The following is a 115,343-nucleotide window of genomic DNA, read 5'->3' as shown; positions in this document are numbered from 1 at the left end:
CATAGTCAAAATCACTAAAACCTTTATAGAAGGTCTCGCGATATTTTTGATACATTCTATTTTTGTTAGGATCTGATGGAGTTAGATAAAATTCAGCAGCTTGATAGTAGACAGATGCAAGATCATAATGGTACTGTTCTTCTCGCTTTATCGCATATTCTAGCCAAGTTTCATACCAGCTTTCTATATCGGTTAGTCTTGGAATAATACCTTTTAAATCACTGTTTGCCCTTTCATCCTCCTGATAGAAGTCATTTAAGAAACGATTGATTTGCAAATTAAATTGCTCATTGTTAACATAGTTTATAAACATTTTATTCCTCCTCTTATTAATTACAAAACAATGGTAATAGAATCTATCTTGTCTAACAATAAGCAAAAGAGTTTAATAAGTAGGAAATCGAACAATTTGTATTCTAATGGTTCGAAAAGCTTCTTTTTAAGGGGGATTGATTTTATGGAAGAGGACGTTCGAATATACAAGACTAAAAAAATATTTCAGAAGCACTAATTCTCCTCTTGAATGAAAAAGATTTCAATCAAATTACAATAAAAGAAATTTGTAGCCGTTCGTTAATTAGCAAATCCACTTTTTATAGTCACTTTGTAGATAAGTATGATTTGATGGAGAAAATAGTAAATAAATATGCCGTTTTTTTAAAAAATGAAATAAAATTACGCTTTAAGTCTGGGAATCAAGGCAATGTTGCTCAAGTACTTGAGATGATTATGGACCAAATTGCTGCAAATAAGACAGAGATTGCTACACTGTTAAATGTACATGTCCCTTTTGCAGATTTACGTGTTGAATTGGAGACAATTTTATACCAAACTTGTCTTTCTTACTTGAACGAAAAACTAAGCGATTCTAGTGCCTCTATTGACTATCTGGCTCAATTGTACACTGCTAATGCTATGGTACACATAAACTGGACTTTAAAAGGTGATAAGGATAGAAGTGCAATTGAGCTTGCCCATAAAATGCAACAGTATATTTTTGAACAGGTTCAAAAATAGATTACACTGTGCAAGCGGACTTCAACTACTCATTTTCGCAATTGAAACATCGCGGAATAATGGCATTCATATTCCAAGGGAATATATTCAGTACATCTCTCCATTAGGCTGAGAACATATCGCACTTACAGCGGATTATATTTGGAATTTAAATCAAAAAGTTAATTTTGAAAATTTACGGACATCAAGAAAAAATAGAATAAAGAAGCAATAAAAACACAGGGAAAATCATACTCTCTGTGTTTTTATCATTTAATAATATGTAAAATTATACCTTAACGTAAAATTTTCTTTTTTCGGTCGTGTGACCCCATATACAATAGGGCTTTTTTATTTGCAAAAAGCTAGAAATCATAATAAGAAATATACTTGAATTAGATTGAAAGGAGGTAAAACACCAAATTATCACTTGTAGGGGGCACTATATCATTTCAACATATCTCCGAAAATAAAGAAGCAACTAATTTAAATTAGATATGGATATAAAATTATTTTAATTTGATGGAGAAGTGTTGTGCACCGCTATTTAATAGACTATAGAAAAGGTATAAGTAATGGGTGTCATGGAAAAAAACGGGAAAATATAATAGGCTTAGAAAGAACTATTTATTACTGTCTAAAGGGGCGAGTTATATGAATGTTAAAATAGACGAAAAAACAATTACAACAGACCGGCTTTATATGAGAAAAGTACGTTTAGAAGATATTGATGATATTTATAACATCGTAAAACAAAATACAGTCGGTAAATGGCTTGCAGCATCTAGAGGGATGACAAAAGAAGAAGCAAAAATATATGTTGAAAAATTCGTAGATCATTGGAATCTATATGGCTTTGGTATATGGGCACTATTAAATAAATGTACTGGGGAAATTATAGGACATTGTGGCTTAAGATATGTAGATCAAAAAGAAGAGGAAGTTGAAATTATGTACCTTTTAGATCCTGCATCTTGGGGAAGTGGTTATGCAACAGAAGCTGCAAAAGCATCTATACAGTATGCTGCTAACTCGATGGAAATTAAAAAACTAATTGGGAGAATTAAAATTACAAATGATAAATCAAAAAAGGTATTGGAGACACTCGGGTTCCAATTTGCTTATAATAAGGATTATCCAGGGAAAAAACTATCCCATTATGAAATAAAATTGAAGTCATAAACAATTTTTAAGAACAAAATTCATGGAAATGTAATCAAATTCTTATATCCAATATTTATTTATGTACAAAAAAGCTAGTAGAATACTAGCTTTTTTGTCCTTCTTATAAGAAGGATTATGTTAATTAATCAGGTCGTTTGTTTAACAACAGTAATCCTTTTTACGTATGTAATCTTTGGTTAGTTTATGTTGTCTTCCGTTTTCGAATCACATGTCATCAATGCTTACGATAAGATAACTACATGTAGAAGAGGAAAAATTTCGTTTAGGGGATACTTTAAAATATTAGCTTGATGGGCATGTGGCTGTACCCCTATTACAGCAATCTTTTTTTGCTGGTTGTTATGATTTTAATCCAAGTATATGAGAGCGTAGAATTCATGTACATCAAGCTAATATAATATTTTGAAGTATCCCACATCTGTTTTCTTAGGTTGATGAGAAAGGGCAGGTACCCCATTGTATGGCTAACAACTAAAATGTCTTCATTTCATCACTTGTCCGAAGCCAATGTATCTCCCACGTATTAACTACACGTTTCTTGAGGAAGGAACCTTTTGTCTGAAAACAATAAAATATTATTAATTTTTGTAATTAGTAGAATTTTTTATAGAAAAAATTCTACTAATATATTAAAATAACAACGTATTATGTCAGATTTTAATTAGGGGAGAGGAAATTTTATGTTGAAAAAAATTATTCCAGTTGCTTTAGCAATAAGTACAATTACTTTTTCAAGTGCATTTGCTGCGCCTTCAGCGCAAGCAAGTACAGATTCAAATCGCTACATAGATGTACAAATGCTCGGTATTAACGATTTTCATGGGCAACTAGACACTGTAAAAAAAATTAACAATAAAGATGCAGGGGGAATCGAGTACTTAGGAGCTTATTTACGTGATCGTGAAAAACAAAATCCAAATACATTAAAGGTACATGCTGGAGATGTTGTTGGAGCAAGTACTCCTGTTTCAGCATTATTACAAGATGAACCTACGATTGAATTTCTAAATGATTTGAAATTCGATGTTGGAACCATCGGAAATCATGAATTTGATGAAGGCGTTGAAGAAATGAACCGTCTTATTTATGGTGGATATCATGAGAAAACAGGTAATTTTAAAGGAGCAAAATTCCCATATGTTGCCGCAAATTTTTATAATAAATCCACTGGTCGTCTATTTTTACCACCATTTACTATAAAAAAGGTACAAGGAGTTCCTGTTGGATTTATCGGAGTCGTAACAACAGATGTTCCTAACCTTGTTATGCCTACTATGCTAAAGAATGTAGAAATTACAGATGAAGTTGAAGCCATCAACAAATCCGTAAAGCAATTAAAAAAACTAGGAGTTAAATCTATCGTTGTTCTTGCACATAACGGGGGGACAACAGATGGAAATGGCGTAACAAATGGTGATATCGTCCGATTAGCAAATGAGACTGATCCAGAAGTCGATGTTATTTTTGGAGGACATAGCCACACTTATGTAAATGGGACTGTTAATAATAAACTTGTTGTACAAGCAAATTCTTATGGTATGGCTTTTGCTGATGTTGATGTAAAGATTGATCGTAAGACAAAAGATATTGTTGAGAAAAAAGCAGAAATTGTTACAACTTACCATGAAGGCATAGAGCCTGATAAAAAAATAAAGAAGAAGATGGAAAAATATCAAGAAAAAATCGCACCTCTGGTCAATGAAGTAGTAGGTAAGTCTATTGCTCCACTAGATCGCAAACTAAATACAGCTGGTGAATCTACCCTCGGAAATTTAGTTGCTGATGCTCAGCGTGCAACAATGCAATCCCAAATTGCTCTTATGAATCCTGGTGGTATTCGTAATGACTTAGATGCAGGTGATATTACATGGGGAGAGATATATGGTATTCAACCATTCGGAAATCAATTAATAAAAGTAAATTTAACGGGTCAAGACATTCGTGATATTTTAAATCAACAATGGCAAAAAGACATAACAAGAATGCTTCAAATTTCAGGAATCCAATACACTTGGGATGCGAACAAGCCTAATGGAGAAAAAGTAACAAATATTCGCTTAACAAATGGAGAAGAAGTTATTCCTTCTAAAACTTACAGCGTCGTTGCGAACGCATTTCTAGCTTCAGGCGGAGATGGATTTGTGTCCTTTAAAAACGGGAAAGATGCTGAAACAGGACCAACTGATTTTGAAGCATTAGTAGATTATATAAAAAAATCAAAAGAACCAATTCAGGCTATTATTGATGGAAGAATTCAAAAAATAAATTAGTTTTTTATAAATCTCAATAATAAATAGATTACCTGTGCGCTATACTTTTTAGTGTGCAGGTAATCTATTTTTATGGATTTGCAAACTATGGGAATACACCATAACACAAGGAAATGGAAAGAGGTCTCATTTAGATACTCTGATTTGTATGGTATTAAAGCCAATTCGGTAGACAATACAATTTCAGAAATCATTATTCTCACTTTGTAAGCACAAGTATTACACACCCAGTCTATTAACTGCTTATTGATAATATTAGATCATATGATATGTGTCGATGTCCGCTTAAAGCACTTAACAGTTTCTGCATCTGCCGGATGAGTTTAGTTAAATTAGTTTCCGATACATGTAGTCTATATTCACGATTCATTTATGCAAGAAACAATACATCTTCTACTAACTTTATGATGCGTTTTGAGTCACCGTACATAATATTTAGAACGTTATATAGCTGATTAGGTCGATTTGCTGTACCCCGTAATAATATATTTGTAAGTGGTGTTCTAAGTTCATGAGGGGCATCAGCAATAAAGAGACCATATTGCAAACTGCCACAATTTAAAACTTCATACAAACCACACATTAACTACACTACTACCACAAAGTAAAATTGTATAATTTATTTAATATCATTTATAACAAACATTCAAACATACTAATATTATGTAATACGGAAGTTTCGCTACAATAGAAGTAAACAAATAAGGGAGAGCGGATACTATGACAAGATTTGCGAATCAGCATGTAGAGAACACGATTTTAGAAGAGGATGTAGAGCTTTTAAAACTTATGGCACACCCAATGCGTTTAAAACTGATCAATGAGCTTTCAAAACATAAAACACTAAATGTAACCCAAATGACCGAAATTTTAAACATTCCACAATCAACAGTTTCCCAACACTTATCTAAAATGAGAGGGAAGGTTCTAAGAGGGAATCGTCAGGGATTAGAAATTTACTATAGCATCGAAAACCAAAAGGCAGAAGATATTATGGGATTATTAGGACCGATACAATAAAATATTAGGCCTACCATTTAAAGAATCATTTATAATAAATAAAAGCCCTCCAAAACAAGGAGGGCTTTTATTTATTAATTTTTATTAACTATATTTTCAAAATTTGTTGATAAATACTGTTGTGATGATTAGCGAATAGTGAACATTTTAAGATTGGCCATATATTCTTATGATAAAATGCTTTAGAAAGCTTAAGAATTCTTAAGAACTTTTACCCTTTTTTTTTAAGGTTTGGACTCTAGAGTATGCTTATGGATTCTAAGCAGTGGGTATTAAGAGTGAAAAAATCTGTTTTCATATTTCTAAATATAATGAACTGGAAATCAGTTGGTGCAGCCCTTTTAAACTCAAAGTATCTTGGAGACAAAATGATTGAAGGAATTAATTTGAAGAGAGTAAAGTGAACTACTCGCCACTTAGCAAGCTTGAAGTGGGAGTTTCTCAGTTCCACGACGAAAGTAACCTTTCGTCTCCCTGAGCGTTACTTAGGGGTGTTCCACCCCTAGATGGCCAACACATGGATGCTCTATTGGTACGGTTGATATTTTACGCAGGAACCGAATGGCTTGGTTTTCGCACTCTATTTTCTTCCTGCAATCTTCTATATCAAGTTATCAAAGAACTCCATATAGCTAGTTTATCAAAAGTTTTTGGCTATGCCAAACCGAAATTCATCTCCCACTTATCGTTGGGCTACGCCCTTCACACGCTTGAGGAAGGAGAATTCTTTCGGGGAATACGTTAAATTGTCAAATATGGTCCAAGTACAGGTGCAATCATGGAAAAATTAATTAATAAAAGCAATCTCAAGATTATTATTTTATTTTTTGCTAAAAACAAAATTTAAAGAAGAAGGAGAATTATTAATTGTATATGGATCAACGGTAAAAATTGAACAAGATATTAGGGGACCAATATCAATTTAGTTATTTTTTGTCGTACGTTTGCAAGTTTAGATTATAGAGAAGTTAGAAATGTTTCACCTGTTTATGTCTTTAATTGTTCAATACGAGAAAAAATGTGGAGGAATAATATGGAGTCAAAAATTCTTATTATTGATGATGATAAGGAGATTAGAAATCTAATCTCTGTTTATTTGGAAAATGAAGGTCTGAAAACTCAAAAGGCAGAAGATGCTTTGGAAGCTTTACAACTGTTAGAAGAAAAGGAATTTGATCTTATTATTTTAGATATTATGATGCCGAATATGGATGGTATTGAAGCTTGTATGAAGATTAGGGAAGATCGTAATATGCCTATCATTATGCTATCTGCAAAATCTGAGGATATAGACAAAATTCAGGGTCTAGCCTCTGGTGCAGACGATTATTTATCAAAGCCGTTTAACCCATTGGAATTAATCGCTAGGGTAAAATCTCAATTAAGAAGGTTTAAAAAATACAACACGTCAATAGAACATAATAAAAGCATTCTAGAAATTGGTGACTTAACCGTGAATTCCGATACTCGTCAAGTATGGGTAAGGGGAAAAGAAACTAGGCTAACTCCAAAAGAGTTTGATATTCTCGAACTACTTGTCCGTAACAAAGGGATTGTCCTGAGTGTAGCAAAAATATATGAAGCAGTTTGGAAAGAGGTTTTTTATAAATCAGACAATACCGTCATGGTGCATATTACAAAAATAAGAGACAAAATTGAAGAGGATTCTAAACATCCCATTTACATTAAAACTATTTGGGGAATTGGTTATAAAATATGAAGAATGTTAGTTTTAGAAATAGGATAATTATAAAACTTCTTGGTGCTGTTGCAGTTAGTTTTTTTGTTTCATTTGGTTTAACAATCCTTATTTTGCAATACGTCATAGATCCATTTTTTATAAAACACGAAGATTTTGGCATGTTTGAATTCAGATTCGCAATGTTGTTCTTATTCACGTTCGCAATCTTTAACTTTATAATAATTTTTTTGATATTGGTTCGAAAGAAAATAGCATATTTGAAGCTCATTTCTGATAATGTGAATGATATTGCCAATGGAAAACTGGGTTTAACTATTGGGATTAACGGGAAGGACGAATTAACCCAACTTGCTCAAAATATCAATTATATGTCCAAGAAATTGGAAAATACATTTGAACAGGAAAGACGATTAGAACGTACAAAAAATGAACTTATAACCAATGTATCTCATGACTTACGCACACCGTTAACATCTATTATTGGCTATATAGATCTATTAAAAAGAGGGCAATATAACAGTAAAATACAATTACAAGAATACCTTGAAACCACTTATTTAAAATCACAGAGACTGAAATATTTGATTGATGAACTGTTTGAATACACCCGTTTATCAGGTATAGATGCTAATTTAAACTTTAATGAAGTCGATTTATCAGGTTTGTTGGAGCAAATAGTTGGAGAATACATTCCTATATTCGAAAAAGAAAGTTTAAGCGTTCAAAAATCAATCACGGAAGAAACAATACCTATTTTCATGGATATTGAAAAAATGGTACGTGTATATGAAAATCTGTTTATGAATGCGATAAAGTACAGCATGAAACCATCTGAATTATCTGTATGTCTTGAATTAATGGATAACAAAGCAATTTTGAAAGTATCAAATAAAGTCGAGAAACCGCCTGTTAGCGATCCAAATAAATTGTTTGAAAGGTTTTTTAGGGGGGACAAGGCAAGAAAAGATGACCAGGGAAATGGTCTTGGGCTTGCTATCTCAAAAAGAATTGTTGAACTTCATCATGGTAATATATATGCAGAATATAAAGACGGCTGGATGTCCTTCATTGTTGAACATCCAATTAAATAGAATGGCTTATGGAATTATAGTTTCCATAAGCTTTTTTTTATAAAAACTTAAGAAATCTTAAGGATTTTACGGGGTGTTTCCTAACTTTCATAGTTTATCATGGGTGTATTCAAGGTGATGAGGTGATTGAAGAAGATAAAATGAAAGTTTTCATTGTAGCTTTAAGGTGGATGCAAGATGACTATTTTGTTAGTAGCAAATAAAAATAGTAGCTTATTGTAATGAAATAGAAAGAACAAACGTAGGAGGATATATATGATAAAACCAGTTGTAGATGTAAAAAACATTCAAAAATTGTACGGTAAAAAAGGTGAGAATCAATCACACGCGTTAAAAGGTGTATCATTTTCGATTCAAGAGGGAGAGTTTGTTGGTATTATGGGGCCTTCTGGTTCTGGTAAAACAACATTATTAAATGTAATTTCAACGTTAGATACAGCAACGGGCGGTATTGTTGAAATTGCAGGTACTGATATTACGAAAATGAAGCAAGGTGAGCTTTCTGATTTCCGTTCGCAAAAATTAGGATTCATTTTCCAAGACTTTAACTTATTAGAGAATTTATCTATATATGAAAATATCGCACTCCCACTTTCACTTCAAGGTGTCTCATCTCGTAATATTGGAAAGAAAGTAGAAAAAGTAGCTGATATGTTAAGCATTACATCAATACTTCAAAAGTATCCTTCTGAAGTATCTGGTGGACAAAAGCAACGTTCTGCTGCAGCACGTGCGTTAGTGCATGAACCTGCAATTATTTTAGGAGACGAGCCGACTGGAGCTCTAGATTCTAAAAATGCAACGAGTTTACTTGATGCCATGACAAGCTTAAATAAAGAGCAAGGTGTATCCATTATGATGGTTACGCATGATCCTTACAGCGCAAGTTACTGTCAGCGTATTTTATTCATTCAAGATGGTGAGTTATATAAAGAAATTCATCGCGGTGGTACCCGTGAAGAATTCTATAAAGAAATTTTAGACGTGCTTGCAAACTTAGGCACACAAAAAGCGTAAGGAAGGAAGTTCAATCATGTTATTTAAACTTTCTATGTCAGGCCTAAAAAGTAAGTTGCAAGATTACATTGTTTTACTTGTTGGTCTTATTGTCTCTATTTCAACTTTTTATATGTTTCAAACGCTAGCATCCAATAAAACGTTCCTTGAATCTAACTCTTCTATTAGGGATATTGTGTCTGTATTTAAAATTGGTTCCTTTTTGTTAGCGGTTATCACATTTTTCTATATTTTATATGCAAATTCTTTCTTATCAGCTCTTCGTCAAAAAGAATTTGGTATGTATATGATGTTAGGAGCAAAAAAACATAAAGTTACCTTACTTATGTTTATCGAAACAATCATATTAGGTGGCACATCTCTTTTGATAGGAATTACAATTGGTGTAGGACTTGCAGAAGGTATTGGTCAACTATTAATGAAACAACTCGAGTTTGCAGGCGAAGGTTATAAAGCATTTTATCTGCCATCTATAGCTATTACTTGCGTTTTCTTCTTTGCACTATTTGTATTATCAGCAATTATGAATAGTATTAAATTTTCTCGTATTTCTGTACTTCAACTTGTACATGCAGATGAACAAACAGAACGTGTTGCCATAAAAGGAAAAATGACCGTTGTAATTGCATTCCTTGGTATTCTTTTATTAGGTATTGGTTATGCATCATTGATTTATATGTCATATGCAAATTCTCTAATTGTTTTGGGGCTAATGGCCGTTGGATTAATTTCAGCAACTGTTGGTACTTACTTAATATTCGGATCACTTCTCCCAGTTATGATTAACAAGCTAAAGAGTAATAAAAAACATAGTGAAAAAGGCCTCAATGCTTTTACTTTTGCACAATTAAATTTCCGCATTAATGGTCTAACAAATGTGCTTGCAACAGTAGCAATCTTAGTGGCTCTTGGTGCTGGTGGAATTGCTTGTGGTATGGCATTTAAAAACAACATCCTAAACATGACAGATCAAAGAGAAATTTACGATTCAGTCATTCATAATCCAACAGCGGAAGAAAAGACAATTTTGGGTGGTATCTTATTTCAAGAAAAACTAGAATATCATTACAAAGTGGATGATAAGTATGTTTATTATCTTAAAGAAGATGTAGAGAAAAATCGCCCTTTCATACAAGGTATGAACATAGAGAAAGTTTCAGAGGAATTACCCATTGGTGCATTTTCAATAAAACGGGCTAAAGGAGAGACATATACAAAACAATGGATCCTGGCTTTCAGAACGATCCAGCCCAATTATCTATATCCTGATTATGAAATGAAAATTGTAGATCAAAACATATACGATGGGTTGAAGGGTAAAGAAAGTACTGTATTTATGGGGAAAACAAATGATTTTGGATCATACATAAAAGAATGGAAAAAACTTGATGAATTACAAATAGCAAAATATAAAAATGTGAAAGCGGAAGAATTGGACAGTAAGTATCAAGCATATATTATGGGTCATGATTTTGCCAGCGGACTAATGTTTATGGGTTTCTTCGTTGGAATTGCATTTTTAGCAATGATGGCAAGTTGCTTAATGTTTAAAGTTCTGTCGGGAGCATCAAAAGATGTAACACGTTATCAAATGCTTCATAAAATTGGTGTCCGCCGAGAATTATTAAAAAAATCAATTTATAAAGAGTTATTCTTCATATTCTTATTCCCAGCAATTGTGGGGATTACTCATATATTAGTTGGTATGAACATGTTTAGTCCTCTTGTAATCGATCCGTACGCTCGCATTTGGTTACCACTTGTTATTTTTGTAGTGATTTACTCGGTTTACTACTTGATTACAGTTCAATTATATAAAAGAATTGTACTTCCGAAAGAGAAGTAATAAGTATATAATTTTTAACTATAGATCGTTCAATATTTTCGACTTTATAATTTAAGAATTGGATAAGAAATACTTAAAAAGACCTAAAACTAATTGTTAATGTTTTGGGTCTTTTATATTTAAAAACGTTGATTTTATTTTAAAATTTCTAGTCTAAATAGTTTGGAGTTTCATGTCCTTGTACAACAAAAAAGGGATGTGAAAAGATATGATAGTAGGAACTTATTTTATAGTGTAAAATGCTAAATTATCTACAGATACATTGCATTTAGTAGCCATTTTCTTGTCCATATATATATCGAGACAAGAAAATGGCTACTTTGTTAAACGAAGACACCAAAGTGGTTACTTTGTAAAAATAGTATATACTAATTAAGTGTGAAGTTAAAAATTAATTTTATATTATTAACAAACATAGTTATGAAGCATCTATTTTCTTGACCCATTAGGAGGACATGAAGATCTATACCTATGTTAATTTCTTTCGTTCTTATGTTGATGGGCATAGGAGAGGATTTCACAAATATAAAATAATATTGACAATACAATATTACAAGTGTAATATTCAGTTACGGATTACAAATGTAATCTGAGGGAGGTATAATTTAAACTAATGAAAGAATTACCTAAAATTTCAGAAGCTGAGTTAGAAGTAATGAAAGCACTGTGGTCAAAATCTCCACAAACGGCAAATGAAGTGATTGAAGAGTTAGAGAAGAAAATGGATTGGAAACCTAAAACGATTCGAACACTAATTAATCGATTAGTTCACAAAGAAGCAGTTGCTTACCATCAAGATAAAGGGCGTATGTACGCTTATTATCCTTTGGTTTCGCAAGATAGTTATTTGCAAGTAGAAACAAAATCTTTACTTAAACGCTTCTATGGTGCAGCATTTAAGCCCTTGCTAGTAAATTTCTTGAAAGAAGAAAAGCTGTCTTCAGAAGACATTAACGAGCTTAAACGTATCCTGGATGAGAAAACTGAGGAAAATCAGAGGAAGGATAGATCATAATGACAGAAATGTTAATTAATGTATATCTCCCTCATTTTTTCGATTGGTTGATAGAGACCTCTATTATGGCGAGTATATTAGTGGGCCTAATCCTATGTATTAAGGTCTTGTTTAGAAATAAGTTAACTCCACGTTGGCAATACATGCTATGGATCATATTAATAATAAGACTGGTATTACCTTGGTCGCCAGATAGTTCCTATAGTATCTATTCTGTTCTTACATACAAGAATGAGGATGCATTCATTTCTAGCCGAAACCCTGTAGCTATTTTTCTTTCAACAGAACGCATGCAAGAATTGAAAGGTATAGACGATACAAAGGTTCTCACAAAAGAAGATAATCATACCTCAAGTTCAACACAACCTAATCAGTCACACAAGACACAAACACACAATAATGAAAAGCAGGATGATGAGACGATTCCATTCTATACAATCTGTATATACATTTGGCTTACAGGCGTTATTTTTCTAAGCTTTGCTACTTTTATAATGAACAGGCGTTTACTCCTTTACATACAAAAACAACCTGTTATTAAAGATGAGAAGATTGTCCAGATTTTCGAAAAGTGTAAGCAATCTATGTCTGTTCAACGAGATATCCCTTTACTTGTATCTGGAAAGGTTTCCAGTCCAACAGTGTTCGGATTTTTTCGGCCAAAGTTGTTATTGTCAACTGTACATATGAAAATATTAGATGAATATCAGTTACGCTATATTTTTCATCATGAATTAGCTCACATCAAACGAAGAGATGTTGGTGTGAATTGGATTATGCATGGCTTACTAATTTTAAATTGGTTTAATCCCATTCTATGGTATGCCTACTCATGTATGCGGGAAGATCAAGAATTAGCATGCGATGCATTAGCCCTTACATATATAGATTCAGAGGAACAAATTGCGTATGGACATACTATTATTAGTCTTTTGGAACATTACTCAAGTAATTATAAAGTACCGAGTATGGCCAATTTCAGTAAAAACAAAAGGATGTTAAAAAGGAGAATTTTAATGATTAAAAAATTCCAAAAAAAATCGTATCGTTGGTCTGCACTAGGGGCTATAGCAGTTATTGCTGTATCATCTGTATCCTTATTAAATGCCCGTGCTGATATGTCAACTAATCCTGAGAAAAAACAAATAGAAGTGAAAAATAATATGAAAGAATTAAAAACACAACCTGATATTCCTATACAGCAAATTGTAGAAAAAATGATTGGTACAAAAGAACAAGCAGAATCAGAATTTTTAATTACCGAAGGAGAGTACAATATTTTCCTTACAGAACTTGAAGTGGCGCGAAACCTGTTTACGAAAGAAGAATTTAAACGGTTTATTGAATTAGAAACAGAGTCATATACTTTGAGTAAAAAAATAAGGTTAGTGGGGAATCCTGACAAATTAGCTCCAGAGGAACAGAACAAATTTAAGGATAATGAAAAAGAAATTGAACCATTTAGAAGGAAAATTTATTCGGATTTTAGATTAACTAAAAAGGAAGCACAGAAGTATCTTGATTTTCAAATTAAGACACCACCTGTTGCAGTAAATGGGTTTAAACTAGCTGGTGAAGAAGTTCAAACTTCGTTGTTTCCTGGTAGGAAGAATCCCGTTATTGTTTCTGAATATCACAGAGGAGATTCATTGTCTTGGTATGTTGTGAATCAATCTGTAGTTAGAGATAAAGAAGAAAACCCATTTTACGGGATAATGGAAGAGAGTGAAAAAATAACAAATTATAAATTAGAAGGTGCAAACCTTACTTTTGCAGAATCGTCTGAAAGTATAACGAAGTATATGGAAGCAATTGTGCCTGCAAAAGGAAAGAATAGCACTTATCAAGTCATAATACTTGCAAATGATGTTAGTAAAGAAGAATTAGAGAAAGTTATGCTGTCATATATAAAATAAAAAATAGAGTCTGAGGATCCTGTTCCTGAGGCTCTATTTTTTTGTTTAAACGAAACCTTTAAGTGAAAAGAGAAATTAGTATAGTCTACATAATGAGAAAGTAAGATGAAATTTACTTTTGTTAGCTTGATTGAGGCGGAAAAGTATTATATAAAAAATAAAAATTTAATACATCATTTGAATCAAGGTAGACATATTGTATGGAGAACAGGAGGGAGTATGATTCAAAAGAAGTAATAGCAGAATACATCACCAATGCCCCTGTTAGCAACTGAAATTGTTGTATATTAAATTTGATTAAGTAATTCTTATAGTAGTGGTCCTCACATACTCATCCAGCTGAAAAATTGTATACATAAAACAGAAAACATCCTTTCTCTATATTTCTACAAGAAGAATAACGCTTTCTATGAATTATGGGTATAAAATTATCTTAGGTTAATAGTAATGTGACGCTTCTCCTCTATAAACAAAGACGAAGTTTTCAAGCAGACTCCATCTTTTCGGCGTACAATGAATTAGAACAATTATTAGTAACTGACTAAAATTTAACTTTGTAACTGAACGTTCCATTTCTTATAAAAATAAAATAATTGAAAGAGCACTATAGCAACAGAAACAAACGTAATAAGCAAAAAAGTAGTTAATTCTAATTGTACAGAAGATAATATAAATAAAGCTAAAGCAACTAAAGGAATTGAAAAAACGGAATTATAAAATCGTTTTTTATGTATTGAATTATACTTACTAGTTTCATACCTATTATTAACCACTAATAAATCACCTCAATACCTTAGTTATATGTAAATTTATTGTAAAAATGGTAAGGGAATTGATATAAATATATTATCATACAATCCCTAGTGCTGTCTGAAAATTACGATTGTTTATACTTTGAAAGAATATTAAATTCTTTTTATTGATACCTAAAAATATTTAAAACAATATATTGGGTTCTGTTACAAAGATTCTCAAAAAACGTTAAACTCTAGAAAAAAGATCATGAGGAGAATACTGCGTAGGATATTATTTTCGGGATTTTTGGTTTAATAACTGAAAACTTAAGCTCTACAAACGAGAAAGTTTGGTGATTTGTCAACCATTCTCGTTTACTATCAATTAATATAAAATCTTAAGTTGATGAATTAAGGGTACAGCCACATGCCCATCAAGCTAATATTTTGAATACCCCATCACCATCAAGCTAAGGGTATCATGACGGTATATCGAGTGTATTTTTGGGGGATTTCTACGACTACACTAAAAATGTGCATAACAAATAAACCTACGAAAAGGTGTTTTGAAAAATATTATGCGACTTTGAAACTCTTTAACAACGTACACTCATACATAACGCCGAGGATATCAAAGACTGTTTTCTTTTCGTAACGATGAGATTTCCGTCCGTTTTTCTCTAAAAGGTTAAACAGACGTAGGAAAATCTTTGATAATTCTTGGGTGCCCCTTTGTAATTCTTGGTAAAACAATAGATAATAATTCTTTATCAGATGAGGATTCGGAGTTAATTTCCATTTTAAGAGAAAGACGTTCTAGATCCACAGCAAGTGAAAAGAAAAAAATTAGTTTAAAGGATTTATCTTTATTAAGTTGGGCGGGGGATGGAGTTGTAGGACCGGATAGATTCTTTAGAACTGCGCCTTCTGCAGGGGCTTTGTATCCTTGTGAATTATATATGTTAAGTCTAAATACTGAACTGGAGCAAGGATTATATCACTATAGACCAAGTATACATAATCTAGAAGTTTTAAAGGTAACTGATATTAATTTAGATTAATTGTTTTTATCTAATGCTGGATTAGAAAGTGTATCAGCTATTTTTGTTATGACATCTGTATATGATAGAGCCTATTTTAAATATGGTGAGAGGTCTTTTAGATTTGCTTTATTAGAGGCTGGAGCAATGGCACAAAACATTGGTTTGGTATCTACTAAGTTGGGGTATCATGCTACACCTCATAGAGGGGCATCTGATATTGATTTAGAAAAATTTATTGGTATAGACGGCAAAACGGAATCAATCGTTCATATTGTAGCTATCAATAATTAAAGAGGTTTTAGACATGCATTATAATGTAAAATATAAACAACGTATGGGAGAAATTATAATTTTACCAGAATCTGAAGAAGACGATTATATAAAGTTTTATTTATTAACGGGAACTAGGGAAGATGAAGTAGTAGGGTTAGCCCACTTATATGAACATTTATTAGTAGATCAGGTAGAGGAGAAATACTCGACCGGGATATATGCATACACTAATAGAGATGTTATTTGTATTAAAATTATGCCTGATAAAGACAATTGCGCTGTATTAAAGTACTTGTTACAAATTACAACTGATGCTGTATTTGACATTTTAAATAAGAGTTATTTAAAACATACACAAAGTTTAATTGGACAAGAACTAGCATTAAAAAGTGCTAATATGAGCTACTATCTTCAAGATTCTCCATATGAAGCATTGTGGGATAGAAATGGGCTAGGAAAAGAGATGGACCATCCAAATGTTGATATTAGATGGGATATATTTAATTCTTATATAAATCGAAATAAAGCAAGCCAATTTTCAATTTTATTATCCCAGAAACAGTTGAATCACTTAAAAGACATATTTTCTCATATCGAAGTGGGAGAAAATGAAAATGTAGTTTTTAATAAAGATTCTTCCTGTAGCTACCTCCCAAAAGTAATTGATAAAAAACTGGGGAGTAACTTACCTACTAATTCAATGGTAAAAATTATGGGATATGGTCTGTATTTAAAAGGGTTTGAAGATAAAGATTTATATTATATTACTTTAATTTCAAGAATCATAAATAAAAAAATTCAAGTTTTGAGAAAATATAGTTGCTATCTAGCAATGTGTTACCCTATATTCCATAGAAATGAAGTTTCATTTTTTATAATGTACAGTTCTACAAGGAATCAAATGGATCAAGTAGATCAAAAAATAAAAAACATATTACAAGAGAATGTTACTGAAATGGATGTTGCTGAAATAAGTAATAATCTTAATAGCTTAAATGATAAGAAAGTACAAGAAATTCGTGAAGAAATGGCAGCTCTTTATTAAAACAGCTTATTTTTGAACGAATTTTCTTCCAAAACGGACATTAATCAAATAAATAATATATTAGGTATAATTAATTCCGAAACTATGGGAGAAGTAATATTTTCATAATAATTATTGTTGACTATAAATGGTAAATAAAAACAATATATAATTAAAAAATCGTTTTAAATAGATGTTTATGTAATATAAATATGCAATTATACATAATGTGGATATTATCGTTGTTTTTACTTAATCTTAATATTATAATAAATAAAGAATTAAACAACTACACAGGAGGAAATACAACATGAAAGAAATTATTGGAACTGAAAACTTAAAAAAATTAGATGAAAAAGAACTTCTTGAAATCGCTGGTGGCGGTAAGCCTTATGAGTACTCTGGTTCTATTATTGTAGGTGGAGCTATTCTAGTTGGTGCTGGAGTATTAGGTATCTTAAACGGCAAATCTAAATAAGAGCTGTGAATAATTAAAAATTGATATTCAAATAATAGCTTCCTAAGATTTGATAAAAATCAAATTTTAGGGGCTATTATTTATTATAGGAGATAAAAAATTGATGTTTGGATTTAGAAAAATAAAATATATTCAACAACATGATTTAAGAGATTGTGGTCCAGCCTGTATTGCAGCTATTTGTCACTATTATAAATCACCAGTTTCAATTTCAAAGATAAGAACATTAGCATGTACAAACCAGGAGGGAACTACATTAAAAGGTCTATTAAACACGTTTAAAGATTTGGGGTTTGAGACTGAAGCTTTCCGTGGTACTAAAGAATCTTTAAAAGAAATTCCTTTACCTGCTATTGCACATATTATTACTCCAGAAGGATTATTACATTTTGTGGTATTGTATAAAGTCTCAAATAAACATATTTCTATTATGGATCCTAGTGCAGGACTTAAAAAATATAGTTATGAAGAATTTTACAAATTATGGACGGGTATACTAGTGTTGGCGATTCCAAAAGAAATTCAATCCCATAGTTCGACATATCCTTCATTAAAAAGTCATTTATTCCAATTCATTTTAGCTAACAAAAGAATCCTAAGTTATATATTTATTTTATCTATACTATTTAATGCGATAGGTATCTTAGGAGCTTTTTATTACAGTTATTTAATTGACGTTATATTACCTCAATACTTAACGGATACATTGGGGATTGTATCCATTTCGGTAATTATATTATACATTTTAAGAGTATTTATTAATTACTCTAGAACGTTGCTGTTATTAACATTAAGTAAAAATATGGATATTGAACTAATGCTTGGTTACTACAATCATGTAATAAAATTACCAATCATATTTTTTGAAACAAGACGAGTTGGGGAAATTATATCTAGATTTTTAGACGCTTGTAAAATTAGGGAAGCAGTATCAAATGCAGCAGTTACTTTATTAATTGATACTATAATGCTTATTATTGGGACATATTTATTATATTTACAAAATAAACAGCTATTTTTAATTACATTATTATTTATTCCTGTATATGTACTAATCATATTTTGCTTTCAAAAGCCATATGAACGGTTGAATAAAAAAGAAATGCAAAACGCAGCTTCATTAAATTCTTATTTAGTAGAATCCTTAAAAGGAATTTTAACCATAAAATCTTATGTAGCTGAAAATATAGTACGTACAAATGTAAAAGAGAAATTTTTAGATTTGTGGATAATTGTTCTAAAAAAAGGGGAAATTATCGGATTACAAGATTCAATAAAACAAGGGGTTCAATTAATTGGAGGCGTTCTTATCTTATGGATTGGCGGACATGAAGTTTTAAAAGGGAATATGACTATAGGTCAGTTAATTACATATAATGCACTGTTGTTATATTTCTTACAGCCCATTGAAAATTTAGTTCGTTTACAACCTAGCATTCAAAGTGCATTAGTTGCTTGGGAACGTGTCCAAGAAATCTTAGAATTAGAGCCTGAATGTAACAAAAATATACAAAAGCGCTCGTTGGATGAGATAAACGTTATTAAAGCCAAAAATATTTCTTTTGGATATGGATTTCAAAATAATATCTTAAAAGACGTTTCTTTTGAAATAAAAAAAGGGCAACATATTGGCTTCGTCGGTGAGAGTGGGTCTGGAAAAACCACCATAGCTAAAATTCTTTTAAAATACTATAAGTTTCAAGAAGGTGAAATTTTATTTAATGACATATCATGTAATAAAATAAATGAAAAAGATTTAAGAAAAAAAGTTATTTTTCTCTCCCAAGAATCTTTCTTTTTTGAAGGAACTGTATATGAAAATATTTGTTTTGGTTTGGATTATAAACCAACATTAGAACAAGTAATTACTATAGCTGAAATGATGAATGCTCATAAATTTATTAATAGTATGCCTCTAAAATATCAAACAATAATAGAAGAAGATGCTTCAAACTTATCAGCTGGACAAAAACAAAGACTTTCCTTAATAAGGGCTATATTAATGGATCCAGAAATGTTAATTTTAGATGAAGCTACAAGTAATTTAGATTCAAAAACAGAACAAAACATCTTATTATCATTACAAGATTTAAAAGAAAAAGGATTAACTATTATTTCTATTGCCCATAGATTATCAACAATAAAAAAATGTGACCGAATTTATGTTTTAAATAATGGCCAAGTTTTAGAACAAGGAACACATGCAGAATTAATCCAACATAATCAAGAATATCAAAAATTATGGAGAAACCAATTTCTAAATGAAGAGGAAAATAATAATTTTATAAGTATATAATTAGGTTACCGCCCCATCTCTATCAAGTTAAGAAGAAACGCTTCTCCAAAACGATAAAAATGAACTTCAATGCTATAAAAATACAAAATTTTTGTTTAGGGGATACTTTAAAATCTTAGGTTGATAGCGATGGGATGGGACCCTTATAAAAAAAGACACCCAAAGGTGCCTTTTCCAATAGTTTTTAGCAGAAGCAACTGCATCCGATAATGATTAATAGAATAAATAATACAACTAGTAAAGCAAATCCTCCTGCAAAACCACAGCCTTCGCCGCAACTACCACCATATCGTTCCTCCTTTTAGATCAGAGGGTAAAACTAGGATTCATTCCATGCATTTAATGGGTTCACTTTACCTTATGTTTTGAAGAATTAATTGAGCAGGTCCTTTAGAAAATAAAGAAAAGACACCATAAGGTGCCTTCCTCAGACTTGAACCACTTTAATTTTAATACTATGTATTGGACTCCCATCCAAATATTAATCAAGCTACTATTACCATTATTTATATAAGTTTACATATTAAGTTATATGTTCTGTTGTAAAATTATAGTTATTTTGTATTTCACTAAAAAAACCAATATTTGTAACAAAACTATTAACTTTATCAAGGGGGAGTTTCTAATGGCAATAGAAGCGTGTAAATCTTGTGGATCTCTAAATTTTAAAGAAGGGGTGCTGGGGTGAATGTAATCGCATGGTTAATCGTTGCATGTGAAATAGGGTTTTGGGTTGTTATCACTTTAGGTCTATTCACACGATATATCCTTAAAAGAAATAAATTAGGATTGTTTTTTCTTGCCTTGACACCTGTCATTGATTTAATTTTATTGGTTGCTACGGGTATAGACTTGTATCGTGGTGCGACTGCTACCAAAGTGCATGCAATTGCTGCTGTGTATATTGGAATCTCTATCGCATATGGTAAAAGTATGATTGAATGGGCTGATATACGCTTTCAATATTATGTGATGAAAAAAGGATCGAAACCAGTTAAAAGATTTGGCATCGATTATGCGAAACACTACTTTAAAAGTTGGGGACAACATGTGCTTGCCTTTCTAATAGGTGCTGGAATTTTATTCGTCCTAATCTATTTAATTAACGATTTTTCCCGAACAGAAGTGTTGGCTGGGTTTCTAAAATTATGGACACTTGTGTTAGGTATTGATTTTGTGATTGCCCTAAGCAATTTTATTTGGCCAAAAAGGGCAAAGGGGTAACAATTTAAAATATCGCAAATTGAGAAAAAGACATTTTCAAATTCCTCCTTCTTTTTTTCACTATAATAAAAAAAGAAAAAGGAAAACATCGAACTTTCTTACAAACATTCGTGCATTCTTACAGTTTTGTCATTTTTATAAAGAAATCTTGTAATTGCCTAACAGCCGCTAACGAAAATTATGTAAATAAGCTATCCATATGGATGGCTTATTTTATTTTTGGTTAACTTTTTCCAAAATGCTGGTGATACCAAAACGTCAACAAGTAAAAATTTTATATTACTCTTAGAACGTGCTTTTTGGGTATTTCTGAATTCTTAGTTTGATAGGAATACGTCACTAGCCTATATATTAAAAATAGAGGCTTAAAAACGGTTTTTGTCGATTTAAAAGCTTAACAATATTGTTTAATTTTCTGAAGAAAGTAAGAATCATCAATATAATAGGTAGTTCTTACTTTTTTTTACATACATATTATTAACATTATAGTATAAAAATTCTTGCACGGAGAGTGAGGTTTTTATATGCAATATGATGAAAATATAAGTTTAACAGGACGTATTGTGTCACCTGGTGAAGCACAATATGATTCAGCACGTCAATCGTTTAACACATTTTTTAATAGATTCCCTTTTGTTATAGTCTTTGCACAAAATACTCAAGACGTTGTGAATGCAGTACGATGGTCATTACATAATAATGTACCTATCCGAGTACGTTCAGGAGGTCACAATTATGAAGGCTTGTCAGTTTTAGATGGTGGTATAGTAATTGATGTCAGTGAGATAAATCAAATAAAAATAGATCCAACATCAAAAACTGTTATAGTAGGAGCTGGTTGTAAAAATCTCCAGTTAGCTGAGATTCTTGGGAAAGAAGGATTAGCTATTCCTAATGGGGTCTGTCCTAAACCAGCTATCGCAGGAATAGCTTTAGGTGGCGGTCAAGGTATCCTTTCTCGACCATTAGGACTACTACTTGATCATGTAGTAGAAATAGAAATGGTTGATGCAAATGGCTGTGTATTGCAGATTAATGATCAGGAGCATCCTGATCTATTTTGGGCTTTACGTGGTGGAGGCGGAAGTTTCGGTATTTGTACATCTTTTCGCTTTCGTACTCATGAAATTAAGACTGTTGGTTTTGCTGAAGTTAGTTGGGGGCACCAAGATTTAAAAGCCGTTATACAGGAATGGCAAAAGTATACTCTACCTACTTCTGATAAACGCTTTACTCCTACATTATTATTGTCGTCAGAAAAGACATCTCCATTGTAGATGCATGGGATTTTTCATGGGTCAGTTAAAGACTTACAGAAATTGATACAACCACTTCTCCAAATTGGATCACCTATAAAGGTAGACATAAAAGAACTGTCTTATTTAGAAGCTATAACATTAATATCCAATCATCAGCCTGCAAATCCTTTTCCATTTAAAAGCGTAGCACCTTTTATAGACTCTTTATTGCCTGAAGAAGGTATTGCTAAGATTGAACAATTTATGAGTCAAGCTCCACCTAATGCCACTGTTTCCATGTTTTTTCAGGGCTTAGGTGGGACTGTTTCTGAAGTACCCGAGGAAGATACTGCTTATTTTTATCGAAAAGCTCTAGTGAATATTGTGTTATTTTCCACGTGGGACAAACCTGAGGGAGCTGCACAAGGGATTCGCTGGGTAGAAGATTTTCGTCAAGCATTGATTCCTTTTACGAAAGGTGTCTACGTTAACACACCAGATCTTTCAATGAAAGATTGGTCAGATTTATATTATGGTGAAAACTTCAAAAAATTGACTCAAGTAAAAGCTAAATACGATCCAGAAGATTTTTTTAATTTTCCACAAAGCATTCCACCTGTATATAGAAAATAGAATTCCTTTGCCGGTCTTAAATTTTGCAATTCAAAAAAACAACTTTCTAGTCTATGAAGTATTCAGTTTTATGTCTTTTTTCAAAATTCTATCCTATTACACAAGATTGATTTAGTTATATAAAACTGTATCTTAAACTTTTTTGTCTAAATAGTTTGTCATTCCTCGTCCTTGTTGTAGAAAGACGTGAAAGTAGGAACTAATTTTATAGTTTAAAATGCTGAATTTCCGACGGAGACAACAAAGTGGATATTTCTTCAAATGTCTTCATCATGCATGGAAATCCTTTTTTAATAAATAGTTTCTATTGAAATGACTATGAATCCATGCGTTTTTAAATAGTGCTGCTGTTACACCGTAACCAGTTTCCACTAATTACATAAGTCTTATCGTTTTTGCACTAGAACCGATACCACTACATTTTTCTGCCTCTTTGGTAAAGTGCCGGATAATCCTTACTTATACCATCGTGATTTCTGATAAATTACATGTAGAGGTATCACTCAATATAACAAAAATGTAATGTTAATGAAATGTAATTCCACCGATACTAGTAATGAAATTATATAAAATGAAGGGGAGTTAAATAATTTTTATAATGAAAAAGGAGAAGTATTAATGCGAAATATATTAAGTGTAGAAAAAATTGAAAAATATTATGGTAATAAAGATAACGTAACAAAGGCTATAGATAATATTAGTTTTAAGGTAGATGAGGGAGAATTCGTTGGGATAATGGGGCCCTCAGGAAGTGGCAAAACTACATTACTTAACTGTATATCAACGATTGATCATGTTACGACGGGGAAAATAATAATCAATAATAGTGACATTACTCGGTTAAAATCAAAGTCACTAGATAAGTTTAGAAAAAATGAATTAGGGTTTGTATTTCAGGACTTTAATTTATTAGATACTCTTACTGCTTATGAAAATATTGCCCTAGCGTTAACTATAAAAGGTGAGGAAAGTTCAAAAATTGATGGCAAAATACAAGCAGTTGCAAAATATTTAGACATTGAACAAGTATTAAGCAAATACCCTTATCAAATATCGGGCGGACAAAAACAAAGGGTTGCTTCGGCAAGAGCTATCGTAACAGATCCATCTTTGGTACTTGCAGATGAACCAACAGGATCGCTAGATTCTAAATCAGCTAGATTATTACTCGAAAGATTTGAAAGTCTTAATAAGGATTTAAAGGCTACCATACTTATGGTTACTCATGATGCATTTACAGCAAGCTATGCTCGTAGAATTCTTTTTATTAATGATGGCAAAATATTTATCGAGTTGGTAAGAGGAAATGATTCCAGAAAAGAATTCTTTACTAAAATTATTGAAGTTATAACCCTTCTTGGAGGTGACGATAATAATGTACTCTAAGCTTGCTATTGGGAATGTAAAGAAAAGTATTAAAGATTATGCAATATATTTCTTAACACTAACACTGGCTGTTTGTATATTTTATAGCTTTAACTCCATAGAATCACAAAAGGCACTTATGGAAATTAGCGCTTCAGATAAAAAGTATGTGCCTACAGTAATGAACGCTATCTCAAATGTGTCAGTATTTGTATCCGTAATATTAGGTAGTTTAATATTGTATGCAAATAATTTCTTAATTAAAAAACGTAAAAAAGAATTAGGAATATACATGACTTTAGGTATGGGAAGAAGAAACATATCCAGAATATTAGTAACAGAGACATTTCTAGTTGGCGTTATATCTTTAGTGAGTGGACTTATAATAGGTATTGGAGTATCACAGGGATTATCTACATTTGCATTAAAGTTATATGAATTGCCCATCAATAAATATAAATTTACAATTTCAACAGGTGCTATAGGTAAAAGCGTATTCTACTTTGGAATCATGTTTTTGCTTGTTATGTTATGTAATGTATATGTTGTTTCTAAATACAAAATAATTGATTTGTTAACAGCAGGTAGAAAAAACGAAGATGTAAAATTTATAAATCCTCTTATCTATGTAATCTCATTTATAATGTGTGTAGCATCACTTGGATATGCATATGTGACTGTACTAAAAATTGGATTGAATTATCAAAATCCTATGCTCGTGGTATCAATCCTTCTTGGCATATTAGGTACATTTCTGTTTTTCTTTAGTTTATCTGGATTTATATTATATGTTGTAAAGAAGAATAAAAAAGTCTATTTTAAAGGATTAAATATATTTATCATCAAACAAATAAATAGTAAGGTTAATACAAATTTTATATTCATGTCTGTAATCTGTTTAATGTTATTTCTTACAATGGTGGCCTTATCTACAGGAATCAGCTTTAACAGAATGATGGACGCAACAATAAAAGAAGAAACACCATTTGATGCCAGTATTACGTTGATGAATAGGGATAAAAGTTACACAATAGAAGACGTATTAAATACATCAAATTTTAAACTAAGTAATAATGAAAAATATGTATCTTATAATGTATATTCAGCAAAGATGGAAGTGGGGGACGTTGTACCAGAAGTAACTAAAAATGCTAAGAATATCGTTGTGGATTTCATTAAAGTATCTGATTATAATAAAATTTTAAATCTCAAAGGTGAAAAGAAAATTACTTTAAATAACAATGAAATTTTACTTTTATCAAATGAAAGCCGGTTGGTTAATTCGATAAATGAAAGATTAAAAAATAGCAATAAGGTGAATATTAAAGAAAAAGAATATCTGGTAAAACACGCTAAAGTTATACAAGAGAATCTTTACACTTCTGATGTGCCACTTAATTTCTTCGCAATCGTTATAAATGATGAGTTTTTATCAGGCTACAAAATTGGTACATCCGTACTTAATGTAAATTATGTAGATGGAAATAGAGAAGAATATAATAAAAAATATGATAACGTTGCAAGGGGCTTTTATGACGAAAATGGCCCGAAATTAAATATTGCATATATATCAGGCAAATCAAAGGATGAAGTTCGTGCAGAAAGTAAGGGATTGAAAACCATCATACTGTTTATTGGGATATATATAGGTATTGTATTTTTAATAACGAGTATGGCTGTATTAGCTCTTCAACAATTATCAGAAGCCAGTGATAGCATAGATCGATATAAATCTTTGAAAAGAATTGGTTCAAACAGAACCATGATTGACAGAACGATTTTTATTCAAACTTTCGTATACTTTAGTCTACCAGTTACTCTTGCCCTAATTCATTCTATAGTTGGAATTTATGTAATCAATAATTTTATTAACGCAATTCAACCAACAGACATTACTTTACCAGCATTGATGACTGGCTTAGTCTTTCTTGTAGTTTATGTAGGATATTTCTACACGACATATGTCGGGTATAAAAATATTGTAAAAAGTAATACTTGATTTTATAATGCGCATTAAGGCTATTACACCTTGTTTCTCAAGATGTAATAGCCTTATAGTCTGTATAGGGAGGGAAAAATCATGAAAAAAATCATTCTGATTGAAGATGATGAAATCATTAGAGAAGAATTACAAAAATTTTTTATAAAGTATGGATATGAAGTACAGGCTCCTACAGATTTTAATCATATTATCGAATATATAGAAAGTGAGAATGCAGACCTTATATTACTAGACATAAATCTTCCTGTGTTCGATGGCTATTATATATGCAGAGAAATACGTAAAACTTCAGATGTTCCAATCTTCATGGTTACAAGTAGAGATAGTGATGTAGATGAACTAATAAGCATGAATTTAGGAGCTGATGATTTTATAACAAAGCCTTATAATACAGAAATACTATTAGCAAGAGTAACAAACATTTTAAGAAGAACATCTGGAGATTTCAAGATGAATCATATCTTAATTTATAGGGATTTTAATTTAAATCTTTCAAATGCAACAGTTACTTATCAAGACAAGTCTGTAGAGTTAACTAAAAATGAAGTTAAGATACTTTCATGCTTAATAAATAATCGCGGAAATATTGTAAAAAGAGATTCACTCATTGAAACCTTATGGAAGTCTGATTATTTTGTGGATGATAGCACCTTAACTGTTAATATAAATAGATTAAGAAAAAAGCTTGAAGAGATAGGTATAGAAAATCCAATTGCAACAAGAAGAAGCTTAGGGTATATAATGCCATGAATATAGGTGAATTTATTAAAGATAAAATAGTAATAATACTATCAAATGTACTGGTATATATCATATTAGCAGGTATATTGCTGACTGCACATGTTCCATTCATTATCATATTCTTTGTCTTTTGTATTTGGTTTTTTCCGTTGATTTCATATATGGCTATAGAATTTATAAGATGTAAAATTTATTATAATGAGATTAACGGCATATTAGAAAACTTGGAGAAAAAATACTTACTTCCAGAGGTAGTAAAGGAAGCAAACTTTATACATGGGGAAAAGCTTAACGCTATATTGAAAGAAGTAAGTAGAGATATGCATGAAAATGTAAAGTACTATAGAGATATGCAATTGGATTACAGAGAATATATAGAGACATGGGTGCATGAAATTAAGACACCAATATCTTCTGCAAAGCTTATAATTGAAAATAATCAAAATGAAGTCACGAATAAAATTGACTCTCAAATGGATCGGATTGAGGGATTTGTTGAACAGGTTCTGTATTATTCTCGAAGCTCTAACGTGAATAAAGACTATATGATAAAGCCAATCAATCTTGATAATGTAGTAAGGAATGTAATTAAAAGAAACTATAGGGATTTTATTCATAAGAGGATAAAATTAGATATACAGGATATTGATGAGATCGTATACAGTGATGGAAAATGGATTGAATTTATTATTAATCAAATAATAGGAAATTCTATAAAGTACTCAAATAACAAAGAACAAATGATACGTATATCCTCAACTAAGAAAACTAACTCAGTAATACTAACTATAGAGGATAATGGAGTAGGAATAGTAACTAAAGATATAAAGAGAGTTTTTGAGAAAGGATTTACTGGAGAGAATGGAAGAAGATTTAGCAAAAGTACAGGAATGGGCTTGTATCTATGCGAAAAACTGTGTTCAAAATTAGGATTGAAAATAGGCATTGAATCTGAAATGAATAAAGGAACTAGAGTTACATTAATATTTCCTTTATCAGGTATGGTAACTTTGGAGTCTTATTTATAAAAGAAATGCTACACCTTTCCACAATAAAAGGGGTAGCACCACATCGCCATCAAGCAAAGGGTACCAAGAGGGTATATGTGAGTGTATTTTTTGCGGATTTTTACGATTACACTAAAAATGTGCATAACAAAAAAGCCTATCAAATTAATGTAAATATCAATGATTTTATATAATCGCTTTAATATACAAAGATGATTACTAATGAAAATAATTACTTATCTTTTAGCTATATTAACTCTAATTATTATGATTGCTACCATTATTTTTGAAATGAATTTACCGTATAAATTAAATCACTGGTTAAGTATTCTATTAGCTCCGTTTGTTATTATGTTAGGTTTCTATAGTAATAAAAAGTCTATTTTAATAAATAAATTATAAGAAAAATATAAAAAGATTTCATCATACCGGATGAAATCTTTTTATATTTTTTCTCACTAAAATCTCCTATTTCCATCAAGGTAAGAAATTTGTAGTGACATAAAACGAAATAATGAGCTAAATTCTTATAAATCACTAGCCTTAGAGAAGTAATTTTTTCGTTCTGGGGCATTTATTTTTCTTAAGTTGATGGATGTGTGGCGAGATTTTATCATAACCGTTAGACCGATTAACGCTACAATCAGTGCCTGTGCCAAAGACTTTGCATCTGTGTTGACTTCCAGCTCACCTGATTGGATTCCTCGTTCGATCGTCTCCTGAAAAATGATGAGGGAAGGAATGAACAGTCAGTTCACTCCTTTATTTTATTATTCCTTACTGAAACTTTCCAGGAACTTTCTGGCCAATGTGGACATGTAACGGTCCTTAATCCAGATTGCCGCGATCCTGGTCTGGAGAGAAGGACTGTCGATTTCCTTATAGATCAGACTACTGTTGTTCGCCAGTTCAAACGCGGATTTCGGGATAATTCCGATTCCGAGGCCGGCATTGGCCCATAGTAGGGTGGTACGTGCATCATCATTTTTACAAAATAGGTTTGGTTCGAAGCCTGCTTTCTGACAAGTCTCGCGAATCAGCTGTTCGAATCGGCGGTAAATGACCAGAGGGCGCTCGTGCAGCTCTTCGATTCGGATTTTATGCCGCCCGCTGCTCCAATCCAGCTCCGGGTTCATCACGGCGATCATTGGTTCGTTTTCCGCACATTTGTATCCCATCCCCGCATTATGAAAGGGAGTTCTGACGATTCCCAGTTCGATGACCCCACTCTGTAGCAATTCAATGACCCTGAACGTGTTTCCCTCATGGATTTCAAATTTGATCCCGGTGTAAGCTTTGTGAAATTCGGATAATCTATCCTTTAATAACGTTGCACCAGAGGAGGAAACCGTTCCAATTGCTAATGTTCCCTTCAATCCTTTGGCAAAGTCACTGACCTCTCTTGACGTAGAATCTGTTAAATCTACAATTTGCTGCGCTCTGCGGCGCAGAATCTCCCCGGCGTCCGTGAGCCGGATACTACGTGCACCGCGCTCTACTAGCTTCACGCCAAGTTCCTCCTCCAATAGTTTAAGCTGCTGGCTGAGAGGGGGTTGAGCCATTTGCAGTTTTCTGGCGGCCGAGGTAATCTGGCCTTCCTCCGCAATCGTCAGGAAATATTTCAATTGCCTAATGTCCATAAGGTTCTCCTTTTGAATTACCATATTAATTTCATATAGATTAGATACTAATCAAATATTATTAATATGGAAGATGTTATGTTATTTTTTAATCATATCCGGTAAATAAATTTCGTCAAACCTTTTGTATTGCATTAAATTGAATGTTTTAGTCCAAGTTCGGAATGTTCGCTTTTTAGCACTGAGAAGTTTGTATGAATTTAGGTTGTGAGGAGCGGAGTGTACGTAGTTTGTACGTGAGCGCCGGAATACCCAAGTGAATTCAAGATTCGATATCGAAATTACTTCATGAGTTACTTCATATTCAAAGCGACCTTTATAACAATTATGATGGGGATGATACTTTGTTTAAGCTCACAACATTTTTAAAACCTTACAAGATGGAAAGTATTCTTGGCCCTTTCTTTAAGTTGGTGGAAGCAATTCTCGAACTTTTTCTTCCGACAATTGTGGCCCTGATTGTGAACCATGGGATAGGCAGGCATGATATCGCTTATGTATGGAAGATGGGTGGTTTAATGGTCGTCATGTCGATACTGGGCTTCGGCAGCTCGCTAATCTGTCAATATTATGCGGCCCGGGCATCACAGGGGTTCGGTACAACGTTACGTAATACGCTGTTCCGGCATATTTCGACGCTGTCTTATACTGAGATTGACCGCTTTGGGACACCAACATTGATCAACCGTATCACAAATGATGTCAATCAGCTGCAAATCGCGGTGGCGATGCTGATTCGGCTCGTGATTCGTGCCCCGTTCATTTGTCTAGGTGCAATCATCATGTCGATGCTGCTTGATTTTAGACTAGCGCTTATTCTGATTGCTACAACACCAGTGTTTGCTATTATTCTATATTTGATAATTACGAAGACAGCACCTATGTATCGGTTATACCAGAAGAAGTTGGACAGAATCGCACTAGTATTGAGCGAGAATTTGACGGGAGTTCGCGTCATTCGTTCGTTCGCCAAGAGACATGCCGAGAAGGCGAGATTTCGCGAAGCTTCCGACGACATTACGGCCACTGCAATCCGAGTAGGGCGGGTGTCTGCTCTGCTTAATCCGGTAACGACTGTTGTTGTCAACGGTGCGATTATCGCTATTCTATGGATTGGTGGTTTCCACATTAATGCGGGGATATTATCTTCTGGCGAGGTCATCGCCTTTATTAACTACGTGACGCAAATTTTGCTAGCTTTGATTGTCGTGTCAAATCTAATTATTATTTTTACAAAGGCAGCGTCCTCAGCATCACGGATCAATGAGGTGTTCGAAACCGTTCCTTCCATTGCTGATCTTGTGCCTGAGGAGAGAAAACAGTCTGCAACGAAAATAGGAGACAAAAAGGATGTTCCGGCTGTTACATTTAATCATGTTTCCTTCGGATATAGTACAACGAGTGAACCGGCACTGACAGATATATCGGTGGAGATAAAACGTGGCGAGACTGTGGGAATTATCGGTGGTACTGGTTCAGGCAAATCTACATTTGTGAACCTGATTCCGAGATTTTATGACGCTACCTCGGGACAAATACTCGTCAACGGAATTGATGTAAGGGATTTTAGTCTACATGAGCTACGCGGTGAGATTGGGATTGTTCCACAGAAGGCACTGCTCTTCACAGGGACGATTGCCGATAATATCCGCTGGGGTAACGAATTAGCTTCGGATCAAGAGGTCAAACGGGCAGCTATCATTGCCCAGGCCGATGAATTCATAACGAAAATGCCTGAAGGCTATAACACTCTGGTGTCCAGGGGCGGACTTAATCTGTCGGGTGGGCAGAAGCAGCGCTTAACAATCGCCCGGGCAATTGTTGCCAGTCCCGATATTCTTATCCTTGATGATTCTTCGAGTGCACTTGATTTTGCCACAGATGTGGCGTTAAGAAGGTCAATCCGGGAAAACAGCCAGGGGATTACGGTATTCATCGTCTCGCAGCGGGTTAGCACCGTGCAGCAGGCGGATAAAATCATAGTCATCGAAGACGGACGGATTGCTGGCATCGGCACCGATGCTGAACTCAAGCGAGATTGTAGTGTCTATCAAGAGATTTGCCGCTCACAGTTCTCTAATGAGGAGGTAGGACAACAATGAGCATGAAGCAAACATGGAGAAGACTACTAATTTATACAGGAAAATATAAAAGGAATACAATCTGGGCCTTCATTAGTGCGATTATTAGCGTAGCTTCCACCTTGATTGGTCCATTTATAATTGGGATTACGATCGACCATATGGTGGGCAAGGGTGCTGTTGAGTTCGCGGACATCTTCATACTGCTTATACAGCTTAGTCTGGTGTATCTCATCGGAGGCCTGTTCGGTTGGTTGTTGACATATCTTACGAATCGGCTTGCTAATCAAACAGTAAATGATTTGCGCAGCGAAATGTTCGAAAGGCTGAATGTACTGCCACTGAAATATCATGATAATCATCCGCAAGGGGACAGCATCAGCCGATTCGTAAACGATATGGATGCCATATCGGACGGGTTGCTGCAGGGATTCTCCACATTATTAACCGGTGTTGTTACAATCATTGGGGCTATTGCACTCATGTTGTATACGAATCCGCTCATGACCGTCGTTGTGCTGTTATCTGCACCAGTGACTTTCTTCGTAGCGCGGTTCATCACGATGCGCTCACAGCAGCTATTTCGTGATCAGGCCCGTATATTGGGTGGGCTGAATGGCTATGTCGAAGAGATGATTGGCGGGCAGAAGGTTGTTCAGGCCTTCCGTTATGAAGAACACTCTTTTGCCGAGTTTACAGCACGAAATGATGAATTGTATCACACAGGGGTAAAATCACAATTCGTCAGCTCTCTGTCGAATCCATCCACCCGTTTGGTGAACAATGTTACTTTCTCAATCATCGCCTTAATTGGGAGTATTATGGTCATTATGTCTAGAATATCGGTCGGGGGACTATCGAGTTTCTTGATTTATGCCAATCTGTTCGCTAAACCGTTCAACGAGATTACCGGAGTAATTACACAGTTGCAATCAGCTACGGCCTCGGCGCAACGTATCTTTCAGGTACTTGATGAATCAGCGGAGTCACCGGAGGCTGAAGATGCAGTTCATATCCCGGCTAAGCAGGGGACGATTACATTCCATCATGTGAAGTTCGCTTACCAGCCTGACCGTCCCCTTATTACCGATTTGAACCTAGTTGTTGAACCAGGAACACGTGTCGCTATTGTGGGACAGACGGGTGCTGGCAAGACAACGTTAGTGAATCTGTTAATGCGATTTTATGATGTTGATGCCGGCGAGATTGCGATAGATGGTATTAACATTAACGATATGGCCCGTGACAGCTTACGCCATATCTTTGGGATGGTGCTACAGGATACTTGGCTTTTTGACGGGACAATTCATGACAATATCGCCTATGGAAAACCGAATGCTAGCGAGGAGGAGATTATTGCAGCCGCTAAGGCAGCTAACGCCCACAGCTTCATCAAGCGGTTGCCGCAGGGCTATGATACAGTAATCAATGGCTCAGGCGATAGCCTGTCCCAGGGACAGAAACAGCTATTGACAATCGCTCGGGTTATGCTGGTTGATCCGCCTATGCTAATTCTCGACGAAGCAACGAGCAGCATTGATACGCTTACGGAGATTCGAATCCAGGCGGCGTTCCTGAAGATGATGGAAGGCAGAACTAGTTTCGTTATCGCTCACCGTCTGTCGACGATCCGTGAGGCAGATATGATCCTCTACATGAAGGACGGGGATGTCGTCGAAAGCGGGAGTCATGAGCAGCTACTGGAGCGCAGCGGCTACTACGCTAACCTGTATAACAGCCAATTCGCGGTTGTTAATGATTAGTAGATCACCATTCCAAAAGTGCGCATAATGCGTGGACAGGGTCTTGGCCTAACTAATCTCCAACATGTTATAACTATACTTATCATATGTGTTAGAAGATAGTGCAACATCAAAAATTACCCCTGATACAGTGTAGTCATATTGTATCAGGGGTTGTATTGTTTTAATGAGTGATAAGAGTAATCAATGTGTCTCTTTAAATTTCTCATTATTGTCATTGGCTCCTGATGAAAAATAAGATTCCAATTGTGTTATGTTTGTTATTGCTAATTCAAGTATAAAAAAATACATAAACTAAAAACTTCAATATGAAATCCTAATTGAACAGCTTATAGAAATTGCATAAGGCAAAAGAATTTGGTTATTTAGGGGTATCGCCACATCACCATCAAGCTAACAGAACAGGTTGCTCCCAAAACGATAAAAATGAACTTCATTGCTATAAAAGACTCTAATTTTTCATTTTGTGGCAAATATTATATTAAATGATGTTGAAAATAATAAGATATGTCTGAATCACTAGTTTTAAAAAAGCCTTCACGCAATGATGATTGCATGAAGGCTTTTGATGTTTTCTTATTTTTTTGTCTCATTGACCCATGTAATAATGTCTTGGATGACGTACTCGGGAACATTGGCAGGGATTTCGTACTCACTTGGAAGACTCAATTCCCCGTCACCCTCCGTGAAGAAATGATTCAATTTGGGATATTCTTTGAACTGAACATTCCCGCGGTTTGAAAGTCCTTCCTGCCATTTTGTATAATCATCTTTTACTGTTACTTGATAATCGCGTGCCCCTTGCAGAATCAGCAAAGGCTCTTTTCGGGATTTTGCCTCCTCAACTGGACGCCACCTAGTAACATCATACATAAAATGAGGAGACGGAAACGGAAAATTGTAGCCAGCTGGCGGATGGTCAGGATTGAAAGTAGGATCCAGGATAAAAGCGAACTGTCTTTTTAGTTCATCGATTACTTCCTTTGGCGCCCCTAGGTATTGACTCACATCAATGGCAGTGTCAGTCAAAGGGCGTGCAGGTGGTGCGAGTAAGATACTTCCTCGAACAAGTGAGGAAGGCGCTTTGCTCAGTATACGCGGCATTGTGCCAGCTCCTTGGCTATGTCCGAGAATGAAAATATTATTTGGATCAATGCCTTCCTGCTGCGCTGCTGACTTTGCTGCATATATGGCATCATCTGTAGTATCTCGGTCTAACGTAACAGGTTCTGCACTCATCTTTAATGCATGTTCTAAGGTGCGTTTTTCATAGCGTAACACTGCAATTCCGTTGGATGAAAGGCCCAACGCAAGGTCTCGTAAGATTTTTGTTCCCAAATAGGTAGCATCGCGATCATGGATGCCAGCGCCATGAACAAGAACAACAACGGGTACCTTTTCACCAGGCTTATGCTTCGGAACTGTTAATGTGGCTGGTAATGGATAAGTAGAATTTCCAATGACGATTTCACGTTCTTGATAGGAAGCAGGTTGGTCATATCTAGGATGCGGAATGTAAGATTCCTGGGGCGGCCTTTCTCCAACTTCATCTACCTTCCCACCAGGTGTGAATTTAATAAGTAGCGGTATGGTAGTTCCTTCAATAGCTCCTGGAATTTCCACCGTCTGATGGACCAAGTTTCGTTCTTTTATTACAGGTGTTCCCATGATTTTTATCCCGCTTTGTGTCCACCAGCTTTGTAATGTGTTTGCTGTAAACTTGGATTGAAAAGCAGCAGACGTCAACTGAAGTGCCTCTGCATACTTACCTTGCTGGAGATATTCAAAAAATAATAATGTACGCTCCGTTAAAGAGATTTGTTTCTTTTCTGCAGATTTCTCCTCACGTGTATCTGCGTGAATAGCTGTTGTAAGCGGAAAAGATGAAACACCTAAAGAAAAGAGTAGGGTAAAGGCAAGTACTGATTTTTGTATTTTCTTTTTTTTATTCATGTTTTAACCTCCAATATGTGATGGTAAAAAACAGGTATAGTAATTAGGGTTCTAGTGCAAAAACTTCAAAATATTTGCAAGTAATCTTCAAAACTTTGACATACTGATATTATTACTCTAAAAAACCGTAGATTTCTCCTTTTTCCACATGCATATTAACCCCAGAAACAACCTTTCTTCCTTCACTTTATATTTTAATTATAAGAAACAAAGCTCTCGTTTTTCTTACTTGATACTTACAAATTCCTTAAGTGTTAAAAATCTTAGCTTGCTGGATATTGGGTAGCACCACATTGCTATCAAGCCAAGATTTTAAAGTACCTCCTAAATGAAAATTTTGTATTTTTTGTAGGACAGAAGTTCATTTTTATCGTTTTTGGGAAAAATGTGTTTCTTAACTTGATAGCGATGTGGCGGTACCCCTATTAACAACCTATCCTACTTATCTCCCAAATTAAATTGCTGAAAATGGTGATTTTCCACGTGGTTATGAATTTTCTTATGGTACAAGCATATCTACTCCTACAGTATCAGCGGTTGCGATTCTTATATTAACAGAGTATAAAGAGGAAAATTTAAAACACTTGTCTATTAATGAAATTCAAAATATTATGTATCAAACTACCTTAAAATCTGGAACAAATAGAATAGAAAAACTTTCAGGAAGGGGTACGGTAGATGCATATGAGGCCTTGAAATTAATCAACAATAAATAAGATTTGAATAAAACCAAAAACCATAATAGAAGGTTAAATAATTTATTTTGCAGAGATATTAGTGCCTTTTAGAGACATATAAGAAATGTGTTCTTAAATAATCTTAATCGTTAAAATAACTGGTTATATCTTAGTGGGATAAACCAGTTGTTTTATATTCTAAATCCATTCATTTGGTCCATTATTATTTTTTCTGTGATGAGTGAAGTGGAATCTTCTGATTATATATCATGAATAAACTTAAAATACTAGAATCTTTATGATAAATAAATGTTTTTTAAATTTAAAGAAAATTCATTGAAAATTCAATTAGAAAGGTATAAAATGGGATTCAATAGACTGAACAGTTCAGTTCAGTTTTATTTTGAGGTAGGAACAGTATTTGAAAAGTCAGAAAGAGGTGCTAGCTTTGAAAGAAAAAATTATAAAATCCGCTTTGAAATTATTTGCAGAAAAGGGTTTTCATGCTACTAATGTGCAAGAGATTGCAAATCACGCCGGAGTTGCTAAGGGGACGTTATATGCTCATTTTACTTCCAAAAAGAATATTTTGATTTCTATATATAGTTATTATTTAGACTGCTTATACAATAGTTTAGATGTTAGCGTTATAAGTAATGATGAATCTTTTGAGGAACGACTAATAAAATTAAACAAAATTTTAAATAATTATCTAAGTGTCGCATTTGAGCATGAAAATTTCCTTAAAATGCAAATGAAAGAACAAAATATTAATGATCCACAAATTATAGAATTTATTCAAGAAAAACGCAGGGAAATTTATATTAAGTTTCAGCAACTAATGAAGTATGTCGGAGGAGAAGAACTGGAAAATTGTGTATTAGATGAGGCTGTTATATTGAATAGTCTAATTGAGGAATACTCTGCAGTTGTGATATTAGATGGAGCGGATATATCAGTTGAGGAATTAGTTAATTTTATTACACAAACCATATCCTGTATCTTAAAGGGATTTAAAAATAAGCATATATCCCCGATTCTTAGTGAAAATTACATGAAAAATAAGGGGATTAGAGAGGAGCTTATATATACAAATAAAATTAAGGAACGATTGAATGCAATCAATCAATTAATCCATAACATTTATTTTACTCAAGAAGAAAAACAAGAAGTCAATGCTTCTTTAATGTTTCTTAACGATGAATTATCTAAGAGTAACCCAGATATCATAATTATCAAAGGGATGCTAAGAAATATAGGGCAATTTACAGAATTAGAATTCATAGTAGATGAGATATTTAGTTTATTACAACAAATAAAAAAAGATTTTTGATGGAAAGCTCTATTTCTAATAGAGGTGAGCTTTTATGTTAGGTGAATTAATAGAAGTTGTGAACTACTCGCCACTGAGCAAGCTTGAAGTGGGAGCTTCTCAGTTCCACGACGAAAGTAACCTTTCGTCTCCCTGAGCGTTACTTCGGGGTGTTCCACCCCTAGATGGCCAACACATGGATTCTCTATTGGTACGGTTGATATTTTACGCAGGAACCGAATGGCTTGGTTTTCGCACTCTATTTTCTTCCTGCAACCTTCTATATCAAGTTATCAAAGAACTTCATATAGCTAGTTTATCAAAAGTTTTTGGCTATGCCAAACCGAAATTCATCTCCCACCTTTCGTTGGGCTACGCCCTTCACACGCTTGAGGAAGGAGAATTCTTTCGGGGAATACGTTAAATATAATTGGACTTGTGTTTTATTTAAGTTTTTACATGTTTATCTTAAAAATGTTTTTGAAAATATGGCCAACATTAATACAGGGTTATGATACAGCTTTAGCTAGTGGTTAGCAATTATCTCATATATAAGTATTATTTTATTAGTACCATTTGCTGTGCTCTTTGTTAAATTTAATAAAATATCATTAAAAGCAATAACATTAATAATTCATTTGATATTTACAGGAGCTACAATCAGTTTGATTAATCAGTATTGGGAGCCGAATGTAAAATTCCCTGTAATTTTATTAATCGCTAATATAGTTGCCAATACTTTTTTAAGTCTAGTAATAGTTACGTATGGATTAACTAAGGATGAACAAATAAGGTCTATTAGCTTAGTTAGAAAATCTAAAAAAGGGACTTTTTAAATTATTTTAGATTTTCTCTTTTAATACCTTATGTAAGTGAATGAAATACTCTTACTTGTTTTGGTGAAATAAGGGATTCTTATGTACAGGGAACCGGATAAGGTGTTTCCAAAACGTGTCCAAACGTACAGTTTTCTTTTTTTGATATGGTGCCCCCATTGCCATCAACCTAAAAAACAGGTCACCTCCAAAACGATAAATAAGCTTTTTTATAAGAAATTTGTAAGGAATGGATAAGAAAAAAGAAATTTTTATTGTGAAGGATAAAAATATAAAGAAGAGTGAAAGGGGGGATTAGATAAGATATATTTATGTGAAAAACAAACTAGTCATAAGAGTGTTGTAAGGAAAAGAAGTAATTTCTGGAGTTAACATACTTGTAAAAAAAGAGGGATTTACCGTTTGTTAGGACAAAAATAATCATTATGAAGATAATTACAAATTCCATGTTGTCCTTTTGTCATTGATGGAGATGATAGCTGTGTAATTATTACGAAACAACAAGTAACCACTCATACAATATGAATAGAGGAGAGGAATGCCTTATGAAAACACGTAGTCAAATTACATTTGTAAAAGCAGAGCCCACTGAAAATGTATCTAGTTCGTCACACACAAGCACTCAACGAGATCGTAATTCCGTCAAACAAGCAATGCGTGATATCTTGAAATTTGGAATCCCGGGGATACTTGCTAAAATTTCCGAGGATGGGAAAACGTGGAGTTATGCGGCCGGAGTAGCTGACCTGAGAACCAAGAAACCAATGGAAACAGATTTCCGCTTTCGCATCGGCAGCGTGACGAAGACGTTCACCGCAACAGTTGTATTTCAATTAGCCGAAGAGAACCGCTTGAATCTAGACGACTCTATTGAAAAATGGTTTCCTGGTGTCATTCAAGGAAACGGGTATGATGATAAACAGATTACTATCCGGCAATTATTGAACCACACAAGTGGTATCGCTAATTACACAATGTCAAAGGATTTTAATATCATGGATACAAAAAAATCTTATACTACTGAAGAATTAGTAAAGATGGGAATATCCATGCCTCCAGATTTTGCCCCAGGAAAGAGCTGGTCGTATTCAAATACAGGATATGTATTACTAGGAATTCTTATTGAAAAAGTAACTGGGAACAGCTATGCGGAAGAGATTGAAAATCGAATCATTGAACCACTTGAATTAGCGAATACATTCTTACCTGGAAATTCAAGCGTCATTCCAGGAACCAACCATGCCCGTGGATATATCCAATTAAACGGAGCAAGTGAGCCAAAAGATGTTACTTATTATAACCCAAGTATGGGGAGCTCGGCCGGTGATATGATTTCTACGACTGATGATTTAAACAAATTCTTCTCTTATTTACTTGGGGGTAAATTACTAAAAGAACAGCAACTAAAGCAAATGCTTACAACAGTCCCTACAGGAATAGATGAACTTGGTGATTCCGGGCTTGGAATTTTCAAAATTATTCTTCCAAACGGTGTCTCGATATGGGGACACTCAGGTGGCATTCCAGGGTTTAGTACTTTTGCTGGGGGCACACTTGGAGGCAAGCATACATTGGCCGTCAATTTGAACAGCCTTAAAGCTGATAGTCCTGATCCTTTTAAACATATTTTACTTGCTGAATTTAGCAAGTAGGCAGAAGATGAGGGGTGGATAAATTTGTCAAAGTTTTTATAGTTAAATATATACCTTACTGGTTCAAAAACCCTAATTTTCTCTAAAAGATGATTTTGGTATTTTGTTTTGTTAGCTTGATAGTGATGTGGTGCTACCCCTAATAGTTCAAAATGTCTTCTAATAGGCGTACCATCAACATTTTAACTAAAATATACGCTAAGGAAATTCAAAAAAGAAAAATCCAGTTTCCTGTAAGTTAAGGAAATTGGATTTAGTTTGTATTAACTTAAAGAGATTCTATGATTTTATAATAAGTGGACTACCAGCACTTCGTAAAAAAATCATACTAAGCAAATTTTGATGAAAGAGCCGATTTTTACGCCTTCCTTGTAAAATGTGTTGCATAAATAAATGCTCATTTCTTTTGGTGTTTTGATTTTTCTTCAACAGGAATTTGCATATTCATAATTATCTGTCCTTCTGGATAAAACAGATTCAATTCATGTAAATCTGTTTCAATTACATTACATGATCTAAACTGTAAACCATTTCTCTCTATATAGTCTGTAATATTTGTATATATTTTACGTCGTACTTCATCCATATGCTCTTCTGTACATACATAATCAACACAAAGATAATTACCTGCAGGTATACTAAGAATATCAACATGCTCTATCTCTGTATCATTAAAAACAGGATAATAAACTGATAGTCCCAGATCATCATTGAATAAATTCTTAATAGGACACACTGTTATAAATTGCTCTTGAAAAAATTCACCTTGCTTAAAAATAGAACGGAATTTATCAAAAAAGGATTTTACACTATTAAAATTTTCTCCTTTGATGTGATAATATTTTCTTTCCTCAAAATAGACACTCTGAATTTCATTGAAGTTACTACTTTTATTTTGAAGGAGATCGAGGAGTCTAGTAATTTTCTTTTGCATTTCCATAAATCGATAAATTTCAGTTTCAATATCATTTTTTTTGTTCTGTAAGATATTTATATTGTTTATTATATTTTTCTTATTTATTACTAAATCAATTTCTTCAATTGAAAAACCTATATCTTTACAAAAAAAGATTTGGCTAATTCTCTGTAGGTCTTCATTACTATAAAGTCTATAGTTATTTTTACCTACCTTTGGTTGAACTAGTCCTTTTTCTTCATAGAATCGAAGTGTTTCTTTCGTTGTATTAAAAATCTTAAGTACATCACTTTTAGTTAATTTATAGCTATCCATCTAATTATATTGCCTCCTATAAGGAATAATATTCATACTATAAACTATGTGGTTACTTCATAGTCAATAAATAAAAAGAAATTCTTTTTAACCCAAAATGATTATAAATGATACATAATGCCTCGAATAGAATATTTATCAAATTGATAACATATGTATCCTTTTCTGTTTTTACAGAAATTGTAATATTATAAGTGTATGCATATAGAAGAGGAGGCATAGGTTCTATGAAAAACGTTAACTCTTTTTTCCCATAAGGAAAATTAACTTTCTTCAGTAATTAATATCATTTTGCTAATCTATAGAACTTACATTATTAATTTTCACTGGAAGCCCTCTTCATTAATCGCTTTAATTTATTTTCTGTATCTGTTTCTTCTACTGGCGTATAGATACTGCACCGTAAATCCATATCACCTTGAACTTGAAGAGAAGTTAAATTAAATAACATTTTGCCTGCTTTAGCATGTCTGAATTCAATTATCATGTCTGGAGCCTTACTCACTTGGCTTTCTTGCCATAAATCCTGGAATTCTGAATGCAAATGAATCATTTCTTTAATAAACTGGCTGTACCATTCATCGTCTAAATAGCGTCCATAATAGGTACGGAAAATAGCAAGAAAACCTTTCACAAAATGTTCCCAATTGACGGCCAATGCTTTTAATTCTTTTCTAGTGAATACTAAACGAATTAAATTTCTTTGATCATTCGGTATTTGTTCAAAATCTAAAAAAACATAAGCAGCTGCAGGATTCCAGCCCACAATATGGCAATGTTGATCCGTAATGATAGTTGGACAATATGTTAATTCATCTAGTATTCGTATTAAGGAAGGACTAAGCTTTGTTTGATCCTTTTTTGGACTTGTAATCTCTGAATTTGATTCGAATGCCAGGTCATATAAGTAGTCTGTTTCATCATTATTTAATTGCAAAGCTTTAGAAATACAATCAAGTACAATTGTAGAAACCTTTATATCTCTTCCTTGCTCTAGCCATGTATACCAAGTGGTGCTTACACCTGCTAACTGTGCAACCTCTTCTCTTCGTAACCCAGGTGTTCTTCTCCGGTTTCCGGCAGGCAAACCAATAGACTCTGGAGTAATTTGGGCGCGCTTAGTTTTTAAGAATGCCGACAGAGCTTCAAGCCTTGTTTTATTATTCATCTTTAAAACTCCTTATCTTATCAATTTATCCTGGTAGTAGTTATACTAGGATAAATCCCCCCTTGTAATAGGATAAATTGACTGTAAAATACAAGTATATTATTGATTGGAGGGAATGCAAAGTGGAAAGAGTTGTGATTACTGGTATGGGAGTAGTTTCTCCTATAGGAAACAACATCAAAACATTTTGGAACAATCTAATTAAAGGGGAATCTGGTATAGTCAATATCGATACTTTCGATGTTACCAATCATAAAACAAAAATTGCGGGTATCGTCCAAGATTTTGATGCAGATGAAGTTTTAGGAAAGAAAGAAGCAAGACGTTTAGATCGTTTTTCTCAATTTGCTTTGGCTGCAGCTGAACAAGCTTGGTCAGATTCTAAGTTAGAACTCGATTGTATAGATGTAGAAAGGTTAGGAGTTTATGTAGGTTCTGGTATCGGAGGAATTGAAACCTTGATTGAAAATGTTGATGCGCTTAGGCAGAAGGGGCCAAGAAGAGTCAGCCCAACTCTAGTACCTGCCATAATGTCAAATGCCGCTGCAGCACAAATTAGTATCAAGTGGAATGCGATGGGACCTTCTATGTCACCTGTTTCTGCCTGTGCAATTGGAAATACATCTATAGGGGAAGCCTTTAGACTAATTCGTTCTGGAGAAGCTGACGTTATATTTGCGGGTGGAACAGAGTCAGCTATAACAGACTTATCAATAGCAAGCTTTGGTAATGCTACAGCATTATCAACAAGAAACGATAATCCTACTAAAGCTAGTCGTCCATTTGATGAAAATCGAGATGGATTTGTCATGTCAGAAGGAGCTGGAATTCTAATCTTAGAATCTTTATCTCATGCTTTACGTAGAGAGGCAAAGATTTATGCAGAAGTCATTGGATATGGTGCAAGTTCAGACGCATACAATATCGTAGCTACACATCCGGAAGGTAAAGGTGCTTATCTTGCAATGAGATCAGCTTTAAAAAATGCCAATATATCGCCTGAAGAAGTTGATGTTATTAGTGCCCATGCAACAAGTACAAAAGTGGGGGACATCTCTGAAACGATGGCTATTAAGCAGCTGTTTGGAAAACAAGCTTATCAGATTCCGGTAACAGCTAATAAATCTATGCTTGGTCATATGTTAGGAGCAGCTGGTGGAGTTGAAGCAATTGCTTTAGCTATGAGCTTAAAGGAAGGGACAGTTCCTCCAACAATTAACTTAGAAAATCTTGATCCATTATGTGATCTGGATTATGTACCATCTGTTGCTCGCCAAGTGAAAATAAATATAGGTCTATCTAACTCATTTGGTTTCGGAGGTCATAATGCAGCCATTGTTTTAAAGAGATACGAGTGAATAAATTTTCTCTCGTAAATCTAACCGTTTCCTATAGAAACGGTTAGATTTATTCAATAAAAAAAAGAAGAGAGAGTGAGAAAATGAATATTAGAGTAGCAACTGCAGTAGACTACCCTAATTTAAGAAGGATATATTTAGAGTCACGGCTTGAGAGTTTTCATTGGCTAGATAGAAATGAAATGACTGAAGAAGATTTTGATAAACATACTGAAGGAGAATATATAATACTAGCAGAGGAAGATAATCATATCCTCGGATTTGCTTCTTTATATTTACCTGAAAACTTTATACACAACTTATTTGTACACCCTGAGTTCTTTGGTAGGGGGGCTGGAAGACAGTTACTACATGCCTCCATAGAAAAGATGAATACACCATTAAAATTAAAGTGTGTTTCTAAAAATCAAAAAGCACTAAAATTTTATGAGAATATGGGCTGGAAAAAAGTTATTGAAGAAGGTGAGATAGAAGAAAAATATTGGGTAATGATATATGATTAAAAAATATTTTTAAAAGGACTCTTGTGTACATCAGGAGTCCTTTTTATAAATCTTATTATATATTACTTATAAAGGTAACATATTAAAGCTGGTAATCATCTTTATTTACGGAAAGCAGCTACTTGGGATACTACCCACATTTTAACGAAAATATACGCTAAGCAAATTCGATAAAAAAGAATATGGGCTTTCTACTCTAAGGAAAAGCCCACTCAAAGTTTTTATTATAGCAACTGGATATCACTGTAAGACCTTAGTTTCTACTTTTCTCTGATTCATAACTAAAGTTAAAATGAACAAAATCACGCTTAAAAATAATATCATGAGAAACACCTGTTGATAACCTTGAGAAAAGTCACGTATAATACCTGCTAAAACAGGAATAAGTCCACCAATCATATATCCTCCTGACTGCATCATGGCAGTCCATGCACTTGCATCTTCCGGTGTATTGGTTTCATCCAACGGTAACATAAGAGCCAACGGAAATAACCCACCAAGCCCAATTCCAAGTAAAATAGAAGGGATCCATGCTGTAGTCAATGGATATATCATGAGTGACAAACCTATTACCACAAAACACACACTACTTAATAACCAAAATGTTCGATTTTTATAAAAATCCGCTAAAGTTGGAATGACAAAGCTACATACCATTTGAACAAATGTAAAGACGGTAACCAGAGTTCCAGCTTGCTGACTATTTAACCCTACACTTTGAGTCGCTGGAGCAAGCCAAGTGGTAATACAATAAAAAATACCTGACTGCAGTCCAAAAAAGACTGTAAACAACCATACCTTCTTATTTTTTAATGGTAATATATTGTTTTGTTTATTATGTGTTTTAGTAGTTTTATCTAGTCTCATAACGGGATACCAGAAGAGAAGAGCTACAATGGTAAACACACTCCAAAATGCAAGTGCCATATTCCAAGAGTCTTTCAATACATGTTGTAAAGGGATAGTCATCCCTGCGCTTAAGGAAGCACCTGTTCCCATTCCAACTGAATATACTCCTATCATTAAACCAATCTTAGTAGGAAACTTCTCCTTAATAAATCCAGATAGCAATGGACCAGCAACCGCAATACCGATACCAATAAATAGAGAGCTAATAAGCAATGTGAGAACTGAATAAGTAAAAGCTCTCATACATGTTGCAACTCCAATTAAAATAAGACAAGCTAAAATTGCCTTTTCTGCTCCATACTTCTTGTTCACCTTACCTGTAAGTAATGCAAACACACCCATACATAATACGGGAATAGATGTCAGAAAACTAACGGAAAAGTTGCTCATGTTTAAATCCTGACGAATTGTCTCTAATAAAGGTGAGATTGATGTGATTCCTATACGTAAATTAATAGAAGCAAAAAATAATGCCAATATATAGATATAGGTTCGTTTTCTATTTTTCAAATTATATATCTCCTCTCTCAAAACATCAACATTGAGTATATCATCTGATGTTTTACGGTGTAATTATTTATTTAATCGTTTCAATAGTAACTCTCTTAAACTGTCCGATAGTGCATCCACCTCAATAATTCTTTCTAGTGCTTCTTTATTGTATTTATTGTGGAATTTAACATGATTGACTTGTGAAATCGATACCCTTTTAGGATGCGATGCAACAAGTTGTAAACAATCACTTGCCGACACATTACCTTCTTGTAGCACTCGACATAGGAAACCGGTATATCCTGTTTGTTGCATTTCAAACGCTAGATTAGGAACGTCATATTTTTTAGCAAGCTTATAACATGGATTCCTTGGCTCGGAAACCTGTATGATTGCTTCTCCGAAGGCGAAGATATCCCAATATGAACCTTTTCTTCAGTCAAACCGTATACCGTGATATTTTCTCCAAAGAGTGAATCATCTATCATGTTATGGATTATATTGTTCCAATAGGCGTAACGATTATAAGAATACACACACAAAGCTTTATCTTTTCCGCCATGGTCTTTATAGGCTTGTTCATCTCCAATTAAACCTATTTTCGTTAAAAAAATCCTTCCCTGGACAGAACGCTTTCTTATCGCTGTTGAAATAACAGTTTTTCCATAGCTTAGATTTTCAACTTTGCCAATATTGATGGACTTTACTTGAAAAATAGTTTCTGGCATTATCTATCTCCCTTCATAATTCATAATATCATCTGATGTTTTTAGTTGTTATTTAAGGAGCTTATTTCAGCTCCAAATTTTGAATAGCGTATGTTTGTGCTTTTTCTGCATTTTGATTTGAAATAGCCTGGAACAATTTTTCATGAATAACAGAGTTGTCTTGATAGTCATTTGTATTTAATATTAATTGGGTTAGGATATGACGAAGAACGGGTACAAATGATTGATACAAATCCAACATAACCTGGTTCTTACTTGCTTTTGCAATAGATAGATGAAATTGAATATCTGCATCTATATATTCTAAATAATTTCCCTCGTTAAGAGCGTTCTTCCTCTTATTTAAATATCCTTTTAGGAGTAAAAGGTCTTCCTCATCGCGGCGTTTTGCAGCCAGCATAGCTACTTCTTTATCTAACATATTTCTTGCTTCATATACATGGTCTATATTGGCATTTTGTAACCGTTTTTCAAATGAATCTTGTACCATACTTAGTGATACAATACGAGTACCGTGTCCTTGCCGAACCTCTAGTATGCCGGCATGTACTAAGATTTTTATACTTTCTCGTAGCGTCGAACGTCCTACGCCTAGCTCTTCCATTAATTGTGGCTCTGTAGGAAGTCGATCGCCTACTGCGTACTCACCAGAAAAAATTTTTTCTTGTAGACATTCTAAGACCTCATCTACTAACTTCCTATGAGAAACTTTCGAAAAAGACTTTTTTGAGTTTGTATTCATCTGCTCATCTCCTGTTTTATTCGTTTTTATGATAACCAATTTAAGTTACTTTGACAATGTCATTTTTAAACAATTTAATCTTTCATTGATAATGACTTGATAATGATTCATCTCAAAAACCTCCGTTTTTGAGACTTCTTTATGCATTCTATTTGATATTGAAATAATGCTATGTTATCTGTCTCAAAACTTGTCTTAAAATCAAAATCTCATTATTCCTTTATTTTATGAGTTATGAGAAAATACAAAAGAATATGGAGGTGATAATTTGTTAATTGGCTACGCTCGTGTATCTACACATGATCAAAATTTGGATTTACAGAAAGATGCCCTTATACAAGCTGGATGCAAACGGATTTTTACTGATGTAGTAAGTGGTTCTACCTCATCTCGCTCTGGACTAGATGAAGCTCTTGATTACGTACGCGAGGGCGATACATTAGTAGTATGGAAATTAGATCGCTTAGGGCGTTCCCTCAAACACCTTATTGAAACCATCAATATATTAAATGCAGAAGGAATTGCCTTTCGAAGTCTTCAGGAAAATATGGATACTTCTACAAGTGGCGGGAAACTCATTTTTCACGTATTCGGAGCATTAGCTGAATTTGAGCGAGAAATGATTCAAGAACGTACACAAGCTGGATTGTCAGCCGCTCGTGCACGTGGTCGTCTGGGTGGAAGACCTAAAGTGATGGATACAACCCAGGTTTCTATGGCTAAATCTTTAATGAAGGATCCAAATTATTCTACTGAAGATATATGTAACACCTTAGGTGTTTCAAGAGCTACATTGTATCGATATCTGCAAAAAGCGAAATAACAAATATAAGGGGGATGACTTCTAATGTATGTGAGAGTAAGAGAACTTCTTACAGCAGAAGAACGAAAGCAATATATGCAAATCCCCTCTGATATAAGCGAATGGATATTAAATACATACTTTTCTTTCAGTCAGCATGATATCAAAATCATTAATCGCCATCGGAGGGACTATAATCGTCTAGGTTTTGCTATTCAATTAAGTGTTTTACGATATTCAGGATGGACCTTATCTGATGTAGGAGATATTCCGAATCTCGTTTTAGAATTTGTCGCTACACAAATTGGTGTAAATACATTAGATTGGGGACTCTACGCTCAACGAGACGCTACCCGATATGAACATGTAGAAGAGATTCGAAAAGAATACGGTTTTCGTAACTTTACAATTGCCGACTATCGAAAGTTATCTAAATTTCTTCAACCACATGCATTAAATAATGGAAATACAACATATCTCGTGGAAATAGCATTGCAAGAACTCCGTACTTGGAAGATTATACTTCCTTCGATGGCAATTATAGAACGAGCAATATGGGAAACACGTAAACGAGCAGAGAAAAGCATATTTAAGATACTAACATCATCTTTAACCTTTTCACAAAAGGAAAAACTAAGCGGATTGCTCCATTTTATGCCTAACTCTTCAAAAACTTATTTAGCTTGGTTAAAAGAAGTACCTGGTCAATTTTCACCAGAATCTTTTTTAAAGGTTGTTGAGCGCTTAGAGTATATAAAAGGACTACAGTTAAACATTAATACAAAAGGGATACATCCTAATCGATTACGACAACTATCTCGAATGGGGGCACGTTATGAAGCTTTCTCATTTCGAAGGTTTAAAGAGATAAAAAAGTATGCCATATTAGTGGCTTATCTATTCGATTTAACTCAGGATTTAATTGATCAAGCTTTTGAGATTCATGATAAACAAATGATGAATCTTCAATTAAAGGGAAGAAAGCAGCAAGAGGAGATCCATAAAAAAAACGGAAAAGCGCTAAATGAAAAAATTCTTCATTATGCAGACTTAGGAACTGCATTAATTAAAGCTAAAGAAGAAAATGTGAATCCTTTTGTGGTATTAGAAATAGTTATGCCCTGGGACAAATTTGTAGCTTCTGTAGAGGAAGCTAAACAACTGTCTCGACCTATAAATTATGATTATCTTGATTTATTAGAAAGCCGATACAATTACCTACGAAAATATACTCCTACATTACTTAGAGCCTTAGAATTTCAGTCTACAAATTATGCTAAGTCTGTATTAAACGCTTTAGACGTCATCCGTGAACTAAATGACTCAGGAAAACGTAAAGTATCACAAGGAGCCCCATTAGCTTTTGTTTCAAACAGATGGCAAAGACATATATACGACGAAGATGGAAACATTAATCGACATTTCTATGAATTAGCTGCATTTACCGAACTACGGAATTATGTACGTTCTGGAGATATTTCTATTGTGGGAAGCCGGCAGCATTAAGATTTTGATGAATACTTAGTACCATCTCAAGATTGGATTGATAGTAAAGAAATAGGGACACGCTTAGCAGTTGCTACACATGCCGATGAGTATATAGTGGAACGAACACAAACTCTATTAAAGCGAATTGAAACATTCTCTAAAAATGCTCACTCATTAGATGGAGTTGATATTGACAAGGGAAACCTACACCTCCAGCGTTTAGAGAAGGATACTCCAGAGGAAGCCAAACAAATAAGTGCAAAACTCTATCACATGTTACCACGGGTTAAACTTACAGACTTACTTCTAGAAGTAGCGAATTGGACAGGCTTCGAGCAACAATTTATTCACGCATCCACAAATAAACCACCTAAAGGGGAAGAAATCATTATATCTCTTGCTTCACTTATGGCTATGGGAACAAATATTGGACTTACGAAAATGGCAGAGGCTACACCAGATATCTCTTATCATCAGTTAGCTAATGCAAGTCAGTGGCGTATGTACGATGATGCATTGAATCGTGCACAAGCCATATTGGTTAATTTTCAACATCGGCTACCCTTGGCTTCTTACTGGGGTGACGGTACTACTTCATCATCGGACGGAATGCGAGTTCAAATTGGGGTATCTTCTTTGAGTGCCAGCTCGAATCCACACTATGGATCTGGTAAAGGAGCGACTATATATAGATTCGTAAGTGATCAATTTTCTTCCTTTTACACAAAAGTTATTAACACGAATGCAAGAGATGCTATACATGTGATTGATGGGTTACTTCATCATGAATCTGATTTAATGATTGAAGAGCATTATACGGATACAGCCGGCTATACTGACCAAGTATTTGGCTTAACTCACCTGTTAGGATTCCGTTTTGCACCCCGATTAAGGGACTTATCGAGTTCTAAATTGTATACAATTGGTTCACCTAAAGATTTTTCAAATATAGAAGGTCTTATACGGGGACAAGTGAATATGAAATTGATCTATGAAAATTATGATGACGTTTTACGTATAGCCCATTCAATTCGAGAAGGAAAAGTGTCCGGTGCACTAATTATGGGAAAGTTAGGTTCTTATACTCGCCATAATAAGGTAGCAAAGGCATTAAGAGAAATGGGTAGAATTGAAAAGACTATCTTTATTTTAGATTATCTTTCAGATAAAACGTTACGTAGAAAAGTTCAACGAGGATTAAACAAAGGGGAAGCAATGAATTCACTAGCAAGAGCAATATTTTTTGCGAAACACGGGGAATCCCGTGAACGTGCTCTCCAAGATCAGTTGCAACGAGCAAGTGTATTAAGTATTCTCATTAATGCCATCATTTTATGGAATACTGTATATTTAAGCAAAGCTGTAGAAATGTTAAGAAGTGCGCATGGTTTTAACGAAGAACTATTAAAACATATCTCACCACTAGGGTGGGAGCATATCAACTTTTTAGGTGAGTATCGATTTAATATGAAAGATACTACAACGTTAGAATCTCTTCGTCCTTTACAACAAGTCTAAAAATAAGAGCCGGATTTTTCTTAGAGTAGAAAATTCGGCTCATTTTTGTCGGAATTTGCTTAGCGTATATTTTCGTTAAAATGTGGGTGGGACGCCTGAGTGTATGTGTAAGTTTAAAACAAAATCCTTATTTAAAAACAAAAAGCCCCTAGAGTTAGGGCTCTAGGGCTTCTTGTTTTGGTATTCTCACATGGTTCTTCAAAAAGAATAGAACATAATGAAGATAACATGTGAATGTTTCATAAATGTATCGAAAAAGTGAACAAAATTGCGATTGCAGAAGAAGCAGAAATGAAGTTTCTAATACGTAAGTACGTGAAAGGTATTATTCCCAATAGTTAAAATGCGCAGGGGACACCTAATCATTATTTTATCGGAGGAAAAGAATATGTTATGAACTCGGTTGAATAAAAAAATGACAATTTTACTTTTAGAGTGAATTTGAACAAAAACCCTATTTGAGTAGAAAACATTAAAAAAGGACCCGATTAGGGGTGCGGGTCCTCTTAATGGAACAATAGAACTTTACGGGATTACCAAAAAGAGCACTAAATAAAGTGCTCTTTAAAGGAAAAGTGAGATATTGAAAAGTAAATTAGGGTTTTTGCTTCGAGATAATATATGAACATCTCATCATAATGTGACGATGATTCATAAAAGAGCAGCTAGCAAAAGCTAACTGCTCACCCAAGAAAAACAGAGGAAAGATAACCATGTGACTTTAGTATTTACGGAATATTGAGTTTTATTCAGGGGTAGATATATATTGTAAAAAAATCAAGGTTAAACCCAATAAAAAATAAGCATTGCAGTAAAAAAAGATAGAGTCGTCAAAAAAATAAAATTTGCTGCAATTTTCCATTGTTCACTTTTAATATTTGAAGAGGAAAAAATATATTTTCTAGCTCCAAAACCTAATAAACAACCTCCGCATACTAAAGTTAACAGTCCAATGAGAAATCGTGAAGTTGGAAAGCTAGTAGTAGGGTCCATAGCGGTTAAAATCAACATCTTAAATGATAGATGGAGAACGAGTGTTAGAACAAAAAAGTAGCTAATAGCTAGTACCCATTTATTCATACTTTTCATAAAAGCCACCTCATTACTTTGGGGTTAATAAAGTGATTTTTTTCTAATTGACTATATTGCATGTTTTTTTGTTAAACTTATTTCTGCAATTGTAGCATGCGCATGTATAGTACCTGCTATCAATGGCATCTTTAGTAAAATTTAAGAATATGTAGGCTAAAGCATCCATAGAGGTGCTTTTTTATTTTTTAGCATAATATCATATAGGAGTAGAAGCTATACATATGATAAAAAAAGCAATTCCGGTAGTAAATTCTGATTCTTCCTTGAAATGTATTCTATATTTACACCAGAACCAGATAAAATAAAGATGGTTAAGTTGGAGGAAGGAACCTTATGGTGTCTTTTTAGTGATTTTATTTATATAATCTAATTATATAAATAAAAGGATTATAGAAGGGTAAGTGAATACTATAATTAATTTTAAACCATTTAATTCAACAATAAATGACATAGCAATCAAACTTGCTATGGTACTGTTTATACCGTTATTCTTAGCGTTGCTTGTCAAAGTCATACTTATGAGATTTATGAGAGAATCGATTGCTGGCAGACTAGCATATCTGTCTTGTCTATTTTTTATGTACTATGTGTTTAAACTTGTTACAGAATAGAAAGGCATCTTGGGATGTATTTTCTTTATAAAAAAAGTAACGTAGTATTTAACCTATACGTTCACACAAGAGTACATGTATTTAGTTCTCTAAATCTATAAAATTTTAGTTTGGATTTTCTTGTTTAAATAGTACCTACTTTCATGTCTTTGTACAGTTGTAAAAAGACATGAAAGTGGGTACTTCTTAATATGAAGACACCAAAGTGGAGATTTCCTGAATGGAAATGAAATATCCTGAGGTATATCCGAGATATGTGTAAAAATAGGTGACAGATTTACTATTATTTCTAATATAATTAAAATCGGATTACTGTTTTTTGATGAACCCATTCATTCGTCTAAGAAGTACGACAACGATCCGTATATTGACCCACCATATCTATAAAAAATAGAATTTCGTAATCTTTTTTGCTTTTATGAATTCAAAATACTCTATTTTGATGAAGTAAGTGATTTTTTGTTATTTTTTAATGGGCGACGACTAATGTGAAATCGTCACCCATTTTGTTCTCATATAAAACTTTCAAGAAATAAATTTAGCAAACCATGCTATATAATATGCACCTGGAACTAATATAATCTGAGCAACTAATGTACCTAAAAATCTCGAAATTAATATCATAAATGTAAAATTCTTTAATTCCCAATAATTATGATTGTCTTGTACAACTTTATCAGTTAAAAAAGACAATTTAGGATCAATAAGCAGTGTTAATAGAATCGTAGCTATTCCAGTAATAATATTGGATGAAGACATCGCTGCTCTATCATAATCCGGAATTAGTAGGGTTGCATACAATGCGGACATAACACCTACTGTAAATACGGCAGAAACAATTGTATTAATAACAAATAATTTAACTGATACATTTTTAAAATTTACCCCTTCAAGATTATTTTTATTGATTAAAACAAAATAGCTTTTCATTCTTTTCAAATTAGTTCTATTTATTAATTTGAACATGTTTATAAACGAACCATCTTTTGATAAAGGTACTAGCGCTTTAGAAAAAACTTTCATAAAAAATGGTACTAATAATCCTCCAAGTATTACCCCCATAGTAGAACCCAATAATAAAAATCTAAATTGTTTAATTAATAATTCTAATCCACCATTTTTTGCTGCACTATCTACCAAAGAAGCAGTAAATGGTTGTTGAAACATATTAGAAAATCGGGCAATTAAAGACATGATATTATATATAGCAAAAGCCGATGCAACTAAAGCTAATTTAGCCCCAACAAGTCGAACTCCATATCCTAAAACTTCTATAGAAGTCATAAGCATTAAAAATAAAAAGATACAAATTACTTTAAATGTAATAAATTCCATAATCATACCCCTTAAGTTTCTGTAAATGTAGAATTTAATAATTCTATTAAAAATATTCAATATTTTCATTATAATATAAATCAATTTCTATTTTATATTCAAAAACTATATTTCTTTAATTTGAATGGTGGCAGCCTCTTCTAATAGAATTACCCCCTTGGTTTAACAAATATTTTTTTGTAAATAATATATTTGTTAAACCGTTAATTAAGGGGAACTAGTATGCCACAGGATCGAAAAGAAGAAGTTCAAAACGATACATATGAAGGAAAAGAGAGTATGCTTGATAATCCAAAATATCTACCGAGTCATGTGCAAATGGAGCTGCCTCCCGAACTTTCTATAAATAATGTCCGTAAAGGAGAAGTAGTCGTTCTGCGCTGTAACATGCCTGATGAAGGCATGTTACCAGAAACAGCGTATCAAAATAGATCAGATTACAGTGGTTCGTCAGCTCAAATAATAATTTTCGGATAATTCAGGTGATGAGGCCGGCATGGGCCTCTAGAAGTTTAGTTCTTGCATCATCATTTTTACAGTATAGGTTTGGATCGAAGCCGACTTTCTGACAAGTCTCACGGATCAACTGTTCCAATCGGCGGTAAATGACCACAGGGTGCTCGTGCAGCTCTTCGATTCGAATTCCATCCCGTCCGCAGCTTCAATCCAGCTCTGGGGTCATCACCGACTCGTAATTTGAAAAGGTTTTATAAGATTAAAATCCTGTACATTATTTCTTTGATCTTCCTTTTGAAAACTTGATGTATTCATATACAAGCATTTGCCTAGTCTAAAATTAATTCCATTTGTATTCGCCTATGCAGTATCAACAATAACCTCTAATCCTATTTTTCTTTATCTTTTGTTTTTAATTAAGGCGTTAATCTTGGTATATCTCATGTTTTAAGTGGAAATTAAATATTATTGTACTAATTATAATTTTATTGAAAGCCATTGTTTAAATTGTTGTAAATGAATCTTCCATTTCTCATGTTTTACTTGCTCTATTTTATTTAGTAAAAGAGAAGATTCGTGTAATGCGGTATTACCTTTTAGAGTGCTTTGTAAACCTGATAGTAAAGCATTAATAGATAAAATAACAATGGTAAAGAAAATAACAGGTCCCATCGCTAGCCAAGGATAATTTATTAGCTTTTGACTTGTGTCATTTATTAATAAAAGGCTGCCTCCAACATCTAAGGAAATTGTTTCGAATAATGCTAAATGCATCATTAATATCATTATTTGCAATATTTGTTGTTGGAACCAAATAAATAATTTAGGAAGTAAATAGGGTTTAATATGAACTTTATATATGTGATAAATATGTCCACCAAGTAGTTTGGATGTTAAAACGTATTCACGTTGTAGAAGTAATCTAACTTCATTGCTAATGAGTTGTGTTAAATTTGGTATGCCAATAAGAGTAAGAACTACAATTGTATAACATATCCATTTAGTTTCATGGATATTATTCATACCTGAAATTGTAGGACGAATTAGTAAAATTGCTAACAATACAGTAGGTATAAACTGGAAAACGTCAAACACCCAATTAATATATTTTGTCCAAGTATAAAAATATGCATGTAATACTCCAAATAAAAGTGAAAAAGTAAGTCGAAAAATACAGATGATTAAAGCAAAAAAAATTGGTGTTTTTGCAAAAATAAGAACTTGCTGTAAAACATCAACTCCATATTCCCCAGTACCTAATGGATGTGTTAAAGAAGGGGAGGTTGGTTTAGATTGAATATTAAAATCTTTAGAAGTAAATTCAATAAAATATTCAAAAACATAGCTAGCGATAATAATGCTGAATAGAATTAAAAATCCTATTAAGAATTGTTTGTTTTTATATAATCTTCTTATCATATAAATGCCTTCTTTCTTCTATAATCAATTTTATGATTTCAAATAAAAAATAAAACGGAATCATCAAAAGAAGAATACCAATGGAGATAATTTCAGGATTTTGATGGCTAATTAAAAATCTAAATAATCCAAAAGAATTAAATAAAAATTCAAGAATAATTGAATTGGAAACTATTAATAACATGATAGATTTTGCATTATAAAAAATTGAAATTAAAGCATTACGCAAAACATGGTGTTTTAGTATATAAAAATGTTTCAATCCTTTGGCGATTGCAAGATCTATATAACTATTTGACATTTCATTTTTATAGTTAAGTAAATTTATCTTATAAAGATAAACCGTTGGCAAAATTGAAAGAGTTGCAATAGGTAAAAAGTATGTTTTATTAGTTATTGTAGAAAAGGGGATAGTAATAAGCCAATTCGTATTTTTATATATTGAAATAATGATTAATTGTACAGATATTATTAAAAATAAGTCAGGTATAGCTTCTATGGTGCTCAAACTTTTTGAAATTATAGATTGGATTCTTTTTGGTAAATAGAATGTGAAATTCGCTAAAAATATTGATAAAAATACAGCAATAAAAAAAGCTGAAATTATAATAGTTAAGGTATAAAAATATGACTCTAGTAAATTGGGTAGTAATAAGCGTTTAATTCCATAAATTTCATATGTTAAATGAAATGGGTCTAGTAGGGAATGAATCACTTTTTTTATATAATCAATATATCCTAACCAATTTAATTCTAATATAATTAATTCCCCTTTGTTTTGAGATGTATTCAAAAACAATTTTGGTAGACAGCAAATAAAAACAATTCCTAAAGCAGTTAAAATAATTTGTAGAAAAATTAATATAATCTTTTTTGTAAAGTACATAAAATATATCTCCTTAAAATGATTTGTTTTCATTGTTTTCAACTACTACTATCAAATGTCCTTTTTAATGAGAAAAATAATGATTTAATTTTCGTTTATTATAAAACGCTATCAGTGATATATTCTGAACATTTGAATATTCTTAAAATTTTTTATATTGGTGTTGACATTCGGAAAATAGTAATTTATTGTAATTAATGTAATAAAAAAACTTTAAGTGAGGGATACAGATGAACAAATTTATACGTGAACTAAAAACAGAAGAACTAACAGAGCATGTTGGAGGAATTGATCCTAAAAATGAAACAGTAATCCATGATGGCGGAGGAGTAGGACCTAATTGTAAGGTGTTATTTGTAGGATGTCGAGCTAAGGATTGGGGATTATGTCAATTATGGTATGATTTTTGTAGATCTTAATTTATATATTTAGCAAGTAAAAAAGGAGGAATACAGATGAACAAATTTATACGTGAACTAAAAACAGAAGAGCTAACAAAGCATGTTGGAGGAATTGATCCTACAAATGAAACAGTAATCCATGATGGCGGAGGAGCAGGACCCAATTGTAAGATGTTATTACTGGGATGTCAAATGAAGTATATATCTCAATGTAATTTATGGACGCAGTTTTGTAGATCTTAATTTATGTATTTAGCAAGTTAACAAAGGAGTAATACAAGTGAACAAATTTATACGTGAACTAAAAACAGAAGAGCTAACAAAGCATGTTGGAGGAATTGATCCTACAAATGAAACAGTAATCCATGATGGTGGAGGAGCAGGACCCAATTGTAGAAGGTTATCTACTTCATGTATGATGAATAATTTCAAATCGTGCACCCTATTTAACCAATTTTGTTAATACATTTAAAAATCAATTGTTTTTAGGAGGAATACAGGTGAACAAATTTATACGTGAACTAAAAACAGAAGAGCTAACAAAGCATGTTGGAGGAATTGATCCTACAAATGAAACAGTAATCCACGATGGCGGAGGAGCGGGTCCAAATTGTAGAAGGTTAGCTCAGTCATGTATTTTGAAAAATTTCAAATCATGTGGCCTGTTCGATCAGTTTTGTTAATGTATTTTTAAAAATAAATATTTTCAGGAGGATTTTAAATGAATAAGTTTATACGTGAATTAAAAGCAGAAGAATTAACAAAACATGTTGGAGGAGTTGATTCTAAAAATGAAACAGTAATCCATGATGGTGGAGGAGCGGGACCGAATTGTAAAAGTTTGCTGAATCAATGTATATTAAAAAATTTCAAAGCGTGTGGCTTGTTTGATCAATATTGCTATCGAGAGTGGTTATAAGGTATACGGATGAATTAATATAGTTTTATTGTAGTATATATAGTACCCTTAAAAGGTAAAATATCATAGTAGATTCTAGAAAACTTAATTTTCATTTATATATATATAATGATTTAATTTCTCTATAAACATTCTTGTAACCGATTTCAAAATTCTATTCAAAGAAGAAGGATTTTGAAATCGGCTTTTATAAAATATGAAAATATAAAATTACTAAAATATAATATTACATAAAGGTGATAATGAAATGAAATACGTACATACAAAACAACAAGAAGAATATGATTGTGGAATTGCTTGTGTAGCATCTATTTTTAAATATTATCATTTGCATCATGGTATTAATTATCTTAGGGATCAAGTTACTTATAAAAATGGATATGATTTAAAAGATTTGTTAGCGTTATTTAGTCAAGTTAATAATTTTTCTTGTAAAGCTGTTGAGATAAATAAAGAAGATATTGAAGAGGCACTAAAGCATATTGAAGGACCTTGTATAGCTTTAATAAATAAACAGGTCAATGAATCTTATGAAGGTCACTATATAATTATTTATAAACGGAAGAAAAATAAATTGGTAATAAGTGACCCGGGTAACGATAAAATATCTACAATTACTATTGATGAATTTAAAAAACATACTACAGGCATATTTCTTCTAATTGAATCTAAAAATAGTAATTCTGATAAAAAAACAAGTTATCATCAGAAATTTTTCAGGGAATTGATTAAAAATAATAAATTAAGTATCTCATTTGTCTTATGTTTATCTATTTTGTTTGTTTTATTTTCAATTAGTAACTCATTCTTCTTTAAACTCGTAATAGATGAGATTATTCCTCACAATTATGATTACCTATTGTTAGAATTTACTTTGATTTTTTTAGGAATCAATTTTTTAAGTAATGCATTTGATTATTTAAGAACTTACATAATTAATAAGGCTGCAATAAAATTAGATCAATCTATATCAAAAGAATTTTTCAGGAAAATATTAAAATTACCTATTAATTTTTTTGAAAATAGGGATGATGGTGACATTATATCAAGATTTAATGATATTTATTATATTAGAAATTTAGTAAATGTAGCTTTTGTTTCAGTAATATTAAATACTGTAATTTTTTTGGGAATAGGATTCGTCCTTTATAACATTAATGTTTTACTTTTTTTCACTGTTCTTATTTTGACGTTGATTTTGATAGCATTTACTTTTATGTATTATGATATTATCCAAAAAAGAAATAAAGATTCTATGAGTAAAAATGCTGATACACAATCTTTTTTAATACAATTTATAAAAAATATGACTAATATTTATTCTTTAAATAAGAAAGAATATTTTTCCTCTGCATTTAACAAAATATTCAATAGGGAACTTAATGCGGCGTTAAAAGAAGCAGTTACAATAACAAATAATAATGGACTAAAAAAACTTGTTCAGACTTCATTTTCTATCATATTATTATATGTTGGTGCTAAACAGATTATGGCGGATACTATATCATTAGGGGATTTACTTTTTATAAACTCTTTAACTATGTTTATGCTAAGCTCTCTAACAGGATTAATTGAATTGCAAGGAGAAATCCAAAAATCACTTGTCGCTAAGGATAGATTGACTGATTTAATGAATTATCCAGTAATTCAAAATAAGCCTCAGACAGATATTACAAGGATTAAAGACATTTCTATAGACAATTTAAACTTTAATATTAATGATCACTGTATTATTAAAAATGTTAATATGAATATTTCTAATAACGAAAAAGTTATTTTAATTGGTGAAAGTGGTTCAGGAAAAACTACGTTTTCTAAATTATTAAACAAACTCTATCAAACTAACGCCTCACAAATATATATTAATGGTGTTGATATTAATGAAATTAATGATAATAGTTTAAGAAAGGAACTTATTTATTTAAATGAAAATCCATTTCTCTTCAAAAATACAATTAAAGAAAATATATGTATGGGAGAATATTTTACTGAAGATGAAATTATAAAGGCTTGTCAAATTGCACAAATTTATGATGTAATCACTTCACTCCCTAAAGGTTTTAATTTCGTAATAAATGATAGTAATTCCAATTTATCTACGGGACAAAAACAGCGATTATGCCTTGCTAGAGCAATTCTTCACAAACCAAGTGTTTTAATTTTAGATGAATCACTTAGTAATGTAGATCCTGATAATTTCGTGAAAATTTATGATGCTTTATTAGGTTTAAATTCGATAATAATTTTTATTACACATAATCCTGAGTATATAACAAAATATGATAAGAAATTTATTTTTAGAGAAAAATCCATCTTCGAAATGCAAAGAGAATTAGAGAAACAATTAAATTAGAGGTGAATAAAATGTCAAAAAAAATCCTGTTTTCCAGTTTAGTTATTCTAATAAGTATAGGTTCTCTCTTTTTTATTTTCACTTCAAAAGACTTAGATAAACCTAATTATACTAATATCGATATGAAGGAATATAAAGGTAAAATAAACACAAAAGATAATTTTTATATTTACGTTTACAAAACTAGCTGTACAGCATGCCAAACTACTAAGCCATCATTAAATGAAGTGATTAAAGAAGATAAGAAAAAGGTATTTGCTATAAATATGGAGTCAGAAGAAAATATGGATATTGAATTTTTGAAAAAAAATAACATTCAAAAAACACCCACGCTACTAAAATATAAAAATGGGGAAGAAATGAACCGGGTAGAAGGGATCCAATCTAAATCTGAATTAAAGTCATTTTTGGCAGAATAAAATTAATTTGATTTTTTAAAGGAGTATATATATGATATATTTTTCTTTTCTTGTTTCACTAGTAGCTACGATAGGGAGTTTATATTTTAGTGAAGTAAAGGGTTATGTTCCCTGTAGTCTATGTTGGTATCAAAGAATTTTTATGTACCCAATTCCTTTGTTAATTTTTATTTCAATACTAATTAATGATAAAAATATAAAATATTATCTTCGTTATTTTTCATTGATAGGTATAATTATTTCTTCTTACCATAATTTCATTCAATTTACTCAACATAAAAGTAGCTTTTGTGGTGTTACAAGTAGCTGTCTAACAATCTATGAAAAATGGGGAGGTTTTATAACAATTCCGCTTATGTCTTTAACAGCATTTATAATAATATTTGCTTTATCATTTTTTATAAACGAGAAGGTTCTGTTACAAAGTTCGAAAAAATCATAAACTGATTGATAAATGAGAAACAATGTTTGGGATGTATCTAGTGGTTAAGTTGAAAAATTAAATGTATTACAAATAGTATTTCTCATTAAGTAGGAATAAAAGACAGAAGTAAAAGGTGAAATATAAAATACCAATTAAGATGAAATTTTAATTGTGTATTTTTTATACAATAAAATTGAATTTTAACAGGAATATATTTAATGTTTAAATCTAAAGGGAAAAGAATAAGAGTTCAGCAATGTAAAATTGCTAAATTCTTATTCTTTATTTTTTCCTATACTTCCTAAACTATCTTTAATAGTTGTTTCTCCAAGTTGATTGTTTAACAAAGCTGTATCTTGTTACATCACTTGTAACGAGTCCTTTTCTTCCATATATAATTTACTTGCTAATGTATGTCTTAATTTATGAGGAGACATTCTTTTTCCATATCCTTTTCAAGATTATTTAATGCAATTGGAATAGTCCAAAATGAATCTTCTTTACTTAATTTTCTTATTACATCAGTTTGTCTTTCTTTTAAGTTTATATCTTCCATACGAAGATTAGCCAATCTAATTTTTAAAAGCATTTAATTAAGTTAAAGTATCACTATTATTTTTTCTTTTAATTAAAGTTTTTTATAGACTTGATAGATATATGTTATAATATTTATCTATTAATCTATATTAATTAAATGTTAAGGAGAGAGGTATGGACAAATTAAGAAAAAGTATATCTATTTTTATTTGTACACTATTGTTAGTTTCAACCTTAGAAATGAATGCCATGATTCCTAAGGTTGCAGCTGCAAAGCTAGAATTTTGCGATGTGCCCAAAAATCATTGGGCAGAAAAAGCAATTTATGAGTTAGTAGATAAAAATATTACAGTAGGGATAGGGGGTGGAAAGTATGGAATAGAAAACCCAGTCACACGTGGACAATTCGCAACATTTATTTCTTTAGCATTAGATTTACCTGATGGCGATTCTAGTTTCCCAGATGTACCAAAGGAACACATGTTTTATAAAGGGATTAGTAAAATAGTACAGGTAGGTATCGCTAAAGGCTCAACTGATGGTAATTTTTATCCTGAAGATAACATCACACGCCAAGATATATCTGTTATGTTAAGTAAAGCATTAGAGTTAAAAGGGCTTACAAATAAAAAAGATCTTTTATTTATAGACAAAGATCAAATTTCAGACTATGCATTGGAAAGTATAAAGAATGTCGTGGCATATGATATAGCAAGAGGCGTTGGTGATAATAAATTCGCTCCAAAAGATAAATCTACAAGGGCTATGGCGGCTACATTAATTTATAATTTAATAAACGTTTTAAAGATAGATTCAAATAGTAGTGAGGTTGAAAAAGGAACTAACCAAAATAAGAAACCTGATAATGGAACTAATGAGAACGATAAAACAAACATGAATAAAAAGGATACTGATGGTGATGGTTTACCAGATATCTATGAAATTAATAATTCACATACAGATCCAAATAAAAAAGATACCGACGGTAATGGGATATTCGACGGCCTAGAGGATTTAGATAATGATGGGTTGTCAAACATCGCAGAATTCAAATTGAAAACAGATCCATTAAAGGCGGATACTGATGGTGATGGATTATTAGATGGTACCGAATTAATGTTAACACATACAAATCCACTATTGCAAGATAGCGATAAAAATGGGGTTATGGACGGAAATGAAGATCCGGATAAGGATGGGTTAAGCAATATACATGAACAAGAAATCAAAACAGATCCATTAAGGGCCGATACTGACGGGGATAATTTATTAGATGGTCAAGAATTAGAAAAGAAAACAAATCCATTAAAGAAGGACAGTGATGATGATGGCTTAGATGATGATAGCGAATTTAAGTTTTCTTGTGATCCTAATAATCCTGATACGAATGGAAATGGTGTTTTAGACGGACAGGAGCTATTTAATCAAACTGTAAAAAATCCTGATTTAGGAGTTTCCGTTAATTTTTCAGTAACAGGTGATGCAGAAAAATCAACTGTCATCTCTGAAGGTACAGACTTAACAAATATTATAGGTTCTACAGGAATTATAGGAAAATCCTTATCATTTAGTACTACTTCAACATTCCCTGAGGCAAAAGTTTCAATTGATTTAAGTAACTACGATTTGGGTTCTACATCATTAGAAAATGTTCGCCTATTTTACTATAATCCTGCTACTCAAACCGTTGAACCAGTAGCCATACAAACAATGGGTAAAGATAACGTTTTAACAGCAACATTACAACATTTTTCTACTTATGTGTTAGGTGATATTTCTAAATGGAATCAAATGTGGCAAGATGGCTTAAAACCAGGAGCGCTCTCATACGTAGGAGAAACAGAAAAAAAGCCAGTCTCAATTGCATTTGTTATTGATAGTTCAGGTAGTATGGGGATTGGATGGAACAATGATTATAATAAAGATATAAATCGTAATCGTGTAAAAGGAACAATAGAATTAATCAATATTTTAACAAATAAGGATTATGCGTCTGTTATTGATTTTGACAATCGTTCAATTGTCTTACAAGATTTTGTAAATGGAACTGACGAAAATAAGAAAAAACTTAAAGACGCTGCAGATGCAATAGATGCTTCTGGTGGAACATCTATTTATTCTGGAATAGATCAAGCTTTAGATTTATTTGAAAACCATAAGCAGAACTTGTCTGGTACAACTAAGCAAATTATTTTACTTACAGACGGAGAGGACGACTATCCGCGAGATTATAGTCCAGAAATTGAAAGAGCAAAACAAATGGGAGTTAAAATTCATACTATCGGTCTTGGAGACTCCTTTGCTGAAGAGTTATTAAAAAACTTATCCACTAATACTGGTGGAGACTTCTTTATTTCTAAAGATTCCCATGCTTTAGTAGAAACTATGTTTAATGCTGGTCAATCTTCAGGAGTATATAAGGATTCGGATAAAGATGGCTTACCAGATTGGGTAGAAGAAAAGGGTGCCTATTATGTTAAGGACACATTTGATATCGTATATAAAACCGATCCTAACAATCCTGATACTGATGGTGATGGCTTATTAGATGGCGAAGAAATTGGGAATTGGTATTATAATCCTAAAGACAAAGACAAAATTTATATTACTAGAAATATGACGTCCCAAGAAAGTTATAAACCAAATACATCTAATCCATCTAAAAAGGACAGTGATAATGATGGTGATAATGATAAAATAGACGATAAACCATTTGTAGCATTTAGACCACCAGTAGTATTGTTACATGGTATTTTGTCTAGTACAGAATTCGGATGGGGAGCCGAAGTGAATAAAATCGACAATAACCAAAGCATTTGGAGATTATTTAATTCTAGAGACTATAGAGCTGACATAGAAGAAAATATCCCTTCTAGAAATACTTATTCAGGAAAAACATATGCAAAAGGTGATTCATCTGAATACAGTAACATTGACCTAAATTATATTAAAAATACCAAGCGGGGAGAACTAGCAAGGTTCTTAGAAGAAAAAACAGGATTTGAAAAAAATAAGACTCTTTTTGCTTTTAATTGGGAGGCGAACGGGCACATCAATGTTGCAGGAAAACAGTTTGCAGGATATTTATCTAATCTTAGTGGCCATTTGAAAGATATTCCAGATGTTGATTTTACAAAGAACGGACAACCATATTATACTTTAGTTGGTCACAGTGCAGGTGGATTAGTTTCAAGATATTATATTGAAAATATTATGGATAATAGTAACCCTCAAATAGAAAAATTAATTACAGTAGGTACACCTCATTGGGGTTCAAATGCGTTTACAAATCCAGGTCCATGTGGGACTGTAATGGAAGATTTAGATAGAGACGATAGTTATTTATTTTATGAAAACGACCCTAATTGGATTTCATTCTGTCCTAAACCTAAGAATGATCAACTTAGTCTAAATAATAAAAATGTAAAATATTTTGCTCTAGGAGGAATAAAAACAGATCATTATTATGATGGAAACACTATAGAAATGGATATACCTAGTAAAATTACTTCTTCTCCTGTTGATTTATTTAAATATTTTCAAAAAGAATTTAAGAATAATACAAATTCTTTCTTCCCTGATTTATTGAACGATGAATTAGGCATAGAGAATGAGGGAGGACCTTTTGGGGATACTTATGTCACTGGCGGAAGTTCTTTAGGAATCCCCTCCACTATTCAAAAGGAACAAGAGACTAGAATTAATACTATACCATTAGAAAAAAGAACACTTTTTTATGGAAAGGCAGATGAGGTAGAACATACAAAAATTAATCATAATGAAAGAACCTACAAATGGATCTCTAATAACTTAATTAAATGATTTTCAAACTAATAATGTAATATACCAAACTTATAGTATCTATTCTAATTTTTGTTAATAAATTAATATAAAAAATAATTCTTTTGTTCATATTAATTTATGAATAGAAACTTAAACTGGAACGTCTTACACATCCAACAAAGGAAGTTAATAGTAATGATTTACAAATTAATTAGATTTTTTTTAACAACACTCCTAGGTGGTGTTACTGGAATATTAGGGATTTTCAACATAGCTGCACCAGCTACAGGTGATTCTTTAATATTTATCATTTCAATATTATTGTGGATTTGTCTATCAATATTTTACTTTATCTATTTATTTTTTATGTATAAAAAAGAGAATCAGGATCCAATAGCTATTATTTTAACGAAAGTGCTTATGCATGTTTGCTTATTTTTTGTATCTGTAATAGTGACACCTACATTGATACTACTTTTAGGCAACTAGTGATTTTATTTTAAAAGGAGCTTTGTTACTTAATTGTTATAGTTTTAGAGGTTATCCAATAAATATAAAAACAAAACATTTTAGTAAAAAAAGAGGGCTGTTATTTCGCCCTCTTTTTATTGTTTATTTTCCCCAATTCTTCCTAAGCTATCTTTAATGGTTGTTTCCCCAAGCTGAGTATATAACAAAGCTGTATCTTGACTGGTATGCCCAAGTTGTTGCATCACTTGTAACGAGTCTTTTTCTTCCATATATAATTTATTTGCCAATGTATGTCTTAATTTATGAGGAGACATTTTTTTGCCAAAGGCTTTAGTATATTTTTCTACTATATCTTGGATAGCCCTAACAGAAAGAGGCTGTGCAGTATGTTTATACTTCGATAAGAATACATTTTGTAATTCTTTCCCTGGAGCATATTTTTTATCTCTAATCTCCATATATTTTTCAAGATCATTTAATGCAATTGGGGTAATCCAAACGGAATCTTCTTTGTTTCCTTTTCGGATTACATCAATTAGTCTTTCCTTTAAGTTTATATCTTCCATGCGGAGATCGGCCAATTCACTTACACGAATACCACTACCAAGAAAGAGAGAGAGGATAGCTACATCACGCTCCTTATCTCTTAAGAAATAGAATAACTGATGTTTTGTTAAAGATTTTTCATGTTCGTACTTAACATAATTCAGAAATTCTTGATCATCATCATTATGGAATATTTTAGATCTCATACGTTTTGCACGAGCATTTAATGTTTCTTTATCTTTATGTATTTCAATTTTAGCCATTACATTTCTATAAAAATAGCATTCTCCATCTTCATTCTCTGATAGGGCGGTGAGGTACTTAAATAAAGACTTTAAGGCCGAAATTTTTCTGTTAACAGAGGAATTCTGCATGTTTTGTTGTAGTTTTAGAAACCTCATAAAGTTCTCAACATCTTTTTTCTTTAAATTCTCCAAATCAGAGAAGGATATGTCTTTAATGGGCTTAAATTCAATAATTTGTTCAGATAATAGCCAATTAAAGAAGACTCTAAAATCATATACATAATTCAGTAGGGTGGAGGGAGAGGCATCATGCAATTCTTTGTACTCCACAAATTCTTCTATATAAAAGGGCATTTCATTTAAATTCTCGTATAATTTCTTACGATGTACGGATTTTTGACGTTGTTTACTGTAATCCATAAAAATCACCTCATATATACTATAACAGAAAAGGTACGCGAACACAAGTTCGCGTTAAATTCAATTTTTACACAAACTTATTTACATAATTAAATTATGAGATGCTAATATAAAATCAATAGTGAAAGGAATAATGTATTTACTCAAATAAAAATTATAGATAATTAAGTGAGAAATTCGTATTTAACCATAAAAAATGGTGGAAAAACTACATATAAATGTATTTAAAATAAAACAATTTTTATATATAAATTCATGCAAAAAAATCAATATATGAAAACAGTTTAAAATTTGTTATCTAACATGTATTAGTTAATTTAATCATGATTTTGAGGAATTAATTAGATAAACATAAGAAAAAATCCTATATATTAAAAGGTAATTTACTATGAAATTTTTCAATGAATAGTTCAGTATTTAATAATTTCTATATAAAATATGAATTATATAGCCACATGCCAATATACTAAGATTAATGTAATTGAGCTTGAAATCCCTAAATACGGTATTAGATTTTTATTTAACTATCTTATTGTTCGTAAAATTGGTATTTCGTGCGAAGTTTGTGTTTTTTTATCCGCTTAATCCTATTGAGACGTATTTTAACAACTTCAGATAAAAAACAAATATGAGTTAGAATTTAAAAATTAACTCCTTCCCTCTTACGCTTAAGTCAATAAACAAGATTAAATACTATAAAAAACTTGTAATTCAATTCATTGTTTCAAATGAATTTGTATCTTCCTTATATAAAATTTCATTTGAAAGTTATATACATTTTTCTTCTTCTGTAACATCGATCTAATAACAATGGTTATAACTTCTTTTTATATAAGCTAGAAACAATATTTCCAATCTTCTTTACTCAAGAATATGAAGTAAATCACTATAATCTAATGCATAATATTTAATCATCTCATTATTATTTTTTATAGTGAGTGGTTTGACACAAGTTATGTGAAAATCTCTTCAATTACTTCATAACAATTAATTATCCAAATATAGCGACACCAAATCCATAGCACCTATAAATTCAATCTTATAACGTTTATTTCTTCAACATTACATGTCTGTTACTTAATAAAGTTCTTAGATTGCTTAATTGAAAAATAGACCCTTAGGTAGACAGATTTATATTTTTTAACTGTCTATCTAAGGGTCTATTTATCTTTTTTATAAAGGTTTTTTATTTTAAATTACAACAATTTTTCTTATTACTATCTTCGTATTTCCTTCTAATTATATAAATAATTGGAGAACCTATGATTGTAGGAAGTAACCAGAAAATTAGAGGATTATAATTATTTAATACGGGTAATCTATTTACATTTACTACAAGAACCGCAGTTAGAATAGCAATATATGAACCGAGTATGCTCCCTATATGTATAGCAAGCCAATTTTTACATTTAAACTTTCCAGCTAAATAACCTATTAGAGCTAAAGAATATGAAATAAACCCAATATAGAGTAAATGCGAACTGCTTTCCCAATGTATTATTGCCATACCTATTGTAGTTATTAAAACAATTATAAAGCTAAAATGATAAATTTCTCCTAATTTTTTATGTAGTCTCATTTTCTTTGGCGTGAGCATTGCTGCAAGTCCAGCTATAAGACAAATAACTCCTACAAGAATATGTATAAAAAGAATCATTCTAAACATTTAACGTTTTTACTCTCCTTTTTATTTAGAAATTAAGAGGATTAATCTTTATCCATGTATTGCTTAATTTTTCTCTCTTCCCAATTCTGAGTATTAAAGTAGTAAAAAAATACTACATAGAGTAAATGTACTAATATACCTATACCCCAACCAAAAATAGATTTAGTTACCCATAAATTGCTGGGAGATTTAATTAAATTTGCGATTATTAAGAAAATATTCACTGATATATATATAAATAAATGGGTGTAGAAACCTTTTAATCGCTTCATTTTTCTAATTGCATTTTGATGTCTTGCACTTTTTTCATTCTCCAAGATCAGTACCTTCCTTAATTCTATTAATTTTTAACTTCTTATTTTTTCTGTAAAATATTGAAATCAATATACTTATAAATATATACGGTAGAGCATGACTAAAAACTGTAGAAAATACGCTAGAAAATTCATCCCTTGTATAAGAGATTACGTTGTCGGTATAATTTTTAAGTTCTCGATTAATGATTAAAATTTCTTGATCAACTTGTTTTGTAACTTGATCTGTAATTTGTTTTTTCACTTTTTCTTGTGCAGCTGAAGGATAATGAGATAAAGAATTTTCAACATTTTTATCAATTAAATCTTGTCTCTCCGATACAGAAACTTTAGGTTGTTCAATTACTTTTCCAATAGTTGATTCACTACTTATTCTCACCTTAGTATTTTCTATAATTTCTAACCGTTTTTCCGGTGAAACATTAATATCTTGGGTTTGTTCTTTAGCATATGAAATTACATTTTGTTTTTTTGATTCAACCTCATGTGTAATAGAAGAGACAAATATAGCTACTGCTAAAACTACTCCAATTTGACGTAACATTGTAAATACGCTCTGTGAAGCGGTTAGCATTTCCCCCTCAAAAGAAGAAACACTTGCCATAGTTGCAGGAGAAATAATAAAACTAAATCCTACTCCAAGTGTTATACCGATTACTATTATTTCTGATACTGTACTAGAAGTGTTCAGGTGCGCTAACTGGAAATACGAAGTTGCTACAGCTAGATAACCAATGATAATGGGAATTACATAACCAATTTTCTTTACTAAGAATCCCACAAAATTCACTACAATAAAAATTGTCACTGAAATAGGAGTTATTAAAAGTGCTGCTTGTAATTCCGTTTTCTCTTGAAAGTTTGTTAAAAATTGAGGTAATAATACCATAACTCCAACTAAAAATAAGTATCCAGTTGATACTGCTAAAGTAGCCCCAACATATAAACGGTCTTTAAAAAGATTGAGGTTCACCATTGGATTTTGGCTATTTTTTTCCACTATAATAAACGTTATCAAAGTAAAAACAAATATGAGGAAACAAAGTAACGATACAAAACTTGTCCATCCCCATGCGTTCCCCTTAATTAATACTAAATTTAAGCTGAAAATTCCAATCGCAGATAAAATGAGTCCGGCCCAATCTAGTTTTGCTTGCACACGAATATCTTTTTTGAATGGAAGGATTATGAAAGCAATGACTAATGTTACCATGCAAATAGGTATATTTACAAAAAAGACCCAATTCCATCCAAGATTTTGAGCGATTAGTCCACCTATGCTAGGGCCAAGCGCTGTTGAAAGTCCTTGTGTAGCTCCTAATAAACTTAATGAAATATGCCTTTTGTTAAGTGGTAGTGATTCTATACCAATAATAGTAGCTACCGGTACTAAAATAGCTGCACCTATACTTTGACAAAAACGAGCAAAAATTAACATATCGCCACTTTCAGAAAATCCACAAAGAGCTGATCCACCTGCGAAAATAATGAGACCTATAATGAAAAATTTCATTTTCCCATAAATTTCAGCTAATCTCCCCATAGGAATTGATAAAACAGCAATTGTCATTGTATATGTATTTAACATCCAAGAACTAGTTTCTAATGTTGTATTTAAATCTTTCTGGATAGCTGGTAGCGCAATGTTCATTATAGTGGTATCTAATAAGCAAATAAAAATCCCTAAACACATTAGTAATAGAATAGGGAAACTGCTTATGTTTGATTTATCGTCCATATCTTCACCAACTTTCTTTTTTATAGAATATTAAAAAGTATTACTTTTATGTAGACAAGCACCAGAGTAATTAGGTATGTGAGTTAAACTTATAACTGCATGTTTAATTTCATACGTCTGATACCAGAGAGTTGGTGCTCCTCTGGTATCCCGCTGAATAAAAATATCATTTAGGTTCGTTTTAGGGTGAATTTTATTATAAGCTAACTTTACTGCAAGACATGCCCCAATACGTTCTATAAATCTACCATTTGATTTTGCATATTGTATATCGTTTTTATGTAGAAACTTTAATAAGGAAGTAGTATTATTATCCCACATATACTCTACTTTTTTATTATTTAGAATAATTAGTTGCAATTCCTCTGTTTGCTCGTAATAAAAAACTAAATTATCCCATAAATTTTGCATATCAGCTTTCATATTTCCCTACCACAATGCTAGTATAAGTGCCACCGAAGTTTGCAGAATTAAAGATAAAATTATTTGCAGATTTTAGTTTTTGATTTTCTGTTGCAAAATTCAACTTATAAATAGGTTTTTTTACCTTTAACCCTGGAATTTTATGATTATTAAATGCTTGTAGAGCAGCTACAATATGAATTGGAGTCATTCCACTTAGATTATATCCATTTTTATTACTTAAAGTAGTTACTGGGATCTTGGTTCCACCAAAGTGACGAATAGCATTCACTTCTGTAAGATCCATAGAACGTAATCCTCGAGCATCAGAGAAAATTGCATCAATATCATCAACAGAAAGACTACTTTCTTTTAATGCATCATTCATTGCAAAAGAATATGCCTTACCATTTGGGTTATTTCCAGCAATTCTATATGCATCGGACGAAATACCATACCCTTTAATTTGTCCATAAACATCTGCTTTTCGTTCTTTGGCATGTTTTTCTGATTCTAAGAAAATAGCTGTACTTCCACAAGATAAGGCCATTCCATCACCTTCTCTCTCAAATGGATAAGGAGAATTTCCTAAAATACCAAGTCTATCGTAACCAGCATGTATTGTTTCAGTATACTCGTCTGCTACAACTACTAAGGCAGCATCAATTAATCCTTGGTTTATCATATGGTATGCATATGCAATTGATTGACTCCCCGCAACATTTCCCGTACAAATAGTGGTAGATGGACCTTTAATTTGAAAAGCTGAACAAATATGACCGGCCGCTGCATTCATTACTGTATTAGGAAATTGGCTAGGGTTAACTTTCTTCACGCCATCTACTACAATAGTTCGATGTATATCTTCAACAGTTTGAATTGGACCTGAAGATGTACCATAAATCACTGCAATTTTATCACTATTATCACGGTTTATTTTAATTCCTGAATCATTAAGTGCCATTTTAGAGCTAGCTAAAGACAATTTCCCCAATAAGTCTAAGCGTCTAATTAGAGAAGGATTAATATATTTTAAATATTTCTTTTCAGGAACTAATGCCCCCATCTTTCCAATATATTGTTCTTTTTCAAAGTTGATGGTGTCTATAGCACTAGTGCCTTTTTCAATTGATTCCCAAAGTTCATCTTTACCGATACCAAGAGGTTGTACGCAGCCAATACCAGTAATTAAAACTTTTTGTTTAAACTCTGGTAGTACATTAGTCTGTTTGTGCTTTTCCTCATATTTCTTAAAAATTAGCGATGCATTATTTCCTCCAAAAGCAAATGAATTAGATAGTACTGTATTAATAGGCATCGATCTGCTAATGTTAGGGATGAAATCCATATTATATGGATTTTTAGCAAAACTAATTGTTGGAGGAGCAATTTGATTCATTAAAGAAAGGACGCATGTAATTCCCTCAACGGCACCCGCAGCACCTAAAGTATGCCCTATCATTGATTTAGTACTACTTACTGGCACGTTTTTATCTGTATTTGAAAAGAGATTTTTTAGTGCTGTTGTTTCTGCCGAGTCATTGGCTCTAGTACCTGTTCCATGTCCATTTACATAATCTATATCTTGAGGTGTTATATTAGAACGCTCTAATGCCATTTGCATAGATTTAAATGCACCAGCCCCACCAGGATTTGGTGCAGTAGGATGATATGCATCACTTGTTAAGCCAAATCCCGTTACTAATGAAAGTATTTTCGCCCCTCTTTCTATAGCACGATCAAGTCTTTCGAGAATTAGAATACCGGCCCCTTCAGCGAGTGTGATTCCTTTACTCTGTGAATAAGGGGAACAAGGTTCGTCAGATAAAGCTTTTAAACTATTAAAACCAGCTAGTGATAACATTGATAAAGGATCTGCTCCCCCAACAACTAACATATCAGCCTTACCACTTTTAATTAATTCAATCCCATACCCTATTGCGTTGCTTCCTGCAGAACAAGCTGTAGAAATAGCAACTTTAGGTCCCATTAGATTAAATCGCATACTTAAGAAATCTGCTGCAGTATGAAGAGGGTATGATAATAAAAGATTGGGGTCTGTATGTTCATAGCCCGTTCTTATCCATTGCTTATGAAACTTTTCACCGTTAGGAATCCCACCTAGAGATGTACCCAAGATGACACCTTGTTTAAAAGAATTATAAAAACCTGTAGGTATATTGGCTTGCTTCAGAGCTTCTGATGCAGCTAAAAAAGATAATTGTGTACATCTTTCCGTCTCTTCCATCTCTTTTTTTGTCATGAATTTTTCAGGAGAGAAGTTTTTTACTTCTCCCGCATAATTTGTTAATAATTCACTAGAATCCAGTTGAACCATTTCACTAATACCAGTTTTTCCTGATTGTACTTTATCCCAAAACTCATATTGATTGTTTCCTAATGCAGATAAAATACCTAATCCTGTTATTGCAATTTCCATAGTAATCCTCCTTAACCAATACGAATCGATAGACTCTTTGGATAAATCATTGGACTTGAAACTGTCTTAATAGTCATATCGTTATCTAATGTGAAAGTTAATCCCGAAGCTACATACATTTCATCTAAATAAGCTACACCAATATTTCTATTAAGTCCAGGTGAATAAAGTGTATGCTGAATATAACCCACCTTATTTCCATCAACTATTATATTTTGATTTTCAGATATCTTTGAATCTGATGTAAAACATACTAGTACCTGAGATAAGCCTGAAGTTAAACCTTCTAAATTTTTATCTTTCCCAATGAATTCCTTATTAAAATCAAGCAACCAATTCACACCTGATTCTACTATTAATTTACTGGAAGTTGCCTCTTTAGACAAATCTGGAAAGCGAACTTCTAATCTACAAACATCTAAAGCATCTAAACCGATTTGTCTAATATTGATTTCAGATAGATCATATGCAAATAATGCCTTCCAAAAAAGATTTATTCCTGCTTCAGGCCCAAAAACTTTATATCCATATTCTGCTGTATATCCTAATCGAGCGATATACAGGTTGTGTCCCTCAAAGTTAAATGGTGCAAAGTTTTTATATGGAAGAATCTCGATAGGAAAAGGTAATAAAGATTGCGTGACTTCCCACGATTTTGGTCCTTCTAGCTGAATCATATGAAGCTTTCCAGCTAAATTTTCTATTACTACACCATCTTTTAAACGTGACTGTAAATAATCTTGAGCTTTTTCTGAAAGACTTGGTTCTATTTCCAGTATATAGCCATTTTCCATAACATAAACAGTTAAATCTGCCACTAAGTGTCCATCTTCATCTAACATTAAACAATTGACAGTTTGTTCCTCAGTTAAATAGTCTAAGTCTTTAGTAATTATTTCTTGTAAAAAAGAAGCAGCAGCATCACCACTTACTTTTAAAAATGTGTTAAACGAAAAGTCTAAAACTGCCACCTCTTCCCTAATAGCTTTGTATTCTTCCTCCAAGCCATAAAAAAAACAAGGAACGTTTTGATTACCAACTATTTTAGTTATCGCCTCTACTGATTCATTTGCAGGAGATTTTCTATACGTCATTTTTATTCATCCTTTTTTTTAAAATTTTACACCTTTTCAGACACACTAATTGAACCTTCTACTACAATTTTTCCGTTTACTTCCGCCCAGACTTTCACTTGACTTAGTGCACCCATTTTTCCAACTACCTTTGCACGTAAGATTAGCTGATCACCTGGTATAACTTTATTTTTAAATTTTATATTCTTAACGGCTGCTAAATATCCTACTCGATCAGCATAATTAGTATCATTTAAAATATCGTTTGATTCTAATTCCACGATAGCTTTTGATACATAAATTACTGCAATTAATTGTGCCATTGCCTCAATTATAAGAACACCTGGCATAATTGCTTCTCCTGGAAAATGTCCTTGAAAGAATGGTTCATTTGCTGTGACATTTTTAATTGCTTCACCCTCAACTCCTGGGTTCAGTTTATTGACTCGATCTATTAATAAAAATGGATAGCGGTGAGGTATCATATTTTTTATTTGATCGAGCTCTAAAGGTAATTTTAATAATTTCTTATCTAATAGATCATTCATAGATTTTCATTCCTTTGTGAATTAATAAAATCAGCGATTTTATTAATTGAACCCAGAACTTCCATATTATCGTCTGTTAGCATCACATCAAAAACTTCTTGTAGAGCAATTGAGATTTCAAGAGTATCGATAGAATCCAACTCTAGTCCTCTACCAAATAAAGGTTGATTATCAGCAATCCATTCTGGTTCAATATTTAAAGAAAGTCTTTCGACAATTTCTGTCTTTATTTGTTGGCAAAGTTGTTTACGTTCATTAACTTGTTCTAATAAATCATCTTGAGTTATTGTTGACATTTTATTTTCCCCTTTAATGTTTTTTAAGTAGTTAATCCGCCATCAACCACTATGCATTGACCCGTTATGTAGCTTGCTTTAGATGAAGCTAAAAAACCGATTGTTTCTGCGACTTCATCCGCTTCACCTATTCGCCCTAATGGAATATGTTGAATATATGAATCTAAAGTATTCTGTGGCATATTGTTTGTCATACCAGTTTGTATAAATCCGGGTGCTATACAATTTACACGAATATTATAAGAAGCTAACTCTCGAGATAAAGTTTTTGTCATGGCAATAATTCCGCCTTTTGAAGCACTATAATTAGCTTGACCTGGTTGGCCTTTTAATCCACTAGTTGAAGAAACATTAATAATAACGCCCTGCTTTTTTGTGGCCATCATCTTGGAAGCTTCTCTTATACATAGGAAAGTACCTTTTAAATTAATATTTAGTACATCATCCCAGTTTTTATCTCCCATCATCATTAACCAACTATCTCTTGTAATACCCGCATTATTTACTAGAATATCTAGTTGCCCCCATTTATTCTTTATAGTTCTAAACATCTCTCTGACAGAGCTTACATTTGATACATCAGCACAAACAAAGAGTACTTGATCTTGTTTGTTAGACAGTATTTCTTTAAGTTCTTTAACGTAGTTTCCTTCTTTGGAATAATTGATTATCACCTTTGCACCTTCATTTAAAAAGTAAAGTGCAGTTGCTCTTCCAATTCCTTTACTTGCGCCTGTAACTAGGACAACTTTGTCTCTAAACACCTACTTCCACCTCCCTTTCTAGTTGCTTTTTAAATCTCAGTAAGTCACTCCTGTTCCCGATGTTTGTGACATTTAAATTTCTGTGGGATGATTTTATTAAACTAGATAAAACACGTCCCGGTCCGATCTCAAGGACTAAGTCTGGTTGGAAAGACTCAATTGTTTCCATGGATTTTTTCCATAAAACAGATGATATCATCTGTTTTTTTATTAAAGTAATAATACTCTCTTCACTCACCTCAGCTTCACCATTTACATTCATTACAATAGGCGCTGAAGGTTCATGGAATTTCGCAAGTTCTAAATAGTGAGAAAAACAACTATTAGCATCGTTCATTAATACACTATGAAAAGCTCCACTAACTTTTAAAGGGATGGTACGGGCCTTCAACTTATTTTCAATAACATTCTTGAACTTTGCTATTGATTCATTAGCCCCACTAATAACTAGTTGGTTCGCAGAATTGTAATTAGCAATTGTTATAGTATTATGTTGTTCTTTTATCTCTTCATGTAATAAAGAAATTATTTTTTGCTCAGGGCTTAACACAGCCAACATTCCACCACTATTCTTTTCACAAGCTACACTCATTAATTTCCCTCTAATTTTAACTAAATTGAAGCCTTCCTCGAAACTTAATGCGCCAGAGGCAACAAGGGCAGAAAACTCACCTAAACTATGTCCCCCGAACAAAATTGGTTTTAGGGAATATTTGCTTGATATAAGTTCAAACAAAGTAACGCTTATAACAAAAATATACGGTTGAGCTATTTCTGTTTTTTCAAATAATTTTATATTATTAGGATAAAAAAGTTCATCTAAAGTTAAATTAGCTAATTCTGCTACTTTTCTTAAACGTTCTGCAAACAACGGAAGAGAAAGAAGGTCTTTTCCCATACCAATAACTTGACTACCTTGCCCTGGAAAAACAACTGCTACTTTTTTATTCAATACTTTCAACTCCTTTCTATAAGATTAAATGAGTAACAATACAGTCCTTGAATTCTTTATACGATCCCATAATAGAATTAGTAGGTAGATCAACCCTTTCATACAAAGGGTCTCTTAGCGTAACTAAGAGTTCATTGTTGGGCAATATATCTACTTGAATGTCTTTAAAACAAAAACCCTTCGGTAGTTGTTTAATTATTTTGGCAACTGATTCTTTAGCGGAAAATAAAATTGCCCACTGATGTGAATCATATTGTTCTATCTCATCAGTAGTCAAGATACGAGAAATAAAAGGTTCTCCACTTCTTGATACGGCTAACTTAAATCTTTCAATATCAACTAAGTCAATCCCAACCCTAATCATTTGTAAATCTCGAAAACACTCAAAAACTTATCCTTTTTTTCCTGTGAAAATCTAACATATAATTTATGAGTTTTTTTATCTTGTAAAGCATGACGACTTGTTCCTTCAGCTATTAACAATTTTCCCTGTGATTTTAAAATCTGGTATTCAAACTGAAATGTAAAACCCAAAGTAGAAGACATTGCAGCTGAAGAGGGATGTTTCATTCGAGTTCGAATAATAAGTTCATCTCCATACTTAGCGGGCTGACGATATTTTGCAGTGGTTTCTAAAGTTATTACATCAAATTCATCTGTCAAGTATTCTAAATCTACCTTTTCAGCGACATATTCTCTTCCTAAATCAAAATAAAGAAAGTAATTCCCGTAATATACATGATTTTGAGAGTCCACTTCTGACCATCTTACTCTTACTTTTGTTTCAAGCCATTTCATAATCCTCTACCCTTTCTAATTTTTTATTATAGGGACCAACCACCATCTATTGAAATACAGGAACCCGTTATAAAAGAAGCCTTAGGTGACGCTAAATAGGCGACCAATTTTGCGACTTCTTCTGCTTTACCTGTTCTTCCAATAGGGGTTTGAGCTAATTTCATCACTAATTTTGAGGCACCAGGAATTTTCTTTGTATCCTGACAAAATGAACGCACAAAAGAAGTTTGAATAGGTCCTGGAGATATTGCATTAACTCTAATTTTTTTAGGTGCTAATTCCTTTGCTAGACATTTAGTTAATGTAACAAGAGCAGATTTCATTACCGTATAAATTGCTGACTTCTCTTCATAAGTTTCTCCGAGTACAGAGGAAATATTGATTATACTTGGATTCTTAGATTTAAGTAGAAAATTACTCGCTCTTTTACTAAACACTAACGCGGATTTAAGATTTATATGAAATCCAAAATCCCAGTCTTCTTCTGAAGTATCGAGAACCCCACCTAACTTCATAGCACCTACTCCATTAAACAAAAGGTCTAAATGTTTTTCCTGGGAAGAGAAGTAAGAAAAAAAACTACTAATATCTTTCTCATTTAAAACATCACATATAATGGGAATGATATTATTATCATTCCCATTATTTACAATTAACTTTTCGTTCTTATCTAATGCATAAACTCGATAACCTTGTAATACTAATTCGATAGCAGTTGCTCTTCCAATTCCTGATCCTGCACCAGTAACTATAGCGACCTCCATATTACACAATCACCTCCATAAATAAATTCAATAAATAACCAAGGGAAAAAATGTCATAGTTATTTTTTACCACTAAATAAATAAAAAATCAACTATTTTTCTATATATTTAGATTAAATGATTTATTGACCTTAAATTTAAAGATGCCTATTAGAAGTATATAGAAGACTTCGATTCAGCCAATAAATATTGATGTACTGTATGAAAATAGATAAAAAATTCTATTTTAAAAAAATTAATTTTGTTCAGCTAAATTTTCATTCTTAAAATAGAGTTTGCAATACTTTATATATTATTCACTGCAATAACACTATACTAAATACTAATTTTTAACATATACAATGCGTTAATATCCTTTTATATTAATGAACTGATTATATATACTAGAATAATGATTCTAAATAGGATGCGGGAAAACAAATGAAAAATTCCCTCTTAAGTTACGTCTGATTACTCTCAAGCCACCGTAGTTTCCTAGTCCTATTTTTATTAAAATAATTATTTTGTCAAATTTGATTATGCAATATTGCATAATTTCTACTTTCAAACTTTACACATGCGATAATTTATTTATAAAAATGGAAAATTACAGCAAGGATGATTTATATGAGCAAGTTCCGAAAGTAGATAATTAAACATTTACAAACCTTCTGGGGTTGCTTAGCATTCGGTGTATTTATGTTGGTTATCTACTTAATTTTTGATTTATCAGCTACACCTTTAAATTCATTAAGCTGAATACAATTTATTTACTCAAGTTATTATTCTTCTAACATATACAACCTTTACTACAAGGAAATCAGAATACAATTTTGGCAGATATATCGTGCTAGTAAACCTTTATAGCAAATATAAGAGCCCTCCCCATTCGGGACGGCTCCTATATTTGCTATAAATGAATTCAATTTTATGAAGTGAGTTTTGTATGATAAATCTCCATAATTTTTTAAAATATTTATTTGATATAGATTGAAGTTCACATCGTATTAAATGGAGCGTTAATAGATGTTTTTTTGTATTCAAATGTTCCTTGCTGATGCCCAGAAGCATCCCACTTATAATACCAACCAACGATTGGCTTTCCACCAATTATAGTAGAACCAATATTTTTCACATTAAAACCATTCATTTTCGCAAATAGATTTTGACCATATCCCATTTCCTTCGTAGTAATATATAAGTATTTTCCCCCGTGGTCACGTGTTGTGCTAAAACTGTTTGGATTAATAGTTTCTACTCCGTCCTGCTCAGACTCTACTTGTACGACATTTAGTGAAGTAAGTGGTGCTGCAGGTCCAGCAGAAGCTTCTGTTGCCATTCCTAAACCGACAAACGCAGTAATTGCCAAAGATGAAATAGGGTGTTTTTGTTATAAATTACTCATCATAATCCGTATCATCTACTGCAATAAAATCTTTCTTACATCCAGGACACATAGCTAAAAAATCTGGATGATGATCAACGTCATAAAATCGGAACTGTTTCCCTTCTCCGCAGTGAGTACATTCCCAATATCCTTGCATAAATAACCTCTTGTTGTTTCTGGTTTATCATTACCAACTGAATAAACTAGATACGGTTTGGCTGTCTCAGCATAATGCGGTTTATACATAAAAGGCGTTAATCCTGGCATTCCCATTCTCCCTTTCTCTCAAATAACGATTTTGTTCACTTTTATAGCTTACTATTCCTCATAGTTGTGTTTTTCTTCTAGGACTTTTATAAAGTTAAAGTGTCCATCGAGATAACAATTATTGATATAACCCCCAAAATATATTTCATTAACTTCGCTTAAAGTAAAATTTTCATTTTTTCATTCAACCAAGTTCATAACATATTCTTTTCCTCTAATAAAATAATGATTAGGTTCCCCACGCGCATTTTATCCACTGGAAATAATGCCTTTCACGCACTTAACTATTAGAAACTTCATTTCTTCTTCTTCTGCAATAGCAATTTTGTTCACTTTTTCGATACATTTATGAAACATTCATGTGTTATCTTCAGTAAGTCCTTTTAAAAACAGATAGATTTATTATGTAAAAGACCCTAGTCCCCTCTAGGGTTTTTTACGTTCAAATAACGCTTTTGTTTAATAAAAACCAATTAACTATAATTTGAAGAATCGGAAACATTTACTCAATGTTTTTTCTGAATACTCATGCTATTATTTATGTGCTGGTGTTCACCATCCCAAGAACTCAGTAATTTCATCCACAGACTCAACTCTCACCCTTTTGAGAGTTGAGTTTTTATTTATATGATTATCCCCATCCCCTCTGCATATTTGTACAAAATTCAAATTTTGTTTTAATCCAATATTTCAATTACATGTAAAAGTTACGTAAAGATTGCTACGATTCAATCCTTCCACCCTAGAAACGTTATATAATGAAATCGCAAACATTAGGTTTGTACCTTTCTGTACGACATAACTCTTTGCTAGGAGAAATCCTAGCCTTTTTTTATTTCGTGCCTGTTGATCCTAAATCACCAACGCCACACTCACTAATCGATAGCTCATCCACCTCGACAAAAAAAGCTGTTTCTACTGGCGCTATAACGCCTTGTGCTATTCGAGTTCCTCTTTCGATATCCCGATCATAGCGGTATACTCGTTCCTGAAGTCTTATTCTACTAATACCGTTTGATTGATCATTTTATAATGCTCGTCCAAGATAAAGAAGTTCATTGCCATTCCCCTTTCTTGATGCTGTACGCATCGGAATATCCAGGAATCCATTTTCTAGGTGGGGGATGCCATTGGATTACTGAATATTACGATAATATAGAGCTTGTCTTATTTAGCTTTTGACTCTTTTTTGAGCTCCAAAAGTGTATGGAATGTGTTCCTTTTAATCGTTTCTAACAATTGAAAGGCTTCATGTGGCGTATAATCTTCTTCCTCAACTAATCTTGCAAGACCAGTAATTATAAGTTGTTGACCAAAACTTTCTAAATTTAATTCATCCTTCTTCATTTGTTTATTCCCCTTTATCCTAGTTTCGGATTACGTTCATCAGATAAAATGAAATCCCCATCATGTGTTTCTAAAACGCTGTGTATGTCGGCTGAATAACCAAAAACACGTTAGATGCATTTTCATCTAGCGTGTTTTTTATTTCAGTTTATATACATAATTAACCAAATATCACATGGGATATTTTTATTTCTCTATACTCTTTGTAAGTGGTTCTTTAAATGCATTTCTATTCCATACAGCAAAAACAATAAGAGAAATAATAAAGAATACAACAAGACATATACCCAAATAATCAAAATTAACTACCTGAATGAGATTCCAAAACGGTCCCTGTAAATTATAGCTTTCAATAAGTAAAGATAATAGTTGATAACCCCCTATTAAAAAAGCCGTTATAACAGATATTAAGGTAATTAATACGTTATATGAATTTCTAATTCGACTATTTTCCATTGCCCACTTATAATTCGTATTCATGAATGTACTATCTAATGTATCCATCAACGACATTCCTGCAGCAAACAAAATCGGAAAAGCAAATATACTTACAAGCGGGATAGATTGACTTGTTGCAGTTACTGTAGAAAGAGCAATTAATCCGATTTCACTTGCTGTATCAAAGCCAAGACCAAATAAAAAACCGATTATATACAATTGCTTTTGACTATCAATAAACGTAAATAAGCGTTGCGTGAAACGGTATATAAATCCTAAGTTCTCTGGCTGCTTATCCTCTTTGCTTCGTAACACTTTAATAAGATACAACAGATTGGTAAGACCGATAATAATAAGAAATGTACTAGAAACAATTGTTCCGATAATACCGCCTATAGTAGAAAAACTCTCCATTCCATGTTTTGCTGTTTTTCCAATTAAAGCAATTAATACGATCATCACAAATACTACAGTAGAGTGTCCTAATGAGAAGTAAAACCCCACCCCCTGTGAGTTTTTACCTTTTTCAATTAATTTCCGAACAGTATTATCAATTGCGACAATATGATCACTATCAAACGCATGACGCAATCCTAAAGAATATGCAATAATAGCCATTCCAATTATGCTATTGCCTTTATACAGTGCAGGTAATAATAAGAGAATTCCAAGCACATGAAGAAATATAATAATAACAAAAAAATTAGTTGCTTTTTTCAGTTCACTTTTCCACATAGTTACTAACCCTTTCTACTTTAGATTGAATACTCTTGAAAAAGAAAAGTGCCATAATAAAAACTACAATCGTTATAATAGTCACTAAAATAATTAAAAAATCATTTAACATGCCTGTATGATTTGTAAGTGTTAACAGGGCTGGTATCGTTGCAGTAATCCAAGATTCAATGAAGCAAACAATCCCTACATAAATATGAATCTTCTTTTTCAACCCATCTTGCAAGAAAAATAAAAACCAAAGGAACGCCCAAAAGAACCAAATTATTGTACTTTGTAGACTTCCACTCTCATGTAATTGATTCGCTATTCCCATAACCGTTGCAATAATAGCAACCCAAAGAGAATAGTAACCTACACCTGAAGAATCAAGTTTTAATATATTCGTAAGACCAACATATAAATAAGTAAAACCAAATAAAAAAATAGTTCCATTAGATAGGATAGTCCACTCATCGGATTGACTTCCTGTAAATAATAAATATAATGGTGTCAAAGTTTGTAATGCCCCTACAAATAAATTAAAGTATCCTACACTTTTGCTATCAATGAGTTTAAAAGCTGCTAGTGAATTCATAAATAGAACTGCACCGACAAACAATAATCCCACATTAGTCATAGTATCCCCTTCTCTTACTTAATATTTTCGATAGGATGTTAATTCTTCATGTAGACAATTCTCTCTAACAAAACGATGACACTGAAAAAATATAGACTCGATATCCTCTGTATTATGACTAAGTATGCGTATGACAAAGCCTTTACATGGTGTAGAAGATATTCCAATTTTCATATTGTTAGTGTTAGATAGTGATGTTTTCAATGCTGCAATTAAATCATTTGTAATGTTCTCATTAATAACTATGAAAGTACCATAATGGGAATATTGATTTAATATTCCCATTTGATCTAACGACTCTTTGAAAGGGTTTAACAATAGATGATCGTATACTACAAGTTTATTTTCCATATATATTTTTGTTAACGAATCAAAATATTGGTATGTGAATTTCTCCATATTTGGCGACCAACCAGGCGTAACTGAATCGCATAAAATCAATGTAGAATTATTTTGCATATATATATTTGCTTTTTGCTTATATGCTGCATCCTTGTACATAATTAACGGGTCTGGTAGATATTCCATAACAGCATTCTCACCAATATAAACATTCAATTCTTGCAAAGCATAACTATTTGGAGTCTTGTAAACTTTAGTTGCCGATTGGCTTGTTATATATGTTTTCGCATCTTTACCAACATTAATATTTATAGAATAGAAATCTCCTTTTAAATAGCCTCCACCAGAATTCATAATATAGTAATATGCTCTACCATACTCGTCCAAATATATTGGCTGCGTTACTTTTAAGGCATCTTTATGATAAACCTTAATAGGTACCGTTTTATGTCTCTTTTCCATCACATCAATATTTAACACACCTGTTGGGGATTTCATTTTTTCAATCCTTCTAACATAATGTTTTGTCGCATCCAATTTATTAATTCTTGTAAACCTTCCTCATCCTTCAAATTTGTAAAAAAGTATGGTTTATTATGTCGGTAATTTTTCGTATCCTGCTCCATAACTCCAAGATCAGCCCCTACATAAGGTGCCAAATCCGTTTTATTAATTACAAATACATCAGATTTGATCATTCCTTGTCCACCTTTACGAGGAATCTTTTCTCCTTGTGCTACATCAATAATATAAATTGAAAAATCCACTAGCTCTGGACTAAATGTGGCAGCTAAATTATCACCCCCACTTTCAATAAAAATAATATCTAAATTACTATGTCTAATCATGAGCTCTTCAATTGCTTCAAAATTCATAGAAGCATCCTCTCGAATTGCTGTATGTGGACACCCTCCTGTCTCTACACCAATAATTCTATCTTCTGGCAAAACACCTGTTTTCAATAAAATCTTTGCATCTTCTTTCGTATAAATATCGTTTGTAATTGCTGCAATTTCATAATCTGTATTTAGATGTTTTGTTAACTTTTCAACTAACATTGTTTTCCCAGCACCTACTGGGCCACCGATACCAATTCTAATAGGCTTTATCATTTTATTTTTTCCTCCCTATGACATGAAGACCCTTACATTTACATCTTCATGTTGCATTTGATTTATTTCGAATTCAGGATCATTCAATCCAAAATCCTCTAATGAAAGTATTTGAATTCTATCAATAGATTCACAGATTAATTCATGGCATTCTTGTAATAATTTTTGACCATCTGTTTGTCCAAGAGGAATGGCTCTCACACCGTTTTGAATTATACTTCCAACACTTGAGTATAAGAAAACTAAGAGCGTTTCTTCTATTGTCATTTTCAATTCCGCCCCTAATATTCCGTATACGATACTCGGATGACCTTGTAATTTATTACCCATAATATTTTCTTTATATATATTTAAATTTACAAATGAGAACAATTCACACAATAATTTAGAAGTACTTTTACTAATCATTCTATTTGCTTTTCTACATTCAAAAGGCAGTGTTTGTGCTGTTATTAAATCATCTAAAAATGTAATTTGTTCTCCCTCATTAGTCTTAATTGCTTCGTAAGTATATTTGCAAATTAAGCCATCCGTGTATGTTAATTGGACTTTTATATATCGATTAACCCATTTGAAAAATTCGGCTTTACTTGTAACTTGTCCCTCTTGAATAAACGTTTCTAATCCAAAAGAGTGACTAAAACTTCCTGTTGGGAAGTTCGAATCACTAATTTGGAGTAGGTTAAGTAGGTTAAATATGTTTGTGTGAAGCATGCTTGAATGGTTTTGGTAATACTCTATTTTCTTTTTGATAAGGAACACCTTCCTTTTTAAGTAAATCTTCTACTAAGTAGTCATTTGCCAAAATCATGCACCCTTCATCGAATTGTGCTGGTAAATGTCTATTTCCTAAGTTATGAGCAATAATTCCCATTTCTTTTATTGATATTGGAGTAATTACAATCACCTCTTCTGGTAATACTTCAATATATACAATTCGATTTTCATCTTCATATAAAATATCACCGTTCTTTAATGTTTCTCCACTATCTAAAGACACCCCAATTTCAAAACCAGATTCTGAATATAATTTCTGAACCCTCTTCAGTAAAAGCTCACTAGAAATCGATATTTTATCAAGATGCTTTGTTGTATTTGAGAAATCATTCATATTACATACGTTGTTATTAATTTTTTCAATAATCATTTTGTCTCCCCCGTTATATCAAAATAAAAAATATCTTTGAGCCATAGGTAGTATATCTACTGCTTCACACGTGATTACTTGTCCATCAACTTTAACTTCATATGTCTGCGGATCTACTTCAATTTTTGGTGTTGCATTATTTAGTTTCATATCTCGCTTCGAAATCTCTCTCGTATTTTTAACAGGTAATACAACTTTATTTAAACCTAATTTTTCTTTAATATTATTCTCATAAGCTACTTTCGATACAAATGTAATCGAACTTGACTGTACTGCTTTTCCATATGCACCAAACATCTTTTTTTCATAATATGGTTGTGGGGTAGGAATCGAAGCATTCTCGTCTCCCATTAATGCCATCACTACCATCCCGTTTTTCAAAACCATATCTGGCTTAACACCGAAAAATTGTGGATCCCATATTACAAGGTCTGCATACTTTCCTACTTCAATAGAGCCAACATATTCTGAAATCCCATGTGTAATAGCTGGATTAATTGTATACTTAGCTATATAACGTTGAATTCTATTATTATCGTTATATTCTTTATCTCCCTCTAAACTACCAATCTGCTTTTTCATTTTATCGGCAGTTTGCCAATTGCGAATAATAACCTCGCCAACCCTTCCCATCGCCTGTGAGTCAGAGCTAATCATGCTGAAAACCCCTAGATCTTGCAAAATATCCTCTGCCGCGATTGTTTCTTTTCGAATCCTTGAATCTGCAAACATTACATCTTCTGGAATATTCGCTTTTAAATGATGACATACCATGAGCATATCTAAATGTTCATCCAACGTATTCACTGTATATGGCAAGGTCGGGTTCGTTGAAGATGGTAAAATATTATTCAGCGCAGCAATCTTTATAATATCTGGTGCATGCCCACCTCCAGCTCCTTCAGTGTGGTACGTATGAATAACACGATTATCAATAGCTTTTATCGTTTCTTCCACAAAACCACATTCATTTAAAGTATCCGTATGAATAGCGACTTGAATATCATATTTATCAGCAATCTGTAACGAGTGATTAATTGCTGAAGAAGTCGCTCCCCAATCTTCATGGATTTTCAATCCGATAGCCCCTGCAAATATTTGTTCTTCCAGGGCAGGTAGACTTGAACTATTTCCTTTCCCTAAAAACCCAAGGTTTACAGGAAAAGCTTCTGCTGCTTCTAGCATTTTTCTTAAGTTCCAAGATCCAGGTGTTATTGTAGTTGCCTTAGTCCCTTCTGCCGGTCCTGTTCCCCCACCAATTAAAGTTGTTATACCTGAAGCTAATGCTGTATCAATTTGTTGTGGGGATATGAAATGCACGTGTGTATCAATACCTCCAGCTGTAACGATTTTCCGCTCACCAGAAATTACTTCCGTTGATGTTCCAATGATGATATCAATATTATCCATAACTGAAGGATTACCACTCTTACCAATTGCTGAAATCTTTCCATCTTTTATACCAATATCCGCTTTATATACTCCTGTATAATCAATAATAATTGCATTGGTAATAACAACATCCACAACACCCTGTTCCCTTGTAAGTTGCGAATTTTGTCCCATACCATCCCTAATTGATTTTCCTCCACCAAAGACAGCTTCATCACCATATACGGTGTAATTTCGATCAATATGTGCGAATAATTGTGTATCCGCTAAACGAATAGAATCTCCTGTAGTTGGACCATATAAATCAGCATATTGTTTACGTGACATCTTAAAACTCATGCTATCTCCCTCTTTTTTTGTAAGATTGAATATCGCCATCCACTTTATTTTTAAATCCATATACTTCTTGCTTCCCTGAGTATGGAACTAATTCAATCGTTTTTTCATCCCCAGGCTCGAATCTTACCGCTGTACCCGCTGGAATATTTAAATGTTGTCCAATCGCTACACTACGATTGAACTTTAACGCCTCATTCACTTCATAAAAGTGGTAATGAGATCCAATTTGAATCGGTCTATCTCCCTGATTTAACACCTTAACTTCCGTTACTTTTTTATTTTCATTACATACTATGTCTTCTTTCGCAAGGATATATTGCCCTGGAATCATCTCATTCACTTCCTTTAATGAATTGGTTGATGAATAGTTACTAATTTTGTTCCATCAGGAAAAGTTGCCTCAACTTGAATATCTGATATCATGTCTGCAATACCATCCATAACATCTTCAGCACTTAAAATGTTTTTTCCAAGCTCCATTAATTCCGCTACATTTTTACCATCTCTTGCTCCTTCCAAAATTTCATACGTAATAATAGCGATACTTTCTGGATAGTTTAACTTAAGCCCTCTCTCCTTTCGTCGATAAGCTAAATCAGCCGCAACAACTACCAGCAGTTTATCAATTTCTCTTGGAGTTAATCTCATTACAATCTTCCTTTCTGAATCATTTTAAAACTAAGAATATTCTAAAAATAAAAGATGTACTTCCAATGTCCTTTCCGTGTTTTCTCCATGTTTTTTTCTGCTAATCAAATAAAAAAAGACTAGAATTTGGTCTTTTTCTCGTTTACAAATTCCAAAATTTCCACCAGGACTTCTTTTTTCTCATGGCTGCTGCCACTTCTTCCTGGCTAGATACAATTGCAGGTTCTGGTGCTAAAATAAAACAAAAGAGAATAAAGGACATATATTCCTAACGGAATCGCATCTTATATTGCAAGTCCAAACAATTGATGGATGAATTCTTTTTGATTTTGGACAGACTGGTCCCGTAAATCAATCTGTTCTTTTTTAATCATATGCATAGCTTCGACTCCAGAAAGAATGGATGTAGCTGTGTCAAAACATTTGAACCCTAGCATAGAACGGATTCGCTTCTTTATAAAGCGAGGATCTTGTTCTACTATGTTATTCAAGTACTTTTGTTGTCTAAGTTGCATACCATCAGGTATGCTTTTTTCTTTTTTCAACTGTTCAATTGCTATAGGATAAGCTGGGTTCTTATTGACTGTTATAACACGTGGCTTTGAAACATGAAAAGACCGCAAAGCTTTCTTGAAAAAGCGCTTTGCAGCCTTCTGGTCTCTTGTTTTGTTTAGGAAAAAATCAATTGTGTTTCCTTTCGAATCAACAGCACGATATAGGTACACCCATTGACCTTTTACTTTGATATATGTTTCATCGACTCTCCAAGAGTCATTTATTTGTTTGAGGTAACGTCGGATCCGTTTGTCCAATTCAGAACCATACAGATGAACCCAACGCATAATCGTTGTATGAGAAATGGATAAACCCCGTTCCTCCATCATTTCCACCAAATCACGAAAACTTAGGTTGTACCGTAAGTACCATCTTACCGTTAATAAAATAATATCAGGCTGATAGTGCTTCCATTTGAACCAATTTTTCTTTTCCATACCGATTACACAACTTTTTAGAGTAATAGTATCAGTATGTCCAAGTTTTAGAGATTACTTGTAGTTACCTTGAAGTTTTTGCACCAGAACCTTTAAAAGTATATTCTCCAATTGCATACATATTTTTTTATCTTCACGCTCATCTATAATGTCATATGGTGTAGTTCTTTTATTCATGATGTTATACTTGTTTTCACGAAAAAAAAAGAGTAGGTACCCCTATTTTAAAATTATCTGTTCAGAATCTGTAATAATTTGCTGACTCTCTTCATCAATATCATTATCAATTTCTTTTCTTAAGTATTCAAGGGTAATTTCGATTTCTTCTTTATTCTCATAGTAAATCACTTTTGTACTTTTAATTTCTTGGTCTATTTGTTTTTCTCTGTCTTGAAGCGGATTGATTTCTGCTCTTATGAATAGTTTTTTTCTTTCTCCCTCAAATCTTTCACTCACTTTTTTTAGAATTTCAATTTTTTTCATCAGAGTACAGGATTCAAGTTCTCTTTCTTTTTCTACTTGTACAATCGCTTTATATTTTTCTATTAAAATTTTTTCCCACTTTAATAATTCATCAAGAATATATCTTTCCATCTCCTAATCCCCTCCAAATTAATCTATTCGATAAAAAATATAAATATCCTTTTATTCTAATAAACTAATCATATATTAGAGTAATAATCTAAATAAGATGAGGAAAAACATATGAAAAATTCCCTCTTAAATTAAGATTGATTACTCTCAAGCCACTGCATCATGTATTTTTTTTGCTCTTATTAGCAAAGCGCTTTACGTTCAGTGACTAGGAGAAGGTAAGGAATCTTCTCGTTTATACCGCGTAGAGTTAGCTCAATATTTCAGCTACTTAATGTCATCCCCCCCTTTTCTGATTAACTTCGCTTCAAATACGATAGCTCGTCGCTTATTCACAACGTCATAGTCTATTGTGCTCTTAGCTTTATAGAAACCCATTTAATTCACGGCTACCTTCTCATAATCCAGATGCTTGTTTATAAGCGCCACTCCACATTTTCATAAGCTAAATTGACTAGCACTTCAAATAACATCTCATGGTTTCCTAGTCCAATTCTTATTCAAAGTATTAGTAGGGATGATTTATATTTTTTGTCCAAACCGTCTTAAAGGTAATGCAGTTTTTTTCAATAGTATTTACTAAGTATTTCTGTTAATATTTAATTACCGATATGTGTATCAACCGGCCTGTGCTTCTGTACGGGCTTTTTTTGATTCTTTCATGCAGCGTAAAATACCCAGGAACCTGTCTATTAGGTGGGACCCCAACTAGAAAAAGGCACTCAAAAAGAGTGCCTTTTTCTAGTATTAGTTTAATGATAGATTATTCACTAACACCTCAATAGTTTACTTTATAATTTATACAAGTTAATTCATTTATAAAACCATTAAATTACCAAAATATCCCTACTGTTAACAATAAGTTAATGCCATAAATCATTTCTTTTCGAGTATATTCCTTTATTAGTTGCTGCTCTGGGCCGACTAACACAATAAACAATGGTAACCAAATTCTTAATGTAACTGCCCCAAAAGTTAAGGAATAATTTCTGATTATCCAATTACGATGATCTTGAATTTTTTTGTTTTGAACTCTATTTAATGCTTGATATGCTGATATTACCAAAGTGAGGACCCAAAACCAAGCTTTTCTAGTAAACCACCCGAAGCATAAAAGGCTAAGTATAGTCCTGATATGCCGCCTAATAAAATACCCACCATATAGATTTTTCCGAGTAATCGATGACGGTTGAGATTCTTTTCTCTAAAGTTTGTGGATAGCGTAAACGGACCAATTACTAACGCAAATAGGGGTCCTTACGTCAAAACGCGGATATTGTACGCTAATACATTTTTTTGAATGTAAAAACCTGATTTTCCTATCCTAAGGAGAATCAGGGCCAATTACTAATATGTATTTGCCATGATGTACAACAGCCATAAATTTTATTGTGGTTCTTGCATTAGACGGAGCATCTTATTATCGTATTTGTAAGCTTAGATTGATTTTTATATATCCAGAGAAACATAGCTTTGTTAATTTCAAATATGGTCGGATAGTTAACAAAATAAGCCATAAATATAGTTTGTATAGCCAGCATTATTTTTGGTATGGATTGGATCTCAAGTTCATTTAAAGGGTTTAATTTGTTATATCCTCTAAACAGTTCTGGAACAAAGTCAAACCAAAGCTCTTTCAAAGGCTCGATAGAGAAAATCTCGCTTAAAACACTTGTACAACAATAACATGGATCAAACACTCTAATATTGACCTCAGCAATTTCAAAGTCAATAATTCCTGAAACATGTTGATCTTTCAATATTATATTTGAAAGATGAGCATCTCGATGAATTAATTGCTTTGGCAACTTCTCAACTATTTCTTTCAAATCTTTTTCCAAATCAAGATAAATTTCTTTTAGCTCCTTATCCTGATTTATTTTTAAAACTTCTTTAACCGCCCAATTATAGACTTGATTATACAGGTTTTTGTGTTCAAAATTTATTGCTATTTCTACATCAAGCATTTCTTTGTGGATAGAAGCAATTGCTTTTCCGAAAAGACGAGGAATGATTTGATTCTGAACTGCATCTTCAGAACGGACTATATTTCCATCCAGATAGTTGTACATGCAATAAATTTCATTGTTGTAAATGATGGTGCAATCACCTTCATTACTTACCAATGGCAAAGGAACGCTTATTTGATTGTGATATAGGTGTTTTAGAAGTTCGATTTCATTTCTAGCTTTTTCTAGCCCCTCTTTTTTCTTTAAAATAAAATTCTCTTTAACATCAGTAATTATGTGTGTTGCTCTGTCAGAAAGATTCTTGGCTTCCAAGACTTTAATTCCCCAGTAAGAAGCAATCTCTATTGCGTCTATAAGTAACATTTAAGTCCCTCCTATGTTGCTTTAAAGATAATCTTACATAAAATTCGCCTTTTTAAATGAAATACCTTTATTCACCTTTATTCACCATGCTATCTTCTATGAAATTGGCTTGTTCTATCTTATGGTAGTTATCTCATCTACATCTTAACCGTAAACAATCGTTTAAGGTACTTTATTGAGGTCTAACGAAACTAACAGAAATATGTTCAAAATCCTGTTCCAAAACTCATTACCAAAAACAAAGTGCCGTAACAAAAAGTAAATATCGTTTATGGAACTCTCTTAGCGTACGAAATTCGCGTTTTGTTGGCGAGACTCTATTGCTATCAAGTTAAGAAACACATTTTTCTCAAAACGATAAAAATGAACTTCTGTTCTACAAAAAACACAAAATTTTCATTTAGGGGGTACTTTAAAATCTTAGCTTGATGATAGGGTGACAACTTTGTAATCTTCTTGTAATCAAAATAGATATTTAGAATCTTCCGTTTATTATAGAGTGAAAGAGCAAGCAACCATCGATATAATATGAATAAAGGAGAGAAATGCCTTATGAAAACACGTAGTCAAATTACATTTGCAAGTCTTGCCCTTTTTATGGCTGGAAGTTCCCTGTTATACACTACACCAACCTCAATTGTAAAAGCAGAGCCCACTCAAAATGTATCTAGTTCGTTACAAACAAGCACTCAACGAGATCGTAATTCCGTCAAACATGCAATGCGGGATACTTTACAACTTGGATACCCGGGGATACTTGCTAAAACTTCCGAGGGTGGAAAAACGTGGGGTTATGCCGCTGGGATAGCGGATTTGAGAACCAAGAAACCAATGAAAACAGATTTTCGCTTCCGCATTGGTAGCGTGACGAAGACGTTCGTTGCAACAGTTCTACTTCAATTAGCTGGTGAGAATCGATTGAATCTAGACGAATCCATCGAAAAATGGTTGCCTGGTGTCATTCAAGGAAACGGATATGATGGTAAACAGATTACTATCCGGCAGGTATTGAATCATACAAGTGGGATCGCTGACTACATACAGTCAAAAGACTTTGATATTATGGATACAAAAAAATCGTACACGGCTGAAGAATTTGTAAAGATGGGGATTTCTCTTCCCCCAGACTTTGCCCCAGGAAAGGGCTGGTCTTATTCAAACACAGGATATGTATTACTGGGTATCCTTATTGAAAAAGTAACTGGAAACAGCTATGCGGAAGAAATTGAAGATCGGATTATTGAACCGCTTGATTTGTCGAATACATTCCTACCTGGCAATTCAAGCGTTATTCCAGGCACTAAGCATGCCCGTGGATATGTCCAACCAGACGGAGCAAGTGAGCTAAAAGACGTTACTTATTCTAACCCAGGTAGCTCGGATGGAGAAATGATCTCTACTGCTGACGACTTAAATAAATTTTTCTCTTACTTGCTCGGTGGCAAACTACTGAAAGAACAGCAACTAAAGCAAATGCTTACTACAGTTCCTACAGGAAGAGAGGGAATGGATGGATATGGTCTTGGAATCTTTGAAACTAAGCTTCAAAACGGTGTCTCGATATGGGGACACACAGGTGGCGCTCTAGGATTTACTACCCTTGTTGGAGGTAGACTTGGAGGTAAGCATACGCTGGTAGTTAATTGGAACAGTTTGGGTAGAGCTGACAGTCCTAGCCCTTATAAAAATATTTTACTTGCTGAATTTAGTAAGTAAGCAAAAAGGAAAACAGGATACATTTGGAATTTTGTTTGCAACCCAATGCTATTAAGTTAATAAAACAAAATTGTCCCTTAAATGAGAAAATGAGCTAATTTCTCAAAATAACTAACTATAGAGATAGAAAATTTTCATTTAGGGGGTACTTCAAAATCTTAGTTTGATGCCAGAATCAAGAAAGGTACAGAGTATATCCAGCTAGATATGAAGGTTTTAATGAACTCTTTTCAACTAGGACAAACATATGAAATATCCAACGCTTATGTAGGAATGACGGATAAAGTCCCCACTCGCGTGATTATTCATCGACTAACAAAAGAACAAAAACGATTACAAGATCAAACTGTAAGAGAAAATAAGAAAGCAATGAAGTATTCTGCTCGCATTAAACGACTTTGCCGTATCAATGTATATATGACAAATATCTCTACAGATATTGTCCCGATGAGGCAGGTCCATGATTGGTATTCTTTACGTTGGCAAATCGAGAGTTTATTTAAAACGTGGAAATTTCTGTATACTAAAGAACAGAAATTTGGCTTTCTTTCTTACTTTGTTAAGATAACGTGTAAAAATAGGTTATTTACTTACTTTTATTTATATTTAAGTGGAGATATACCTAAATCAATTTTGTAGAACTTTATACGAAAGAAGGCAAAGAAAAAGTCGAGTTTCTAGGAACCGACTTTTTTATATAGCGTATTAAAAGTTTAACTTGTTCTTTCTAATGTACTCTTCCATACTATTTATATTTTGAGTTTCTTCTGCTAATGCGATATAACCGTCAGGTCTAATCAGAAAAGCAGATCCCAGTTTAATACCTGCTTTTTGTACCCCTTGAGTATAAGGGAATGTATACAAAAGAATGTTATTTTTTTCTGCAAACTTACTAAAATCAGGGACTAAATCCCCATATACGTGTAACTGCCAATCAAAAGATTCAAGTGGTGCAAAATTATCTGTATCGTCAAAAGGAATCCATGGTAAACGATCGCCTCCATGAATTTTACCTGTATTTCCTATAGAAAGCTGACTATTTCGATAGTTAATTCTTATTTGTGAAATAACTTTAAACATCATTTTTCTAACTATCGAAAACTTAGTCATTCTTGGAATGATAATTGGAATTACGTATTGCCGATTAAATTTTTCAAACATACCGTTACCAACAATTGAAGAAAAAACTTTATCTGTTGTTGCTACTAAAAGTTTGGCAAATGTCATTCTTTCTTGTTCATAGGAATCTAGAATAGATTCACTAGCTTTCCCTTGAATCACTGCTCCAAGCTTCCATGATAAATTAATTGCATCACCAATGCCTGTATTCATTCCTTGTCCTCCTGCGGGGCTATGTATGTGCGCAGCATCTCCCGCAATGAAAACGCGTCCTTTTCTAAAATGGTCACTTACTCTATGATGTACTTTATATGTTGAATACCAATTTACTTTCGTAATTTCTAATTCCATATTTTTTTGGATATAAGGTTTTATTAAAGAAAAATCAGTTTCTAAATTTTCTTTGTACATCAAATCCTCAGGTATTATTCCAATTAAGCGTAATGATCCAGCAGTCCGAATTGGCATTAGAATCCCAAATCCCTTTTTAAAGAGCCTCATTTGAAACCCAACACTTTCTTGGCTGTGAGTATGCACATCAGCTACATAAAACATTTGCTTATATGAGCCACCTGAGAAATTTAAATTTAACCCTTTTCTGACGGAACTGTGTGCACCATCGCATCCACATAAATAGCCATAAATATTTTCTTCTTCCACACCATTTTTTATGATAATAACGTTAACATGGTCATTTTTCTGATGAAATGATACAAGCTCAGTGTTCCATTCTACATTGATCCCTTTTGCTTCTAATTGTTCGATTAGAAACTTTTCATGCTCATCTTGAGGAAAACTCAACATAAAGGGATATGGACTTTGTCCCTTCCCCATACTCTCAAAATTGACCGTAGCCTTCATTGTTGTATTTCTATAAAATTTCATATTAACTGATTTAATTCCTTTTTCTACAACTTGTTCCGCAAATCCAAATTGCCGATAGAATTCTAATGTTCTTGCTTGTACAGCCAAAGCTCTTGAAGCTTCTCCAGGGCCTTTATTTTTATCGATGATTCTAAAAGGGATTCCTTGCTTTGCAAGTCCAATAGCTAAAATTAACCCAGTTGGTCCAGCTCCAACAATTAATAATTGATTCTTCATAAATCTCCCTCCTTATAAATAATGAATTTTTCATAGTTGCTTATATTTTCACAGAAGTAATTCATGCGAGTATGGTACCTACCAAACTAAAGAAAAGTCTTCAGTTCATTATTCTTTTTTATCTATTTCCATATATATGATTTTGTTTGGAAAAATAGGAGGGGGAACCACTTGCATGATATATGTATATTGAATTGTTTGTACAAGTCCAGGTACCAACGTTGTTTCAATACGGGAAAAGTGAGGATTTTATCTAGATTAGGGTGCTCTTTATTGTGTATACGGTTTGCCTAGTTATACCGTTTTCTTTTGCAATATGAGAAATGGCTTCGCCACTATTTAACATTTCAATTACTCGATTGTATACTACCCTTTTTTGAGTGTTTTTCGGCATTGGAGAATAAATTATTGGTCTTCCTTTATATACACCATTCTGTATGGCTATCGAAATCCCCTGCGCTTGTCTTCTATTCGTTTCTATTCCGCAACCATAGCAAGGCAATTTGTTAAATTCCATCCCCTAATCAGGTATTGCTAATCCCTAATAAATATTTCAATTTATAATTATCCTCTGTAAAAGGTACACCAACCTAAAAAGCGATAGGTATAAATTATCAAATTAAAATAAGCACATCTTGTTAAAAAAACAGATGTGCTTATTTTTTAATTTCTATGCATTTTTACGTTTTAAGAAAATCACTCCACCAACAATTAATAGCAATGCTCCTGCAGCCATAGAGATCCAACTTGTAAGGTCAGCGCCTGTTTGCGGTAACCATCCAATTTTAGATTGAATTTCTTTCTTAGGTTGTGGTTGTTCTTTTACTTGCTCTTTTGGTTGTTCTGAAGTTGGAGTATTTTTATCTTGATGCGGCTGTTCCGGTTTTACTTCTTTAAATTTCACTGTTTGACCCTTATCTTCAATGTCAACGTGAATAGCTACCAAGACATTATCTTGATACAATTCTTCAAACACTACCACTTCTTTACCTTGTAATGCAGAAGCATTAAATGTGAAATCGAGTGTGATAGAACCATTTTTCTCTTTTGCTGTAAATTTAGATTCTACTGTTACTTCTTTACCATCAACTAATAATGGCTTGTTTGTTGCTTTATCCATTAGTTTACCTTTTACAACGTACTCTTTACCCACGATTAAGTCTTTGTATTCCACTTTATCTTGGATTGTTACAGATTTAGAAGCGTCTAACTCTTTAGAACCATCCACTTTGTTTGTTGCTGTCGTTTTAATAGAAGGTTCTACAAATCGAACTGTTTGACCTACATCGTTAATGTCAGCGTGAGTTGCAATTACTTGACCTTCATGTAATAGGTCTTCAAACACGACTACTTCTCTTCCTTGCTGTTCAGCACCAACAAAAGTAAATTCTAATGTTACAAAACCGTTCTTTTCTTTTGCAATAAATTTAGTCTCAGCTGTTACTTCTTTACCATCAATTAATAATGGTTCGTTAATAGCTTTGTTCATTAATTTTCCTTTTACAGTGTACTCTTTACCAACAACTAAGTTAGTGTACTCCACTTTATCTTGGATAGTGATAGAATCCTTTGCATGAATCTCTTTTCCACCATCAGCTTTGTTTGTTGCTGTCGTTTTTACTGATGGCTTAACGAACTTAACTGTTTGACCTTTATCATTGATATCAGCATGTGTCGTAACAACTTTTCCGTCTTTCAGTAACTCTTCGAATACTACTACTTCTTTTTCTTCTAAACCAGTTGCGTCAAAAGTGAAATCTAGTGTAATAGAACCATTTGCTTCTTTTGGTGTAAACTTCGTTTCAGCAGTTACTTCTTTACCATTTACAACTAATGGTTTATTAGTCTCTTTATTCATTAATTTACCTTTTAAAGTGTACTCTTTACCTACTTGTAGGTCTTTGTATTCCACTTTATCTTGGATTGTTACAGACTTAGACGTGTGCATTTCTTTTGTACCATCTGTTTTATCAGTAGCTGTTGTTTTTATTGAAGGAATCTTTTCATCTTTGACAATATGTTTAATGATTTGACCATTTTCTTTGATTTCAAAAGAGAACGTTTCTTCATTTAAGATATAACCGTTTGGAGCAATAGTTTCTTTATATGTGTATTTTCCAAATGGTAACTTTTCAAATTTAGCGATCCCTTTATCGTCTGTTTTACCTTTTACTACTTCTTTTCCTGCTTCGTTATAAATCGTAAATTCTGCATTTGGAAGCTTGTTATTTCCATCAGCTACATCTACCTTTGTAATTTCTAGATCACCTTTGATAAGATGATTAACTGCCAATAACTCAATAATCTTCCCATGTTCCTTTATTTCGAACACAATTGGTTCTTTAACAAGAACGTAACCGTATGGTGAAGTCTTTTCTACAAATGAATACTTACCATACGCTAAATCTTTGACGTTAATCTCGCCATTTTTATCTGTCTTATATTCTCCAATCACTTTTCCATTTGAATCTTTTAGCTCGAATACTGCACCTTCTAATTTTTTACTACTATCTTCGTTATCTACTTTTAATAGTTTTACACTTCCTTTTACTTCGGTGTTTTCTACCGTAAAAGTAAGTGTTTTATTGTGCTCTTTAATTTCAAAAGGATACTTTGTTTTATTTCCAATATAACCATTTGGTGTTTTTGTCTCTAAGAAATAATACTTACCAAAAGTAAGGCCCTCAACATTTGCAATTCCATTCTCTTTTGTTACTGCCTTTTTCACTTCTTTTCCATCTTCAGTAAAAACAGTGAATTCAACATTAGGTAGCACTTTACCTGAATCACTAAGTTTTTTTATTTCAATGTTCCCTTTTGCTTTGGTGTTTACTATTTGAACTGCCCCTGTTTCTCCTGTCTTAACCTCAATAGTTTGTGATTTATCACCTAAAACATAGCCCGTTGGCGCTTTTATTTCTTTTACAGTATAAGTACCAATTGGTAGGTTATTTAATTCTGCAGTACCATCAGCACCAGTCATGATTTTTCCAACTGATTCATTATTTGTATTAAAGACCTCAAATACCGCATCTGCTAATACTTCTCCATTTTCTCCAACCTTTTTAATTTTTAAAGAACCCGCAGCTTCCCAATTTACTGCAAGATCACTACTAAGCTTTTCTTCATTTCTTTCTAGTAGTACTGTAGCATTCTGAACAGTATCCGTACCGCGGTAAGCAATTGCTTGAACTTTTGTTAAGTTTGCAGCAATCCTTAGATTAAATTCACCTGTTTTTGTATTTTTAGGAATTTGGATACGGAATTTCTCTCCAACTGAAAGCTGATCTTTCACTTCACCATTTTCACTAATAATTTTAACTCCATTAGGTGCATTAGTCGCTACTACTTTATAAGAACCACTCTTAGCGTTTGTTTGTACTGTATACAAGTTTGTTTCAAAAAACTCACCTTTTAATTCTGCTTTCTGCTTTTCAGCAGGAATCACGTTCATAAAAATATCTTGATTATCTTGGCTATTATTTGCTGCATTGATAATTGCCTTAGCCGCTTTTTCAACATTTTTATTCGTATGGTTCAGTTCATTTACATCAAGTTGACCTAATGCATTCCAAACTGCAAGTTGAGTCGCGTAATGTGCTTCATTCTGATTAGCTACTCCCAGCTGCTCTACACTTTTTTGTGGGAAACCGTTTAATAGAACCCTATATACTACATTATCTGTTTTCCCCATTTCAGGAAGATCTTCCCCATTTGGTGATTTTAGTCCCAAAGTTAAGCAATAAGCAATTTGACCGCTTGAATTTTTAATAATTTCAGTTCGAATGTACTTACCTAAACTATTACTATAACTCCAGTTCATAGAATATTTCTCGTGTGTCATAACCTCTGCACTAGCCCTTGGTAAAAATACATTAAGGAATAATGTCAGTACTGATAATAATGTAAAAACTTTTATAATAACTCTCTTACCCAATTTTGAAACCTCCCTAAAATAAATTCATCTAAGTTTATATCGCAATATCTAAAACATTCACGATTAACTCGATTCTCATTATAGAACAACAAATTCCAAATTTTAAACTAATTAATTAAATAGTCAAAAAATATACACATTTTCATGTTTTTCAAGTTTTTATAAGAGTTTACTATATACAAATTCTAAAAAATTCTGCAATTAACTAAACAAATATGTTTGTTTAGTATGTAAATACAGTTCATTTACTCAAGTTATTATTCTTCTAACTTGTATAACTATTACTACAAGAAAATCAGAATACGATTTAGACAAATATATTGCACTAGTAAGCACTTATAGCGAATATAGGAGTCCTCCCAATTCAGGACGACTCCTATATTTTTTATTAATGAATTCAATTTTATGAACTGAAGTTTGTAAGTTAAATCCTTATTACTATTCAAAGTGCTTATTTGATATAGATTGAAGTTCGCATCGTATTAAATGGAGAGTTAATAGATGTTTTTTGGTATTCAAATGTTCCTTGCTGATGTCCAGAAGCATCCCACTTATAATACCAGCCAACAATTGGTTTTCCACCAATTATAGTAGAACCAATACTTTTCACATTAGAACCATTCATTTTCGCAAATGGATTTTGACCATATCCCATTTCCTTCGTAGTAATATATAAGTATTTTCCCCCGTGGTCACGTGTTGTGCTAAAACTATTTGGATTAATTGTTTCTACTCCGCCCTGCTCAGACTCTACTTGTACGACGTTTAGTGAAGTAAGTGGTGCTGCAGGTCCAGCAGAAGCTTCTGTTGCCATTCCTAATCCAACAAACGCAGTTATTGCTAACGATGAAATACCAAGTGCTGCTTTTTTAAACATAATAACATCCCCTTCCATCTATCTATTATTTTCTCTTTCATTGCCAATATAATCCTATTACCTTTATATGTATATAGTTTAAAGCTGTAGAAATATTAATAAGAATATTCTATCTTATATTTCTACAATTCGATTCCATATTATAACTAATTCACAATGTATAACAAAATACGCTTTACAAGCATATCCTAATCTCTTCATTACTAGAATACGAGTGTTTTGAAGAGGGTACTTACTGTAAGATTATTCACCTGGATATCTTTTACCGTACTTATAACAAGTCTATATCAGTAACTGTATTATCAATTTTATAAAAATACGCCCAGGACTATATAGTGGATTCGAATCCGCTTTTACCTTATGAACCTATTTGGTTCTTGCTTTTTTGCTTCCTCAGGCCATTCCTTAATTATTTGAGGTAAACTACAAAATGAAGGATAGAGAAAAGAAACTCCATGAATGTAATAAGTACTTATCATTATTAGCATTCTCACTGTCTTACAATATGCACCTCAAGTTTAAAAATTATGATATAAAAATTGTTTTTGATAAAGGATAATAAGTGAATAGATGATGCAAAAACTGCAGATTACAAAGCATCTAAAAGATAAACTTAAAAACCCGACTCATAAGAGTTGTGTTTTTTCATAATTTTCAAATAAACGAATAGAGAGATGGAATTATTTTCATCATGAGATACATGATTTTAAGTTGATAGTTATGGGGACACTCTATCTTTTCGAGAAATATCCAATAAATAAAAAAATACGCTATTCTTTCTCTAGATTCATAGGAAAGGATAACGTATTTTTAACTGTATAGATAGATACGTTTAATACACCTAATTTTAAAAAGATTTTATATACCATGCATTCATAGTAGAATGTTCAGAACCTAGTAGGGGTTCATTTAAAAGCATAAATCCAAATTTTCCATATAATAGACATGCAGTTTTTAATTCATGCATTGTTTCTAAATAGCACTTTTCATAATGTTTAGAGGCAAATGACAAAGCTGTTTCCATTAGTTTCTTGGAAAGCCCTAAACCTTGTGCTTTTGGACTTAAGTATAGCTTTTGTAATTCGCAAACTTTATCATGTTCGTTAAACGGTGCTATACCAATTCCGCCAACAACTTCTCCTTCCATTTCTACTACCCAATAGTTCGCATGTTTTAGATTATTATAATATTGGTGTAGGTCGTTAAGTTGAGGGTCAAAATAAGCTGTTCCAGGAATCGCTAAGCCAAGTGATTTTAATGAATCTTGTATAATTTCTTTTACTTTCGCATTGTCTTCTTTTTTCATTTCTCGAATAATCATATACGATCTCCTTCAATTAGGTTTTAGTAAAGATTGCGACAGATTTTTGAAAATGGCACCCCTAAAATGTTGACTAAGTCCACATTTTAGGGGTACAGTTATATTAATATTAAATGTGGACTTAGTCAACTAAAGGAGGATCTATGGATAAAAAAATAATTTATGACATCAGACAATTCAACCGATTTTATACAAAGGTACTTGGTTTATTTAATAACCAGATTCTAGATACAGATTATTCATTAACTGAAGCACGAATACTATTTGAAATAAGCGAAAGAACAGATTGTATTGCGAATAATCTTGTGCAAGAACTTAATATTGATAGAAGCTATATGAGCAGAATTTTACGTAGGTTTGAAAAGGAAGAATTAATAGAGAAAAGAAGCTCAATAAAAGACAACAGAAAAAACTTGCTCTTTTTGACACAAAAAGGAGAGGAACTACTAGATCTAATTCATATTCAGTCAGATGAACAATTAAATCAATTGTTTAACGGACTAAGTGATAGTGAGATTAATGAAATTCGTATTTCCATGATGATAATAAAAGAAAAATTAGATAAAAATATTAAACAAAAGTGAAAAAATGAATGCTTTTAAAAAACTAATTGGGGTAGCGTCACACATCCATTAACTTAACAGAACAGGTTGCCCCTAAAACGATAAAAATGAACTTAGATGCTATAAAAAACACAAATTTTCATAGAAAAAAAGCCGTTTTAGAGATAATCGGCTTTTTCTTTGTAAATCAAAGCAGTAAAATAATATGAAACTTCTTGAACCTTATAAATAGATAGATAGATAGATTTACTTAAAACATGATTCTTAGTATTCTATAATCAATTAATCCTCATCATACAAATTATCTACAGATTCGTGTAAAGAATCTAATAGATAGTCGCTGAAGTTTTCATAAGTAATGGCATACAACTCTTTTGAAAAACGACTCCAAAAAACAACAGGGCACTCGCCATCTTTCATTTGATTTGTATCTAAACATGTCACAGTACCATCGATATCATTTAAAACAATATATTGTTCAGGTAGGTTATATGTTTCTCTATATAATTTTGTATGGTAAACAACGGAGGAATCCGCAGCTGTTGTCTCACAACCATGTATATCCATTCCATCAAGTCCGCCGCTACCATACTGTTTTAAAAAACAATGATAAGTGCTTGGGAATGTAATGCTTAGCTTTCGGGCTGCTTCGCAAATCGTATCTTCGTTTACACCACCCATAAAATCTCCATCTTTCTCATATGTAGAAATGATTGAAAGGATCTTGTCATTCATCTTTTTTCCCCCTCCTAAATGTTCTTACGCTCGCATCATATCCATTTGTAACTACATTGTTTATCTGTCGTTATTTCTACCTTTGCCCATATGTAATGCCCCTGCCCTTGACTATTCCCAATAAAAAATTCTCTTGCATCCAAGAGAATTTTTTATTGGACTCTTATTGATAATACCTAAGAATTTTCAGTCCTGCTATAACATTAAAAATGGATCTATTGTTAGATTCTATAATACTGAAAGATTTATTACATTTTCATATTTAACTGGATAATATACTGTTAATACTAATGTATTTCCTGAACCTGCAACAATAATGATTTCCTTGTCTAACACTTCATCTATATCCTCTTTCAATTATCCTTACCCATCATATAATATTTTTCTACACATTTAGATTGTATGTTGTATATGGAAGCTCTTCTTTTTTCCATGCAAGAAATCCTCCCTTTAGATTCACCACTTCCTTTATACCAGCTCTTTGTAAAATACTAGCTGCTATAGCGGAACGCAATCCGGTTCGACATTGTAAAACGATTGGACAATCTTCTGGTATGCAATCTAGCTGCTTAAATAGATTTCCTAAAGGGATATGTATTGCATCATGAAGATGTCCTTCTTCCCACTCTTTTTTACTTCGCACATCGATAACCTTCACGCTTCCATCTTTTATCTGCGGATATAATTCAATCGGTGTTTTTTCTTTGTAGCTTTCAAATCTATCAAGTCTTTGTATAACTTGTAAGGGTACAAAAGCAATAATATTATCTAGCCCAATAGATTCAAAGTCTCTAATAACCTCCTCCACTTTAAACTTTTTCTCATCTAGAATGATTAAAGTTTCTGTTTTATAATCTAGTAACCACCCACACCAAGTTGTGAATGAATTGTTATACGGTATGTTAATTGATTTCTCCATGTGACCAGAAGCAAAACTTTCTACATCCCTTATATCAACTATTTGCTGAACGCTCCTTATAACTTCTTGAAATTCTTCTACTGTATTAATAGCAAAAACTTCTCTTTTCTTACGAATTGGTGGACCGTACTTATTTAAGTTCTTCATTAATGAAAAATAACTTGGAGGCTCTGGCTGTCCCATCAATAAAGTCGATACAAAATCACTTTCTTCATTACACTGAAATGCCCAATTAAACAGCTTTTCATAACCTAATGTAGAAGTTGGAATTGCTCCTAATGCTTTTCCACATGCGCTTCCTGCACCATGTGATGGCCATATCTGCAAATAATCAGGGAGTATTTTTATTTTTTGTATAGAATTAAATAATTGTTTCGCTCCTATTTTTGCAGTATCTTTCATACCTACAGCGGTTTCTAATAAGTCCGGCCTTCCTATATCTCCTACAAAAATAAAATCACCTGTAAATATTCCTATCGGCTTATCATTCGTATAATTATTTTGACTTGTATCAGTTACTAAAAAAGAAATACTTTCAGGCGTATGCCCTGGCGTGTGCATTACATTAAATTTTATATGACCTACTTTAAACTCTGAGCCCTCTTTAACTAATTTGTATCGACCTTCTTTAAGATATTGATATTTCCAATCACAATCTCCTTCATCAGATACATATAAATTGGCATGATAAAGAGTAGAAAGTTCTCTAGACCCAGAAAGAAAATCTGCATGAATGTGTGTTTCAGCCGCTGCTATTATATCCATCCCCTCTTGCTTAGCAAACTCTATATATTGTTCTATATAACGACCCGGATCAATTACAATTGCTACCCCTTCCTTCTGACAACCAACTAAATAAGAAGCATGTGCTAATTTTTCATCATAAAAATATTTTAAAAGCATAGCTATTCCCTCCAAATAGTTATTTCGAATTACTTTTCAATTTTTATAACCGCTTTCTATCTCCCCTTATAGCAGCCCTTTCAACATAAAATTCCAATACATATAGGGCAACATATATCTTTTAAGTAAAAACATACTATACCGTTCTTTCGCTTGATTAAACGGAAACGTTTCTTGAGGTTCATGATTATAGTTAAATTCAGCGAGTATAAGACTTTTATAACCTGTAACAATCGGACAGGATGTATATCCATCATATTTAGCGTGCAAGTCTCTTCCGTTAAGTACGTCCATAATATTTTGTTTTAAGACAGGTATTTGTTTTCGAATTGCCGCTCCAGTTTTAGAGGTTGGTAAATTGGTACAATCTCCAAGTCCGAAAATATTCTTATACTTTACATGCTGCAAAGTATAAGGGCTTATATCTACCCATCCCTGAGAATCACTTATCTCACTCTCTTTAATAAAACTAGGTGGCCCCATTGGTGGAACAACATGGATCATACTATACGGTACTGTTTCTCTTTTCAGTGTTTGCGTATCTTCAAAAATTGCTTCTTTCTTTTCAGCAATAATTTCTACTAAGTTTTTATGATAATTTGTTATAATTTGCTTTCTTTCAAGTACTTGTTCTAATGTATTAGCATATCGCGGAACCTGAAATATGTTAGCGTTCGCGGTATAAAACATTACTTCACTTTTGTTTCTTACACCACTATTAGAAAAATACTCTTCTGCTAAATACATAATCTTTTGTGGAGCACCACCGCATTTAATAGGAGTATTAGGGTGGGTAAACACCGCGTTTCCTCCTTTAAATTTTTCAATTTCTTTCCAAGTAGAATCAACATATTTATAAGAGTAATTGCTACAAACCCCATTAGTCCCAATAGACTCCTTTAAGCCTTTAATACCGTCCCAATTTATTTGTATACCAGCTGCTACAATAAGAATTTCATACTCAAGCAGCAGTCCATCATCTAAAAGTAGCTTATTTTCATCCGGAAACAACTTAACAACACTTTTAGGTATCCACGTTGCTTCTTTTGGAATAAGTAATTCTTGATCACGCATCGTACTTTCCTTTGAAACAATTCCTCCCCCCACTAAACTCCATAGTGGTTGGAAATAATGTTTTTTTGATGGATCAATAATTGCTATACTTTCTTTCAATAGGGGTACATTTCGTAACAAATGTGCAGTAGAAGATATTCCTGCAGTCCCAGCACCAATCACAATGATTTTATATCTATCTCTGGTTTTCATTATTCTCCTCCTATCTGAAATTAGTTTTCAAGTTTATTCATCGTAGTAATAATATTATAAGTTAAAAACACTCTTATTTTATCTGATTCAAATGAATCTTTTGTTAATTTCATCCATCGATATTACTATGCGGGGTAGCACCACATCATCAAGCTAAGAAAAGAAAATGCCCCTAAAACGAATACACACACTATTTCTGTAAAAAAATGTATAAATGAACTTACGAGCATGGTAGCATTGGATAAAGATATGAATATAACAGGAGGATTTATTTTATGGAGTTGAGAAAGCTAACAGATCGTGTTTTTTATACTATGTTTAGTAAAGAGTCCGATAGACCAGTTCTTGGATATATAAACGGTCAAAATTATTCTTTAATGGTAGACTCAGGTAATTCTAAAAATCATGTTGAATTGTTTAATGAAGCTTTACGTAACGAGGGATTAAGAAAGCCAGAAGGTATTGTAATTACACATTGGCACTGGGATCATACTTTTGGGATGCATGCAGTGGAAGGAATTACAATTGCCCACAAAAAGACGAACGATAAATTAACAGAATTGGCTATGTGGGAATGGACAGATTCTGAAATGAAAAAGAGGTTAGCAGAAGGAGTTGAAATTGAATTTGCAGATACTTGTATTCGGAAAGAGTACCCTTTGCTATCTGAAATACGAGTAGTGACTTCTGATATATCCTTCAACGGTTATATGGAAATCGATTTAGGAGGTATTGTTGCACAATTACATCATGTAACTTCTCCACATAGTGACGATTCTGTTTGCATATTTGTACCCCAAGAAAGAGTATTATTTATTGGGGATGCAGTTGGAGTTGACTATTATAATAATAATCACTTGGATAAAGATAAATTGAGTTCTTTAATTAAAGCGATTGAAGGATTTGATTTTGATATTTGTGTAGTAGGGCATGCTAAGCCAGTAAGTAAATTAGAGATTGTTAATATCATGAATTCTCTTCTGATACGTTAGTGGGAATTGTGACTCCATAATCCTAGGTACTCATATCCAACAGTTTAAGAAAAAGAAGCACCTCAAAACAAAAAATGAGCTGACTTCTCAAAATAACTAAATATAGAAACAGCAAATTTTCATTTAAGCGTGACTTTAAAGCCATTAACTTAAGAAACCTTCTTATTTTCCAGAACGAAAATAAGAGGGTTCTTTCAAAACGTACGGAATTTTTGTTCTGGGAGTATTCAAACATAACCATCAAGCTAAAGTATTGAAATAACCCCAATATGAAAGTAAACTTTTGAATAATTATTTTCAACTCATTAATGACTTTCTAATTTATAACACTTTAAATTAGAAAATAATATTTCATCTCTTACTTCTTTAGATGGTAATCAAATTTTTAATTTAATAGCCTATCATTTCTCTTCGGAAATATTAATATCATAGTGTTTCAAGTCAGATTTACGAATGGTTTTTTCCAAATATGCCGCACTTCCTCTTGATTCTCATTTTTTTCTGTTTTAATCCAAATTATTGAATCAGTACCACTCATTTGAAAACTAGCTAAATCATATTTATCCCAGGCATCTTCAAGCACTTTTTCAATACGCTCTACACGTAAATCTTCTACACTTTTAGTTGTATCTTCTTCACTAACATAAACATTGAATACTAGTATTATACAAGTTAAGAACGCTACTAAAACAAGAAGTATTTTTTTCATTATGATACACCTCCATAATTTATTTACACCATGACTCCCTGTTTTTACATTTAATTTCCAAACGCTTTATAAAAATGTCCCTGTGCTCTTAAAATTAACTAATTTTGTAGTGAAAAAAATATTCCATTATTATAATCAAAATACCCATTACAGACCGAACCGTTCGGTCTGTAATGGAGTGAATTTATTCCCACTCTTATTTTTTTAAAAGACGCCTAAATATTTGTCTAAGTACAAAATATGCTACTATTACTCCAAGAATAAAAATCACAATACCTATAGGATTAATGTTGATCATCTACATCAACTCCCTTGATTTTGTATATCTATCCTACAAATATAAGTATTACGGATTGATTGAGAAAGAACCACCTGGATAATGAACTGTCCCTCTTACAACGGTATTAGAATAAGCAACAGACGCGCCATATTTTTCATTCTTATTCAATTTACATGATTTCCCATTATCGCATGAACTAGTAAGACTATTAGTAAACACTTTACCTACTCCGCCACTTCCTATAAGACCATAAGCTGTATGAGTTACAGTGTTACTTAATTTCGTAGCATTCCCCTTAAATGTTTGTGTTGTCATATTCGCACCATAAGTATTATTCCAAGCTCCATGCGTAGACGACGCGGTTCCCCAAGTTCTTGCTTCAATACCAGCTACAGTTCTATATTTTGTAAAACTATTTGTCTTATAAGGTTGTACTTGATTTTCCCCTGAAATCCCCAGCATAGGCTTATCAGCATAAGTTTTAACAAATTCTTGATCTGCTATAGCCATTTCTTCACCAATATCATATTTAGCATTAATTTCCTCAAATTTACGATCAACTTCCTCACTAGTCAACCATTTCGATTCCATCTCTGTGTCAGCACTAATTTCTAAAATCGGTAAAAAAAACACACTTAATCCTAATACTAACGTTGCACCTACCATTACTTTTTTTACTGTCATAAATTGTTGCTCCTTCCACTTAGATGATAATTAATACTGCTAAACTCAACATGTAAGTTTATAAGAAATAAAATAATCAGTTATAAAACCAATATTTTACTCTATAAACATATTTTAATATTTTAGAAATTTTAATACAATTCTAGTTTCCCCTATATATATTTGTTATAATTTGTATGAATAAACCAAAACATTACACTAAGTGTACGATTCTGAATATTTAAATTAACATTATATAACCATGGAAAATAAGAATACATCCCCCCATGCCCATCAACTTAAGAATTTTCTGACATCAAAAAAACGAAAATTTGACACTTTTTCAGTTATTTATACAATTCGGCTTATTTTTTCGTTTTGGTGAATAATTCATTTCTTATGTTGATTGCGATATAGTGCTACCCTAACATACAAAAATCTCCTTCAAAAAAAGAAAGGCGCCTACGCACCTTTTGTAATCCACTTATACTTTCTTCGGCATTCAAAATTCCTTCTGAATCACTTTAATGCATCATTGTACGGACCTAATTGCTTTTTTGAAAAGTAATGAATTGTCTCCTTACTTTTCAGTAACATATTTCCTTTTATAATTAAAAAATAGGTAGCTACTAGAAAATAGATTAAACCTAATATCCAATCCAAATTTGTAGCTAAATTGTGTAAAAGAACATATCTCATATATGCATAACCAATCGGAACATGTAGTAATACAACCGCACCTAATCCTGGGTTGTATATTGTTTTTGCTTTTATATTCGCAAAAATACCATGCCATATGAATTGAAAAAATCCCATTAAAATAGGTGCCAATCCAAGCCATATAATATTTGGAAAGAAAACCGGAAGTAAATAAAAAACATACGCAATCAAAATATTTATAACCATAGCAGATTGCGTATTTAATGGATAACGATCTGGTATATCACTTTTAAATATAACTACATTAAACAGACCAGCGAAATAACCTGGCCAACGATACTCTTCAAATTGATGCACTAAAATGGCTACAAAACTTAACGCTAACAGTACTTTTATTTCACTCATTTCTCCAAAATTTACGACTAAACAACCTACGACAGCAATAGCCATTACTAAGCCTACATCACACCAGTGTTTTCTAAAAAAACTAATCATCTCTACCACCCACTATCTCAATTTTTATAAAAATAGCGTTCAAATAGGAAATCAATTTGTTTTTCTACAGGCAGTATTTTTATATCCGCCCCTGATTCAAGAATTGGCATCATTAATGCTGGAAGAAAAACGGATCCGAATATTTGCACTGTCATCATCATTAAAATTTCCTGATCCGTTTCATTTGTTATTTCACTCAAAGTATTCTTCACTTTACTAAAACCAAGACTCTTCAAAAAATCTCCATATTCGTATTGAGATGTAAATACCGTAGTTCCCATTGCAATAATTTTCCTAACTAACTCAGGGTATTGCCGAATTACTAGTACATAATCAAGTAAAAATATTTTTAATCTTTCTTTCGCTGGCACTTTAATATCATCTAAAATAGAAAAAGTGCCTTGAAAGCTAATTAATAGGACTTTAATTGTTTCGCTAATCAACTTCTCCTTTGAGCCAAAATGGTAATTTACAAGTGCGATATTTGTATCTGACAATGCTGCAATTTTTCTTATTGTTACACTTTCGAATCCTTCGTCTTTAATTAACTCCAATGTTGTATTTAAAATCTTTTCTTTCGTTGATATGTTTTCATTTCCCCTCAACTTATCTCCTCCTCTAAAATTTTTCAATTAAACAACGTTTTAAACATTGTTTAATTTTATGGTATCACCTTCAATTTTTAATATCAATCTAATCCTTTCGACATTTCCGATTACCTATTCTTTTTTTATCTTTGTTATTAAAGTTTTTACACACATTTAAGAACGTCTTTGTTTTTTCCAGTCACTCAATAATGTGAGCGGTCGGTAATTTTAATAATTGAGCTGTTGTGTAAAAAATTGTGTTCAACTTTTTATGCATCCTATTTGTTGGTAACTAATGTATTACTGTGTCCCAGTTGGGGTAGCACCACATGCCCATCAACTTAAGAATTCAGAATTACTCCAAAATGAAAAAATGAGCTTTTTTGTTACAAATTAGCACAAAATTTTGTTCTGGGGGTACAATAAAATTTTAGCTTGATGGCGATGTGGCGGTACCCCATCACCATCAAGCTAAGGTTCTATTACACTTACAGGAAATTAGTATTTTTAAGTCTTAATCTAGCCCTGTTTCATTTTAACGCGGATTTTTTGCTTTTCGCGGCTACACCTGAACACGATAGCAATACCAAGCGCCGAGGCCCCCGGTACAAAGGGTTCGCCCGAGTTCATCTCCACTATCAGTAAACCGTTCTCTTCGAAATATCTTCGGGTGTGTGAGATGTCCTTCACTGCTACCACGTACCCGGCGAATCCCGGTAGCAGGGGTGCCATCTCTCCTGGTAGCAGCTCTGACAACCGCGATCCGGGAACGATTGTGATGCGAGCCTTTTCCAAGTTGAAGGTGTGTGTTACTCCATTCGTTTGGACCTCACAATCCAAGTATCGGCCATATCGCCTAGTGAATTCGTCTATCTCGGAATCGTCAACGCATAAGATTGATTCGACTAAATCCGTCGCTCCATATTTTAATATAAAAAACAGGAATGATTCTACGGATATCGGCTATTTAGCAATGTTTATTGATGAAATTAACAGAGCTTTAAATATGAAATTTAATTTTGAACAAAGCGTGGATGGGTCTGTGTGCGATTATATTGTTCAATCTATTGAAAAAGCAGTTTAGTAAATCTTTGCTTAGCATGGGGTTCAAAGTGTTGGCAGTACTCCGTTTTGAGAATACTTCTAATAAAATATGCAACTAGATTAGTATTTCAATTTAAGTTTGCTATGAGTTTCTTAGCAAACGAGGGGCTTTTGGATAAAAATTTACTTTCTTATTTATAAAAAAAGAAGTCTAGAAATAGACTCCACATTAAAAATGTAAATCAGCATTTTTCTGTTGTTGCCTTTTATTAAGACTATTTCTTATAAATAATTCTGCAACAATTAAATTTGGCACCCACGCTAGCCAAGCAATAACGGCATAACTACGTTCGAAATGCTCCAGCCCAAATAGTAATACAAACAAAGAGAGCCAAATTCTTAATGTAACTGCCGCAAAGGTTAAGGAATAATTTCTAATCATCCAATTCCGGTGGTCTTGAATTTTTTTACTCTTAATTCTGTTCAATGCTTGATATGCCGAGGTTAGCCAAAATACGGATAACAAACCGAAACCGAGCTTTCCTACCAATCCGCCCGTAGCGTAAAAGGATAAATAAAGACCTGAAATGCTACCTAATAATATACCAATCATATAGATTTTCCCAATCATTCGATGACGATTGATATTCGTTTCCCTAAAACTTGTGGATAATGTAAAAGGCCCAATTACTAATGCTATTATACTAGTTGCAATATGTGTAAATAAAATAATATACCAAAGATTACTTAATTTCGAAAGAAACATCAGTTTCATTTGAACAAATCCTGCTTGAAATCCATCCATAATAAAATATTGGACAACAGCATAACCAGCTACTAAAATAGCTGAAAAAGTAAATATAAACTCTGCTTTTTTATTCATAATATTCCTTCCTTTGGGTATTCGCCCATTATATCATTTCTCTTGAATTCTTGTTACATTTTCTCCCCATACCTATTTAAACATAAATTCAACTTACTCCCATCTAAATTATTTATCTACCGGTCACTTATAGCACCAAACCCTAATCTCACACTATCCAAACGATTTATAACAATCACCAGATGCTGTTGTTGGCTTTAATTCCTCCATCGCTATGTATCAGAAGCTTTTAATCAAACCTCAATCCAAACTAACACCAGCTATAAAAAGACAGCTATCTTAGATAACTGTCTTTTTTTGAATCCAATTTAATTATTTTGAAAATCTAGCATATCCTAAGAAATGCTTCTGAGTATATGAACTGTTAATCTTACTTTTAATTACACCTGTTGTTTCATCAGCAGCATGAATATATTCACCGTTTCCTATATAAATCCCTAAATGTGAAGGACCCGCTTTATAAGTATTTTGTAAGAATACTAAGTCCCCAGGCTGAGGGTCACTTATTTTTGTAACCATTCCCCAATATCCAGCTACACTATTTCTTCCAATTTTATATCCATTATTTTTAAATACGTAAGAAATAAAACCACTACAATCAAATGCATTAGGTCCATCAGCTCCAAATACATATGGTTTTCCTAATAATTTTGTAGCAAGGTCAACTACCCCCGAAGAACTAGAATCAGTTTCATTCATGTTAAGCCACTTATCACCTTCCCATGTTTGAACCTTCCACCAGCCATCCGTTGTTCCATCGATAATGTTAAAATCCTGTGGATTGTATTTATAACCACCATTTCCTTTTACAGCGTTAAATGAAGGCTCATTATAGACATACAAAGATTTATTTACGAATCTTAGTTCTCCATTTGGAATCATCCATTTATCGCCTTCCCATGTTTGAACCTTTAACCAACCATTCTTTGTTCCATCGATAATGTTAAAATCCTGTACACCATATTTATAACCACCATTTCCTTTAGGTGCATTAAAAGATGGTTCGTTATATACGAAAGAAGGTGTATCTATTAATCTTAGTTCTCCATTTGGAGCAAGCCATTTCTCTCCTTCATAAGTAGCTACTTTCCACCAACCATTATTACGCTTTTCAATTACATTCCAGTCCTGCGGACCATATGGATGACCACTATTTGCTTTTTGTGAATTAAATGATGGTTCATTGTAGCTAAAAACGTCTTTACCCACATACTCAGTTTGTTGTTGAGCTTTAGGATTTATCCATTTGTCGCCTTCCCATGTTTGAATTTTTAGCCATCCGTCTGTTGTCCCGTCAATAATTATAAATGTTTGACGACCGTATTTCTGTCCACCATTTGCTTTTTGTGATGAAAAAGAAGGTTCTTCGTATGCGTAAAGATCTGCTAAAATACGTGATTCACCGTTTACATTAATCCATGAATCACCTTCCCAAGTTCCAATTTTCCACCAACCATTATCTCGTTTTTCAATTATTCTTACATCCTGAGGACCATATTGTACTCCACTATTTTGCTTTGCAGAGTTAAATGAAGGTTCTACATAACTGTAAAACGATTTATTAACATACTCAAGATTATTTTCGGCATGAGTCACCATACTAAATGTAGAGATAGATAAAAAGATAGATAATAGAATCCCGATACTACGCTTTAACATAAAATAACCTCACTTCATTTTTTTGGCTAATATATCGTTAAAAAAATAGATAGATTATTTTATAGATTAATAAAAAGATAAATTATTTAAGTATTCGGATTTTTACCGTTTTACGTCCCCATTGGCGTGCCTCTTTATCCGTTGGAAATAGCACATCTATCTTTTTACCTTTGATAGCACCACCTGTGTCACCTGCAATCGC

General features: G+C 32.7%; 98 protein-coding genes and 14 pseudogenes (2 of these 112 only partly in view). 48 read left to right on the top strand and 64 right to left on the bottom strand.

What is annotated here, in order from left to right:
* Positions 1 to 313: the beginning of an alpha/beta fold hydrolase gene (locus tag KZZ19_RS28225; RefSeq protein WP_237982505.1), read on the bottom strand. Its footprint begins 701 nt before the window's first position; only the first 313 of its 1,014 coding nucleotides appear in the window; the start codon lies at positions 311 to 313; its stop codon lies beyond the left edge, outside the window.
* A 144-nt stretch (positions 314 to 457) separates the two neighbouring features.
* Here KZZ19_RS28225 and KZZ19_RS28220 point away from each other — a divergent pair.
* From KZZ19_RS28220 to KZZ19_RS28205, 4 genes and pseudogenes are all read left to right on the top strand, one after another.
* Positions 458 to 1,017: pseudogene (locus KZZ19_RS28220) on the top strand (TetR/AcrR family transcriptional regulator).
* Positions 989 to 1,231 (top strand): annotated as a pseudogene (locus KZZ19_RS28215) (hypothetical protein); the annotation flags it as partial. The pseudogenes KZZ19_RS28220 and KZZ19_RS28215, both read left to right, overlap by 29 nt.
* Positions 1,232 to 1,650: 419 nt before the next feature.
* Complete coding sequence (locus KZZ19_RS28210; RefSeq protein WP_226546354.1) at positions 1,651 to 2,178, top strand: GNAT family N-acetyltransferase; 528 nt, start codon at positions 1,651 to 1,653, stop codon at positions 2,176 to 2,178.
* A gap of 683 nt (positions 2,179 to 2,861) precedes the next feature.
* On the top strand, positions 2,862 to 4,451 hold the full coding sequence (locus KZZ19_RS28205; protein WP_237982504.1) for a bifunctional metallophosphatase/5'-nucleotidase: 1,590 nt from the start codon (positions 2,862 to 2,864) through the stop codon (positions 4,449 to 4,451).
* A gap of 370 nt (positions 4,452 to 4,821) precedes the next feature.
* Here the strand turns inward: KZZ19_RS28205 and KZZ19_RS28200 are convergent, their stop codons facing one another.
* Positions 4,822 to 5,034: a histidine kinase dimerization/phospho-acceptor domain-containing protein gene (locus tag KZZ19_RS28200; protein WP_237982503.1), complete on the bottom strand. Its 213-nt coding sequence runs from the start codon at positions 5,032 to 5,034 to the stop codon at positions 4,822 to 4,824.
* 137 nt (positions 5,035 to 5,171) lie between these two features.
* On the opposite strand from KZZ19_RS28200, the gene KZZ19_RS28195 reads away from it, so the two are divergent.
* The 7 genes from KZZ19_RS28195 to KZZ19_RS28165 all read left to right on the top strand — a co-directional run bounded on the left by KZZ19_RS28195 (position 5,172) and on the right by KZZ19_RS28165 (position 14,058).
* Positions 5,172 to 5,471 (top strand): ArsR/SmtB family transcription factor, encoded by a 300-nt coding sequence (locus KZZ19_RS28195; RefSeq protein ID WP_226546359.1) that lies wholly within the window; start codon positions 5,172 to 5,174, stop codon positions 5,469 to 5,471.
* Positions 5,472 to 6,504: 1,033 nt separating this feature from the next.
* Positions 6,505 to 7,191 carry a response regulator transcription factor gene (locus tag KZZ19_RS28190; RefSeq protein WP_226546360.1) on the top strand — a complete coding sequence of 229 codons (687 nt, stop codon included), beginning with the start codon at positions 6,505 to 6,507 and terminating at the stop codon, positions 7,189 to 7,191.
* Complete coding sequence (locus KZZ19_RS28185) at positions 7,188 to 8,264, top strand: HAMP domain-containing sensor histidine kinase (RefSeq protein WP_219919326.1); 1,077 nt, start codon at positions 7,188 to 7,190, stop codon at positions 8,262 to 8,264. The genes KZZ19_RS28190 and KZZ19_RS28185 overlap by 4 nt, the downstream gene beginning before the upstream one ends.
* 255 nt (positions 8,265 to 8,519) lie before the next feature.
* A complete protein-coding gene (locus KZZ19_RS28180) occupies positions 8,520 to 9,281 on the top strand; it encodes an ABC transporter ATP-binding protein (RefSeq protein ID WP_348638046.1) in 762 nt (253 codons plus the stop codon).
* 16 nt (positions 9,282 to 9,297) lie between these two features.
* Positions 9,298 to 11,127: an ABC transporter permease gene (locus KZZ19_RS28175; protein ID WP_348638069.1), complete on the top strand. Its 1,830-nt coding sequence runs from the start codon at positions 9,298 to 9,300 to the stop codon at positions 11,125 to 11,127.
* A gap of 613 nt (positions 11,128 to 11,740) precedes the next feature.
* Entirely contained in the window at positions 11,741 to 12,142 is a 402-nt protein-coding gene (locus tag KZZ19_RS28170) for a BlaI/MecI/CopY family transcriptional regulator (protein WP_237982554.1), read from the top strand.
* Complete coding sequence (locus KZZ19_RS28165) at positions 12,142 to 14,058, top strand: M56 family metallopeptidase (RefSeq protein ID WP_237982555.1); 1,917 nt, start codon at positions 12,142 to 12,144, stop codon at positions 14,056 to 14,058. The genes KZZ19_RS28170 and KZZ19_RS28165 overlap by 1 nt, the downstream gene beginning before the upstream one ends.
* Before the next feature lie 1,310 nt (positions 14,059 to 15,368).
* Here KZZ19_RS28165 and KZZ19_RS28160 read toward each other — a convergent pair.
* Positions 15,369 to 15,569, bottom strand: a pseudogene (locus tag KZZ19_RS28160) (IS4 family transposase); the annotation flags it as partial.
* Between KZZ19_RS28160 and KZZ19_RS28155 the strand changes: the two are divergent.
* The 5 genes from KZZ19_RS28155 to KZZ19_RS28135 all read left to right on the top strand — a co-directional run bounded on the left by KZZ19_RS28155 (position 15,503) and on the right by KZZ19_RS28135 (position 19,906).
* Positions 15,503 to 15,853, top strand: a complete 351-nt coding sequence (locus tag KZZ19_RS28155; protein WP_237982556.1) for a hypothetical protein — start codon at positions 15,503 to 15,505, stop codon at positions 15,851 to 15,853. The pseudogene KZZ19_RS28160 and the gene KZZ19_RS28155 overlap by 67 nt on opposite strands.
* Positions 15,854 to 15,901: 48 nt before the next feature.
* Positions 15,902 to 16,126: a nitroreductase family protein gene (locus KZZ19_RS28150; RefSeq protein ID WP_237982557.1), complete on the top strand. Its 225-nt coding sequence runs from the start codon at positions 15,902 to 15,904 to the stop codon at positions 16,124 to 16,126.
* Positions 16,127 to 16,139: 13 nt separating this feature from the next.
* Entirely contained in the window at positions 16,140 to 17,153 is a 1,014-nt protein-coding gene (locus tag KZZ19_RS28145) for a hypothetical protein (RefSeq protein ID WP_237982558.1), read from the top strand.
* Between the two features lie 289 nt (positions 17,154 to 17,442).
* On the top strand, positions 17,443 to 17,610 hold the full coding sequence (locus KZZ19_RS28140; protein WP_237982559.1) for a hypothetical protein: 168 nt from the start codon (positions 17,443 to 17,445) through the stop codon (positions 17,608 to 17,610).
* A 103-nt stretch (positions 17,611 to 17,713) separates the two neighbouring features.
* Entirely contained in the window at positions 17,714 to 19,906 is a 2,193-nt protein-coding gene (locus KZZ19_RS28135) for a peptidase domain-containing ABC transporter (RefSeq protein WP_237982560.1), read from the top strand.
* Positions 19,907 to 20,090: 184 nt separating this feature from the next.
* Here KZZ19_RS28135 and KZZ19_RS28130 read toward each other — a convergent pair.
* Positions 20,091 to 20,195, bottom strand: a pseudogene (locus KZZ19_RS28130) (YjcZ family sporulation protein); the annotation flags it as partial.
* Between the two features lie 395 nt (positions 20,196 to 20,590).
* Between KZZ19_RS28130 and KZZ19_RS28125 the strand changes: the two are divergent.
* From KZZ19_RS28125 to KZZ19_RS28095, 7 genes and pseudogenes are all read left to right on the top strand, one after another.
* Positions 20,591 to 21,130, top strand: a complete 540-nt coding sequence (locus tag KZZ19_RS28125; protein ID WP_237982561.1) for a hypothetical protein — start codon at positions 20,591 to 20,593, stop codon at positions 21,128 to 21,130.
* A gap of 524 nt (positions 21,131 to 21,654) precedes the next feature.
* Positions 21,655 to 23,001, top strand: a pseudogene (locus KZZ19_RS28120) (FAD-binding oxidoreductase).
* Between the two features lie 618 nt (positions 23,002 to 23,619).
* Positions 23,620 to 24,387 carry an ABC transporter ATP-binding protein gene (locus KZZ19_RS28115; protein ID WP_078994686.1) on the top strand — a complete coding sequence of 256 codons (768 nt, stop codon included), beginning with the start codon at positions 23,620 to 23,622 and terminating at the stop codon, positions 24,385 to 24,387.
* Positions 24,377 to 26,365 (top strand): FtsX-like permease family protein, encoded by a 1,989-nt coding sequence (locus KZZ19_RS28110; protein WP_237982564.1) that lies wholly within the window; start codon positions 24,377 to 24,379, stop codon positions 26,363 to 26,365. Before KZZ19_RS28115 ends, KZZ19_RS28110 begins: the two co-directional genes overlap by 11 nt.
* 81 nt (positions 26,366 to 26,446) lie before the next feature.
* Positions 26,447 to 27,118 carry a response regulator transcription factor gene (locus tag KZZ19_RS28105; RefSeq protein ID WP_098629991.1) on the top strand — a complete coding sequence of 224 codons (672 nt, stop codon included), beginning with the start codon at positions 26,447 to 26,449 and terminating at the stop codon, positions 27,116 to 27,118.
* Positions 27,115 to 28,137: a sensor histidine kinase gene (locus KZZ19_RS28100; RefSeq protein ID WP_237982565.1), complete on the top strand. Its 1,023-nt coding sequence runs from the start codon at positions 27,115 to 27,117 to the stop codon at positions 28,135 to 28,137. Before KZZ19_RS28105 ends, KZZ19_RS28100 begins: the two co-directional genes overlap by 4 nt.
* A 201-nt stretch (positions 28,138 to 28,338) precedes the next feature.
* Positions 28,339 to 28,518 carry a hypothetical protein gene (locus tag KZZ19_RS28095; protein WP_237982566.1) on the top strand — a complete coding sequence of 60 codons (180 nt, stop codon included), beginning with the start codon at positions 28,339 to 28,341 and terminating at the stop codon, positions 28,516 to 28,518.
* 125 nt (positions 28,519 to 28,643) lie between these two features.
* Here KZZ19_RS28095 and KZZ19_RS28090 read toward each other — a convergent pair.
* Both KZZ19_RS28090 and KZZ19_RS28085 read right to left on the bottom strand, forming a co-directional pair.
* Positions 28,644 to 28,847 (bottom strand): annotated as a pseudogene (locus KZZ19_RS28090) (hypothetical protein); the annotation flags it as partial.
* A gap of 39 nt (positions 28,848 to 28,886) precedes the next feature.
* On the bottom strand, positions 28,887 to 29,756 hold the full coding sequence (locus tag KZZ19_RS28085; RefSeq protein ID WP_237982567.1) for a LysR family transcriptional regulator: 870 nt from the start codon (positions 29,754 to 29,756) through the stop codon (positions 28,887 to 28,889).
* 380 nt (positions 29,757 to 30,136) lie between these two features.
* On the opposite strand from KZZ19_RS28085, the gene KZZ19_RS28080 reads away from it, so the two are divergent.
* Together KZZ19_RS28080 and KZZ19_RS28075 are read left to right on the top strand one after the other, a co-directional pair.
* Positions 30,137 to 31,858, top strand: a complete 1,722-nt coding sequence (locus KZZ19_RS28080; protein WP_237982575.1) for an ABC transporter ATP-binding protein — start codon at positions 30,137 to 30,139, stop codon at positions 31,856 to 31,858.
* Positions 31,855 to 33,600, top strand: coding sequence for an ABC transporter ATP-binding protein (locus KZZ19_RS28075; protein WP_237982568.1), 1,746 nt, complete (start codon positions 31,855 to 31,857; stop codon positions 33,598 to 33,600). The genes KZZ19_RS28080 and KZZ19_RS28075 overlap by 4 nt, the downstream gene beginning before the upstream one ends.
* 576 nt (positions 33,601 to 34,176) lie before the next feature.
* Here KZZ19_RS28075 and KZZ19_RS28070 read toward each other — a convergent pair.
* Entirely contained in the window at positions 34,177 to 35,553 is a 1,377-nt protein-coding gene (locus KZZ19_RS28070) for an alpha/beta hydrolase (protein WP_237982569.1), read from the bottom strand.
* Positions 35,554 to 36,011: 458 nt separating this feature from the next.
* Here KZZ19_RS28070 and KZZ19_RS31250 point away from each other — a divergent pair, with 458 nt between their 5' ends.
* From KZZ19_RS31250 to KZZ19_RS28060, 3 genes are all read left to right on the top strand, one after another.
* Positions 36,012 to 36,269 (top strand): S8 family serine peptidase, encoded by a 258-nt coding sequence (locus tag KZZ19_RS31250; protein WP_432442736.1) that lies wholly within the window; start codon positions 36,012 to 36,014, stop codon positions 36,267 to 36,269.
* 409 nt (positions 36,270 to 36,678) lie between these two features.
* Positions 36,679 to 37,563, top strand: coding sequence for a TetR/AcrR family transcriptional regulator (locus KZZ19_RS28065; RefSeq protein ID WP_237982570.1), 885 nt, complete (start codon positions 36,679 to 36,681; stop codon positions 37,561 to 37,563).
* Positions 37,564 to 38,923: 1,360 nt separating this feature from the next.
* On the top strand, positions 38,924 to 40,030 hold the full coding sequence (locus tag KZZ19_RS28060; RefSeq protein WP_432442734.1) for a serine hydrolase domain-containing protein: 1,107 nt from the start codon (positions 38,924 to 38,926) through the stop codon (positions 40,028 to 40,030).
* Positions 40,031 to 40,427: 397 nt separating this feature from the next.
* Here KZZ19_RS28060 and KZZ19_RS28055 read toward each other — a convergent pair whose 3' ends face one another.
* Complete coding sequence (locus KZZ19_RS28055; protein ID WP_098344075.1) at positions 40,428 to 41,261, bottom strand: MerR family transcriptional regulator; 834 nt, start codon at positions 41,259 to 41,261, stop codon at positions 40,428 to 40,430.
* Positions 41,262 to 41,577: 316 nt separating this feature from the next.
* Entirely contained in the window at positions 41,578 to 42,429 is an 852-nt protein-coding gene (locus tag KZZ19_RS28050) for a helix-turn-helix transcriptional regulator (RefSeq protein WP_237982572.1), read from the bottom strand.
* Between the two features lie 122 nt (positions 42,430 to 42,551).
* Here KZZ19_RS28050 and fabF point away from each other — a divergent pair, with 122 nt between their 5' ends.
* The gene (fabF, locus tag KZZ19_RS28045) at positions 42,552 to 43,787 is read left to right on the top strand and encodes a beta-ketoacyl-ACP synthase II (protein WP_237982573.1); all 1,236 of its coding nucleotides are present in this window, start codon (positions 42,552 to 42,554) and stop codon (positions 43,785 to 43,787) included.
* Between the two features lie 83 nt (positions 43,788 to 43,870).
* Positions 43,871 to 44,290, top strand: coding sequence for a GNAT family N-acetyltransferase (locus KZZ19_RS28040; RefSeq protein WP_237982574.1), 420 nt, complete (start codon positions 43,871 to 43,873; stop codon positions 44,288 to 44,290).
* Between the two features lie 240 nt (positions 44,291 to 44,530).
* Here the strand turns inward: KZZ19_RS28040 and KZZ19_RS28035 are convergent, their stop codons facing one another.
* The 3 genes and pseudogenes from KZZ19_RS28035 to KZZ19_RS28025 form a co-directional block, all read right to left on the bottom strand.
* Positions 44,531 to 45,709, bottom strand: a complete 1,179-nt coding sequence (locus tag KZZ19_RS28035; RefSeq protein ID WP_098508740.1) for an MFS transporter — start codon at positions 45,707 to 45,709, stop codon at positions 44,531 to 44,533.
* A 63-nt stretch (positions 45,710 to 45,772) separates the two neighbouring features.
* A pseudogene (locus KZZ19_RS28030) lies at positions 45,773 to 46,419 on the bottom strand (MOSC domain-containing protein).
* 61 nt (positions 46,420 to 46,480) lie between these two features.
* Positions 46,481 to 47,161, bottom strand: a complete 681-nt coding sequence (locus KZZ19_RS28025) for a FadR/GntR family transcriptional regulator (protein ID WP_098508737.1) — start codon at positions 47,159 to 47,161, stop codon at positions 46,481 to 46,483.
* 268 nt (positions 47,162 to 47,429) lie between these two features.
* Here KZZ19_RS28025 and KZZ19_RS28020 point away from each other — a divergent pair, with 268 nt between their 5' ends.
* Entirely contained in the window at positions 47,430 to 47,984 is a 555-nt protein-coding gene (locus KZZ19_RS28020) for a recombinase family protein (RefSeq protein WP_098508735.1), read from the top strand.
* A 24-nt stretch (positions 47,985 to 48,008) separates the two neighbouring features.
* Positions 48,009 to 50,969, top strand: a pseudogene (locus KZZ19_RS28015) (Tn3 family transposase).
* 783 nt (positions 50,970 to 51,752) lie between these two features.
* Here the strand turns inward: KZZ19_RS28015 and KZZ19_RS28010 are convergent.
* A complete protein-coding gene (locus tag KZZ19_RS28010; protein ID WP_237982239.1) occupies positions 51,753 to 52,058 on the bottom strand; it encodes a hypothetical protein in 306 nt (101 codons plus the stop codon).
* Positions 52,059 to 52,462: 404 nt separating this feature from the next.
* Between KZZ19_RS28010 and KZZ19_RS28005 the strand changes: the two genes are divergently transcribed.
* Positions 52,463 to 52,672: a hypothetical protein gene (locus KZZ19_RS28005; protein WP_226545872.1), complete on the top strand. Its 210-nt coding sequence runs from the start codon at positions 52,463 to 52,465 to the stop codon at positions 52,670 to 52,672.
* Positions 52,673 to 53,197: 525 nt separating this feature from the next.
* Here the strand turns inward: KZZ19_RS28005 and KZZ19_RS28000 are convergent.
* Positions 53,198 to 54,007 (bottom strand): lipid II flippase family protein, encoded by an 810-nt coding sequence (locus tag KZZ19_RS28000; RefSeq protein WP_226545873.1) that lies wholly within the window; start codon positions 54,005 to 54,007, stop codon positions 53,198 to 53,200.
* Between the two features lie 222 nt (positions 54,008 to 54,229).
* On the opposite strand from KZZ19_RS28000, the pseudogene KZZ19_RS27995 reads away from it, so the two are divergent.
* A pseudogene (locus KZZ19_RS27995) lies at positions 54,230 to 54,433 on the top strand (glutamate decarboxylase); the annotation flags it as partial.
* A gap of 507 nt (positions 54,434 to 54,940) precedes the next feature.
* Here the strand turns inward: KZZ19_RS27995 and KZZ19_RS27990 are convergent.
* Both KZZ19_RS27990 and KZZ19_RS27985 read right to left on the bottom strand, forming a co-directional pair.
* Entirely contained in the window at positions 54,941 to 55,882 is a 942-nt protein-coding gene (locus KZZ19_RS27990; protein ID WP_237982240.1) for an ABC transporter permease, read from the bottom strand.
* The gene (locus KZZ19_RS27985) at positions 55,863 to 56,768 is read right to left on the bottom strand and encodes an ABC transporter permease subunit (protein WP_226545875.1); all 906 of its coding nucleotides are present in this window, start codon (positions 56,766 to 56,768) and stop codon (positions 55,863 to 55,865) included. The genes KZZ19_RS27990 and KZZ19_RS27985 overlap by 20 nt, the downstream gene beginning before the upstream one ends.
* Positions 56,769 to 56,998: 230 nt before the next feature.
* Here KZZ19_RS27985 and KZZ19_RS27980 point away from each other — a divergent pair, with 230 nt between their 5' ends.
* From KZZ19_RS27980 to KZZ19_RS27945, 8 genes are all read left to right on the top strand, one after another.
* Positions 56,999 to 57,187, top strand: a complete 189-nt coding sequence (locus tag KZZ19_RS27980) for a hypothetical protein (RefSeq protein WP_226545876.1) — start codon at positions 56,999 to 57,001, stop codon at positions 57,185 to 57,187.
* Positions 57,188 to 57,223: 36 nt separating this feature from the next.
* Positions 57,224 to 57,412, top strand: a complete 189-nt coding sequence (locus KZZ19_RS27975) for a hypothetical protein (protein ID WP_173602305.1) — start codon at positions 57,224 to 57,226, stop codon at positions 57,410 to 57,412.
* A gap of 37 nt (positions 57,413 to 57,449) precedes the next feature.
* The gene (locus tag KZZ19_RS27970) at positions 57,450 to 57,632 is read left to right on the top strand and encodes a hypothetical protein (protein WP_226545877.1); all 183 of its coding nucleotides are present in this window, start codon (positions 57,450 to 57,452) and stop codon (positions 57,630 to 57,632) included.
* 37 nt (positions 57,633 to 57,669) lie between these two features.
* A complete protein-coding gene (locus tag KZZ19_RS27965; protein WP_173602304.1) occupies positions 57,670 to 57,852 on the top strand; it encodes a hypothetical protein in 183 nt (60 codons plus the stop codon).
* A gap of 38 nt (positions 57,853 to 57,890) precedes the next feature.
* Entirely contained in the window at positions 57,891 to 58,088 is a 198-nt protein-coding gene (locus KZZ19_RS27960; protein ID WP_001031852.1) for a hypothetical protein, read from the top strand.
* A gap of 247 nt (positions 58,089 to 58,335) precedes the next feature.
* On the top strand, positions 58,336 to 60,441 hold the full coding sequence (locus KZZ19_RS27955) for a peptidase domain-containing ABC transporter (RefSeq protein ID WP_226545878.1): 2,106 nt from the start codon (positions 58,336 to 58,338) through the stop codon (positions 60,439 to 60,441).
* Between the two features lie 11 nt (positions 60,442 to 60,452).
* A complete protein-coding gene (locus tag KZZ19_RS27950) occupies positions 60,453 to 60,860 on the top strand; it encodes a thioredoxin family protein (protein WP_226545879.1) in 408 nt (135 codons plus the stop codon).
* Between the two features lie 31 nt (positions 60,861 to 60,891).
* Positions 60,892 to 61,302 (top strand): disulfide bond formation protein B, encoded by a 411-nt coding sequence (locus tag KZZ19_RS27945; protein WP_226545880.1) that lies wholly within the window; start codon positions 60,892 to 60,894, stop codon positions 61,300 to 61,302.
* Positions 61,303 to 61,559: 257 nt separating this feature from the next.
* Here the strand turns inward: KZZ19_RS27945 and KZZ19_RS27940 are convergent.
* A pseudogene (locus tag KZZ19_RS27940) lies at positions 61,560 to 61,855 on the bottom strand (tyrosine recombinase XerS); the annotation flags it as partial.
* A 140-nt stretch (positions 61,856 to 61,995) separates the two neighbouring features.
* Here KZZ19_RS27940 and KZZ19_RS27935 point away from each other — a divergent pair.
* Together KZZ19_RS27935 and KZZ19_RS27930 are read left to right on the top strand one after the other, a co-directional pair.
* The gene (locus KZZ19_RS27935; protein ID WP_237982241.1) at positions 61,996 to 65,643 is read left to right on the top strand and encodes an S-layer homology domain-containing protein; all 3,648 of its coding nucleotides are present in this window, start codon (positions 61,996 to 61,998) and stop codon (positions 65,641 to 65,643) included.
* Positions 65,644 to 65,799: 156 nt separating this feature from the next.
* The gene (locus KZZ19_RS27930) at positions 65,800 to 66,093 is read left to right on the top strand and encodes a hypothetical protein (protein WP_226545882.1); all 294 of its coding nucleotides are present in this window, start codon (positions 65,800 to 65,802) and stop codon (positions 66,091 to 66,093) included.
* 116 nt (positions 66,094 to 66,209) lie between these two features.
* On the opposite strand, the gene xerS is transcribed toward KZZ19_RS27930, so the two are convergent.
* From xerS to KZZ19_RS27770, 31 genes and pseudogenes are all read right to left on the bottom strand, one after another.
* The gene (gene xerS / locus KZZ19_RS27925; protein ID WP_226545883.1) at positions 66,210 to 67,286 is read right to left on the bottom strand and encodes a tyrosine recombinase XerS; all 1,077 of its coding nucleotides are present in this window, start codon (positions 67,284 to 67,286) and stop codon (positions 66,210 to 66,212) included.
* A gap of 1,186 nt (positions 67,287 to 68,472) precedes the next feature.
* Positions 68,473 to 68,952 (bottom strand): DUF2306 domain-containing protein, encoded by a 480-nt coding sequence (locus KZZ19_RS27920; protein ID WP_098264770.1) that lies wholly within the window; start codon positions 68,950 to 68,952, stop codon positions 68,473 to 68,475.
* Between the two features lie 41 nt (positions 68,953 to 68,993).
* Entirely contained in the window at positions 68,994 to 69,269 is a 276-nt protein-coding gene (locus tag KZZ19_RS27915) for a 2TM domain-containing protein (protein WP_237982242.1), read from the bottom strand.
* Positions 69,259 to 70,917: an MFS transporter gene (locus KZZ19_RS27910; protein WP_237982243.1), complete on the bottom strand. Its 1,659-nt coding sequence runs from the start codon at positions 70,915 to 70,917 to the stop codon at positions 69,259 to 69,261. Before KZZ19_RS27910 ends, KZZ19_RS27915 begins: the two co-directional genes overlap by 11 nt.
* A gap of 117 nt (positions 70,918 to 71,034) precedes the next feature.
* Positions 71,035 to 71,427, bottom strand: coding sequence for a hypothetical protein (locus KZZ19_RS27905; RefSeq protein WP_237982244.1), 393 nt, complete (start codon positions 71,425 to 71,427; stop codon positions 71,035 to 71,037).
* On the bottom strand, positions 71,417 to 73,846 hold the full coding sequence (locus KZZ19_RS27900; RefSeq protein WP_237982245.1) for a beta-ketoacyl-[acyl-carrier-protein] synthase family protein: 2,430 nt from the start codon (positions 73,844 to 73,846) through the stop codon (positions 71,417 to 71,419). The genes KZZ19_RS27905 and KZZ19_RS27900 overlap by 11 nt, the downstream gene beginning before the upstream one ends.
* Positions 73,847 to 73,857: 11 nt before the next feature.
* Entirely contained in the window at positions 73,858 to 74,940 is a 1,083-nt protein-coding gene (locus KZZ19_RS27895) for a glycine cleavage T C-terminal barrel domain-containing protein (protein ID WP_237982246.1), read from the bottom strand.
* A 26-nt stretch (positions 74,941 to 74,966) separates the two neighbouring features.
* A complete protein-coding gene (gene fabZ / locus KZZ19_RS27890; RefSeq protein WP_097841922.1) occupies positions 74,967 to 75,467 on the bottom strand; it encodes a 3-hydroxyacyl-ACP dehydratase FabZ in 501 nt (166 codons plus the stop codon).
* On the bottom strand, positions 75,464 to 75,763 hold the full coding sequence (locus tag KZZ19_RS27885; RefSeq protein WP_237982247.1) for an acyl carrier protein: 300 nt from the start codon (positions 75,761 to 75,763) through the stop codon (positions 75,464 to 75,466). The genes fabZ and KZZ19_RS27885 overlap by 4 nt, the downstream gene beginning before the upstream one ends.
* A gap of 23 nt (positions 75,764 to 75,786) precedes the next feature.
* Positions 75,787 to 76,527: a 3-oxoacyl-[acyl-carrier-protein] reductase gene (fabG, locus tag KZZ19_RS27880; protein ID WP_237982248.1), complete on the bottom strand. Its 741-nt coding sequence runs from the start codon at positions 76,525 to 76,527 to the stop codon at positions 75,787 to 75,789.
* Positions 76,520 to 77,479, bottom strand: coding sequence for an ACP S-malonyltransferase (locus KZZ19_RS27875; protein ID WP_237982249.1), 960 nt, complete (start codon positions 77,477 to 77,479; stop codon positions 76,520 to 76,522). Before KZZ19_RS27875 ends, fabG begins: the two co-directional genes overlap by 8 nt.
* Before the next feature lie 16 nt (positions 77,480 to 77,495).
* Positions 77,496 to 77,843, bottom strand: coding sequence for a holo-ACP synthase (locus KZZ19_RS27870; RefSeq protein WP_237982250.1), 348 nt, complete (start codon positions 77,841 to 77,843; stop codon positions 77,496 to 77,498).
* Positions 77,840 to 78,277, bottom strand: a complete 438-nt coding sequence (locus KZZ19_RS27865) for an acyl-CoA thioesterase (protein ID WP_097841917.1) — start codon at positions 78,275 to 78,277, stop codon at positions 77,840 to 77,842. The genes KZZ19_RS27870 and KZZ19_RS27865 overlap by 4 nt, the downstream gene beginning before the upstream one ends.
* Before the next feature lie 26 nt (positions 78,278 to 78,303).
* Positions 78,304 to 79,041: an SDR family NAD(P)-dependent oxidoreductase gene (locus KZZ19_RS27860; protein ID WP_237982251.1), complete on the bottom strand. Its 738-nt coding sequence runs from the start codon at positions 79,039 to 79,041 to the stop codon at positions 78,304 to 78,306.
* 976 nt (positions 79,042 to 80,017) lie between these two features.
* Complete coding sequence (locus KZZ19_RS27855; protein WP_237982267.1) at positions 80,018 to 80,398, bottom strand: DUF4879 domain-containing protein; 381 nt, start codon at positions 80,396 to 80,398, stop codon at positions 80,018 to 80,020.
* A gap of 19 nt (positions 80,399 to 80,417) precedes the next feature.
* A complete protein-coding gene (locus KZZ19_RS27850) occupies positions 80,418 to 80,564 on the bottom strand; it encodes a phage terminase large subunit family protein (protein ID WP_237982252.1) in 147 nt (48 codons plus the stop codon).
* A 942-nt stretch (positions 80,565 to 81,506) separates the two neighbouring features.
* Positions 81,507 to 81,635, bottom strand: a pseudogene (locus KZZ19_RS27845) (dUTP diphosphatase); the annotation flags it as partial.
* Between the two features lie 206 nt (positions 81,636 to 81,841).
* Positions 81,842 to 82,021, bottom strand: a complete 180-nt coding sequence (locus tag KZZ19_RS27840; RefSeq protein WP_237982253.1) for a hypothetical protein — start codon at positions 82,019 to 82,021, stop codon at positions 81,842 to 81,844.
* Between the two features lie 186 nt (positions 82,022 to 82,207).
* Entirely contained in the window at positions 82,208 to 83,194 is a 987-nt protein-coding gene (locus KZZ19_RS27835; protein WP_237982254.1) for a HoxN/HupN/NixA family nickel/cobalt transporter, read from the bottom strand.
* Complete coding sequence (locus KZZ19_RS27830) at positions 83,181 to 83,813, bottom strand: AmiS/UreI family transporter (protein WP_237982255.1); 633 nt, start codon at positions 83,811 to 83,813, stop codon at positions 83,181 to 83,183. The genes KZZ19_RS27835 and KZZ19_RS27830 overlap by 14 nt, the downstream gene beginning before the upstream one ends.
* An 18-nt stretch (positions 83,814 to 83,831) precedes the next feature.
* Positions 83,832 to 84,653 carry an urease accessory protein UreD gene (locus KZZ19_RS27825; protein ID WP_237982256.1) on the bottom strand — a complete coding sequence of 274 codons (822 nt, stop codon included), beginning with the start codon at positions 84,651 to 84,653 and terminating at the stop codon, positions 83,832 to 83,834.
* Positions 84,650 to 85,267: an urease accessory protein UreG gene (ureG, locus tag KZZ19_RS27820; RefSeq protein ID WP_237982257.1), complete on the bottom strand. Its 618-nt coding sequence runs from the start codon at positions 85,265 to 85,267 to the stop codon at positions 84,650 to 84,652. The genes KZZ19_RS27825 and ureG overlap by 4 nt, the downstream gene beginning before the upstream one ends.
* A 15-nt stretch (positions 85,268 to 85,282) precedes the next feature.
* Complete coding sequence (locus tag KZZ19_RS27815) at positions 85,283 to 85,981, bottom strand: urease accessory protein UreF (protein WP_088097323.1); 699 nt, start codon at positions 85,979 to 85,981, stop codon at positions 85,283 to 85,285.
* Positions 85,959 to 86,414: an urease accessory protein UreE gene (locus KZZ19_RS27810; RefSeq protein WP_237982258.1), complete on the bottom strand. Its 456-nt coding sequence runs from the start codon at positions 86,412 to 86,414 to the stop codon at positions 85,959 to 85,961. The genes KZZ19_RS27815 and KZZ19_RS27810 overlap by 23 nt, the downstream gene beginning before the upstream one ends.
* An 18-nt stretch (positions 86,415 to 86,432) precedes the next feature.
* A complete protein-coding gene (gene ureC, locus KZZ19_RS27805) occupies positions 86,433 to 88,145 on the bottom strand; it encodes an urease subunit alpha (RefSeq protein WP_088097325.1) in 1,713 nt (570 codons plus the stop codon).
* Between the two features lies 1 nt (position 88,146).
* Positions 88,147 to 88,476 (bottom strand): urease subunit beta, encoded by a 330-nt coding sequence (locus KZZ19_RS27800; RefSeq protein WP_048544111.1) that lies wholly within the window; start codon positions 88,474 to 88,476, stop codon positions 88,147 to 88,149.
* A 14-nt stretch (positions 88,477 to 88,490) separates the two neighbouring features.
* Positions 88,491 to 88,793 carry an urease subunit gamma gene (locus KZZ19_RS27795; protein ID WP_001241327.1) on the bottom strand — a complete coding sequence of 101 codons (303 nt, stop codon included), beginning with the start codon at positions 88,791 to 88,793 and terminating at the stop codon, positions 88,491 to 88,493.
* 284 nt (positions 88,794 to 89,077) lie between these two features.
* Positions 89,078 to 89,785, bottom strand: coding sequence for an IS6 family transposase (locus KZZ19_RS27790; RefSeq protein ID WP_237982259.1), 708 nt, complete (start codon positions 89,783 to 89,785; stop codon positions 89,078 to 89,080).
* A 219-nt stretch (positions 89,786 to 90,004) separates the two neighbouring features.
* Positions 90,005 to 90,379, bottom strand: coding sequence for a hypothetical protein (locus tag KZZ19_RS27785; RefSeq protein WP_237982260.1), 375 nt, complete (start codon positions 90,377 to 90,379; stop codon positions 90,005 to 90,007).
* Between the two features lie 832 nt (positions 90,380 to 91,211).
* Positions 91,212 to 91,630 (bottom strand): annotated as a pseudogene (locus tag KZZ19_RS27775) (DUF2306 domain-containing protein); the annotation flags it as partial.
* 152 nt (positions 91,631 to 91,782) lie between these two features.
* The gene (locus KZZ19_RS27770; RefSeq protein ID WP_237982261.1) at positions 91,783 to 92,712 is read right to left on the bottom strand and encodes a phosphotransferase enzyme family protein; all 930 of its coding nucleotides are present in this window, start codon (positions 92,710 to 92,712) and stop codon (positions 91,783 to 91,785) included.
* Between the two features lie 552 nt (positions 92,713 to 93,264).
* Here KZZ19_RS27770 and KZZ19_RS27765 point away from each other — a divergent pair.
* Together KZZ19_RS27765 and KZZ19_RS27760 are read left to right on the top strand one after the other, a co-directional pair.
* Positions 93,265 to 94,428 (top strand): serine hydrolase domain-containing protein, encoded by a 1,164-nt coding sequence (locus KZZ19_RS27765; RefSeq protein WP_237982262.1) that lies wholly within the window; start codon positions 93,265 to 93,267, stop codon positions 94,426 to 94,428.
* Positions 94,429 to 94,593: 165 nt separating this feature from the next.
* Positions 94,594 to 94,950, top strand: a pseudogene (locus tag KZZ19_RS27760) (transposase); the annotation flags it as partial.
* 183 nt (positions 94,951 to 95,133) lie between these two features.
* Here KZZ19_RS27760 and KZZ19_RS27755 read toward each other — a convergent pair.
* From KZZ19_RS27755 to KZZ19_RS27735, 5 genes and pseudogenes are all read right to left on the bottom strand, one after another.
* Entirely contained in the window at positions 95,134 to 96,648 is a 1,515-nt protein-coding gene (locus tag KZZ19_RS27755; protein ID WP_237982263.1) for an FAD-dependent monooxygenase, read from the bottom strand.
* Positions 96,649 to 96,901: 253 nt separating this feature from the next.
* Positions 96,902 to 97,126: pseudogene (locus tag KZZ19_RS27750) on the bottom strand (helix-turn-helix domain-containing protein); the annotation flags it as partial.
* A 192-nt stretch (positions 97,127 to 97,318) separates the two neighbouring features.
* The gene (locus tag KZZ19_RS27745) at positions 97,319 to 100,585 is read right to left on the bottom strand and encodes a VaFE repeat-containing surface-anchored protein (RefSeq protein WP_237982264.1); all 3,267 of its coding nucleotides are present in this window, start codon (positions 100,583 to 100,585) and stop codon (positions 97,319 to 97,321) included.
* Positions 100,586 to 101,036: 451 nt separating this feature from the next.
* A complete protein-coding gene (locus KZZ19_RS27740; RefSeq protein ID WP_226545893.1) occupies positions 101,037 to 101,462 on the bottom strand; it encodes a DUF4879 domain-containing protein in 426 nt (141 codons plus the stop codon).
* A gap of 847 nt (positions 101,463 to 102,309) precedes the next feature.
* Positions 102,310 to 102,783 (bottom strand): GNAT family N-acetyltransferase, encoded by a 474-nt coding sequence (locus tag KZZ19_RS27735; protein WP_226545894.1) that lies wholly within the window; start codon positions 102,781 to 102,783, stop codon positions 102,310 to 102,312.
* A 143-nt stretch (positions 102,784 to 102,926) separates the two neighbouring features.
* Here KZZ19_RS27735 and KZZ19_RS27730 point away from each other — a divergent pair, with 143 nt between their 5' ends.
* Positions 102,927 to 103,367 carry a MarR family winged helix-turn-helix transcriptional regulator gene (locus tag KZZ19_RS27730; RefSeq protein ID WP_098343753.1) on the top strand — a complete coding sequence of 147 codons (441 nt, stop codon included), beginning with the start codon at positions 102,927 to 102,929 and terminating at the stop codon, positions 103,365 to 103,367.
* Between the two features lie 261 nt (positions 103,368 to 103,628).
* Here KZZ19_RS27730 and KZZ19_RS27725 read toward each other — a convergent pair whose 3' ends face one another.
* The 4 genes from KZZ19_RS27725 to KZZ19_RS27710 all read right to left on the bottom strand — a co-directional run bounded on the left by KZZ19_RS27725 (position 103,629) and on the right by KZZ19_RS27710 (position 107,169).
* The gene (locus KZZ19_RS27725) at positions 103,629 to 104,027 is read right to left on the bottom strand and encodes an SMI1/KNR4 family protein (RefSeq protein WP_237982268.1); all 399 of its coding nucleotides are present in this window, start codon (positions 104,025 to 104,027) and stop codon (positions 103,629 to 103,631) included.
* A gap of 282 nt (positions 104,028 to 104,309) precedes the next feature.
* Positions 104,310 to 104,438, bottom strand: a complete 129-nt coding sequence (locus tag KZZ19_RS27720; RefSeq protein WP_255260309.1) for a hypothetical protein — start codon at positions 104,436 to 104,438, stop codon at positions 104,310 to 104,312.
* Between the two features lie 28 nt (positions 104,439 to 104,466).
* Positions 104,467 to 105,903 (bottom strand): MBL fold metallo-hydrolase, encoded by a 1,437-nt coding sequence (locus tag KZZ19_RS27715; RefSeq protein ID WP_226545895.1) that lies wholly within the window; start codon positions 105,901 to 105,903, stop codon positions 104,467 to 104,469.
* 66 nt (positions 105,904 to 105,969) lie between these two features.
* On the bottom strand, positions 105,970 to 107,169 hold the full coding sequence (locus KZZ19_RS27710) for an FAD/NAD(P)-binding oxidoreductase (protein ID WP_237982265.1): 1,200 nt from the start codon (positions 107,167 to 107,169) through the stop codon (positions 105,970 to 105,972).
* Positions 107,170 to 107,444: 275 nt separating this feature from the next.
* On the opposite strand from KZZ19_RS27710, the gene KZZ19_RS27705 reads away from it, so the two are divergent.
* On the top strand, positions 107,445 to 108,161 hold the full coding sequence (locus KZZ19_RS27705) for an MBL fold metallo-hydrolase (RefSeq protein ID WP_226545897.1): 717 nt from the start codon (positions 107,445 to 107,447) through the stop codon (positions 108,159 to 108,161).
* Positions 108,162 to 108,597: 436 nt separating this feature from the next.
* On the opposite strand, the gene KZZ19_RS27700 is transcribed toward KZZ19_RS27705, so the two are convergent.
* The 7 genes from KZZ19_RS27700 to KZZ19_RS27670 all read right to left on the bottom strand — a co-directional run.
* Complete coding sequence (locus KZZ19_RS27700; RefSeq protein ID WP_226545898.1) at positions 108,598 to 108,870, bottom strand: hypothetical protein; 273 nt, start codon at positions 108,868 to 108,870, stop codon at positions 108,598 to 108,600.
* Positions 108,871 to 109,216: 346 nt separating this feature from the next.
* Positions 109,217 to 109,834 carry a hypothetical protein gene (locus KZZ19_RS27695; RefSeq protein WP_226545899.1) on the bottom strand — a complete coding sequence of 206 codons (618 nt, stop codon included), beginning with the start codon at positions 109,832 to 109,834 and terminating at the stop codon, positions 109,217 to 109,219.
* Positions 109,835 to 110,332: 498 nt separating this feature from the next.
* Positions 110,333 to 110,968 (bottom strand): HXXEE domain-containing protein, encoded by a 636-nt coding sequence (locus tag KZZ19_RS27690; RefSeq protein ID WP_237982269.1) that lies wholly within the window; start codon positions 110,966 to 110,968, stop codon positions 110,333 to 110,335.
* A 17-nt stretch (positions 110,969 to 110,985) separates the two neighbouring features.
* The gene (locus tag KZZ19_RS27685; protein ID WP_237982270.1) at positions 110,986 to 111,573 is read right to left on the bottom strand and encodes a TetR/AcrR family transcriptional regulator; all 588 of its coding nucleotides are present in this window, start codon (positions 111,571 to 111,573) and stop codon (positions 110,986 to 110,988) included.
* Positions 111,574 to 112,828: 1,255 nt separating this feature from the next.
* Positions 112,829 to 113,482 (bottom strand): DUF2306 domain-containing protein, encoded by a 654-nt coding sequence (locus KZZ19_RS27680; protein WP_237982271.1) that lies wholly within the window; start codon positions 113,480 to 113,482, stop codon positions 112,829 to 112,831.
* A gap of 312 nt (positions 113,483 to 113,794) precedes the next feature.
* Positions 113,795 to 115,141: a C40 family peptidase gene (locus KZZ19_RS27675; protein WP_348638068.1), complete on the bottom strand. Its 1,347-nt coding sequence runs from the start codon at positions 115,139 to 115,141 to the stop codon at positions 113,795 to 113,797.
* Between the two features lie 82 nt (positions 115,142 to 115,223).
* Positions 115,224 to 115,343, bottom strand: partial view of a 3D domain-containing protein gene (locus tag KZZ19_RS27670; protein ID WP_348638067.1) — the final stretch only. Its footprint extends 1,152 nt past the window's final position; the window shows 120 of its 1,272 coding nt (coding positions 1,153-1,272); its start codon lies off the right edge, out of view; it ends in the stop codon at positions 115,224 to 115,226.

The sequence above is a fragment of the Bacillus thuringiensis genome (assembly GCF_022095615.2).
Lineage (GTDB): Bacteria > Bacillota > Bacilli > Bacillales > Bacillaceae_G > Bacillus_A > Bacillus_A cereus_AG.
This window is presented reverse-complemented; position numbering and strand designations above follow the sequence as displayed.

Excerpts from the sequence above, each read along its gene's own strand:
- KZZ19_RS28210 (WP_226546354.1), top strand. The coding sequence starts at position 1,651 with ATGAATGTTAAAATAGACGAAAAAACAATTACAACAGACCGGCTTTAT.
- KZZ19_RS28205 (WP_237982504.1), top strand. The coding sequence starts at position 2,862 with ATGTTGAAAAAAATTATTCCAGTTGCTTTAGCAATAAGTACAATTACT.
- KZZ19_RS28200 (WP_237982503.1), bottom strand. The coding sequence starts at position 5,034 with ATGTGTGGTTTGTATGAAGTTTTAAATTGTGGCAGTTTGCAATATGGT.
- KZZ19_RS28195 (WP_226546359.1), top strand. The coding sequence starts at position 5,172 with ATGACAAGATTTGCGAATCAGCATGTAGAGAACACGATTTTAGAAGAG.
- KZZ19_RS28190 (WP_226546360.1), top strand. The coding sequence starts at position 6,505 with ATGGAGTCAAAAATTCTTATTATTGATGATGATAAGGAGATTAGAAAT.
- KZZ19_RS28185 (WP_219919326.1), top strand. The coding sequence starts at position 7,188 with ATGAAGAATGTTAGTTTTAGAAATAGGATAATTATAAAACTTCTTGGT.
- KZZ19_RS28180 (WP_348638046.1), top strand. The coding sequence starts at position 8,520 with ATGATAAAACCAGTTGTAGATGTAAAAAACATTCAAAAATTGTACGGT.
- KZZ19_RS28175 (WP_348638069.1), top strand. The coding sequence starts at position 9,298 with ATGTTATTTAAACTTTCTATGTCAGGCCTAAAAAGTAAGTTGCAAGAT.
- KZZ19_RS28170 (WP_237982554.1), top strand. The coding sequence starts at position 11,741 with ATGAAAGAATTACCTAAAATTTCAGAAGCTGAGTTAGAAGTAATGAAA.
- KZZ19_RS28165 (WP_237982555.1), top strand. The coding sequence starts at position 12,142 with ATGACAGAAATGTTAATTAATGTATATCTCCCTCATTTTTTCGATTGG.
- KZZ19_RS28150 (WP_237982557.1), top strand. The coding sequence starts at position 15,902 with ATGACATCTGTATATGATAGAGCCTATTTTAAATATGGTGAGAGGTCT.
- KZZ19_RS28145 (WP_237982558.1), top strand. The coding sequence starts at position 16,140 with ATGCATTATAATGTAAAATATAAACAACGTATGGGAGAAATTATAATT.
- KZZ19_RS28140 (WP_237982559.1), top strand. The coding sequence starts at position 17,443 with ATGAAAGAAATTATTGGAACTGAAAACTTAAAAAAATTAGATGAAAAA.
- KZZ19_RS28135 (WP_237982560.1), top strand. The coding sequence starts at position 17,714 with ATGTTTGGATTTAGAAAAATAAAATATATTCAACAACATGATTTAAGA.
- KZZ19_RS28115 (WP_078994686.1), top strand. The coding sequence starts at position 23,620 with ATGCGAAATATATTAAGTGTAGAAAAAATTGAAAAATATTATGGTAAT.
- KZZ19_RS28110 (WP_237982564.1), top strand. The coding sequence starts at position 24,377 with ATGTACTCTAAGCTTGCTATTGGGAATGTAAAGAAAAGTATTAAAGAT.
- KZZ19_RS28105 (WP_098629991.1), top strand. The coding sequence starts at position 26,447 with ATGAAAAAAATCATTCTGATTGAAGATGATGAAATCATTAGAGAAGAA.
- KZZ19_RS28100 (WP_237982565.1), top strand. The coding sequence starts at position 27,115 with ATGAATATAGGTGAATTTATTAAAGATAAAATAGTAATAATACTATCA.
- KZZ19_RS28095 (WP_237982566.1), top strand. The coding sequence starts at position 28,339 with ATGAAAATAATTACTTATCTTTTAGCTATATTAACTCTAATTATTATG.
- KZZ19_RS28085 (WP_237982567.1), bottom strand. The coding sequence starts at position 29,756 with ATGGACATTAGGCAATTGAAATATTTCCTGACGATTGCGGAGGAAGGC.
- KZZ19_RS28080 (WP_237982575.1), top strand. The coding sequence starts at position 30,137 with ATGGAAAGTATTCTTGGCCCTTTCTTTAAGTTGGTGGAAGCAATTCTC.
- KZZ19_RS28075 (WP_237982568.1), top strand. The coding sequence starts at position 31,855 with ATGAGCATGAAGCAAACATGGAGAAGACTACTAATTTATACAGGAAAA.
- KZZ19_RS28070 (WP_237982569.1), bottom strand. The coding sequence starts at position 35,553 with ATGAATAAAAAAAAGAAAATACAAAAATCAGTACTTGCCTTTACCCTA.
- KZZ19_RS28060 (WP_432442734.1), top strand. The coding sequence starts at position 38,924 with ATGAAAACACGTAGTCAAATTACATTTGTAAAAGCAGAGCCCACTGAA.
- KZZ19_RS28055 (WP_098344075.1), bottom strand. The coding sequence starts at position 41,261 with ATGGATAGCTATAAATTAACTAAAAGTGATGTACTTAAGATTTTTAAT.
- KZZ19_RS28050 (WP_237982572.1), bottom strand. The coding sequence starts at position 42,429 with ATGAATAATAAAACAAGGCTTGAAGCTCTGTCGGCATTCTTAAAAACT.
- KZZ19_RS28040 (WP_237982574.1), top strand. The coding sequence starts at position 43,871 with ATGAATATTAGAGTAGCAACTGCAGTAGACTACCCTAATTTAAGAAGG.
- KZZ19_RS28025 (WP_098508737.1), bottom strand. The coding sequence starts at position 47,161 with ATGAATACAAACTCAAAAAAGTCTTTTTCGAAAGTTTCTCATAGGAAG.
- KZZ19_RS28010 (WP_237982239.1), bottom strand. The coding sequence starts at position 52,058 with ATGAAAAGTATGAATAAATGGGTACTAGCTATTAGCTACTTTTTTGTT.
- KZZ19_RS28000 (WP_226545873.1), bottom strand. The coding sequence starts at position 54,007 with ATGGAATTTATTACATTTAAAGTAATTTGTATCTTTTTATTTTTAATG.
- KZZ19_RS27990 (WP_237982240.1), bottom strand. The coding sequence starts at position 55,882 with ATGATAAGAAGATTATATAAAAACAAACAATTCTTAATAGGATTTTTA.
- KZZ19_RS27985 (WP_226545875.1), bottom strand. The coding sequence starts at position 56,768 with ATGTACTTTACAAAAAAGATTATATTAATTTTTCTACAAATTATTTTA.
- KZZ19_RS27980 (WP_226545876.1), top strand. The coding sequence starts at position 56,999 with ATGAACAAATTTATACGTGAACTAAAAACAGAAGAACTAACAGAGCAT.
- KZZ19_RS27975 (WP_173602305.1), top strand. The coding sequence starts at position 57,224 with ATGAACAAATTTATACGTGAACTAAAAACAGAAGAGCTAACAAAGCAT.
- KZZ19_RS27960 (WP_001031852.1), top strand. The coding sequence starts at position 57,891 with ATGAATAAGTTTATACGTGAATTAAAAGCAGAAGAATTAACAAAACAT.
- KZZ19_RS27955 (WP_226545878.1), top strand. The coding sequence starts at position 58,336 with ATGAAATACGTACATACAAAACAACAAGAAGAATATGATTGTGGAATT.
- KZZ19_RS27950 (WP_226545879.1), top strand. The coding sequence starts at position 60,453 with ATGTCAAAAAAAATCCTGTTTTCCAGTTTAGTTATTCTAATAAGTATA.
- KZZ19_RS27945 (WP_226545880.1), top strand. The coding sequence starts at position 60,892 with ATGATATATTTTTCTTTTCTTGTTTCACTAGTAGCTACGATAGGGAGT.
- KZZ19_RS27935 (WP_237982241.1), top strand. The coding sequence starts at position 61,996 with ATGGACAAATTAAGAAAAAGTATATCTATTTTTATTTGTACACTATTG.
- KZZ19_RS27930 (WP_226545882.1), top strand. The coding sequence starts at position 65,800 with ATGATTTACAAATTAATTAGATTTTTTTTAACAACACTCCTAGGTGGT.
- xerS (WP_226545883.1), bottom strand. The coding sequence starts at position 67,286 with ATGGATTACAGTAAACAACGTCAAAAATCCGTACATCGTAAGAAATTA.
- KZZ19_RS27920 (WP_098264770.1), bottom strand. The coding sequence starts at position 68,952 with ATGTTTAGAATGATTCTTTTTATACATATTCTTGTAGGAGTTATTTGT.
- KZZ19_RS27910 (WP_237982243.1), bottom strand. The coding sequence starts at position 70,917 with ATGAACATTGCGCTACCAGCTATCCAGAAAGATTTAAATACAACATTA.
- KZZ19_RS27905 (WP_237982244.1), bottom strand. The coding sequence starts at position 71,427 with ATGAAAGCTGATATGCAAAATTTATGGGATAATTTAGTTTTTTATTAC.
- KZZ19_RS27900 (WP_237982245.1), bottom strand. The coding sequence starts at position 73,846 with ATGGAAATTGCAATAACAGGATTAGGTATTTTATCTGCATTAGGAAAC.
- KZZ19_RS27895 (WP_237982246.1), bottom strand. The coding sequence starts at position 74,940 with ATGACGTATAGAAAATCTCCTGCAAATGAATCAGTAGAGGCGATAACT.
- fabZ (WP_097841922.1), bottom strand. The coding sequence starts at position 75,467 with ATGAATGATCTATTAGATAAGAAATTATTAAAATTACCTTTAGAGCTC.
- KZZ19_RS27885 (WP_237982247.1), bottom strand. The coding sequence starts at position 75,763 with ATGTCAACAATAACTCAAGATGATTTATTAGAACAAGTTAATGAACGT.
- KZZ19_RS27870 (WP_237982250.1), bottom strand. The coding sequence starts at position 77,843 with ATGATTAGGGTTGGGATTGACTTAGTTGATATTGAAAGATTTAAGTTA.
- KZZ19_RS27865 (WP_097841917.1), bottom strand. The coding sequence starts at position 78,277 with ATGAAATGGCTTGAAACAAAAGTAAGAGTAAGATGGTCAGAAGTGGAC.
- KZZ19_RS27860 (WP_237982251.1), bottom strand. The coding sequence starts at position 79,041 with ATGGAGGTCGCTATAGTTACTGGTGCAGGATCAGGAATTGGAAGAGCA.
- KZZ19_RS27850 (WP_237982252.1), bottom strand. The coding sequence starts at position 80,564 with ATGCAAGGATATTGGGAATGTACTCACTGCGGAGAAGGGAAACAGTTC.
- KZZ19_RS27840 (WP_237982253.1), bottom strand. The coding sequence starts at position 82,021 with ATGAAGAAGGATGAATTAAATTTAGAAAGTTTTGGTCAACAACTTATA.
- KZZ19_RS27835 (WP_237982254.1), bottom strand. The coding sequence starts at position 83,194 with ATGTGGAAAAGTGAACTGAAAAAAGCAACTAATTTTTTTGTTATTATT.
- KZZ19_RS27830 (WP_237982255.1), bottom strand. The coding sequence starts at position 83,813 with ATGACTAATGTGGGATTATTGTTTGTCGGTGCAGTTCTATTTATGAAT.
- KZZ19_RS27825 (WP_237982256.1), bottom strand. The coding sequence starts at position 84,653 with ATGAAATCCCCAACAGGTGTGTTAAATATTGATGTGATGGAAAAGAGA.
- ureG (WP_237982257.1), bottom strand. The coding sequence starts at position 85,267 with ATGATAAAGCCTATTAGAATTGGTATCGGTGGCCCAGTAGGTGCTGGG.
- KZZ19_RS27815 (WP_088097323.1), bottom strand. The coding sequence starts at position 85,981 with ATGCTTCACACAAACATATTTAACCTACTTAACCTACTCCAAATTAGT.
- KZZ19_RS27810 (WP_237982258.1), bottom strand. The coding sequence starts at position 86,414 with ATGATTATTGAAAAAATTAATAACAACGTATGTAATATGAATGATTTC.
- ureC (WP_088097325.1), bottom strand. The coding sequence starts at position 88,145 with ATGAGTTTTAAGATGTCACGTAAACAATATGCTGATTTATATGGTCCA.
- KZZ19_RS27800 (WP_048544111.1), bottom strand. The coding sequence starts at position 88,476 with ATGATTCCAGGGCAATATATCCTTGCGAAAGAAGACATAGTATGTAAT.
- KZZ19_RS27795 (WP_001241327.1), bottom strand. The coding sequence starts at position 88,793 with ATGAGATTAACTCCAAGAGAAATTGATAAACTGCTGGTAGTTGTTGCG.
- KZZ19_RS27790 (WP_237982259.1), bottom strand. The coding sequence starts at position 89,785 with ATGGAAAAGAAAAATTGGTTCAAATGGAAGCACTATCAGCCTGATATT.
- KZZ19_RS27785 (WP_237982260.1), bottom strand. The coding sequence starts at position 90,379 with ATGGAAAGATATATTCTTGATGAATTATTAAAGTGGGAAAAAATTTTA.
- KZZ19_RS27770 (WP_237982261.1), bottom strand. The coding sequence starts at position 92,712 with ATGTTACTTATAGACGCAATAGAGATTGCTTCTTACTGGGGAATTAAA.
- KZZ19_RS27765 (WP_237982262.1), top strand. The coding sequence starts at position 93,265 with ATGAAAACACGTAGTCAAATTACATTTGCAAGTCTTGCCCTTTTTATG.
- KZZ19_RS27755 (WP_237982263.1), bottom strand. The coding sequence starts at position 96,648 with ATGAAGAATCAATTATTAATTGTTGGAGCTGGACCAACTGGGTTAATT.
- KZZ19_RS27740 (WP_226545893.1), bottom strand. The coding sequence starts at position 101,462 with ATGTTTAAAAAAGCAGCACTTGGTATTTCATCGTTAGCAATAACTGCG.
- KZZ19_RS27735 (WP_226545894.1), bottom strand. The coding sequence starts at position 102,783 with ATGATTATTCGAGAAATGAAAAAAGAAGACAATGCGAAAGTAAAAGAA.
- KZZ19_RS27730 (WP_098343753.1), top strand. The coding sequence starts at position 102,927 with ATGGATAAAAAAATAATTTATGACATCAGACAATTCAACCGATTTTAT.
- KZZ19_RS27725 (WP_237982268.1), bottom strand. The coding sequence starts at position 104,027 with ATGGGTGGTGTAAACGAAGATACGATTTGCGAAGCAGCCCGAAAGCTA.
- KZZ19_RS27715 (WP_226545895.1), bottom strand. The coding sequence starts at position 105,903 with ATGCTTTTAAAATATTTTTATGATGAAAAATTAGCACATGCTTCTTAT.
- KZZ19_RS27710 (WP_237982265.1), bottom strand. The coding sequence starts at position 107,169 with ATGAAAACCAGAGATAGATATAAAATCATTGTGATTGGTGCTGGGACT.
- KZZ19_RS27705 (WP_226545897.1), top strand. The coding sequence starts at position 107,445 with ATGGAGTTGAGAAAGCTAACAGATCGTGTTTTTTATACTATGTTTAGT.
- KZZ19_RS27700 (WP_226545898.1), bottom strand. The coding sequence starts at position 108,870 with ATGAAAAAAATACTTCTTGTTTTAGTAGCGTTCTTAACTTGTATAATA.
- KZZ19_RS27695 (WP_226545899.1), bottom strand. The coding sequence starts at position 109,834 with ATGACAGTAAAAAAAGTAATGGTAGGTGCAACGTTAGTATTAGGATTA.
- KZZ19_RS27690 (WP_237982269.1), bottom strand. The coding sequence starts at position 110,968 with ATGATTAGTTTTTTTAGAAAACACTGGTGTGATGTAGGCTTAGTAATG.
- KZZ19_RS27680 (WP_237982271.1), bottom strand. The coding sequence starts at position 113,482 with ATGAATAAAAAAGCAGAGTTTATATTTACTTTTTCAGCTATTTTAGTA.
- KZZ19_RS27675 (WP_348638068.1), bottom strand. The coding sequence starts at position 115,141 with ATGTTAAAGCGTAGTATCGGGATTCTATTATCTATCTTTTTATCTATC.